Genomic DNA, 115,343 nt, shown 5'->3' on the forward strand with positions numbered 1-115,343 from the left:
AGAGTAGGACGTCGCCAAGCGGTGCATTTTTGCGCCAAGTTCTTCGGTTCCGCATTGGAATGAAGAATTTATAGGAGAATGAATATGGGCCTTTAGCTCAGCTGGTTAGAGCGCACCCCTGATAAGGGTGAGGTCGGTGGTTCGAGTCCACTAAGGCCCACCATTTGTCTCTTCGGAGACGGAACCTTATACGGGGCCATAGCTCAGCTGGGAGAGCGCCTGCCTTGCAAGCAGGAGGTCAGGAGTTCGATCCTCCTTGGCTCCACCAACAACTTTTTTGTCTTGTTCCTTGAAAACTGGATACGAACGAAATGATATGCTGAAACATCCGATAGCTGTATCTTGGCTGACGCTGATCTTCGGATCGGTGATGGTTAAGCTACTAAGAGCGCACGGAGGATGCCTAGGCGCCAGAAGCCGATGAAGGACGTGGCGAACCACGATAGGCCTCGGGGAGCTGTAAGCAAGCGTTGATCCGGGGATTTCCGAATGGGGAAACCCAGCTGGGGTAATGCCCAGTTACTGTAGCGTGAATTCATAGCGCTATGTGAGGCATACCAGGGGAACTGAAACATCTAAGTACCCTGAGGAAGAGAAAACAACAGTGATTCCGTCAGTAGCGGCGAGCGAACGCGGATTAGCCCAAACCAGGGGGCTTGCTCCCTGGGGTTGTGGGACGTCTCACACGGAGTTACAAAGGAACAGGTTAGGCGAAGAGGTCTGGAAAGGCCCGCCACAGCAGGTAAAAGCCCTGTAGCTCAAAACCTGCTCCCTCCGAGACGGATCCCGAGTACCGCGAGACACGTGAAACCTCGTGGGAATCCGGCAGGACCATCTGCCAAGGCTAAATACTCTCTGGCGACCGATAGTGAAGCAGTACCGTGAGGGAAAGGTGAAAAGCACCGCGGGAGCGGAGTGAAATAGAACCTGAAACCGTGCGCTTACAACAAGTCAGAGCCCGTTTTAGGGGTGATGGCGTGCCTTTTGTAGAATGAACCGGCGAGTTACGTTCACGTGCAAGGTTAAGTCGGGAAGACGGAGCCGCAGCGAAAGCGAGTCTGAATAGGGCGCTTCAGTACGTGGGTGTAGACCCGAAACCGGGTGATCTACCCCTGTCCAGGGTGAAGGTGCGGTAACACGCACTGGAGGCCCGAACCCACGAATGTTGAAAAATTCGGGGATGAGGTGGGGGTAGCGGAGAAATTCCAATCGAACTCGGAAATAGCTGGTTCTCCCCGAAATAGCTTTAGGGCTAGCCTCGGTGTCGAGCATGCTGGAGGTAGAGCACTGATTGGGTGCGGGGCCCGCCAAGGGTTACCAAGTCCAGTCAAACTCCGAATGCCAGTCATGTATAACCGGGAGTCAGACGGTGAGTGCTAAGATCCATCGTCAAGAGGGAAACAGCCCAGATCATCAGCTAAGGTCCCCCAGTGTGTGTTAAGTGGGAAAGGATGTGGAGTTGCCCAGACAACCAGGATGTTGGCTTAGAAGCAGCCACCATTTAAAGAGTGCGTAATAGCTCACTGGTCGAGTGACTCTGCGCCGAAAATGTAACGGGGCTAAACACACCACCGAAGCTATGGCATGTACCAATGGGTACTTGGGTAGGGGAGCGTTGTGTATAGGTTGAAGTCAGACCGCAAGGACTGGTGGACAGTACACAAGTGAGAATGCCGGTATGAGTAACGAAAAGATCAGTGAGAATCTGATCCGCCGTAAGCCTAAGGGTTCCTGAGGAAGGTTCGTCCGCTCAGGGTAAGTCGGGACCTAAGGCGAGGCCGAAAGGCGTAGTCGAAGGACAACAGGTTGATATTCCTGTACCACCGTAAGCCGTTACGAGCAATGGGGTGACGCAGAAGGGTAGTGACGCGGACCGATGGATGTGTCCGTCCAAGCAGTGAGGCTGGTTTGTTGGCAAATCCGCAAACCGTAAGGCTGGGCTGTGATGGGGAGGGAAAAGTACAGTACCGAAGGTCATGATCTCCGGCTGCCAAGAAAAGCCTCTAGCCAGGCGAAGGTGCCCGTACCGCAAACCGACACAGGTAGGCGAGCAGAGCATGCTAAGGCGCGCGGAGTAACTCTCGTTAAGGAACTCGGCAACATGACCCCGTAACTTCGGGAGAAGGGGTGCCTCGGTAGGGTGAATAGCCCGAGGGGGCCGCAGTGAAAAGGCCCAAGCGACTGTTTAGCAAAAACACAGGTCTGTGCGAAGCCGTAAGGCGAAGTATACGGGCTGACGCCTGCCCGGTGCTGGAAGGTTAAGGGGAGCGGTTAGGGGCAACCCGAAGCTGTGAACCGAAGCCCCAGTAAACGGCGGCCGTAACTATAACGGTCCTAAGGTAGCGAAATTCCTTGTCAGGTAAATTCTGACCCGCACGAATGGCGTAACGACTTGGGCGCTGTCTCAACGAGAGATCCGGTGAAATTTTACTACCTGTGAAGATGCAGGTTACCCGCGACAAGACGGAAAGACCCCATGGAGCTTTACTGCAGCTTGATATTGGACTTTGGTACGATCTGTACAGGATAGGTGGGAGCCTAGGAATCCGGAGCGCCAGCTTCGGAGGAGGCGCCGTTGGGATACCACCCTGATCGTATCGGAGTTCTAACCTGGCACCGTGAAACCGGTGCAGGGACCGTGTCAGGCGGGCAGTTTGACTGGGGCGGTCGCCTCCTAAAATGTAACGGAGGCGCCCAAAGGTTCCCTCAGAATGGTTGGAAATCATTCGCAGCGTGCAAAGGCATAAGGGAGCTTGACTGCGAGACCTACAAGTCGAGCAGGGACGAAAGTCGGGCTTAGTGATCCGGTGGTACCGAATGGAAGGGCCATCGCTCAACGGATAAAAGCTACCCTGGGGATAACAGGCTTATCTCCCCCAAGAGTCCACATCGACGGGGAGGTTTGGCACCTCGATGTCGGCTCATCGCATCCTGGGGCTGAAGTAGGTCCCAAGGGTTGGGCTGTTCGCCCATTAAAGCGGTACGCGAGCTGGGTTCAGAACGTCGTGAGACAGTTCGGTCCCTATCTGTCGTGGGCGCAGGAAATTTGAGAGGAGCTGTCCTTAGTACGAGAGGACCGGGATGGACGTACCGCTGGTGTACCAGTTGTTCCGCCAGGAGCACCGCTGGGTAGCTACGTACGGACGGGATAAGCGCTGAAAGCATCTAAGCGCGAAGCCCCCCTCAAGATGAGATTTCCCAGTATGTAAGACCCCTGGTAGACGACCAGGTTGATAGGCTCGAGGTGGAAGCGCGGCAACGTGTGCAGCTGACGAGTACTAATCGGTCGAGGGCTTATCCTATTCAGCAAGACACAGCCGGTCAGCACGGCATTTCGTTCGATCCAGTTTTCAGGGCGCAAGTCCTGAAGCAACCCATCGCTTTATATTCCCTGATAGCTCAGTTGGTAGAGCACTCGACTGTTAATCGAGTTGTCACAGGTTCGAGTCCTGTTCGGGGAGCCATTTGCTCTCATAGCTCAGTAGGTAGAGTGCATCCATGGTAAGGATGAGGTCACCGGTTCGATCCCGGTTGAGAGCTCCATTTGCGTGGCCCGTTGGTCAAGGGGTTAAGACACCTCCCTTTCACGGAGGTAACAGGGGTTCGAATCCCCTACGGGTCACCATTTTTTTTATTTCTACATAAGAATGGACGCTCCAGGCCATTCTACTGGGGAAGCTTAGCTCAGCTGGGAGAGCATCTGCCTTACAAGCAGAGGGTCGGGGGTTCGATCCCCTCAGCTTCCACCATCATCTTATTGGGGATTAGCCAAGCGGTAAGGCAACGGACTTTGACTCCGTCATTCTCAGGTTCGATCCCTGAATCCCCAGCCATTAAGAGCCATTAGCTCAGTTGGTAGAGCACCTGACTTTTAATCAGGGTGTCGAAGGTTCGAGTCCTTCATGGCTCATTTTTTACTCGCGCGTATGGCGGAATTGGCAGACGCACCAGATTTAGGTTCTGGCGCCTCCGGCGTGGGGGTTCAAGTCCCTCTACGCGCATATTCGTTAAGGAATAGCCATCGGATCATGATGATCCGATGGCTATTTTTTATTATCCCGCCCCTAGAGCCTTCCGACCAAGGGAATGAGCGCGGTTGAGAAGGTTTCTTTTGACAAGAACAGTGAGAACAATTATCATGGTGACTATAATGATAATCGTTATCAGGAATTCGGAGCGCGGCTCCGGCAGCAGAGAGGAGCATGCAGCATGGTTCGATTGGAGACCAGCCAGCTGGACATAGCCTATGAGAAGAGGCAGATCGTGCGGGATCTCAATCTCCGCATTCCGCAAGGCAAGATTACGGCGCTCGTAGGCTCGAACGGCTCCGGCAAATCGACCATCCTCAAGACAATGGCGCGCCTGATGTCGCCGCAGAACGGCCAGGTGCTGCTGGACGGCAAATCGATCCACAAGCAATCGACGCGGGAGGTCGCCAAGGAGCTGGCGATCCTGCCGCAGAACCCGACTGCGCCGGATGGCCTGACCGTTCAGGAGCTTGTCTCCTACGGCCGTTTCCCGTATCAAAAAGGGTTCAGCTCGATGCGCAAGGAAGACCGCGAAATCGTCGCCTGGGCACTGAATGCGACAGGAATGACGGAATTCGCCGATCGTCCGGTCGACCAGCTGTCCGGCGGGCAGCGGCAGCGCGGCTGGATCGCGATGGCGCTCGCGCAGGAGACGGACATCCTGTTTCTCGACGAGCCGACCACGTTCCTCGACATGGCGCATCAGCTCGACGTGCTGCAGCTGCTTCAGCAGCTGAACGGCAAGGAGAACCGTACGATCGTCATGGTCGTGCATGACCTCAACCATGCCTCCCGATTCGCTCATCATATGATCGCGATCCAATCCGGGACGGTGCTGGCCGAAGGCTCTCCCGAAGAGGTCGTGACGCCGAAGGTGATGCGGGATGTATTCGGCATCGAGGCCGATATCGTGAGCGATCCGCGCACGGGGGTGCCGCTGTGCCTTCCCTACGCGCTTGCGCTGGGAGAACGGAAGGTAGAGCGTCCGGCGGCCGAACGCCAGGACGAGAGGCAGCGCGTGCTGCAGCCGGCCGGGGTTTGACCCCGCCGGTATTTTTCATTTAGAGGGGGCTGCGGCCGATGGATCGCCAAGGGACGAAAGAAACGCTATACGGCAAGCTGGGCTTGCTGGAGACGGCTCCGGAAGGGGTGCGGGTATCCGCGACGCTGGAGCGGCTCTCGAACGATCCGGAGACGGCCGATGCGTTCCTCCGCAGCTATGCCGAGCTGATTCCGTCGCGCTGCATCGAACCCGCAGCGACCTATTTTCCTTCCTGGCTGCGCTCGCTTGCCGGCGCGTTCCATTATCTCCTTGCCAGCGGCTCAGGAAGCTTTCCGCTGGACCCTTCCCGGTGGGAGATGGTGCTCTACCAAGCAGAGGGGGCCTCGTATGCGTCCATCGGGTTCCGGACCGATTCTCTGGAGCTGCAGGAGGCGCCGCGGCTCCTTGCCGCCGATCAGCGTTGCGAGCGGATCGAACGCTTCTACGGCCTGCTTGTCGCGCCTGTATTCCGTCAGCTCGCCGGTCGCGCAGGTGTCAGGACCCATGAGCTGTGGAGGCTGGCCGCGAGCGGGCTGCACCACACCAAGTCGTTCCTGCTGCAGGCTGCGGTGGAACAGCCGGAGCTGCTGCAGGCGCTGGAGCAAGACTTCGCGTATGCCGTCGAGGGGATGCCGGGCGAGGCGGTCGGAGAGCGTCGCAATCCGCTCGCGATCCGGCTGATCTATGTCGACAGTCCGTATGAGCCTGGCACGAAGCTGCCGCTGCGGGGAGGATGCTGCCTGGCTTTCAAGACCGAATACGCCAAGTACTGCTACAACTGCCCTCGACTCAAGCCGGAGGAGAGGAGTTCGATGTATGAGGAGCTGTGCGCTGCCCGCTCCTAAACTTTTTTGAAAAAGGACTTGCATTCCGTCGATGGGCCTGATATATTATTACTTGTCGCGCTGAACAAATTGTTCTTCGACAAGCGGAAGTGGCTCAGCGGTAGAGCATCGCCTTGCCAAGGCGAGGGTCGCGGGTTCGATTCCCGTCTTCCGCTCCATACGTGCCCGTAGCTCAGCTGGATAGAGCATTTGACTACGAATCAAAAGGTCGGGAGTTCGAATCTCTCCGGGCACGCCATTTATACAACGGGATGTAGCTCAGCTTGGTAGAGCACCTGGTTTGGGACCAGGGGGTCGCATGTTCAAATCGTGTCATCCCGACCATTGCTTCAACTTGCCTGTCGATTTTGTTTGCGGGTGTAGTTCAATGGTAGAACTTCAGCCTTCCAAGCTGATAGCGTGGGTTCGATTCCCATCACCCGCTCCAATAGAGAATTCTCAAACCTTGCCTATCGGCAAGGTTTTTTTGCATCGTTAACGCTTTAACACAGTGCTTGGGCAAAAAAACCTGCCTTCCACCGTCTTCTATCCCTATAGCTTTTGTAGTATGATGGAAAAAGCGATTTGAAGTCACCTGCAACCGGGAAAGACGCGCCAGGAGCGGCGTTCGGGGATTCAGCGCCAGGCTGGCTAGCTTTATGATTTGGTTCATTCCGCTGCCGTAGGAGCGAACCTGGAGGAGGAACATCATGTCGGAACAGGCTGCAACGGCCCAAGCGACGGCTCGCCCGCAATCGAACAACTTGCTGCGCCGAGACGTAAGATTCATGGGCAATCTACTGGGCGAAGTGCTCGTCCACCAAGGCGGCGACGAGCTGCTGGAAGTGGTCGAGAGGATCCGCGAGATGAGCAAGGCGCTGCGCGCCGAGTTTGTCCACGAGCTGTACGAGGAGTTCAAGAAGACGATTACGACGCTTGATCCGGAGATTCGACATCAGGTCATCCGCGCGTTCGCGGTCTACTTCCAGCTGGTCAATATCGCCGAGCAGAACCATCGCATCCGCCGCAAGCGCGATTACGAGCGTTCCGCGGGCGAGAGCGTGCAGCCGGGCTCGATCGAGGCGGCCGTCCAGGTGCTGCATGAGCGCGGCATTCCGGTCGACGGCGTCAAGTCGATGCTGGACGGCATTTCCTTGGAGCTCGTCATGACTGCCCACCCGACGGAAGCGACCCGCCGTGTCGTGCAGGACATCCACAAGCGCATCGCGCTCGGGCTGATGGAGCTCGACAATCCGACGCTTACGCATCGCGAGCGGGAGAAGCTGCGCGCCGGACTGCTCAACGACGTGCAGATCCTTTGGCAGACCGACGAGCTGCGCGACCGCAAGCCGACTGTCATCGACGAGGTTCGCAACGGCCTGTACTACTTCGACGAGACGCTGTTCGAAGTGCTTCCCAATGTCTATGAGGAGCTGGAGCGCTGCCTGCACAAGTATTACCCGCAGGAGCAGTGGCATGTTCCGACTTATCTCAAGTTCGGCTCGTGGATCGGCGGAGACCGCGACGGCAATCCGTCGGTCAAGGCCAAGGTCACCTGGGAGACGCTGACGCTGCACAAGCAGCTTGCGCTGAGCAAGTACCAGTCGATCCTGAAGGAATGGATGGACATCCTGAGCTTCAGCACCACCATCGTCGACGTGCCGGCCGAGCTGCTCGGCTCGATCGAGGACGACGAGCAGGAGGTCGAGCTGCGAGGTATCGACAAGTGGCGCAACAGCAAGGAACCTTACAAGGTGAAGCTCTGCTACATGCTGGAGAAGCTGGTGAACACCGGCGACGATTCCCTCAAGGGCACCTCGAAGCGCTACAACAGCCCCGAGGAGTTCAAGCAGGACCTGCTGCTCATCGACCGCTCGCTGCGCTCGCACTACGCCGACTACACAGCCGACTCGCATGTGCGCAAGCTGATTCGCCAAGTCGAGCTGTTCGGCTTCCATATGGCGGCACTCGACGTCCGCCAGCACTCCAAGGAGCATGAGTCGGCGATGGCTGAGATTTTGGCCAAGATGAACATTGCGGCCGATTACGCTTCCCTCTCCGAGGAGGAGAAGATCGAGCTGCTGGACCGGCTGCTGAACGATCCGCGTCCGCTGACCTCGTCCCACCTGGATTACACCGAGTCCACTCGGGAATGCCTGGACGTCTACCAGACGATCTACCGGGCGCAGCAGGAATTCGGCGAGTCTTGCATTTCCAGCTATCTGATCAGCATGACGCAGGGTGCCAGCGACATGCTCGAGGTCATGGTATTCGCCAAAGAAGTCGGCCTGTTCCGCCAAGAGGCGGACGGCACGGTCCGCTGCACGCTGCAGTCGGTGCCGCTGTTTGAGACGATCGACGACCTGCATGCCGCTCCGGGCATCATGCAGAGGCTGTTCGAGCTCCCGCTCTACCGCAAAGGGGTCGAGGCTCGCGGCAACCTGCACGAGATCATGCTCGGCTACTCCGACAGCAACAAGGACGGCGGCGTCGTCACGGCCAACTGGGAGCTGCGCTGCGCGCTCATCGACATTACGGAGGCCGGCTCCCGGCACGGCGTGAAGCTCAAGTTCTTCCACGGTCGCGGCGGCGCGCTCGGCCGGGGCGGCATGCCGCTCGGCCGCAGCATCCTCGCCCAGCCGCCGCACACGGTCGGCGGCGGCATCAAGATCACGGAGCAGGGAGAGGTGCTCTCCTCCCGCTATTCGATGCAGGGCATCGCCTATCGCAGCCTCGAGCAGGCGACCTGGGCGCTGCTGACGGCAGCGCGCCTGGCGAGCCATCCGGAGCAGATGCCGGAGAGCCTGCCGGAGTGGGTCGAGATCGCCAAAGGCATTTCCGAAACGGCTCAGGAGAAGTACCAGGATCTGATCTTCCGCGATCCGGACTTCATGGAGTTCTTCAAGGAGTCGACGCCTCTTTCCGAGGTCGGAGAGCTCAACATCGGCTCCCGTCCGTCGAAGCGCAAGAACAGCGACCGCTTCGAGGACCTGCGCGCGATCCCATGGGTATTCGCCTGGACGCAGAGCCGCTACCTGCTGCCTGCTTGGTACGCTTCGGGCACGGCGTTCCGCCAGTACGTCCAGGGCGACGAGAGCCGCCTGCAGACGCTGCGCGACATGTACAAGGGCTTCCCGTTCTTCCGTCAGCTCGTCGACAACCTGCAGATGGCGATGGCCAAAGCCGATCTGCTCATCGCCCGCCAGTACGCCGGCATGATCAAGAACGCCGGCGTGCGCGACCGCATCTTCCAGCTGGTCGAGCAGGAGTACTCGCTGACGCTGCGGATGATCCTCGACATCACCGGCCAGAAGGAAATTCTCGACAACGTGCCGGTCATTCAGGAATCGATCCGCCTCCGCAATCCGTACGTCGATCCGCTCAGCTACCTGCAAGTGGAGCTGCTTGCCGAGCTTCGCCAGAAGCGCGAGGACGAAGAGGACGACACGGAGCTGCTGCGCGAAGTGCTGCTCACGATCAACGGCATCGCCGCCGGCCTTCGCAATACCGGCTGAGCCGCAGGAAGAACTCTTCGTTGCCATCCCACGCCGTGCGCACCGGCTGCGCACGGCTTTTTCCTGTCATGGAACGTTCTTGCTTTTTCCATGCGCGTGAATTACCATGGGCTAGACAGTCCGGTTAGTCTGGAGGAATGTAGGCCGTGAAATCCATCGAAGCCAACTTGGTCCGCCTCTCTCTCAAGGGAGATCAGAGAGCGTTCGCGGAGCTCGTCGGCATGTATCAGGACAAGCTTTACCATCTTGCATACCGGATGCTGTACAACCGCCAGGAGGCGGAGGACACCGTGCAGGAGACGTTTTTGCGCGTCTTCCGCAACATGGAGCGCTACGACGAGTCCATGAAGTTCTCGACCTGGATCTACCGCATCACAACCAATCTAGCCATCGACCGTCTTCGCCGCCGCAAGCCCGGCTTCTCGCTGGATGCCGAGCTGCCCGAGCATGACGGCTTGGACGGCTATTCGATGTTTGCGAGCGAGGATGCCTCGCCGGAGGACGAGGTGCTGCTCTCCGAGACGCAGCGGATCATTCGCTCGGCGATCGACACGCTGCCGCCCAAGTATAAAAGCGTGATGGTTCTCCGCTACTTGGAGGATCTTTCGCTGCAGGAGATCGGCGACGTGCTCGACATGCCGGTGACGACGATCAAGACTCGGGTCCATCGCGGACGGGAGTTCCTGCGCAAGAAGCTCGAGCATAAATTATAGGCTCATCCCGGCCATAAAAATTGAAACACCTTCCGTCATGATACGTACCTTATAGGTAGACTTGGCACCGGTGCGTCCGCGCGCCGGCAAAAGACGACGGGCAGGGCCTGCCTCTGTACCCTGAAGAAAGGACTGGCTGCCATGAATTGCAATGTCGCTATCGTTTGGATGCACGACTATATCGACGGCGAGCTGCCTCGCGAGGACTCCCTTACCCTCAAGCAGCATCTGCTCTCCTGTCCGGGATGCCGAGCGCGGTTCGAACAGCTGGAGAAGACCGAAGCGCTCCTCTCCTCGGTGATGGCTGAGCCAAAGGGACAGGCGATGACGCCGGCCGCTTCCGCAGCGCTCACCGACAAGATTCTAAAACAAATTCCTCCACCCGCTCGTCATAGAGATTGGACGGGATGGATTCGCAGACATCCTGCCGTCACGGCAGCGGCCGTATTCGTGGTCGTCATGCTCGCTAGCCTGAGCCCGACGGTGAACAACGGCTCGGAGCTGATCGTGCGCGGCGACGACCTCAAGCAGGTCGTCATCGACGGCCATACGGTCATCGTGCCGGAGGGCGTCAAGATCCTCGGCAACCTGACCGTAGAGAATGGAACCGCCGATGTGCGCGGGGACGTAGAAGGCAGCGTCACCGTCATCGACGGATCGCTCCTCACGGCGTCCACGGCGCATATCGCCGGCCAATCCCGCATGATCGACCAGCTGCTGGACCGCTTCTGGTACAAAGTGACCCAATCGTTCGGCAACACGCCGTGATCGGGTGACGCCCCCTGCGCGCAGGGGGCTTTTTTTTGGCCGAAAAAGGATTTATGTTATGATACCTAGAAAAGAATAAAGTTGCGACAGAACGAAGCAATCCAGGCCTTCGGCCATACATAGAGAAGGGGCCGCGGGCAGCGGGCGGGGGTAGCGGATATGAGCTTTTTCACGGAAATGACGTGGCAGAACTGGATCCGGAATATCATCGATATCGGGATCGTCAGCTATATCATCTATAAATTGATTCTGCTCGTGCGCGGAACGCGCGCCGTGCAGCTGATCAAAGGCATCCTGCTGCTGGTCTGCACCTGGGCCATCAGCACGTGGTTTGACCTGTATACGCTCAAGTGGCTCATGAACCAGATGTTCACCTTCGGCGTCGTGACGATCATCATCATCTTTCAGCCGGAGCTGCGGCGCGCGCTGGAGCAGCTGGGCCGGGGCAAGCTGTTCGCCCGCACGTCATCGCTCGACCGCGATCAGGTGAACGAGCGCATCATGGAGCTTATCAAGGCCGTGCAACACATGTCCAAACGGCGCATCGGAGCGCTGATCGTCTTCGAGCGGCATACCGGCCTGAACGAGCTGATCGAGTCGGGCATCAAAATGGAGTCGCGGATCAGCTCGGAGCTGCTCATCAATATGTTCACGCCCAACACGCCTCTCCACGATGGGGCGGTCATCATACGCGGCTCCCAGATCATGGCGGCGGCCTGTTATCTCCCCTTGTCGGAGAATCCGTTCATCAGCAAGGAGCTTGGCACGAGGCATCGCGCTGCGATCGGCGTGAGCGAGGTGACTGACGCGGTGTCGGTCGTCGTCTCGGAGGAGACCGGACAGGTGACGCTTGCCGTCGGCGGCATGATCGTGCGCGACATCAAGGAAGAATCGCTCATCTCCAAGCTGTTCGAGGAGCTTACCCAGCAGAACGGACAGGCGTCCAAGACGAAGTCCAAGTTCCCGTTCCGCAAAAAGAAAGAAGGGGAAGCCAATGGATAAATGGCTGAGCCATCCGACTGCCCTCAAGATCCTGTCCATCGTCATCGGCATCCTGCTGTGGGCAGTCGTGCACTTCGACCCGTCGTCGACGCCCAATACGGTCACGTCGACGACGGAGACCAAGAGCGTCGACATGCTGCGCATCCAGACCGAAGGACTGGACGAGAGCGCCTATGCGCTCAAAATGCTGGAGCCGAGCGTCGGCAAGCTGATGGTGCGCGGCAGCCGCTCGGCGCTGGCGTTCGCCGAGGACGACGATTATTCGATCAGCGTCAATCTGGCCGGCAAAGGGCCAGGCAGCTATACGATTCCGCTCACGGTGGGCAAGCTGCCCCGGGGTATCGAGCTGCTCAACGTGTCGCCGTCTACGGTCGAGGTCATCATCGACCGGCTGGACAGCGGCTCGTTCGAGGCGGGCGTCGTCACCCAGGGCACGCCAGCCGAAGGCTATGAGCTCGGAGCGCCGGTCATCCGGCCGGGCGGCGCGGTGCAAGTGACGCTGCCGGCGCAAGACCTTGCCCGTGTCGGCTCGGTCAAGGTTTTCGTCAACGTCGATGGCGAGACCGAGACGGTGCGAGACAAAAAAGCCCACATGATCGTCTTTGACAAGTCGGGCAACGAAATCCAGGGTGCCGTCATCGAGCCGGCGACGCTTGATGTCGAGGTTCCGGTGACGATGCCGGGCAAAGCGGTTCCGCTCCAAGTAGGTACGAAAGGCAGCCTGCCGTCCGGGTTGTCGCTGGAGGCCATCGATACCGACGTAAGCGAGGTGACGGTGTACGGCGAGCGCTCCATGCTGGATGGCGTCAACCTGCTCGCCGCCGATGTCGATCTGTCCCAAATCCGGGCCACCGGCGACGTGGAGCTGGAGCTGCTTCCTCCCGAAGGCATGAAGGCGGTCGAGCCGAGCAAGGTCAAGGTGCGCGTGACGCTGGCCTCCTCCGACGTGAAGACGCTGCAAGTGCCGGTGCGGCTGGAGAACGCCGGCGACGGCCTCGACGCGGCGCTGGAGGCTCCGGCAGGAAGCGCGGTCAGCATCAGCGTGCGCGGCACGCCGGACGAGCTGTCCGGCCTTACGGCCGGCGACATCCGCGCCGTCGCCGATCTGCAGGATCTCAAGGAAGGCACGCATGAGGTGCGGCTGCAGCTGACGCTGCCGAACTATGTGTCGGCGGTCGGCGAGGCTCCGACCGTCACCGTGCGCCTGGCGGCCAGCGAGCCCGCGATGGGCAGGCCGGAAGGCGGCAGCGCGACCCCGTCGCCGACGCCTTCTCCGGACCGCGGGCCGAGCGAAACCGATTCGAGCGGAGGCTCCGGTCCGGCTCCGGGCTCCGGCGGCAGCGACAACGACGCTGCTGCCGGGGACGGCGGCGCTGCCGCCGACAGCGGAGAGGAACGGCGATAAAAGCGGCCGTGTCTCCCTCCGTTCTTTTTTTGTGGAACCCATCGTCTCCGCCCGTGCGTATGATACCGGATAGGCGCGTGACCACGGCTGGATGAACCCGCCATAGCGTTAACGGCATGAACTCTTTATCATCAATACCATTCATCTGATTCATTATCCACCTCAAACCGAAAAGGGGCAGCATGAATTCATGGGAAAATACTTTGGAACCGACGGAGTCCGCGGGGTCGCGAACCTCGAGCTTACGCCGGAGCTTGCATACAAGATCGGCCGCTGCGGCGGCTACGTGCTGACGGCAGGGGCGCACAAGCCGACGGTCGTCATCGGACTGGACACCCGAATCTCCGGACCGATGCTGGAGTCGGCGTTGATCGCCGGCCTGCTGTCGATCGGTGCGAGCGTCGTCCGTCTCGGCGTCGTCTCGACGCCGGCCGTCGCTTACCTGACCCGCCAGCTGAAGGCGGACGCAGGCGTGATGATATCCGCGTCGCATAATCCGGTCGCCGACAACGGCATCAAGTTTTTCGGCGGCGACGGCTTCAAGCTGTCCGACGAGACGGAGCTTGAGATCGAGCGCCTCATGGATGCGGAGAGCGACGAGCTGCCGCGCCCGGTCGGCGGCGACATCGGCACGGTCGAGCAGCATGAGAGCGGCAAGCGCGAATACCTCGACTTCCTCCGGACGACGGTCCGCACCCGCTTCGACGGGCTCAAGATCGTGCTCGACTGCGCGAACGGATCGGCGTATGAGCTGGCTCCGCAAGTGTTCCGCGAGCTTGGAGCAGAGATCATCACCGTCGGCGCGGAGCCGAACGGCCGCAACATCAATGACGGCGTCGGCTCGACGCATCCGGAGCATCTGCGCGACGAAGTGCTCCGCCATGGCGCCGATCTGGGCCTCAGCTTCGACGGAGACGCCGACCGCCTGATCGCGATCGACGAGCGCGGCGAAGAGGTCGACGGCGACTTCATCCTCTGCATCTGCGGCGACGCCATGAAGCGCGCCGGCACGCTCAAGGGCGATACGGTCGTCACGACTGTCATGAGCAACATCGGCTTTTTCAAGGCAGCGCAAAGCCTCGGCCTGCAGACGGCCCGCACCGCGGTCGGCGACCGCTATGTGATGGAAGAGATGCGAAAGGGCGGCTACAACCTCGGCGGCGAGCAGTCCGGACATGTCATCTTCCTCGACCACAACACGACGGGGGACGGCATCCTGACGGCGTTGCAGCTGACGGATACGCTCGTCCAGTCCGGACGCAAGCTCAGCGAGCTCAAGAGCCTCATGCGCAAGTATCCGCAAGTGCTCATCAACGTGCGCGTCGCCGACAAGTCGCTCTACAACGACAACGAAGCGATCGTGGCGGCGGTGCGCAAGGTGGAGCAGGAGCTCGGCGACAACGGCCGCGTGCTCGTCCGTCCGTCCGGCACCGAGTCGCTCATCCGCGTCATGGCCGAGGGGCCGGACAAGGATCAGGTCGCGGCTTATGTCGACGAGATCGTGCATGTCGTCAAGGCCGAGCTCGGCTGATCGCCTCTCGGTTCCAAAGGGTCGTTTAACCCGGGTCCGTCCCGGGTTAATGTCCCCTAGCGGCGGGACATGGATGGAATTCCAGCCATGACGGGTTGCCAGCCAAGCCCGCATCGAATATGATAGAGCGTATTGGTTTTTCATTTTTTCATTCCAGCAGGAAAGCGAGGATCGAGGTAGGCCCATCCAGCATCACAAGCGCCAGAGCTTGCAACGATCAAGCTGAACCATCCCCCGGCCTCTTCGCCCGTTGCGAAGAATGCCGGCAGCGATGATCCGTCAAGCTGACGAGGTGAAGGTGTTCGAAATTTCGGCGGGGACCTTCCGGTGGAGCATGACATCGACAGCCATTCCGGCAAAAGGACGCGGGCAACCGGTTCTACAAACGGATGGCGAACATGCCTTTGAGACGGACTTTCATACGGACGCGGACGAGATTCCCTGGAAAGGGATAGTCGCGGTCCGTTGCGATGATACTACTGCTTATAAAAATGACAAATGAGCGGGCAAGCCGCTCGAACGGAACGGATGCCTCGGCCGCTGGCCGGAGGTTCAATTGAATACTGCCATCAGCCTGGATTCACGGCATCCTTACCGGAGCGGCTTGCGGCCGCATACGGAGGTTTCTTTTCATATGTGTGGAATCGTGGGCTATATCGGCAATCGGGACTCCAAGCAAGTGCTCATCGAAGGACTCAAAAAGCTGGAGTACCGGGGGTACGACTCGGCGGGCATCGCGGTGTTCACGGACAACGGTCTGGAAATCCGCAAGTCCAAGGGACGTCTGGCGAATCTGGAGGATAAGCTGAAAAGCGAGCCGATCCAAGGCTCCGTCGGCATCGGCCATACGCGCTGGGCGACCCACGGCAAGCCGTCGGACGTCAACTCCCACCCGCATACGGACAACAGCTCCAAGTTCTCGGTCGTGCACAACGGCATTGTCGAAAACTACCTCGACCTCAAGGAGGAGCTGGGGGCCAAAGGCCATACGTTCGTGTCGGAAACCGACACCGAGGTCATCTCGCATCTGATCGCCGACGAGTATGAAGGCGACATCGTCAGCGCCGTGCAGCGCGCCGTCAAGCGCATGAGAGGCGCGTACGCGCTCGGCGTGCTGACGGAGTATGAGCCGAGCAAGCTCGTCGCGGTGCGCTTCGCCAGCCCGCTCGTCATCGGCATCGGCGAGAACGAGAACTTCATCGGCTCGGACATTCCGGCGATCCTGGAGTACACGCGCAACGTCTACATCCTGAACGATGGCGAAATGGCGGTTCTGACGCGCGCCGGTGTCGAACTGATGACGACGGAGGGCGACATTATTTCCAAGGAAATATTCCATGTCGACTGGGATCTCGTCACGGCGGAGAAGGCCGGCTTCGACCACTTCATGCTCAAGGAGATCCATGAGCAGCCGAAGGCCTACCGCGACACGATGATGGGCCGCATCGGCGCGGACGGCAAGTCCGTCACGCTGAGCAAGGAAATCGGCATGACGACCGAGCAGATCCGCGGCATCAGCCGCGTGCATATCGTCGCTTGCGGCACGGCGTTCCATGCGGGACTCGTGGGCAAGACGGTCATCGAGAGCCTGGCGCGCATCCCGGTCGAGACGGATGTCGCTTCGGAATACCGCTACCGCTCGCCGATCATCACGCCGGATACGCTCGTCATCGTCGTCAGCCAGTCGGGCGAGACGGCCGACACGCTCGCCGCGCTGCGCGAAGCGAAGCGCAATGGCGCGCGCGTGCTGGCGATCACCAACGTCGTCGGCAGCTCCGTCGCCCGCGATGCGGATGATGTCATCACGACATGGGCGGGTCCGGAGATCGCCGTCGCTTCGACGAAGGCCTACTCCTCGCAGCTGATCGCGTTCTATCTGCTCGGACTGTATCTGGCTCAGGAGCGCGGCACGATCGAGCAGGCGCAGGTCGCCGAGATTGTCGAAGCGATGCACCGCCTGCCGGACCAGGTCGAGAGCATCCTGGAGCAGGCGGAGCTGTACAAGGGCGTGGCGGAAGCCGTGTCGAAGCATGACAACCTGTTCTTCATCGGCCGCGGACTCGACTTCGCCGTCGCTCAGGAAGGCTCGCTCAAGCTCAAGGAGATCAGCTACATCCACTCCGAGGCTTATGCGGCGGGCGAGCTCAAGCACGGCACGCTCGCTCTGATCGAGGACGGCATCCCGGTCATCGCGCTGGTGACGCAGGAGGATCTGTACGAGAAGACGCTGAGCAACATCAAGGAAGTGAAGGCGCGCGGCGCGCATGTGCTCGGCATCGCCAACGCCGGGTACGAGGACGAGGTCGCCAAGTCGGTCGACGAGACGTTCTCGATTCCGCGTACGCTGCCGCTGCTCACGCCGGCGCTGTCGGTCGTGCCGCTGCAGCTGCTCAGCTACCACGCTTCGCTGGCCCGCGGCAACGACGTCGACAAGCCGCGCAACCTGGCGAAGAGCGTGACGGTGGAGTAGCAAAATAGACAGTCGTATAAAGCCGATCGATTCCGGAACTCCGGATATCGATCGGCTTTTCTCATGCCGCAAGGAGAGTTGGGCTTTACTTGTTTTGTACCGCTAACTTAGCGAGCAATCATGGTATATATAATCGTGCAGGAATAAATGACAGCAATGCGGCAGGACAGACCTTAGCGGGAGGCGAGATCAAGGGGACAAGTGTTCTGTGGAATAAAGGATTGGACCAGGAAAATGAAATTATGACAGAAAGCAGGGGTTGAGCTAACGGGCAGTTTAGCGTGGCGGCCGACTGAATCCAACATCGTTGCATTTGAGTTCGCCGTCCTGGCTAAGATGCCGTTGCTCCGTGGCCGGGGCGAGCAGGTCTGGGAAGACGCATTGTCGCAGACCAGTTGCGGGAAATCATGCCGGAGGCGGCATCGCTCGAAGCGGGTACGGCAAGTGGCCTTGCAAGTGAAAGAGTGAGTGCGGCGATATCTTTAGATGATGAAAGGAGGATTTATTCGATGAAGCTGATCGTGACGGGAGCGACGGGGCAGCTCGGAGGCCTGGTCGTCCGCCATTTGCTCCGCAAGGTTCCGGCAAGCCATATTGTCGGAGTCGCACGACATCTTGAAAAAGCCTCTGCGCTCATGGAGCTTGGCATTGAAGTTCGCCAAGGAGAGTATCGGGATCCGGAATCTCTTTCCCATGCTTTTGCCGATGGAACCAAGCTGCTCTTCATCTCAAGCTCTGAGCAGGACGATCCATCGCGCGTCGTTCAACATGCCCATGTCGTAAAAGCCGCCCGGGATGCAGGGATCAAGCACATAGCTTATACCAGCTTTGCTTTCGCCGAGGACAATCCGCTCGCTCTTGTCCATCTGACGACCGAGCATGCGATCCGCACGACGACGATTCCGTACACCTTTTTGCGCAACGGGGGCTACGCCGAGTTTTTCATCCATTCGTCGCTAAAAGCAAACGTAGAAAACGGGACGATCTTTACGAATGCCGGTCAGGGGAAGGTGAACGCGGTCAGCCGCAGCGACCTGGCCCTTGCTGCCGCCACCGTCCTGACGGAGGAGGGACATAAGAACAAGGAATACAACCTGGTGTCCTGTCATCCTTGGAGCTTCGATGATTTGGCTGAAGCTCTATCCGAAATTGCGGGAAAAAGCGTCGTCCATCGCTCCGTTTCCTTTGAAGAAGAAAAAAGCCTGCTCGTTCGATCCGGCATGCCGGAAGCTTATGCGGAGCGGACGGCCTATGTCTACACCGCCATTGCCGAGGGCAAGATGGCGAGGACGACGGATGATTTAGTCAAGCTGATCGGATACGAGACGCCGATGAAGGAGCTTGTGGGGAAAGCTTTGCAAGGCTGACGACGGCAACATCCGTTCCGCTCCCTCCGTCAGGAGGGATAGGGAGGTCGGAAATCAATGAACAAGCTGCCGGGAATTGTCTTGGCGATCATCATGATGACGCTTCTGCTGGTCCTGCCTGCGCAGGCCCAAGCGCTGTCCTGCACGGAGCTCCGATCCGGCGAGGAAGCCTATGCCGCCTACGACGGAATTGCGGTCGGACGCGTAGAGAGGGTCAGCGAAGGACGGGAGCGGAACTTGGTCAGGATCGCGGTGGAGACGAGCTACAAGGGCGTCGTGTCCGAACGCATCGTGGCGGAGGAGGACAAGAGCTGGGGAGCTTTGAACGGTCCCAGCCAGGTCGGCGAGGAGTACCTGTTCTTCCTGAGAACGAAGGGGGAACATTGGGAAAATCCGCTATGCGCGCCGTCCAGGCCGATTCATGCCTCGGCCAAGGAGCTTGCATTCCTGATGGGAAAGGAAATTCCGCTGGAGCGCGAGCCCGCGGATGCGGGAGAAGGCTGGCGCCATACGCTCCAGCGGGCCGCCGAAGGAGTCTTTGCGGCCGCTGCGATCGGATGGATCGCAGCGGGAATCGTGATCGCCGTCCGGCAACGACGGGTTTGAACAAGCTTGTCCCGTCGCACGATGCTATAATGCGGTTAACCCTTCTTGCGGATAATCCTTCATCGGGCTTATCCTCCATGCGGTTAATCCTATCGTTCGAAGGAGAATGAGCATGTCGGAATCAAACGTATTCATCCGCTATCCAGAGGAATCCGATGCCGCGGAGCTGGCCGCCCTGTACCGCCGCAACCGCGCCTTTTTCGAGCTGTTCTCGCCTGCGCCGGGCAATGAATTCTATACGGAGGAGCATCAGCTCGAATCGATCCGCACCTCCAAAGCCCACCATGCCAATGACACGCGGTATTCGTTCGTCATCTGCCTGCGGGCGGACGAGTCGATCATCGGCAGCATCGGCCTGTCGTTCGTGGCGCGCGGCGTGCTCCAGAGCTGCATGGCCGGCTTCAACCTCGACCAGGCGCACAACGGCAAGGGCTACATGACCGAAGCGCTGCGCCAGGTCGTCCGCTACGCCTTTGAGGAGCTGCGCTTCCACCGCATCACCGGCGAAGCCTCGCCGCGCAATCCGGGCTCCATCCGCACGATGGAAAAGGCCGGCTTCCACAAGGAAGGCATCGCCCGCCGGAACGTCAAGATCAACGGCGTCTGGGAGGACCATCAGGTGATGGCCATCCTCAATCCGTCCGAGGACATCTAGCCGCCCGTTGCGGAGTGCCATCGTCAAACAGCCGCCCGAACGGCTTTCTTTCAAGACCATCCCTGCCGGGGCGGTCTTTTTGCCGATTTGCGCGATAGGGCATCAGGCTTCGGCGCGGACCGCTTCCCGGCTGCGGACCATCGCCGGCAGCGTGGACAGGTAGAACGTGCTGACTCCGACGGTAATCGCCGCCAAGCCGTAATGCAGCCACGTCACGGAAATCCAGGCCGGGAAGGCGAGGGCGATGATGCCGAGCGCCATCGATTGGCCCAGCATCAGGACCGGCTCGATCAAGGCGTTCACGCGCCCCATGCTCTGCGGCGGCACGAGCTCCGGTATCCAGCTGCCCAGCGCGATGTTGATCGGCGCGATGGCGATGCCGGCGATCAGCATGAGCGCGAAGTACACTTCGACCCGCTCGGCCAGGCCCAGTCCCCCGATCAGCGCGCCGGCAAGGAACAGACCGGCGATGAGCGTGCGGGTTCTCGAGAAGCGGCGGATGAGCGTCGGGCCGAGAAGGCTGCCCGCAAGGACGCCGATGCCGAGGAAAACGGTGATGAGCGACGAATGGACGACATAGGTTTCGGGGCTGAGGCCGTATTTCATGGCGAACAGGGGAAGGACGGCAAAGACGCCGTTGACGACGCCGAAGAAAAGGAAGCCGCTGATGACGATGACGAGCAGGCGGTTGCCGGCGATATAGCGGAGGCCCTCGCGAAAATCCTGCCAGATGAGCGGGAAGCGCAGCTCCCGCAGGCGATGCGCTCCATTTGGCACACGGGCCTTTTCGTCGAACTTGCCCCAGCCGATCAGCAGGCCGGATACGATGAAGCTGATCCCGTCGAGGAGGATCGCGCCCTCGATGCCGATGAACTGATACGCCGTGGCGCCGAGGCTCATGCCGAAGAGCATGAACAGACCGAGCACCATCTGGTTCAGTCCGGAAGCCTGAACGTACTGGTCGGGCTCGATGCTGCTCTGCAGCAGGCCCATTTCGGCGGGGCCGAAAAATTTGGAGATCGCGCTGCGGAGGAACAGCGTGAGGAAGGTCAGGAAGAACAGATCGGAGAGGACGAAGAGAAGCAGCAGCACGGTGAGGCCGGCCCGGATCCAGTCGCTCCAGGCGGCGATGCGCTGGCGGTCGAACCGGTCCGCGGCGACGCCGACGAGCCAGAAGACGGCCAGAGTCGGGAGGGAGTACATCAGCTCCGCCGTCGTGGCCAGCGCCGGCTGGCTGCTGAAGCGGTCGACGAAGTAGAAGGCCAGCGCCATGTTGCCGACGACATTGCCGAGCTGAGAGGCGACGGAAGCGAAAAACAGCCTGCAGAACGTTGGGTTGCGGAACAGGGTTTTCATGGTCCATCCTCCCGTTGCGCGGGATCGCCTCCGAAGCCGGGGCGCAGCAGCGTCTTGAAATAGCTCAGCAGCGCTTCGATCTGCATGGGTGCGTTCGCTTGCCGGATGCCGATCGTGATGGAGTGCGTCAGGATGCCCTCTTGGTAGGAAGCGGCCAGCCGGGCGAAATTGTCGACATCCAGGCGGGGGGAGAATTCCCCGCGGTCGATGCCGAGGCGGATCAGGGCGGCGAACCGGGCGATGCCTTGCTCGTAGCGCCTGGACAGCAGGTCCCGCCGGGCCGAGTCCCTCCAGCCGACGAGGGAGTATTCGTAGAAAGCCGGCATCAGGCCGCCGTCCGGAGAGCGCTGGAGCTGCTCCAGCTGCTCGGAGTAGAGCGTCTCGACGACGTCCCAGATCGAAGGCTTGGCAGCGACGAGCTCGCTCAAATAGCGCTCGTACTCCCGATCCTGATACTCCAGCAGGTCTTCGAAAATCTCTTCCTTGGTCTGGTAATACAAGTAGATCCAGCCCCGGCTCATGCCCGTTTCCTCGATGATGTCCTTCAGCGTGGCCGCGCCGTAGCCTTTCTGGATGAACACCTTCTTGGCCGCGTCGAGAATCTGCAGGCTCCGCGGATCGATGCCCTCCTGGAGGCGCGGGAGGCATACTCAAGCCTGCGTTCCCGCCGGCCACTCCTGGCGCATGAACGCGATCCACTCCCGGGCCGCGAAGGAGAGGTACTTGTCCTTTTTCCAGATCATATTGAGGCTCCACGTCATCGTCGGACGGACGACCGGAAGGACGAGGAAGCGCTCCGGATCGAGCGAGCGGCGCATGCCGCCGGGGAGCAGCGTGATGCCGAACCGAGCCCTGACGAGCTGCACCATGAAGTCCCACTGCGAGCTCTCGAAGGCGACTTGCGGCTCGAAGCCGGCTTGCCGGCAGTGGTCGAGGATGAGGTGATGGAGCGTGAATTCGTCGCGGAACAGCAGGAACGGCTCGCGCTCGAGCTCCCCGAGCTCGACGCTCTCGCGGCCTGCCGCCCAGTGGTCGCGCGGCGCGATGAGATGAAGCGTCTCGTCCATGCACGGCAGCAGGTGGAACTTGTCCTCCTGCGCCATCGGCAGGATGACGAGCCCCACATCGAGCTCGCCGCTGTCGACCTCCTCTTCGATCCGCTTGCCTCCGCGCTCCACGAGCTGGAGCCGGATCTGCGGATAGCGGCTGTGGAACCTCTCGATCAGCGAGGGAAACACATGCACGCCGATCATCGGCGGAATGCCGAGCCGCAGCGTACCCTTGCGCGCCTGCATGACATCGTCGAGCTCGGCCGCCATCGTATCGATCGAGCTCAGGATGCCCTGCGACGAGCGCAGGATCGTCTCCCCGGCGTCGGTCAGCGCGATCGGCTTGGACGAGCGGTCGAACAGCGTCGCCCCCAGCTCCTCCTCGAGCAGGCGGACCATCTTGGACAGCGTCGGCTGCGTCACATGCAGCTCCTGCGCGGCCTTCGTGAAGCTGCCGTGCCGGGCGACGGCAGAGAAATAAGTCAGTTGCCGGATTTCCATCGAAATCAGTTCCGCCTTTCCGGTCGAATCTTGCTTTTACTATAGACAGAAGGAATGAAAACCATTCCTTATATGTATTTTATCTATCCTTTAGCGAGGTGTACAATGAAGGACACTTCCGGACAACCGGAACGGATTTGAAACGAAAGAAGGCATGAATGATGATTCCCAAACCGCAAGCGATGCCGGCCAAGCCGGCCAGCGATTCCTATACGATCAAAGCTTCGATCGTGCTCCCGCCGGACACGAACCATCACGGGACGATCTTCGGCGGCAAGCTGATGGCGTACATCGACGATGTCGCCACGATCGCCGCGACGCGCCACGCGCGCCGGCCGGTCGTCACCGCCTCGACCGACTCGGTCGACTTCCTGCATCCGGTCAAGAAAGGCGACGCCGTCTGCCTGTCCGCTTTCGTCACGTGGGCGCACAAGACGTCGATGGAAATCTTCGTCCGCGTCGTCACGGAGGACCTGTTGAGCGGCGAGCGCAAAGTATGCGCGACGTCGTTCCTGACGTTCGTCGCGCTCGGCGAGGACGGCCGTCCCGTCGAGGTCGCGCCGGTCATCCCGGAGACGCTGGAGGAGCAGCGCCTGCACGAGACGGCTGCGGAGCGCAAGGAGGCTCGCAAGGTGCGACGCAAGGAGAGCAAGCTGTTCGCCGAGTTCCTCGGCCCGGACTTCAGCCTGCGCCAGACGAAGCAGGCGCTGGACGAGAAGCGCGCCGGCCGTACGCGGCCGGCCGGCAGCCACGGGGCTGCGCGGGAAGCTTCTCGCTCCGTCGCCGCTGACGCGACGCCGGCGGCCGCTCGGTTCCTGCCGCGCGAGGCTTCGCCATCGCAGAGCGGCGAGCCGTCCGCTTCCGTCGCCGCGAGCGCGATCCGTCCCGGCAACGCCCAGGAGGCGGCTCCGCGCCTGACGGAGGCCTACGCAAGCGCATGGGGCAGCGAATGGTAGCCAATCGGGCCGGAAAGATTCCAATCGTCCGCCGGAGAAATCCGGCGGGCTTTTTTTCGTCCGAAACCGAGGTAAGGGGATTGAACTCCGTCAAATCTATGATACGATCATGTTATATATTCTAACATCAATATTCCTGGGGGGGACGGAGCATGAAAAAATGGACGACAGCCGGCATGATCGCGGTGCTCGGACTGGCGCTGGCGGCATGCGGCGGCAACGAGGCGGGGGGCAGCGGCGGGGACAAGCTGAGCATCGCCACCGACGCGAGCTATGCGCCGATGGAAAGCATGGACAAGGACAAGATCGTCGGCTTCGACGTCGACTTCCTGGATGCGGTCATGAAGGAGGCGGGCTTGACCTACGAGCTGACGAACACCGGCTGGGACCCGTTGTTCGCTGACCTGGAAAAGGGCGGCCAAAGCGCCTACGACGCGGCGATCTCGGCGATCTCCATCAGCGACGACCGGAAGCAGACGTACGACTTCTCCCTCCCCTACTTCGAATCCGTGAACATGATTCTGACCAAGCAGGGCGCCGGGGTCAAGGATGCGCTGGAGCTCAAGGACAGGAAAGTCGCGGTTCAGGGAGCGACGACGGCGGAGGAGCTGATGAAGGGCATCATGGGCGACGGCAATACGGCGCTCAAGCGCTTCGCCAGCAACGCCGAGGCGCTGCTGGAGCTGGAGAAGGGCGGCGTCGATGCGGTCGTAGCGGACTTCGCGGTCGTACAGGCCTACGTCCAGAACAATCCGGAGCAGAAGTTCGACGCGATCTACGACAAGACGAATTTCGCTCCGGAGTATTACGGCATCATGTTCCCCAAAGGCAGCGAGCTCAAGGAGAAGGTGGACGCGGCCGTGGAGAAGGTGCGCGCGAGCGACGAGTACAAGGAGATGTACAAGAAATGGATCGGCGTCGAGCCGGACACGACCGACCTGATCCGCGCCAAATAGAGGCGGGACGGATCCGGGGCATGCGCGGGCGAAGGCCGCGGCGCATGCCTTTTTTCGAGGGTTCGGACCGTCGGCACGCGCATCATCATTCGAGGGGGAGGGCGGCTTATGGGATTTGATTTCGACATCGTCTGGGATTACCTGCCGCTGCTCTTGAGAGGCACGGGGTATACGATCGGCATTTCCTTCCTGTCGATCGCGCTGGGAGCGCTGCTCGGCCTGTTCATCGGATTCGGCAAAATGTCGCGCCGCTGGTGGCTCCGCTGGCCGGCCAGCGCGTACGTCAACTTTTTCCGCGGGACGCCGCTCATCCTGCAGATCATGATGACGCACTTCATGCTCGTGCCGCTGTTCCTCGGCACGACCAACGCCTTCGTCGCGGCGATCGTCGCGCTGTCGCTCAACTCGGCCGCTTACACGGGCGAGATTTACCGAGCCGGCATCCAGTCGATCGACCCGGGCCAGGAGGAGGCGGCGCTGTCGCTCGGGCTGACGCGCTGGCAGTCGATGCGCTACGTCGTCCTGCCGCAGGCGGTCAAGCGGATGATCCCGGCGTTCGGCAACGAGTTCATCGTGCTCGTGAAGGACTCGTCGCTCGTCGCCTACATCGCCGTGCCCGAGCTCATGTACTGGAGCAATGCGATGAAAGGCCAGTACCTGAAAGTATGGGAGCCGTACATGACGGCTGCCATCATTTATTTCATCCTCACCTATCTGCTCAGCAAGGCGCTGCAGTACGTGGAGAAGCGGGTATAGCCTTCGGGCGGAGAACGGAGGAGCGGCGCTTTCGGGATGAAAAGCCTGCTGCGCGAGCCGGCCGTTCGATGGACGAGAAGCCCGCTGCGCGAGCCGACCGTTCGATGGACGAGAAGCCCGCTGCGCGAGCCGAGCCTTTCTCGGCCGCCCTCGGAAGAGCCGGCGCTTTCGGGACGAGAAGCCCGCTGCGCCGAGCCGAGCCTTTCTCCGATTCCACTGGAAGCCGGATGCCTGGATCGCCTAACCTCCTATTCGGAGGCCATCCGTCTTCCAAGAGGACCGCTGCCGCTTCTCCGAAAGGCATCGGCTCGCTTCGCTTTGCTCGTCCCATGCTCGTCCTCCTTCCCCCCCTTTTTTGGGGGGAGGGACGCCTTCCATAGAACCCGGAAGGCGGCAGCGAACAAGCGCTCGTTTGCTCTATCCGACTTCTTCGCGCTTAGAAGAGCAAGCCGCTCCTTCCCATGAAGGGGTCGGGACTACCGTCGCGAACGTGTAGGCGGCTGATCGGTCCCCGTGAAGGGGTCGGGACTACCGTCGCCAGCGTCTGGACGGCTGATCGGCCCCCATGAAGGGGTCGGGACTACCGTCGCGAGCGTGTAGGCGGCTGATCGATCCCCGTGAAGGGGTCGGGACTACCGTCGCCAGCGTCTGGACGGCTGATCGGCCCCCATGAAGGGGTCGGGACTACCGTCGCGAGCGTGTAGGCGGCTGATCGATCCCCGTGAAGGGGTCGGAACTACCGTCGCGAACGTCTATGAGGCTGATCGGCCCTCGTGAAGGGGTCGGGACTACCGTCGCGAGCGTCTGGGCGGCTGATCGGCCCTCGTGAAGGGGTCGGGACTACCGTGGCGAGCGTCAAGGCGGCTGATCGATCCCGTGAAGGGGTCGGGACTACCGTGGCGAGCTTCTGGACGGCTGATCGGTCCCCGTGAAGGGGACGGGACTGGATTGAAACCGAGAGCGAAGCGGACGGGGGCTCGTGGAGAAGCGGCAGCGGTTCCCTTGGAGGCCGGATTCCTTCCTTTCTTGACCATATCGTTCAAGGAATCTGGGCTCCAGGGAGATCGGAACGAGTTCCCGCTCCGCGAAGCGGGTGCAGGTTTCAGCTGGCCTCTGGGTTTCAGCTATGCCTTTGGGTTTCAGCTGTGCCTTTGGGTTTCAGCTGTGCCCCTGGGTTTCAGCTATGCCTTGGGTTTCAGCTGCGCCCCTGGGTTTCAGCTGCGCCCGACCGGTTGACAGCCGGCCCCTACGCGCTTATTATCTTCTAGTATAAGCTATCGAAGCAGGTGAACCGTCGTGGACTACAAGCTGTTGGCCGAGGAGATGTTCGAGCATGTGGCTCGCTCCAATAGCGCATCCTTCGAAGAGCCGGTTCCATTCTCCCGCGGGGAGGTCGGCATTCTGCTCTATCTGCTCTTCCGCAACAACGGCGCCTCCGCCGGAGAGCTGAGCGAGTTCCTGGCCGTCAGCACGGGGCGCATCGCCTCCGCGCTCAAGACGCTGGAGAAGAAAGGACTGGTGCTGCGCTGCACGGACGAAGGCGACCGCCGCCGCGTGCTCGTCTACTATACCGATGCAGGCAAGAAGTTCCTGCTTGACCGGCGGGCCGAGCATATCGCGCAGACCGAGCAGATGCTCCGCCGGCTGAGCGAGCGGGATGCGCAGGAGTTCGTCCGCCTCATGAAGCTGCTCGTGCCGTGAGAGCAGGCGAGGCATCGCTTCGAACGGTTGTTCCGCAGCCCCATCCGGGCGCTGCGTTTCTTTTCCGCAAGTATCTTATACTAGAAGAATTATAGGAGGGAAGGAATCGATGCTGAAGCTGTTCAAGTACCTGACGAAGGGCGAGTGGGGGTTCGTCCTGTACAGCCTGATCTTCATCATCGTCCAGGTGTGGCTCGACCTGCGGCTGCCGGACTACATGGCCGAGATCACGACGCTCATCCAGACAGAGGGCACGCGCGCGGCCGATCTGCTGGAGCCGGGCGTCTACATGCTGCTGTGCGCCGTCGGCAGCGTCCTGACGTCGGTCATCGTCGGCTGGTTCGCCGCCAAGGTGGCGGCGGGGCTGGCGATGCGCCTGCGCGGCATGGTGTTCGACCGGACGCTGTCGTTCTCCCATCAAGAGATCAACGGCTTCTCGACGGCCAGCCTCATCACGCGCTCGACCAATGACGTCACCCAAGTCCAGATGATCGTGGCAATGGGGCTGCAGGTGATGCTCAAGGCTCCGATCCTCGCCGTCTGGGCGATCGCCAAAATTTCCGGCAAGAGCTGGCAGTGGACGGCCGCGACCGGCGGCGCCGTAGCGGCGCTGATCGTCATGCTGACCGTCATCATCCTGTTCGCGATTCCCAAATTCCGCATCATCCAAGGGCTGACCGATAATCTCAACCGCATCACCCGCGAGAACCTGACCGGCCTGCGCGTCATCCGCGCCTACAACGCGGCGCCATACCAGGAAGCCAAGTTCGACCGGGCGAATCGCGAGCTCACCGGCACGAACCTGTACGCCAGCCGCCTGATGGCGATCATCGGTCCCGGCATGACGCTCATCATGTCCGGCCTCAGCGTCTCGATCTACGCGATCGGCGCCTACCTGATCCAGGATGCGCCGGGCACGGACCGCATCGGAATCTTTTCCGACATGGTCGTCTTCACCTCGTACGCGATGCAGGTGGTGATGGCGTTCATGATGGTGAGCATGATCTTCATCATGGCGCCGCGGGCATCCATCTCGGCCAAGCGGATTCTCGAGGTGCTCCGCACGGAGGCCGCCATCCGGGACGGAGCCGAGACGGCAGGCAGCGGGGAGGGCGGAGTCGAGTTCCGCGACGTCAGCTTCACCTATCCGGGAGCGGAGGAGCCGGTGCTGCGCAACATCAGCTTCAAGGCGCGCAAAGGCGAGACGGTGGCGATCATCGGCTCGACCGGCAGCGGCAAGACGAGCGTGCTGAACCTGATCCCGCGCTTCTACGACGTCGCCGAGGGCGAAGTGCTCGTCGACGGCATCGACGTGCGCCGGTACAGCCAGCACGCCTTGCGCGCCAAGCTCGGCTACGTCTCCCAGCGGGCGGTGCTGTTCAGCGGCACGGTCTCCGGCAACGTCGCCTACGGCGGCAGCGCCGCGCCGGGGAGCGACGCCGAGGAAGGCGTCCGGAGGGCTGTCGCGATCGCCCAGGGAACGGATTTTGTCGAGCGGATGGAAGGGCAGTACGAGGGCCGCATCGCCCAGGGCGGAGACAACGTCTCCGGCGGGCAGAAGCAGCGGCTGTCGATCGCGCGCGCCGTCTACCGGCAGCCGGACATCTACCTGTTCGACGACTCGTTCTCGGCGCTCGACTACCGGACCGACCGCGAGCTGCGCGCGGCGCTGCGCCGGGAGACCGGCGGCGCGACGACGATCATCGTCGCCCAGCGCATCGGCACGATCAAGGACGCCGACCGCATCCTCGTGCTCGAGGACGGACGCATCGTCGGCAGCGGCACGCATGAGGAGCTGCTGCAGGATTGCGAGACGTATCAGGAGATCGCCCTTTCCCAGCTATCCAAGGAGGAACTCGGCCATGGCCCAATCGAATCAGCCTTATAAGAATGATGAAGGCCGCCAGGGAGCGGCGCCGCGCCGGGGCCATCCCGGCGGGGGACCGATGGGCGGACCGATGGGGGGCGGCATGGCGCCGGGCGACAAGGCGAAGGACTTCCGCGCCACGCTTCGCAAGCTGGCCGCCTACTGCCGGAAGTACATGCCGATCATCGTGCTGTCGCTCGTGCTCGCGCTGGCCGGGTCCGCGCTGAACGTCATCGGGCCGGACCTGCTGCGCGACATCACCGACAAGATCCAGGAAGGCATCCGGGGGACGATCGACATCGATGCGATCAACCGGATCGTGCTGCTGCTCGCGGCGCTGTACGGCGCCGGCCTGATCTTCAACTACGCGCAGGGGTTCATCATGGCGACGGTCACCCAGCGTATCACGAACAAGATGCGGACCGAGATTTCCGCTAAAATCAACCGCATGCCGCTGCGCTACTTCGACTCGACGAGCTACGGCAACGTGCTGAGCCGCGTCACCAACGACATCGACATGATCGGCCAGACGCTGAACAACAGCCTCGGCATGCTCGTCTCGTCCGTCGCCTTGTTCGTCGGCGCGCTCGTCATGATGGTGTACACGAACTGGATCCTCGCGCTCACGGCCGTCGTCTCGACGATCCTCGGCTTCGCGCTCATGAGCGTCATCATGAAGCACTCGCAGCGCTATTTCGTCGCCCAGCAGGAGGTGCTCGGGCGGCTCAACGGCCATATCGAGGAGACCTACTCCGGCCATGCGGTCGTCAAGGCGTACAACGCCGAGGACGAGGCCAAGGCCGCCTTCCACGACCTGAACGGCAAGCTGTACGGCAGCGCTTGGAAGTCGCAGTTCATGTCCGGCCTCATGATGCCGATCATGGGCTTCGTCGGCAACCTCGGCTACGTCGCGATCTGCGTCGTCGGCGCGATGCTCGTCACCTCGGACTCGATCAGCATCGGCACGATCGTCGCGTTCATGATCTACATCCGGCTGTTCACGCAGCCGCTCGGCCAGATCGCCCAGGCGGCGACCAACCTGCAGGCGGCGGCAGCCGCGGGCGAGCGCGTCTTCGAATTCCTCGAGGAGGAGGAGCTGGCGGACGAAGGCGGCAAGACGGCGAAGCTGGCGAACGTCAAAGGCGACGTCGAATTCCGCCATGTCCGCTTCGGCTACGCGGCCGACAAGGACGTCATCAAGGACTTCTCGATGAAGGCGGAGGCCGGGCAAAAGATCGCCATCGTCGGCCCGACCGGAGCCGGCAAGACGACGCTCGTCAACCTGCTCATGCGGTTCTACGAGCTGAACGGAGGCGAGATCCTCGTCGACGGAATGCCGATCGACCGGATGACGCGGGAGGACGTGCATAGCCTGTTCAGCATGGTGCTGCAGGATACCTGGCTGTTCGAGGGCACGATCCGCGACAACATCGCCTTCTCCCGTCCGGACGTCACGGATGCGCAGATCGAGGAGGCCTGCCGCGCCGTCGGCCTGGACCACTTCATCCGCACGCTGCCGGAAGGCTACGGCACCGTGCTGGGCGACCGCGCCAGCCTGTCGGCCGGGCAGAAGCAGCTGCTCACGATCGCGCGGGCGATGATCGACGACGCGCCGCTGCTCATCCTCGACGAGGCGACCAGCTCCGTCGACACGCGCACCGAGCTGCTCATCCAGCGCGCGATGGACCGCCTGTCCGCCGGCAAGACGTCGTTCGTCATCGCCCACCGGCTGTCCACGATCAAGAACGCCGACCGCATCCTCGTCATGAAGGACGGCGACATCCTCGAGACGGGCACGCATGACGAGCTGCTGGCGCGGGGCGGCTTCTACGCCGAGCTGTACAACAGCCAGTTCGAGCAGGTTTCCTGAGCCTTCCATGCACGTTAAGGCCGGCCCGCGACTTCCGGATTCGGAGCGCTGCGGGCCGGTTTTTCCATCGCGGCGGTTGTCGCCGTCCGAACCGGCTCCTATACTGGAGGAAAGGGGGATTGGTACGGATGGCAAATCACGTTGCCGGGAGACGCCGGACTCATGCAAAGCCTGACTGAGGGGCGATCCTTTGCATGGGGCATATCCGGCTGAAGACGATATCGCCCGCCGATCGTTTCCGAGGATGGGGCTTTGCACCTTATGAATCTTCAACCATCTTTATCATAAGGAGCGTTAAACGATGATTCCCCCATTTATCCGAAACCATCAATTCAATGGAATTCAAAAGCAGGTCCGCTTGCTGCAGCAGGCGTGCGCTTCGGCCGCAGATCCGAAGGTGCTCCGCTCGGCGCGCGAGGGCGTGCTGCTGGCGCTGCACGAGGCGTTTCCGGATGCGGACGAAGGGCAGCGCGCCCTGCTGGAGCCGATCGCCGGCTGGCATGCGGCGGATGATTTCCGGCTCGGGCTGCACGCCCTGCAGCCGTACCGGCTTCCGTTTCCGACTCCGTCCGACGCCGGGCTGCGCCGTCTGTTCCCCAAGGTCAAGAAGCTCAAGACGCCGGACCTGGCCGAGCTTGACCTCGCGCAGACGACCTATCTCGGCTGGACGGAGGCCGGCAGCGGACGCATGCTGCTCGTCTGCGGCATCGACGGCATGCTCATCGGAGTCGAGGGCCGCGTGACCGGGGCGGTACGCGGCAAGAACGTCTGCTTCGCCTGCCGGCATCATGGCGAGGTCGGCTTGTTCACCGCCGTCGCCAAGCACCGGCCGGCCAAGGCCTCGCCCGACTATTACAAGGCGATCGGCAACTACATTTGCCTCGACAGCGCCGTCTGCAACCGGCAGATCGAGGATGCCGGGCCGCTGGAGCGGTTCGTCCGCGACGTGACGGCGCGCTGATGGAGGCAGCAGGACGAGAAGAGAAAGGGGAACGGTCGGAATGAAGAGCATCGCTGTCTTTTGCGGGTCGCGTCCGGGGGCTTCGGCCCTGTACATGGAGGAGGCGCGGGCGATGGGACGAAAGCTGGCGGAAAGCGGCATCGAGCTCGTCTACGGAGGCGCGGCGGTCGGTCTGATGGGAGCGGTCGCGGACGGCGCGCTGGAGGCGGGCGGCCGGGCGATCGGCGTGCTCCCGCAATTCCTGCAGGATCGGGAAATCGCGCATCGGGGACTGACGGAGCTGATCGTCGTCGACTCGATGCACGAGCGCAAGCAGCGGATGGCGGAGCTGGCGGACGGCTTCGCCGCCTTGCCGGGAGGTCCGGGCACGATGGAGGAGTATTTCGAAATCTTCACCTGGGGCCAGCTCGGCCTGCACGGCAAGCCGTGCGGCCTGCTGAACGTCGGAGGCTACTTCGACCCGCTGCTCGCGATGTTCGAGCGGATGGAGCAGGAAGGCTTCATGCAGCCTCAGCATCGCGGCATGGTGCTGGCGGACGGCTCGCCGGACGGGCTGCTGGAGCAGATGCTGGCCTACGAGCCGCCGGCGGTCAAGACCTATCTGACCCCCGGCCGCACGTAGAAGGGGGCGGGGGCCGCATGAACGGCTGGAACATCCGCTTGCTGGAGCGGCGCGACAACGAGCGCATGGCCGGCATCATCCGCGCCTGCCTGGTGGAGTTCGGCGGCAACCGCGCCGGCCTCGCCTGGGAGGACGCCAGCCTGCATGACCTGCACGCGCATTACGGCGAGCCGGGACGCGGCTATTGGGTCGCCCTGGACGGCGAAGGCGAGATCGCGGGCGGCTGCGGCATCGCCGCCTTCGCCGGCTCGGCGGGCGTGTGCGAGCTGCAGAAGATGTACCTGCTGCCGGCCGCGCGCGGGACGGGCGCGGCCGGGCTGCTGCTCGCGGAGGCGCTCGCCTTTGCCCGCGGCCGCTACCGGCAGTGCTATCTGGAGACGCTGACGAGCATGAAGGCGGCGGAGCGCTTTTACGGGAAACACGGCTTCGCGCCGCTGCGGGCGCCGCTCGCAGGGTCGGAGCACTACGCCTGCGATGCCTGGTATATCCGGGATCTGTGACGAGGGCAAGGGCAAGGTCGTCCTGCTGCCCTGCGGATGCGGCGCGATGAAGGAACGGTGAATTCGACGACTAGGGAGGAAGAGGCATGGCTCAAGCGCTGCTGGTCATCGACGTGCAAAAGGACCTGGTGGAAGGAAACGGAGGAGAGGTTCCGATTTTCGAGCCGGAGCGGCTGTTCGAGGCGATCGGCAAGGCCGTCGAGCAGGCGGAGCAAGCGGGGGCCCGCATCGTCTTCGTGCGGGACAAGTCCGTCGGCGGTGGAGAAGGAGAGGGCTTCGACGTCCATCCGGCGCTCCGGATTCCACCGGACGCGGCCGTGTTCGACAAGACCGCCACCAGCTCGTTTCATGAGACGGGGCTGCTGGAGCATCTGCGGGAGCATGGCGTCCGCCACTGCGTCATCGCCGGCTGCATGACGCAATATTGCATCGACACGGCGGTGCGCGCCGCGACGCTGCACGGCTTCGACGTCACGCTCGTGCGGGACGGCCACTCGACGAGCGACTCGCCCGTGCTGTCGGCCGAGCAGATCATCGCCCATCATAACGCGACGCTGCACGGCTATGACAACAACGGTCCGTTCGCGCTGGTGCGCCCGACGGAAGAGGCGTTGTTCGACCCGCCGCACGACCAGTACCGCTGACGGGACAGGTAACGCGGATCGGCAAACGCCGCTTCGCCGCCCGCTAAGGGAGGCGAAGCGGCGAGTTGTCCGTGTCCCATTAAACGTTTATTTCAATGACATACCCTGCAACTTTATGAAGCGGATTGTCGTTATTCATTATGTCGAATTCAGCTGGACAGCCGGGTTTTACTTTTGTAAGCGCAATATCTGGGGTCTTTTAGCTGGATACAGTTTTTAGCGTGATGAAGTCCATAAACTATTTGCATTTTATAAACGACAATTTCGTGAAAGGGCGCAGTTAAATAGTAGGAGTCATTTATTCCTAGGGAGGTGCGGTTAAGGTTGTATTTTCTCATTTCCCTGTCTTTTGTTGTCGTATCGATAATTGGTTTGAAGCGATCTAAAATGAAGCATCCTTATTCAAAAGGCATTTTTCTTGCAATGGCCTTATCGCTTGTAGCGGTTGTTTGTCTTGCTCAGAATTACACACAAAATCTAATTCCAGAAGTTAATGATGGGATCGGGATTTCAAATCCCGTGGCTTCTTGGATTTTTGGAGACGACGGCTGGTCGAGGGAATCCTTCCGCGTTGCGTTCGAGAGATCCATCTACGTTAGTCTTTTCTTGATCGTGATCTATCCTGTGGCGCAGGTACTTGAGTCGAGATCAGGCAAATAAGGAACAAATCCGATCCGGGCGGGTGTCCACGCTGCCGTCCGTCACGCAAAAAAAAGGAGCGCAGCATGCTGCGCTCCTTTTTTTGCGATGAAAAAACCGTCAGCCCTGCGCCTCGCCGTCCAGCGAGCGCGCCGCCCGAATCGTGAAGATGAACATCGTGCCGTCCCCGACCTGGGACGAGGCGGAGATCGAGCCGCCCATCAGCTCGACCAGCGTCTTGCTGATGGACAGGCCGAGGCCGGTGCCTCCTCGCCGCGCGGAGCCGCCGTCCAGCTGGATGAACGGCTGGAACAGCAGGTCCATCTTGTCCGGCGGAATGCCGATGCCGCTGTCCTCCACGACGAACTCCAGCTCCACCGATTCGTCGGAAGCTCCGCGCTCGTTGACGTAGACCTTCACGCCGCCCGCTTCCGTGTAGCGGATCGCGTTGGCGATCAGGTTGGCGAGCACTTGCTTGAGGCGGCCCGCATCGCCGATCAGCGTCCGGGACACGTCGGGGGCGAGGTAGGACTCCAGGCTGATGCCGCGCTCCTCGGCCATCGGACGGAACAGGTCGAGCGTATCGCCCAGCACGACCTCCAGCTCGAACGGCTGACGGTGCAGCTCCATTTTTCCGTTCTCCATCTTGGAGTAGTCCAGGATCTGATTGACGATCGTCATGAGCCCCTTGCCGCTCTTGTGGATCACCTCGGCGCTGTGACGCTCCTCCGGGGGCAGATTGCCCTCGAGCATCATCTCGGACATCGTCAGGATGCCGTTCAGCGGCGTCCGGATTTCGTGGCTGATCATGTCCAGGAAGCCCGACTTGACCCGGAGCGCGGCCTCCGCCTGCTCCTTGAGGGCGGTCATCTCCCGGTTGCGCGCCTCCAGCTCCTGCGTCCGCAGCAGCAGCTGGTCGCTCTTGCGCTGCAGCTCCTTGCGCGCCAGATGGAAGCTCGCGAAGGCGTCGATCTTGCTGAGCAGGATGTCGGGATGAAGCGGCTTCGTGATGTAGTCGATCGCGCCGGCGGAGTAGGCCTTCATGTAGTCCTCCAGCTCCGAGGTGAGGGAGGTGAGGAAGACGATCGGGATGTCCTGCGATTTTTTGCGCATCTTGATCCGCCGCGCGGTCTCGAAGCCGTTCATGTCCGGCATGAGGACGTCCATCAGGATGAGGGCGATGTCGTTCTCCAGCAGCGCCTTGAGGGCGAGCATGCCGGAGGTCGCGCCGAGCAGGTGGTACGGACGGTCCTGCAGCAGCGCCGCGATCGACGTGTATTCGTCCGGCCGGTCGTCGACCAGCAGGATGTTGACGGGAATATCCGATTGCCTGAGCATGAAAAGGGCACCTTTCTTTCTAGTTAATCAGCCAAGTCTTGAGCATCGTGACCAGCTGGGTCGTGTTGATCGGCTTGGGCATGTAGTCGGAGGCGCCCGCATCGAGGCAGCGGATGCGGTCCTCCTCCATCGCCCGCGCGGTAAGCGCGATGATGGCGAGGGCGCGGAAAGCCGGATCGGAGCGGATCGCGCGCATCGTCTCGTAGCCGTCCATCTCCGGCATCATGATGTCCATGAAGACGAGCTCGATATCCGGCTTCTCGCGCAGCAGCCGCACGGCCTCGCGCCCGTTTTGGGCGAAGAGGATGTCCATGTTGTAGCCTTCGAGCACGCTCGAGAGAGCGAAGATGTTGCGCATGTCGTCGTCGACGATGAGGATGCGCTTGCCCTCGAACGCGGCCGCGGGATCATGCAGCTTCTCGATGAGCTGCTGCTTGTCCGGCGGCAGGTCCGCGGTGCGCCGGTGCAGATACAGCGCGGTCTCGTCGTAGAGGCGTTCCATCGAGCGCACGTTCTTGATGACGATGCTTTCCGCGTATTGCTTGAGCTTCTGCTCGTCCTGGCGGCTCAGCTCCTTGCCGGTATAGATGATCGTCGGCAAGGTCTGCAGCTTGCGGTTGGTCTTGACCTGCTCCAGCAGGTCGAAGCCGGAGATGTCCGAGAGGCCCAGATCCAGCACCATGCAGTCGAAATGCTGCATCATCAGCTGCTCCAGCGCCTCGCGTCCGCTGCCGACGGCGGTGATGCGGACGTCGGGATGGCCGATGTAGGCGACGAGGCTATGCCGCAGATCGGCGTTGTCCTCGACGATGAGCAGGCTTTTCACCTTGCGCCGGACGTAGGATTCGATCTCCAGGAACGCCGTCGCCAGCTCGTCCTGGCTCGGCTTCTTCCAAAAGGACAACGCGCCGAGGCTGAGCGTCTGCTGATCCCGGTCCTCGGCCGAGATGACGTGCACGGGAATATGGCGCAGCTCGGGACGGCTCTTGAGCCGGGTGATGATCGAGCGGCCGTCCAGCACGGGCAGATCGGTGTCGAGCACGATCGCGTCGGGCTTGTACGCATGCGCGAGCGCGAGCCCTTGGTCGCCCTGGAAGGCGACCAGCGCCTTGAAGCCGCGCTTGCGGGCGAGCTGCAGCAGGATCGAGGCGTATTCGGCGTCGTCCTCGATGATGAGCAGCACGGCATCGCCGGGCTGCACGGTGTCGCGATCGTCCTCCATTTCCGAGAATTGCAGCAGCTTCGGATTGGAGATGGAGATGTCCGGGACAAACGATTCCATGAATTTGGCGGGGGCCGGAGCCTTCGTCAGCTCGGCGATCGAGATCGGCGCCTGAGCCGCGGCTGCGGCCTGGGCGCGGGCTTCGCTCGGAAGGACAGGCAGGACGAGCCGGAACCGGCTGCCTGCGTCCGGCGTCGACTCCGCCTCGATGCGGCCGCCGAGCAGCCCGGCCAGCTCGCGGCTGATCGTCAGGCCGAGTCCCGTGCCGCCGTACTTGCGGCTGGTCGTGCCGTCCGCTTGCTGGAACGCCTCGAAGATCGACTCCAGCTTCGCGGCAGGCACGCCGATGCCCGTATCCTTCACCTCGAAGACGATCTCGCTCGCCTCGGGCGCGCCTTGGCGGATGTCCAGAGAGACGGAGCCCTTGTCCGTGAACTTGAGGGCGTTGGAGAGCAGGTTGCGCAGAATCTGCTGCGCCCGGTGGCCGTCGGTCTCCAAGGTAGCCGGAGCGTCCGGCGCGATGCGGATGTCGAACGCAAGCTTTTTGGTCTGCGCCTGCTGCTCGAACGTCCGGTATAGCTGGCCCGCGATGATTTGAAGCTCCGTCGGCTCGATGACGGGCGTCATCTTGCCGGTCTCCAGCTTGGCGAGGTCGAGAATCTCGTCGATGAGCTGCAGCAGGTCCTTGCCGGAGGAGTAGATCGTGTGGATGTACTCCAGCTGCTTGCCGACGAGGTTGCCCGGCTTGTTCTCGGCGAGAATCTGGGACAGGATGAGCAGGCTGTTGAGCGGCGTCCGCAGCTCGTGCGAGACGTTCGCGAGGAACTCGGACTTGTGCTGGGCCGCGAGGTAGATTTCCTCCGCCTGCGCCTGGATCTCCAGCTTCTGGCGCTCGGTCAGCTCCGTCTGGGCGAGCAGCGAGCGGTTGGACGCCTCCAGCTCCTCCGTCTGCTCGCGCAGCTCCTCGGTCTGGGCGCGCAGCTCTTCCGACTGGGCTTCCAGCTCCTCGGTCTGGACCTGGAGCTCCTCGGCCTGCTGCTCGATCTCCGCTTTTTGGCGCGCGGTCCGCTCCATCTCCTGTTGAAGGTCGGCATTGGAAAGGCGCAGCTCCTCGGCCTGGCTGGCGAGGCTGTGCGCTTGCTGCTCGATCTCTTCTTTTTGAAGGAGCGCCAGCTCGCCGGCCTGCTTCAGCTCCTCGGTCTGCACGCGCAGCTGCTCGGTTTGGGCCGCCAGCTCCTCCGCCTGCTCCCGGGCTTCCTTGTACTGCCGCTCGATCTCTTCCTTCTGGCGGACCGTCGTCTCGCTCTCCAGCCGCAGCTGCTCGTTGGACGCCTCCAGCTCGAGCGATTGGAGGTGCAGCTGGTCGGTCTGGGCTTTGAGCTCCTCGGTCTGGGCCTGAAGCTCCTCGGTCTGCACCTGCAGCTCCTCGGCTTGGGTTTTAAGCTCCTCGGTCTGAGCCTCGAGCTCTTCCTTTTGGATCTGCGTCTCGCGCAGCAGCTCGTCGATGCGGGCGACGTCGGCGAGCGTGTTGATGAGGATGCCCATGTCGGCGCCGACGCGGCGGATAAGCTGGCGCTCCTTGCCGCTGAAGCCGCGGAAGGACGCCAGCTCCAGCACGGCGACGGCCTGGTCCTCGTACAGGATCGGCACGAGCAGCAGGTGGGACGGCTCGGCGGCGCCGAGTCCGGAGCGGATGCGGATGTAGCCCGGAGGCAGCGGGCTCCGCTCGAGCGTCTCGCGGCTCTCCGCGCACTGGCCGACCAGCCCTTGTCCGAGCCGGAGCGGCTCGGCGGGCAGCTCGGCCTCGTCCTGCGCGTAGCCCGCCGCGGCATAGTAGGCGCCGTCGGCACGCAGCGCGTACAACGCGCCGTAGCTCGCATCGACCGACGAGGCGAGCTTGGCGAGGAAGATGCGGGATGCCGCTCCGACCTCGATCGAGCCTTGCAGCAGGATGGCCATCTCCGATACGCGCGCGTTGAGCCACGCCTGCTCCTCGGCCTCGAGGCGCAGCGTCCGCTCCTGCTCCGTCTTGCGATGCAGGTGGTCCGCGACGCGGCGGAACGAGCCGGCGATGGAGCCGAGCTCGTCGCCAGGCGCGTCAGCGGCGGCGGGCTCGACCTGCTCGCCCCGCTCGATCTGGACGGCGATGCCGGCTACCTCGGCCAGGCCTCCCCGCATCCGCTGGCCGAGGCTGCGGTTATGCCAGGCGGCGACGGCGATGCCGGCCGCGGCGACGGCCGTCGAGACGGCCGCCAGCATCGGATCGGCCGTCAACCAGGCCAGTCCGATGAAATATGTCAATGTCAGGACGACGACGAGCGTGCTGATGGTGCTTTTATTTCTCAAGCGTTCTCACCTCCAGGGTTGAATCTAGGCATTCTTCTCATTATACCCTCTATGAACCTCGTACGAATAGGGAAACCGAGGGGAGGCAGCGGCGGGATCGAGAGGAAAAGGAATGCCGATGCCTGTACGTCAGGGAGGAATCGATGCAAGGCAGGCCGCGAAAAAGCGGCCGTCGCAAGGACGGCCGCTGCGGCGGGCCTGAAGGAGACGCGGCCTACCTATGGCCGGTGCGGCTGCCGAGGCCGCCCCGGCCGCTCAGGCTGCCGGCGATCAGGAACTGGGCGCCGTAATAGGTCAGCATGATAAGCGCATGGGAGAACGGCACGTCCGCCACGAACAGGTTCCAGGAGAGGACGGAGTCGGAGGCGACGAACAGCAGGCTGCCCGCGATCGCCCGCCGGTCTCCGGTCTGGATGGCCGACCAGGCCATCAGCGAGATGACGGCGACATACGCGATGACGGGCGCGATCAGGCCGTTCTGCCCGCTGTCGCGAAGCGCCTCCACGAGGCGCGAGCCCATGAAGATGCCGTAGGCGGCCAGCGGCGCGAGCGCGGCGATCCGCAGCGCCGAGAAGCGCATCCGCAGGAGGAAGGACGACAGGTAGAACAGATGGCCGATCAAAAAGGCGGTCAGTCCGACCGTGAACCAGCGCAGCGTGCCGTCGCCGACCGCGCAGAAGACGAGGCCGATCAGCCCGAGCGTCTGCCACGGCCGGCGCTCGGCCGGTAGCCGGCTCCAGGCGTAGGCGAAGATCAGCGCCATCGGGATGAGCTTGAACGTCAGCTTGACCGCTTCCGGCTCGGACGGGATGGCGAAGATGTAGACGAGCCCCGTGAGGGCGATGAGCAGAGGCAGGGCGAGTCCGGCTCCGGTCCGCGACGCGGACCGGGAGTCGGCGGGAGAGACGGGGTCGAGCTTGGGCGTAGGCATGGGCGTTCCTCCTGGAGGCGAGTAAGGGAGCATTTTTTGCAACCGTTTACCGTGATTATAAAGGGAGCTTGCGGTTTCGCCTAGGCCGAAAGCGGCGTCCTGCATAATTTTGGATGAATCGATCCATTCTAACGCCATCCGAAGGAAGGGAAGATCGTTTGATGGATCAAGTCCAATTGGCTCGCTCGCTGTTCGGTTCCTCCATGGCTTTCCATATCATCTTCGCCACGCTCGGGGTCGGTCTGCCGGTCATGATTATCGCGGCGGAGGTGCTGTTCCAGGTGCGCAAGGACGCCGATTACGCCACGATGGCGATGCGCTGGACCAAGGCGTTCGCCATCCTGCTCGGCGTCGCCATCCCGTCCGGCACGATCGTCGGCGTCATGCTCGCGCTGCTCTGGCCGGGCTTCATGGAGATCGTCGGCCAGGTCATCGCCCTCCCGTTCCAGATCGAGATCTGGGCGTTTTTCCTGGAGGCGCTGTTCATGTCCATCTATGTGTACGCGGCCGACCGGCTGAAGCCGTGGATGCGCATCGTGAGCGTCGTCTTCGTCTCGATCGGGGCGACCGGCTCGGCGGTGCTCATTACCGACGCGCATGCTTGGATGAATACGCCGCGCGGGTTTTCCATCGATGCGGACGGCGTCATCTCGAACGTCGACCCATGGGCGGCCGTGTTCAACCCGAGCTTTTTCGTCACGGCGGGCCATGTGGCGCTGTCGGGGTTCATGACAGGCGCGTTCGCCGTCGCCTCCGTCGCCGCTTGGAAGCTGATGCGCCGGGGCGTGACGCCGCGCGAGGCGTCCTACCACCGCAAAGGGCTGATGATCGCGCTCGTCATCGGGGCGGCCGCATCGCTCGGCACGGCGCTGAACGGGCACAGCACCGCCCAGATGCTGCATGTGCACGAGCCGGAGAAGCTGGCCGCGGCCGAAGGCCTGTTCGAGACGACCGCCTACGCGCCGCTGGCGATCGGGGGCATCGTGGACGAGGAGACGCAGTCGGTCAAGTACGGCTTCCATATCCCGTGGGCGCTCAGCTTCCTCGCCGGCAACAGTTTTAAAACGGTCGTGCGGGGGCTGAACGAGTTCCCCCGGGAAAACTGGCCGCCGCTGTTCGTCCATACGCTGTTCAACCTGATGGTCGTGCTCGGCTCGCTGCTCATCGTCATGAGCTTCGGGGCGCTCGTCTACTGGTGGCGCAGCCGCAAGCCGATGCCGCGCTGGATGCTCGGCGCGCTCGTGCTCAGCGGTCCGATGGCGCTGGTCGGCATCGAGACCGGGTGGGTGTTCAGCTGCAGCGCCCGCCAGCCGTGGACGATCTACCACATCCAGCGCACGGCGGACGCCGCCACCTCGGCGGGCAACCTCGGCAAGCTGTTCGTGCTGTTCCTCGGCCTGTACGCGCTGCTCATGGCGGTGACGATCCTCGTGCTCTGGTTCTATTTCAAGCGCAATCCGGTCAGCCGCGAGCTGTCCGGCATGGGACGGGGGGCGTAGGCGGATGAGCGATCCGACGCTGGCTATCCTCATCATCTGGCTGTTCGTCTTCGTGTACTCGATTCTCGGCTCGATCGACTTCGGCGCGGGCTTCTGGTCGATGGTGTTCGCCACGGCCAAGGGCGGCAGCGCCGCCGACATCGCCAACCGCTACCTGTCGCCCACCTGGAAGGTGACGAACGTGTTCCTCGTGCTGCTCGTCGTCGCGCTGGTCGGCTTCTTCCCGTTCGCCATGCCGGCGCTCAGCTCCATGCTCGTCGTGCCGGTCTGCCTCGTGCTTCTGCTGCTCGCGCTGCGCAGCACGTTCATGGTGTACGCGCAGATGTCGCCGCGCTACGTGCCGCTGCTGCGCGTCGTCTCCGGCGTGACCGGACTGCTTATCCCCGGGCTGCTGCTGACGGTGCTGCCGGTGACGCTGGGCGGATTCGTCGAGCTGAGGGACGGACATCTCGTCGTCAAGACGGCCGAACTGCTGACGAGCGGCACGCTGTATGCGCATCTGGCGTTCGGCATCGCCAGCGAGCTGCTGCTGTCGGCGGTGTTCCTGGCGGACTACGCCCGCGAGGCGGAGGACCTGGGGGCGTACCGGATCTATCGCCGCATCGCCATCACGATCGGACCGTTGACGCTGCTCACCGGCATGCTCGCCGCCGTGGCGATGCATCCCGAGGCGCAGTGGATCGTCGACCGCATGGCCGAGCGGTGGATCTGGTTCGCGCTGTCGGCGGCGAGCTTCGTCGCGGGCTTCAGCGCCTTGTACTGGAGGGGGCGGGGCGGCTGGACCGGCGTGCCGCGCGCCGCCGTCGTGCTCATCATCGTCCAGTACGCCTTCGCCAGCTACGGCTACGGCAGCGCGCATCTGCCCTACCTCGTCTATCCCCATCTGACCGTCGAGCAGGGCTTCACCAACCATGCGATGTTCGTCTCGCTGCTGGCCGGGTACGGCGTCAGCACCCTCGTGCTCGTGCCGGTGTTCATCTGGTTCTGGCTGCTGTTCCTCAAGGACAAGCGGTATTTGAAGCCCTGAGCCGGGTACGGCGGTTCTTTCGCTTGGGCGCACGGCGGGCGAGGTGTCGATCTCGTCGTCCCGCTGCACGTCCTTCTGTTCTAAAGGAATTCGCGCATGAAAAAAGCGGAGCCGCCGCACCGGGCTCCGCTTTTTCGGCATTCCGCCGGTCTTCCGTGCCGCTCCCGCCGACCGTCCTCGCCGCCGGCCCGATGCCGCTAGACGCTGCGGATGAGCCGGATGTAGAACTCGATGCCCTTGCCGAGGCTGCGGACGGGCAGCGACTCGTTGGCGGCATGGATCGTCTCGCGCTCCTCGCGGCTGAGCTCGTACGGCGTGAACCGGTACACGTACGGACAGATCGCCGCGAAATGCCGCGAGTCGCTGCCGCCGAGCATGACGTACGGCGTCACCGCCGCCTCGGGATACGTGCCGCGAATCGCCGCGGCTACGATCCGGTACGGCTCCTCCCGCGTCGTCGAGACAGGGGAAGGGTCGCCTGCCCGCACGATCCGAAGCTCGACGGCATCGTCGGCGATCACCCGGCGCATGCGCGCGGCGACGCCCTCGGCCGTCTCTCCGACGGCGACGCGCACGTTGGCGCCCGCTCTCGCCTCGGCGGGCAGGACGTTGGCCGCCGGGCTGCCCTGCAGCGTCGTCACGGCGATCGTCGTGGAGCTGAGCGCCCTCGTTTCCGGCGACAGCCGGTGGAACAAGCGCGCGAGCAGAGGCTCCAGCAGCCCTAGATTGGCGAACAGGATCCGATAGCCGAAGGAGGAGCGCCGGCCGAGCGTATCGAGCATGTCCCGCGTCGGCGGCGGGAAGAACGGCTTGGGCGGGCGGCGCTCCAGACGCCGGATCGCCCGCGCCAGCCGGTACGCCGTCCCGAGGCGAGGCGGCGCGGAGGCGTGTCCGCCCGCTCCGCGGACGATCAGCTCGAAGTCGCTGACGCCCTTCTCGGCGACGCCGACGACGGCGATCGGGCCGCGCACGCCGGGGAAAATGCCCTCCACGACGGCGCCGCCCTCGTCGACGACGAGTCCGGGACGGATGCCGCGCTCCTGCAGCAGGCGGACATGGGTCGGCGCGCCGTCGCCGGCGATCTCCTCGTCGTCGCAGAACGAGAGGTAGACGTCGCGCCGGGGCTGGAAGCCGGCTTGGATGAGCTGCTCGACCGCCTCGAGGATGCAGACGAGCGTGCCCTTCGTATCGATCGCTCCCCGTCCCCAGACGCGGCCGTCCGCGATCGCGCCGGAGAACGGCGGGTGAATCCAGCCCTCTTCTTCCGCAGGCACGACGTCGAAATGGGACATCAGCACGGTCGGCGCTTCCGCCTCCTCGCCCCTCCAGCGGTACAGCAGCGTGCGGCCGTTGACGATCTCCCTCTCCAGCGCCATATGGGCGGCGGGGTACAGCTCCGGCAGCAGGTCCAGCAGCGAGCGGAATTCCGCGCGTACGGCCGCCTCCGGCTCGCGGACCGATACGGTGCGCTTGCGGATCAGCAGCGACAGCCTTCCGGCGGCGGCGTCCGCGTCGACCGAGACCGGCTCGCCGCCGGAAGGGGACTCCAGGACGGCGGGATCGGGCCGGAACCGGGCCGCCCGCAGGAGCAGGACGGCAGCGAGGGCGATCAGGAGAGCGGGCAGGACGAGCACGAGCAGGAATGCGGGCTGGGGCATGAGAATCTCCGCCTTTGCGTCGGGAATGGGGTGGTTCGGATAGGTCCAACGTACCAACGCCCTCCGCGCGCGTCAACGGATAACATTCTCTTCTGGAGGGGGACAGGCGATCGGCGCTCTGTCCGGCGAAGCGAAAAGGACGATGCGCGCGGCATCGTCCTTCTCAGGCGACGATCAAACTCAGGCGGATTGAACGTCGGCCAGATGCTCCGCGAGCCGGTCCCATGTCTCGCGGATGCCTTGCTCCATCCCCATGTCGATGACGGTCTTGAGCTGCTCCGCCGTCTCGTAGCGGGTCTGGCTGATGACGACGGTGGAGCCGTCCCGCTCCTCGAAGCTGAGCTCCGTGAAGCTCGGAGGGAGCTCCTCGTTGATCGTGCCTTCCGCGTCCGAGAAGTAATCCGTATAGGAAAAGAAGTCCTGCGGCCGCGTCTCCTTATAGATCGTCTTGCCCCAGGATTCCATGCCGTAGAAGTCGCCTTGCGCCGGGTCCTCGCACTTCATGCAGTAGTGCCAGACGCCTCCAGGACGGAAGTCGATCCTGCACTCCGTCAGCGTCCAGCCGCGAGGGCCCCACCACTTCGTCAGATGCTCGGCCTCCGTAAAGGCGCGGAATACAAGGTCCTTCGGAGCGCCGAACGTCCTCTCCAGGATGAACTGGTTGCCTTCCACCCGAACGTGCATGGATGTTGCCATAATTGAACTCCTCCTCGAAAAAGGGTTGGATGATCGTACTCTGGTTCTCTGGTTCTCTGGTTCTCTGGATGCGCTAGCGGTTGAATCCACTATAGCTTGATTAGAATATTCCTGTCAAGGAATATTCTAAAAAAAGAATAAGAACCGGAAACAGGCGGGGCTGTGCCCGCCTGTCTTCGGCTCTTTCGGCCTTGCCGCGATGCTCCTGCGATGCTCTCGACGGCTCTTTGCCGGGACGGCCGCCGCGGGAGGCGGCGGGCTCCCGATCCGGCCCTGACCTAAGCCGGGGCGGACGGAGGCTGCTGCGCCTGCAGCTTGAGCGCCCGCCGGAGCGTCTTGCCGGAGCTGTTCTTGGGCAGCTCGGGGAGGAACTCGATCGACGTCGGCCGCTTGTACTTGACGAGGCTGCCGCTGCAGAAGGCGGCCAGCTCCTCGGCCGTCAGCGCCTCGTCGCTGCGGACGACGTACGCTTTGACCGCCTCGCCCTGCGTCACGTCCGGCACCCCGACGACGGCCGCCTCGAAGACGCCGGGATGGCGGTAGAGCACCTCCTCCACCTCGCGCGGGTAGACGTTGAAGCCGCCGACGTTGATCATGTCCTTCATGCGGTCGACGATATAGATGTAGCCCTCCTCGTCCATGCGGGCGATGTCGCCGGTGTGGAGCCAGCCGTCCCGCAGCGCCTCGGCGGTCGCCTCCGGCAGATTGTAGTAGCCCTGCATGACGTTCGGCCCCTGCACGATCAGCTCGCCGATCTCACCGCGCGGCACCTCGCGGCCCTCCGGGTCGACGATGCGGTTCGTGACGCGCGGGATGTCGACCCCGACCGAGCCGGGCTTGCGCTTGCCGCCGAGCGGGTTGAACGCCGTCACCGGAGCCGCCTCCGACAGGCCGTAGCCTTCGTAGACGACGACGCCGAACCGCTCCTCGACCTTGTGCAGCACCTCCACCGGCAGCGAGGCGCCGCCGGAGGAGCAGAGCCGCAGCGTAGCGAAGTCGGCGGCCGATGCACCCGGCACCTGCAGCAGATACGCATACATCGTCGGCACGCCGGAGAACATCGTCGCCCGCTGCTCGCGGATCGCGGCGATCGTCTCCACCGGGTGGAAGCGCGGCAGGATGACGATGCAGGCGCCGACCGCCAGCGGGGCGTTCAGGCAGACGGTCAGGGAGTAGATATGGAACATCGGCAGCACCGTCACGGCGCGGTCGCGCTCCGTCACCTCGAACATCGTATAGACCGATTCGGCGTTCGTCGCCAGATTGCGGTGGGAGAGCATCGCGCCCTTCGGCTTGCCGGTCGTGCCCGAGGTGTAGAGGATGACGGCGGTGTCCTCTTCCTTGATGTAAGCGGATTCAATCTGTCCGGCGCCGAGCTGCAGCAGTCGGGCAAAGGAAGCTTCGCCTTCTTCCTCTCCCACGTAGAAAGGCTGGATCGGACGGGGCAGCCGGGCCTGCAAGGCGGCGATCAGCGGCCTCAGCGGCGCGGCGGCGACGGCGGCGCGGGCTCCGCTGTCGGCCAGGATATACGCGAGCTCATCCGCCGTATAGGTCGGATTGACGGGCACGACGATCGCGCCGAGGCTGAGCGCGCCGTAGAGGGAGACGATGAACTCCGGGGCGTTGCCGAGCAGCAGCACGACCTTGTCGCCTTTGACGATGCCTTGGGCGGCCAGTCCGGCGGCGCAGCGCCGCACCTCCTCGATCAGCTCCGCATAGGTGGCGCTTGCTCCTTGGTAGACGTACGCTTCCCGATCCGGGAAGCTTGCCGCGCTGGTTTCGAGCGCTTCGACCAGGTTCCAGCTCATGCTTTCGATCAGCTCCTTTTTCCTCATGGTAGGCGGGGAAGGATCTGCGATGACTCACTGCCATCTTATTCGAGAAAGCGCTTTCGAATCCCTCCTGGGAACGAATGGGAAAAACCCGGCGCAAGGCGCGCCGGGCCGGAGCGGCGGAGTCCGGCCAAGGCGGACCCTCGCTTCGGGCAGAGGAGCGCATCCGACCGCGATGCGCGGTGCAGCCGGAAGGCGCTCCCGCCGTTCAGCCGATGCCGGCCAGGCGCAGCAGCGCCATCGCTGCGATGCCGACCGCGACGGTGAGCAGCAGGCTGCGCGTCCAAGCGGCGACGAGCAGGGCCGGCAGCAGGGCGAGCAGCGCCGGCAGGTCGAGCGCGGTCCGCCCGCCTTCGTGCATGAGCAGGCTCTCCATGACGAGCGCGCCGAGCAGGCAGAGCGGGATGAACGACAGCCACTTCCGCACCGGCTCCGGCAGCCGGAGGCCGCGGACGAGCAGGAAGGGCAGGATGCGCGGAAGCAGCGTGACGAGCATGCCTCCGAGAGCGGCGAGCAGCAGCTTGTCGGAGACGCTCATCGGTCCGTCGCGGCTCCCAGCGCGGCAGCCAGCACGGTGGAGACGAGCACGGCCAGATGCGAGGGCATGACCGGCAGGCAGGCGGCCATGACGGCCGCCACGCAGCCGAGCAGCAGCAGGCGATGCCGCAGCTTGCCGCGCGGAGCCTGCTGCAGCTGCAGCACGAGCAGCGCCGCGAACATCGCGGGCAGCGCGAAGTCCAGGCCGAGCGCCTCCGGATGCTCGATCCAGCGGCCGCCCGCCGCTCCGAGCACGCAGGCGGCGATCCAGCACAGGTAGGCGGTGACGTTGAGCCCGTCCATCCAGGCGCCGGACAGCCGGCCGGTCGCGCCGAGGCGGACGGTGGCGACGCCGAACGTCTCGTCGGTCAGCAGGGCGCCGAAGCCGAGCGTGCGCAGCAGCGGATACCGCGTCAGATGCGGAGCGATCGCCAGGCTCATGAGCAGATGGCGCAGATTGACGATGAACGTCGTCAGGATGACGGCGGAGAGCGGCGCTCCCGCAGCCAGCAGACCGACCATGACGAACTGGGCGGCACCGGCATAGACGAAGACGGCGAGCAGTCCGGCTTCCAGGACGCTCAGCCCGGAGCCGACAGCGACGATGCCGAAGGCGAAGCCGATGCCGAGGTAGCCGAGCAGCGTCGGCAGGCAGTCCCGGACTCCTTGGAGGAAGGAATCGGAAGCATTCGTCCCGGCGCCGGTCGAGGCGGAGGCGGATTCGTAGATGGATGGCATGGGGGCGGCCTCCTTGCTTGAAGTCTTTCCGGACGTTAGGCCGGACAACAGGCTTCATTATAGCAAGGAACGGCGGCAGGTGTCAGGAAGCGGCAGCCAGGAAAGGATATGGTATAATCTAGACGGGAAAGAGGATTTATCCAACTCATGCAATCGGGAGAGGATGGGAGCAGGATGGAGCTTTTTTTCAGGGATAATTTCTTCAGCTCGGGGGAGACCGAGATCATGGACGCTTCCGGTCAGCCGATCGGCAAGGTCGACCTGCGGAGTGCGTTCGGCTCCTCGATGGAAATTTACGGGGCCGCGGGCGAAAGCTTGTACGAGGGGCGATTCCCGGCCTTCTCCAGCAAATGGAGGGTCATGGATGCCGGCGGAGAAGAGATCGGACAGCTTCGCTGGAGGACGGCTTTCTTCACGAAGCGCTTCGAATACGACAGCCATGGCCGCGGCGTCTATCAGCTCACGTCGCCCGCCATGTCCAAGGAGTACGAGATCGCCGACGAGGACGGACGGATCGTGGCCCGATTCGAGCGGGTAAGCGGCTGGATGTCGGCCGGCGCGTTCCGCCTCGAATGCGGCGAATGCCGAATTCCGCCGCTGGAATGGGCGGCGGTCATACTCGGCATGAATGCGATGCAGAAGCAGGCGTCTGCGGCGGGAGGCGTCTGAGCAGGAAAATAGGAGATGTATCGGAGCGTCGATGCTGGAGCCGGCGCTAGAGCAGGCGGTAGCCGGCCGGCAGCGAGCCGGTGCGGCGAATCTCGCGGATCTGCGCGTCGGTCAGCGACTGGTTCGTCGAGATCAGCGACTCGACATCCTCGCCGCCGATCAGATCATCCAGATCGGGCAGGTTGCGCACCGAGCCCCGGTAGACGCGGTAGTTGCCGCGGAAGCGCGTCTCCGAGAAGACGACGAGCGTGGCGGTCGAGCTGGTGGAGAAAAAGCGGAGGCTTTCAAATCCGTCCAGGATGCGGTCCGTATCGCGGATGCCGAGGTTGCCGCGGTAGATGCGGCTGGCTCCGCCGTAACGCTCCTCGGAGTACACGGTGAGGCGGGGGTAGGTCTGGCTCGCTTGCACAGGTTTCATCAGGGGAATCTTCCTTTCGGATTGGCTTCCCTAGCAGATTATGATAGGAACCGCGAAAGGTTCGAGGCGTTTGCCTCGGAGGGATGTCCGGCCAGCGGCGGATGCTTCGGAGCGGCAGCGCGGCGGGGCTTTGCGGCCGGAGCCGCGCGCGAAATGCCGCGCAGCCCGGAACCGAGCGATCAGCCTTCCCGCACGGCGGCATCGTTCTCGGCGATCCGTCCCGGCTCCAGCACCGAGGCGTACAGCCCGAAGCTCAGCCCGAAGCGGTCGTTCATGACGCGCAGCAGCGAAGGGTCCCGCTCCAGGCTCTCCGGATCGTAATTAATTATAGAGCAGCGGCTGCATAGCGAGTCCACCTGCAGCAGCGAGCTGCCGATGCGCAGCCGCGCGCCGAGCAGCGACTCGTCGTCGAGCTCGGGATCGTCCGTCCTCAGCAGCAGGTTGGGCCGGAAGCGAAGCGCTTCCGCCTCCTTGCCCCATGCGGCCTTCAGCCGCCGCAGCGAAGCATCGGTGACGATCAGGACGCTGGCGGCGTCGACCGCCATCAAGCCGTTGCCTTCCCGGCCGGGAGCTCCTTCGCCGCTCATCGACATGCGCGTGCCCGTCACCTGCTCCAGCTCGTCCCCAAGGGCGGGCTCCCAGCGGTAAGCGGGACCGAGCGGGGAGGCGACGCGGACGCCTTCTTCCCCGTAAGTGGCTCGATACATCAGCAGGGCGGGGAACTTACGGGCGGTGTAGTAGCTGTTCCAGCCTTCCTTGGCCTCGTCGAACAGGCTGCAGAAGCGGTCTCCTTCCAGGCCGTACGATTCGACGGAGACGGCTTGCAGCCGCTCGCCTCCCATCGATTTGACGGGATAGCGCCAGATTTCGCTTGCTTGTCCGATCCGCATTCGTTCATCAGTCTCCTTCACATGGTCATAGGGCAGGCTGCAGGCCGAAGAGAAGACCCGCTTCTCCGCAGCAGGCCGCGGCCCGCATTTCGTTCTCTTGAGGAATGCCGCCGTTCCGCCGAGGCGAAGCGCAGCGTCCGCTTTTTCCCCATAGCCGCTTTACGCGGGCGGGATCAGGGGCAGCCGGACGTTTTTCCCGCGTGCGGACTGCAGTTTTGCCCCGAATGGGCTATAATGAGCAAAAGGGCTCATCCAATCGCGCGGGAGGGAAAGACAACCTAATGACGGATAAAGTGAAAATTTTCAGCGGATCGTCCAATATTCCGCTTGCCAAAAGCATCAGCGAGCAGCTCGGGCTGCCGCTCGGCGAAGTGACGCTGAGCCAGTTCGACAACGGCGAGCTGTACGTCTCGTACGGAGAGCCGATCCGGACCTGCCACATCTTCATCGTGCAGTCGCTCTCCGATCCGGTCAACGAGAACTTCATGGAGCTGCTGATTATGATCGACGCGGCCAAGCGGGCCTCGGCCAAGACGATCAACATCATCATGCCGTACTACGGCTACGCCCGCCAGGAGCGCAAGCGCCATCCGCGCGAGGCGATCTCGGCCAAGCTGGTCGCCGACCTGCTGCATACGGCCGGCGCGTCGAGGATCATCACGCTCGACCTCCATACGGCGGCGATCCAAGGCTTTTTCACCTTCCCAGTCGACCATCTGACCGCGCTGGACGAGCTGACCGAGCACATCCGCGCCAAAAATATCGAGAATCCGGTCATCGTCTCGCCGGATGCCGGACGGGCCTCCACCGCCGAGAAGCTGGCCAACTATCTCCAAGCGCCGTTCGCGATGGTCGTCACCAACCACGATCCGCATACCGGCGAGGAGAAGATGCATGTCATCGGCGACGTCAAGGACAAGACGCCGGTCATCATCGAGGACATCATCGACACGGGCCGCACGCTGTTCAACGTCGTCGAGAAGCTCGTGGAAAAAGGCGGCCGCGACGTCGTCATCGCCGCGACGCACGGCCTGTTCTCCGGCGACGCGCTGGACAAGCTCAACCATCCGCATATCCGCGAGATCGTCGTCACGGACTCCATCCTGCAGCAGTCCACGCCGAATGAAAAGCTGACCGTCATCCCGACGGCGGGCCTGTTCACCGAGGCGATCCGCTCCAACATCTACGGCGGCTCCATCGCCACCTTGTTCAAAAACCGCGGCATCTGACGCCGCGCCCTCAAGCCCTGCTGTCCGGACCGATCCGGACAGCAGGGCTTTTTGCCATGCGCGGGCTTGCCCGTCCGCAGGGCTCGGGTCCGTCCTTTCGGGAAGCAGCGGCGTCGTCTGGTCCATGCCGGTCTCCAGGGGCCAAGGGCGCAGCGACGATCTCGCGGCACCAGTATACCCCATTTTCATGCCGCTGCCGACGGCGATCGGGAGCGGGCTTCACTTTTCCGGCGGAAGCGTGCAGAAATCCGGAAAGGCCCCGGCTCTGCTCTTGTCTATCCGCAGCCGGGTCGGTAAAGTAAGTCTAGGACACGCGGCAGCGGCAGGAGAAACGCGGGCAAAGAACCGCAAACCCGCCCGAAGAGAGGAGGCCCGCGATGCTCATCTACTTCTTTGTTTTGCTGGCCGCCGGCGCGGCGGCGCTGCTGGCCCGGCCGCGCGAGGCGGAAAGCCGCTGGGCGGCGGCCTTTCTGATCCTGGCCTCGCTCGGCGGCGCCGCATCCTGGCTCGAGCGGGCGGGCCAGCCCTCATGGGCAAGGGCGCTGGAGCTGCTCAACGCCTGCCTCACGCCATGGGCGGTGCTGATGTTCGCGCTCGTGTGGAGCGGCTTGTTCCTTCGGCCAGGCACAATTCGGCGGGGGAGCGCGGGGAGCGGGGAGAGCGGGCGGCGCGGCGGACTGAGCGGAGAAGAACGGCGGAGCGCCGGGAGCGGATCGCGCGGAAACAGAGCGCACGGCGTCAGCGCCAGAGGCCCGTTCGTCGCCCTGGCGCTGCTGCTGCCGCCGCTAGCGTCGATCGGCGAAGCGCTGCTGCGGGGAGGCGGTCCCGATTACGGGCTGCTGCTCGTCTGGACCGCTCCCTATTATCTCGCCGCCTGCGCCGCGATGATTCTGGCCGTGCTCCGCGAGGCGCATCCGCTGAAGCGGCGCTCCCGGCTCATCATGGCCGTCATTACGGTGCCGACGCTGCTGGCCGTGCTCGGGCTCATCAATGTCGGGCGGGCGATCTCGCCGGACTTTGACTTTTTCCGCTATGTCTCGCTGTTCATCGTCTTCTCGATGGGAGCCGCGGTGGCCGGGCTGTTCCTGTACGGCGTGCTCGGCATCCGGCTGCGGCTGGAGCGCGACCCGCTGGAGAGCGCGATGCGCGCCGCCGGTCTCGGCGCGTCGATGCTCAACCATTCGCTCAAGAACGAGCTGGGCAAGATCAGCCTCGCCTCCGAGCTGCTGCGGCGGGAGCTGGAGCGCGAGGAGGTCGGCAGGGAGCCGGCGGCTTCTGGCGCGGAGAACGTGCCGGCGACGGCGCGTCCGCCGTCGGCGCCGGCAGCCGTCGGCGCCGAGCCGCTGCAGCAGATTCAGCGCTCCGCCAGCCGCATGCTGGAGACGGTGGAGCGGCTGCAGACGCAGCTCAAGGCGATCCGCTGGCAGGCGGAGCCGGTGCGGCTGCCCGAGCTGCTCGCGCGCGCGGCGGAGCGGAGCGCTCCGCTCGCCGCCGCTCGCGGCGTCCGTCTGATGGTCCGGACCGAAGGCGTACCGCACGTCGTGCTGGCCGATCCATTTCACCTGGAGGAGTCGCTCGTCAATCTGCTCGCCAACGCGATCGAGGCGACGCCCGCCGGCGGCGAGGCGGCGCTCGGGGCGCTGCGGTTGCGCCGGCGCCTGCTCATCCGGGTGGACGATACCGGCGGCGGCATCGCGGCGGAGCGGCCGGCGCAGGTGTTCGAGCCGTTCTACAGCACCAAGAGCGGACGCATGAATTACGGCATCGGGCTGTCCTACGTGCATCAGGCGATGCGGATGGCGGGCGGCAGCGTGCGGCTGCAGCCCCGGGAGGGCGGCGGCACGAGGGCGGAGCTGCGGCTGCCGCTGCTCGGCGGTCAGAGCGGAGAGGAGGAGACACGATGAACGAGTCGGATGCGGGCTCCCGGAGCGGAGCCGCCGAGGCGGCGAGCGGCGCGTCGGAACGGAACGGCCGGGGCGCAGAGCGCCGGGACGACCGCGTCATGCGGGAAAGTGGCGGCGGGCGGGAGGCTGCCGCGCCGGATGCCGCCGCGCCGGATGCCGCCGCGCCGGATGCCGTGCCCGATGCCGCGCCCGATGCCGCGCCGATCCGGCTGCTTATCGTCGAGGACGACCCGGAGTGGGTGCGCTCCATGACGCTGTACCTGGAGATGGAGCCGGACCTGACGGTGGCGGGTTGGGCATCGGGGCCGGACGAGGCGCTCGAGGCGGCCCGCTCGCTGGGCTTCGACGCGGTGCTGCTGGACATTCAGCTGGGCGACGGCGTGCGGGACGGCATCTCGGTCGCGGCCGATCTGCTGGAGCTGCGCGAGGTGCCGATCGTCATGCTGACCTCCGTCGGGGACGAGGCGATGATGACGCGCTCGTTCGGGGCGGGGGCGGCGAGCTATGTGGAAAAAAGCCGCTACGCCGACTTGCCGGCCGCGATCCGCGACGCGGTGCGCCGTCCGGCGCCGATGCAGGCTCTGCTTAAGGAATTCCGCCGCCTGAAGCGGGAAGAGCGGCTGCAGCCGCTGACGCCGGCGGAGCGCGAGGTGTTCGAGCTGATCGAGGACGGGCGCACGCAGGCCGAGATCGGACGGAAGCTGTTCAAGAGCGAGAGCACGCTCAAGAACCAGGTGAACCGCATCCTCAAGAAGCTCGGCGCGAGCTCGAGCCGCGAGGCCGTGCGCCGGCTGCGCCGCGGCGACGACGGCGGACCGGACGACGGGGAGCGGCGTTAGGCGAGACTGGAGCCGGAGGAAGGAAGAGGACGATCGGACGAGCCCCGGGCGGCCCGCGTGCGAGGCTTGCTTCGGCAGGCCTTTTTGGCGCTGCGCGGGGAGCAGGCCGGCGGGGGACGGCATGGGGCCTATGAAACAGAGGCCTGCCGGGTCGGCAGCCGCAGCGCTACAATGAAAAAACACCAAGGAAAGCCGGAAGGCGGTCCTGCGAAGGGAGGAAGAGGCATGGCAGAGAGGAAAGCCGTTGCGCTGGTGGACGGAGAGTGCGCGCTGTGCGGCGGGCTGGCTCGGTTCGCGGCGAAACGAGAGCGCGCGGGCGGACTCCGCTTCGCGGCCCTCCAGTCCGAGGAAGGGCGGTATCTGCTGCGCGAGAACGGACTCGACGCGGAGCGCGTGGACAGCTTCGTGCTGCTCAAGGACGGGCGCGCCTACGAGCGTTCGTCCGCCTCGCTCGAGCTGCTCGGGCTGCTGGACGGCGGCTGGCCGCTGCTGCGCGGCCTTCGCCTCGTGCCGCGGCCGCTGCGCGATGCCGTCTATGACGCCGTTGCCGCCGTCCGGCATCAGCTGGGGCGGGCGGCTCGGCTCGGCGAGCCGATCGGCGTGCAAGGCGCCGCCTGCTCCGTGGAGCAAGGCCGCGAGCTGAGCGGGCGGCTGCTGCAAGGCATGGAGCAGGCCAGGGCGTTTCGACTCGAACAGGCGCGGCTGGCCAAGGATCAGGCAGCGGCAGGATCGGGGACGGGAGGCGAAAAAGATGCGTGAGAGGCGGATCGCGGCTGCGGCTGCGACGGAGGCTTCCCGCCAGCTGGAGCGGATGGAAGCTCCGGCGGAGGCTGGAGTCGGGACGGCCGCTGCGGAGTCGCCGGGGAAGGCTGGCGTCCAGGCGGCCGCTGCGGAGTCGCCGGGGAGGGCTAGAGTCGGGACGGCCGCTGCGGAATTGCCGGGGGAGGCAGGAGTCGGGACGGCCGCTGCGCAGTCGCCGGGGGAGGCAGGAGTCGGGACGGCCGCTGCGGAGTTGCCGGGGAAGGCTCGCCGCCCCGTCGGCAAGCCTGTATATGTCGAGCTGGCCATGCGCTGCACGCTCGAGGAGCTTTGGCGGCACACGCAGCAGCCGGAGCTGCATGAGCGCTGGGACGCCCGCTTCAGCTCGATCCGCTACCTCCCGCGCGGGGAGGGCGAGGCGCAGCGCTTCGTGTACACGACGCGGATCGGCTTCGGGCTGGCGATCGAGGGCAGCGGCGCGACGCGCGAGCGGACCGGTCCGGATGGCGTGCGGGTATCGGCGCTGCAGTTCCAATCTCCGCAAAAGCTGTCGCTCATCCGCAGCGGCGCCGGCTTCTGGCGGTATGAGCCGGGCGAGCGGCCCGGCGAGCTGCGCTTTTTGACTCGCTACACGTACTCCACCCGGTTCGGCGTCGTCGGAAGGCTGCTCGACCGCTTCGTCTTCCGGCCGCTCATGGGCTGGGCGACCGCCTGGAGCTTCGACCGGCTCCGCCTCTGGCTCGAAAAGGGCTGGCCCCCCGAGCTGACGCTGCGCCTCGCGCTCGTGCACGCCGTGACGGTGGCGCTTCTGTCCGGGCTCTGGCTGTACGAAGGCCTCGTGCCCAAGCTGCTGCTGCCGTCGCCGGAGGAGCTGCGCCTGCTGCATGGCCTCGGCTTCGGACCGGAGGCGGCCCGCGCGTCGCTGGCCGCGCTCGGAGTCGGCGAAGCCGCGCTGGGAGCGGCGCTGCTGCTGGGGCGGTCCGCCGGGCTGCTCTGCTGGCAAGGCGTCCTGCTCGCCGTGCTGGCCGCCGGGGCGCTCGTCTCCCGCCCGGAGCAGCTGGCCGAGCCATTCAACGCGCTGACGCTGACGCTGCCGATGCTCGGCCTCACGGCAGTCGCGCTGCTGGCGCGGCCGTTCGCGCCGCGCGCCGGCCGCTGCCGCCGCAGGCCGTCGGCCGCCGGAGCGGCTCAAGGCCGCTCGGATACCGATTCGTCCAGCCGCTCCCTCGATGGTACGGATGCCTCTATAAATGAACGATGACCTGCGCCATGCTGGCGGGATCGCCCGTCGAGTGCTGGAGCACTCCCCATTCGAGGCCGCTCCGGATGCGAGCGACTTGTCCTGCGCTTAGACCGCTTAGACGCCCATTTTGCTTAACTTCATCATGCTAACGACTCCTTATGCGCTTAGACGCCCATTCTGCCGTGCTTCAAATTGCCAACGACTCCACATGCGCTTAGACGCCCCGATGACCTCGTTTCCCCCCGATTTTACGCATGTTTTCGATTTTAAGCGTTTCACCCGTCGCTACAAGTTTGCATAAGCCCTTTCAGGCCTTCTAACGAGCTGATTCGTCGCAAGCTTCCGGCGCCTTCCACTCTCTTCGAAAGGAGATTCCCCATGATTCGTCTTCCCGCCGATTTCACCGCCTCGAGCGCTTCGCGCGGCGTCGCTGCGCTCGCTCCGGGCAACCGTCTTCATTCCGACGCTATGCCGGACTCCGTCATCCTCCTGTCGACTCCCGCTGCTCCCGATGCTCCCGACGCGCAGCGAGTCCCCTTCGGGCTGGACGAACACCCGCGCTCCATCTACGAGCGGGCGCTCGGCCCCCGCTTCGCGGAGCTCCATCCGCGCATCCGCGAGCGGTTCTCGCTGCACAGCCGTTCGGGGCTGGCCGCGGTCGGCACCGGCGTCATGCACGAGGTTTGGCATAACCGGCTGGCCGCCCTTCCTCTTTGCATCGGGACGACCCGCCACATCATGTTCCCGCAGAGCGGCCGCGACGTGCCGTTCACGATCCGCAACTACGCCTACCGCGACCGCCTCGGCCGCGAGACGGTCACCTGGATCCGCTCGTTCCGCTTCGGCCGGCAGGAGCGCCGCTTCGACGCGACGATGATCTTCAGCCGCGAGCGCGGCTGCATCGTCGACTATCTCGGCAACCGCCAGCATCTGGCGGTGGACATCGAGGCGGAGCCTTCGGAGAGGGGCGGCATCCGCATCCGCTCCGGCGCGCAGCGCTTTTACGAGGGCTGGCTCGGCTTCCGGTTCCCGGAGCTGCTGACGGGCGTGGCCGACGTGCATGAATGGTACGACGAAAGAGCCTGCCGCTTCCGCATCGAGGTGCGGGTGCGCAATCGGCTGCTGGGGGACGTGTTCCGCTATGACGGCAGCTTCGCGAACGAGCTGATGGAGATCGGCCAGGCGCCTCCGCCTGCAGACGTGCTGCCGCTTCGCACCGAAGGCCGCGAGTAGCGCGCCGGAGCTCGGCCTTATCTTCTGTCGTTCGGCTCGCTGTTCTCCTGCTGCTTACAGCCGTTTCGCCCGCCATCGGTCCTGCTGCCGAGCTCGCTCGCTGTTCTTCTCCTCCTTCCAATCGACCTTCTTCCCGCCGCTGCGCTCGCCGCGCTGGCTCCGCTCCTTCCGCTATAGTCGTTTTTGCCCTGCACCTCCTCTTCCTTGGAAGGGGAGGTTCGTTTACGATGGTAGGAAAGCCGGACAGCGGTCCGTTCTCGGCCTTCCGCCGCCCTCGGCATCCGCGTGTCCCATCCTATGACGACAGGAGAATCCCTCATGGAAGCTAGCGTATCGATTCTGTTCACCGCCGATATCCTCGCCCGAGCCGCCGAAGCGTTCGGGCTGTCGGGAGAGCCTGCCAAGCTGGGCGACTTCGAAAACTACCTCTTCGAGCTGCAGGACCATTCGGGAGAGCCGGCAATTCTCCGCCTCACCCACAGCAGCCACCGCAGCGCGGCGCAGCTGGAGGAGGAGCTGCGCTGGCTCCGCCATCTGGCCGCTTCGGATCTGGCCGCGGACGTCGCCGCCTGCGTGCCCGCGCTCTCCGGCGAATGGGTCGTGCCGCTGGAGGCCGCGGACGGCAGCGAGTTCTTTGCCAGTCGGTTCCGCAAGGCGCCGGGCGCACGCGCCGCCGCCGGCCCGGACGGCTGGAATCCGGCGCTCGTGCGCGAGTGGGGCGCCGTCACCGGCCGCCTGCACCGGGCCAGCGCCTCGTATGAAGCCGTTCAGCCGAGGCAGCATTGGCAGGAGGAGGAGCTGACCGCGAACCGCGGACACTACCTTGCCGGCGAGCCGGAGCTGCTGAGCCGGTTCGATGCCGTTTTCGAGGAGCTGGAGCGGCTGCCTCGCTCGGACAGCAGCTACGGCCTTATCCACGGCGATATCCACCACGGCAACTTCCATGCGCATGAAGGCAAGCTGACCGTGTTCGACTTCGATGACGCGGAGTACAACTGGTTCGTGCATGATCTGGCGATTCCGCTGTACTACGCGCTCAGCGGAGCGGCGGTCCAGCAGCTGCCGGAGGACGAGCGCGAGGCGTATGCGGCTGCTTTTTTCCGTCCGTTCTATGAAGGCTACGCCTCCGAGCACGAGCTGGACCTGGACTGGCTGGAGCGGGTGGGGCTGTTCATGCGGATGAGGGACCTCGTTCTCTACACCGTGCTGGCCAAGAAGCTCGACGAGTCGGAAAAGGTCGGCCGCATGGCCGACTGGATCGCCGAGATCCGCGCCCGCATCGTCGCCGGCGAGCCGATCTCCAAGCTCGACTTCCGCGCGCTGGCGGGAGAAGCGGCCGCAGCATCGCCGGAGGCGGCGTTTTTCGCGGAGATCCTGGAGCGGGAGTCGAACTAGCTTTTGGGAACAAAGGCTGCGCGCTTCGCAAAGGAGCATCGTGCTTGGCCTCTCATGTTCCATGCCGAATCCAAGGCATAAACCTGCCCTGGATCCGGCGATTCGGCCCATCGGGCCGGATCCAAGGCACAAATCTGCCTTGGATCCGGGTTAATCCGGCTCAACGGCCACAACCAAGGCACAAACCTGCCCTGGATCCGGGAATTCGGCCGTACGGGCCACAACCAAGGCACAAACCTGCCCTGGATCCGGGAATCCGGCCGAACGGCTCCAACCAAGGCACACGCGTGCCTTGGTTTTTTGCCATGCCCTTCCAGCCTAGTACAGCTGCCTCGCGTCCAGCCTTGACCGCGGCAAAAGAAAACGCCGCGCTGAAAGCGACCTGCCGCCTTCGCCCCGATAGGCGAAAGAACCCGATCAAGCAGCACCGCCGCCCGCTCCCGCCCGGCCAATCTTTTATTTCTAAGATAGAGTTGGGGTATACTGGATGAATAGGAATAGAGGTCATCATCCGGGAGGTGCTCCGCCTTACTCATGGACAAGGTTCTGTCATCGCTGGGCAAGTACCGGCTGTCGGCCGGCGTCGCCCTCTTCATGATGCTGCTGGAGCTGGCCGTGGAGCTCTCGCAGCCGTTCATCATCTCGCGCATCATCGACGCGGGCATCCGCGCCGGCGACAGCGGCGTCGTCTGGATGTGGGGCGGCGTGCTGGCCGGGGGCGCGCTGCTGGCGTTCGCGGCGGGCATCATCGGCTCCTACTACGCGGCCTATGCCGCCCAAGGCTTCGGCTACGACCTGCGCGAGCGGCTGTACGCCAAGGTGCAAAGCTTCGCCTTCGAGACGTTCAGCCGCTTCGCCTCCTCCTCGCTCATCACCCGCCTGACCGGCGACGTGAGCCAGGTGCAGGAGACGATCTTCATGGCGCTGCGCTTCATGACGCGCATTCCGCTCGTCGTGGCTGGAAGCGTCATCATGGCGATGATCGTCAACGTCAAGCTCGGCCTCATGCTGGCGGCGAGCGTGCCGCCCCTGCTGCTGTTCGTCTGGTGGATGATCCGGCGCGCGGGGCGCGTGTTCCAGGCGGTGCAGCAGCGGCTCGACCGGGTCAACGGCGTCATTCAGGAAAATCTGACCGGCATCCGCCTCATCCGCGTCTTCGTCCGCATGGACCAGGAGAACCGCCGCTTCCGCGAGGCGAGCGGCGAGCTCATGCGCGGCACCGTCGGCGCGCTGCGGCTCACCGAGACGACGCTGCCGTTCATCATGCTGCTCGTCAACGCCGCGATCATCGCCATCCTCTGGTTCGGACGGCTCGACATCGCGTCGGGCGCGGCGACCGAGGGCGAGACCGTCGCCGTCGTCAACTACGCGCTGCGCACGATCGGCGCGATGAGCATGCTGGCGTGGATCGCCGCCATGTTCTCGCGCGCGGGCGCCTCGGCGGGCCGCATCCGCGAGGTGCTGCGAGCCGGCGAAGCCGCATCCGGCGCCGAGCGCGCGGGCGTCGAGCCGCTCGCCGGCGCGGATGTCGAGTTCAACCATGTCTCCTTTACCTATCCGGACAGCGACCGGGCGACGCTGGAGGACATCTCGTTCCGCGCGCCGGCCGGCGCGCGGATCGCGATTCTCGGCGCGACCGGCTCCGGCAAGTCGGCGCTCGCCCAGCTGCTGCTGCGGCTGTACGACGCGGACGCAGGCGAGGTGCGCGTCGGCGGCACCGACGTGCGTCGGCTCGACGTGAGCTCGCTGCGCGGGAGCATCGGGTACGTGCCGCAGGAGGCGGTGCTGTTTTCCGGGACGGTGCGGGACAACATCGCCTGGGGGCGCCCCGAGGCGACCGACGCGCAGATCGCCGAGGCCGCCCGCGCGGCGCAGCTGCACGAGACGATCCTGAACCTGCCGAACGGCTACGGGACGCGCCTCGGCCAGCGCGGCGTCAACCTGTCCGGCGGGCAGAAGCAGCGGCTGTCGATCGCCCGCGCGCTCGTGCGCGAGCCGCAGCTGCTCGTCCTCGACGACAGCACGAGCGCGCTCGACGTCAAGACCGAGGCCGCGCTGCTCGGCGAGCTCGAGGCGCTGCGCTGCACGACGTTCCTCATCACCCAGAAGATCGCCTCGACCGCTTCGGCGGATCTCATCCTGCTGCTCGACGAGGGGCGCCTGATCGCCTCCGGCACGCATGCGGAGCTACTGCGCGGCTCCAGCCTGTACCGCCGCATCGTCGAGTCGCAAGCGGGAAAGGAGGCGCGCCATGCGTGACGGATGGCTCGAACCGTTCCGCGTTCCGAAGCCGGACACGGACGCCGTCGCATCCATGCCGGAGGCGGCGCAGGGCGGCGGCCACCGGGGCGGCATGCGTCCCAAGGCCCGCGCCAGGAACATGTCGGGCACGCTGCGCCGCCTGTGGGGGTACCTGGCGGAAAGCAAGCTCAAGCTGACGGCCGTGCTGGCGCTCGTCGCGCTCAGCTCGGGCCTCGCCCTGCTCGGGCCGTACCTCGTCGGCCAGGCGGTCGACCTTTACCTCGATGAAGGCGCGGCGAAGGCGCCCGATTTTCCATGGGGATGGTTCCTGCTGCTGCTCGGCGGCGTCTACGTGCTGACCTCGGCCGTCTCCTGGGCGCACAACGTCTGGATGATCTCGATCGCGCAGAAGACGGTGTACCGGCTGCGGACGGACCTGTTCGCGCATCTGCACCGGCTGCCGATCCCGTTCTACGGACGGCGCCAGCAGGGCGAGATCATGAGCCGCCTGACCAACGACATCGAGAACGTCAGCGGCACGCTCAACAGCTCGGCGATCCAGATCTTCTCCAGCGTGCTGACGCTCGTCGGCACCGTCTCGGTCATGCTGTGGCTGAGCCCGCTCCTGACGCTGCTGACGTTCACGGTCGTGCCGCTCATGTTCCTCGGCATTCGCTGGATCACTCGGCGCACGGGTCCGCTGTTCAAGGTGCGGCAGCGCAGCCTCGGCGAGCTCAACGGCTACATCGAGGAGACGCTGTCCGGCCAGCGCATCATCAAGGCGTTCTCGCAGGAGGAGCGGGTGCAAGGCGAGTTCCGCGCTCGCAACGAAGGCATCCGCGCCGCCGGCTTCTGGGCGCAGACGATCTCCGGCTTCATCCCCAAGGTGATGAACAGCCTCAACAACCTGAGCTTCGCTATCGTCGCCGGCATCGGCGGCATTCTGGCCACCCGGGACGTCATCACGGTCGGCACGATCATCGTGTTCGCCGAGTATTCGCGCCAGTTCACGCGGCCGCTCAACGACCTGGCCAACCAGTGGAACACGCTGCTGTCGGCGATCGCGGGGGCGGAGCGGGTGTTCGAGATCATGGACGAGGACACGGAGGAAAAGGACGACGGCTCGGCGCAGCCGATCGAGCGCGTGGAAGGGGAAGTGCGGTTCGAGGACGTCGGCTTCGCGTACGACGAAGGCAAGCCGATCCTGTCTGGCGTCAGCTTTACGGCCCGGCCGGGCGAGATGATCGCGCTCGTCGGGCCGACCGGCGCGGGCAAGACGACGCTCATCAACCTGCTGTCGCGGTTCTATGAACCGACGGAGGGACGGATCCTGCTCGACGGGCGCGACCTGGCGTCGATCCGGCGCGACAGCCTGCGCTCGCACATGGCGTTCGTGCTGCAGGACTCGTTCCTGTTCGAAGGCACGATTCGCGAGAACATCCGCTACGGCCGGCTGGACGCCACCGACGCGGAGGTCGAGGAGGCGGCCAAGCTCGCCAACGCCCACAGCTTCATCGTGCGGCTCAAGGGCGGCTACGGCAAGCGGCTGAGCGCCGACGGCAGCGGCATCAGCAGCGGCCAGCGCCAGCTGCTCGCGATCGCGCGGGCGATCCTCGCGAATCCGTCGATGCTCGTGCTCGACGAGGCGACGAGCAGCATCGACACGGTGACGGAGATCAAAATCCAGGAAGGGCTGCAGCGGCTCATGCAGGGGCGCACGAGCTTTGTCATCGCGCACCGGCTCGGCACGATCCGCGAGGCGGACCGCATCCTCGTGCTCAAGGACGGCCGCCTGCTGGAGCACGGCTCGCATGACGGGCTGCTGGCGCAGGACGGCTTCTACGCCGAGCTGTACCGCAGCACGCTGCGCGGCGAGTCGGTCGACAGCGCGAGCGAGGCGGCGGGAGGCCGGGCGGGGGAGGCGGGCCGAGGGCAAGCGGGGGAGGTAGGCGAGGGGCGGGAGCCGCAGAGCGAGTCCGCCGGCGCCGAGGCGGCGCTGCAGGAGGCGGCGGTGCCGCCGCGCTCCGCGGCTTCCTCGCCGGAGACGGCCGAGGCGGATGCGGAAGCGGAAGCCGCCGCCGCAGGCTCCACCTCTCGTCCCGCCAAATAAAGAACCAGCCGCCCCGGCAGGATGGGAGCGGCTGGTTCTTTTATTTCCCTGCTCTCTGCCGGCGGACGAGAGAGCGGAGGAGGAGGCTGGCATGCCAGCCGAGCAGGGCGAGAAGGATGAGGACGCCCAGCATCCAGGTACCGCGTTATCGGACGAAGAAGGCTCGCTTTTTAGGCCGATCTGGGAAAAATGTCTTTTTTCAACATGGCGCCGCCTGACAGCGTAGGCTCGTCATCCCCGAGGTAAGAGGAAGAAAAAGGGAAAGGAGCGGCAGCCATGACCATCCTCTACGGACTGATGTTCGTCTTTTCCATGCTCATCCTGGCGTATGCGATTCTGAACCATCCTCGCAAAGGGGAGGCCGCGCTGTTCGCGCTCCTGCAGCTGCTGCTGCTGAACAGCGTCTATGCGGTGTATAAGATGATGGCGCTGAAGGGCTCGACGGAAAGCGACAGCTACCTGGTCCTGTTCCAAACCGACTCCTCCGGAGCGGAGGGCGTCGCGCTGTTCTCCTTCGCTGCCGCCTTGCTGACGCTTGCGGCCTACATGGCGGCGCGGACGTCGCGAGCCAACGAGGGTTGAAGCTCCGATGGGGACGCCCCGGCTGTCTAACGAAACGGGCGAGCGCTATTCGGCGATTTCGAGGTGTTTTTGGAAGCGAACGAAACGGAGAAGCGTTATTGGGTTGGAATGGCTCCGTTTGGGGCGGATTCGAAGGCAATAAGGCGTCATAGGTTCGTTAAACGTTTATGCGGCGAAATTTCGATGGGATAAGGCTTGTACGTTTCGTTAGCTGTTGAGGCGGTTGCTAGTTCGGCTGCCTACGCCGTGAAGCTCCGGTCGGGGGGCGCCGCGCACGCCATCGCGGGCCTCGCTGTCTCCGCCGTTGCGGCCGCTCGTCGTGAGCGGGAATATCCGGTGTTCCTGCCGTCCGCCTGCTGGAACGCCTTGAAGATGATCCGCTGTGCATGCGCAGAAAAACCGGAATGCCCGAAGGCATTCCGGTTTTCTTTTTCCAACAAGACGGCTCTACGCCTCCATCGACCCGAGCTTCGCCCGAGGATGGTTGAACGTCTGGATCCAGTTGCGGATGGCCGCGACGATGATGATGACGCCGAGCACGAGCATGATGATGGACAGCACGCCGTTGAGCACGTTGTAGCCCGCATTGGCCGAGTTCAGGTAGACGTTGGTCACCATCCAGAAGCCCGCATAGTTGACGGTGATGAACAGGTAGGCGAGCGGGATGAGGCAGGTCAGCATGTAGCGCCGCTTGTCGGCGATGCGCAGGATGACCGTCGCGCCGATGATGAGGCCGATCGAGGCCATCAGCTGGTTGGATACGCCGAACAGCGCCCAGACGGAGCTGATGTCGCCGGAGAACAGCAGGTAGCCCCACATGAAGCAGGCGAGCACGCTGGCGAAGATGTTGCCCGGCAGCCAGTCGACCCGCTTCAGCGGCTTGTAGAATTGGCCGAAGAAGTCCTGGATCAGGTAGCGGGAGACGCGCGTGCCGGCATCGATCGCGGTCAGGATGAAGACGGCTTCGAACATGATGACGAACTGGAAGAAATACGGCGCCATGTTCTCGAACCACGGAATCTTGGTGAAGATGTACGTCATGCCGACGGCCAGCGTCACCGCGCCGCCGGTGCGGCCTTCGAGCTCGAGGCCGATCTCGCGGTTCAGCTCGGACAGATGCACGGTGCTCATGCCGAGCGCCTCGAACACTTCCGGCTTGGAGTTGATGGCGAAGTAGTCGCCCGGCATCAGCGCGGTCGCGGCGATGAGGGCCATGATCGCGACGAGGCATTCGACGAGCATCGCGCCGAAGGCGACCGGCTTGATGTCGGTCCAGCGGTTGATCATCTTCGGCGTCGTGCCGGAGCCGATGAACGCGTGGAAGCCGGAGATCGCGCCGCAGGCGATCGTGATCGAGATGAACGGCCATACCGGTCCGGCGATGATCGGGCCGCCGCCGCCGATGAACTGCGTGAACGCCGGGAACTGGATCTCCGGGTTGATGACGAAGACGCCGATGATGAGCGCGATGAACACGCCGATCTTCATGAAGCTGCTGAGGTAGTCGCGCGGGGCGAGCAGCAGCCATACCGGCAGGGCGGCGGCGAAGAAGGCGTAGATCGGCAGGATGATCGCCAGCGTCTTGGCGTCGATCGTCAGCCAGTCGCCGATCATCGTGTCCTGGATGTACGGACCGGCGAATACGCCGATCATGAGCAGGATGAAGCCGACAGTGGAGGCGAGCTTGAGGTTGCCGGTCTTTTTGTAGAACAGGCCGACGCCCATGGCGATCGGGATCGTGATCGCGACCGCGAACGTGCCCCAAGGGTTGTTCTCCAGCGCATGCAGCACGACCATCGACAGGCCGGCCATCGTGATCGTGATGATGAACAGCATGGCCAGTCCCGTGCAGAAGCCGGCGACCGGGCCAAGCTCATCCTTGGCGACCTCGGACAGCGACTTGCCGCCGCGCCGCATCGAGGCGAACAGCACGACCGCGTCATGCACCGCGCCGCCGACGACGGCGCCGATCAGCAGCCAGAGCAGGCCGGGCAAATAGCCGAACTGCGCCGCGAGGATCGGACCGACGAGCGGGCCGGCCGCCGCGATGGCCGCGAAATGGTGGCCGAAGGCGACCCATTTGTTCGTCGGCACGTAATCCTTGCCGTCCTCCAGCTCATGAGCTGGAGTCGGCTTGGAGTTTTCCAGCTTGAGCACCTTGTACGCGATGAAGGTGCCGTATAGGCGGTAGGCGATCAGGAGGAAGCAGATCGACCCGATGACGATTGAAACCGCATTCATGTTGTGACCTCCCTAAGAAACCCGTTGTTGCGTCCAGCATAAGGGATGCAAACGGGTTCGGGAGCGTTTTCACGATGAAAGGCGGCCGACGGGGGATGAAATGCACGGCACGGAGGATGAGCGGAAACGCCTTCAAGCCTCGCCTACCACCCGAGCCGCTGCTTCAGCTCCTTGAGATGGGTGCGGCTGACCGGGACCTTGTCGCCCGACCGCAGGATGAGCGTGCAGGTGGAGTGGAACCACGGCTGGATCTCCGCGATCGCGTCCACATGCACGAGGAAAGCCCGGTGCACGCGCTGGATCGGCGTGCCCTGCAGCTTCTGCTCGAACGCGACGAGCGGCTCGGCGCTGACGTAGGCCCGGCCGTCCGCGAGCGCGATGCGCGTCTTGCCCTCCTCGGAGGCGAGGTAGAGGATGTCGCCGACCGGCAGCAGCACGATGCGCTCGTCGACGGCGACGGCGAGCTTGCCGGTGCGGCTCGGCGCCGACGCTCCCGGAGCTGCCGGGGATGGCGCCGCTCCTCCGCCTCCCGCAGCCCCTGCGCCGGAGGCCGCCGATGCTTCCAGCCGCCGAGACAGCTTGTCGATCGTCTGCCGGATGCGCTCCTCGTCGTACGGCTTGAGGATGTAGTCGGCGGCGTCCAGGTCGAACGCCTGGAGCGCGTGCTCGTCGTACGCCGTCGCGAACACGACGGCCGGCGGCCGCTCCAGCTGCCGCAGCCGGCGGGCGACGTCGAGCCCGCTCGTCTCCGACAGCTCGATGTCGAGGAAGACGACGTCGGGAGCGGCGGCTTCGATGCCGAGCAGCGCTTCCTCCGCCGTCTCGGCCTCGCCGACGAGCTCGACCTTTCTCGTTCGCCGGAGCAGATAGGCGAGCTCGTCGCGGGCGAGCGGCTCATCCTCGACGAGATAGGCTTTCAGCATAGGGCTCTCCTCCTGACTGGGCTTGGGAGCGGACCGGCACGGCGAGCACGACGGTCGTGCCTTCGCCGGGACGGCTGATGATCTCGAACGAGGCCTCTCCCTGATAGATTTCCTCGATGCGGGTGCGAATATTATGGAGCGCCGTGCCGGTGCCGGCCGCGGACTCGACCGGCTCGATGCCGATCGACGCGAGCCGCTCCGGCTCGATGCCGACGCCGTTGTCCTCGGTTTTCAGCCGCATCCGTTCGCCCTCGCGGATCGCGCTCACGGCGACCCGGTACGGACGCTTGCCCTTCAGCGCCGGGCCGAAGGCATGGCGGATCGCGTTCTCCACGAGCGGCTGCAGCGTGAACGGAGGCACGAGCACGGTCGCAAGCTCCGGCTCGATGTCGACGCTGACGTCGTAGCGGCCGGGGAAGCGGGCTTTCTCCAGCGTCAGGTACGCCTCGACATGCTCCAGCTCGCTGCGCAGCGGGATGAGCATCTGCCGCGCGCCCTGCAGGTTGCTGCGGAAGAAGACGCCGAGCTGCAGCAGCAGCTTGCGCGCCGTCTCGGGATCGGTGCGGACGAGCGCGGAGATCGTATTGATCGCGTTGAACAGGAAGTGCGGATGCACCTGCGCCTGCAGCGCCTTGACCTCCGCGTCCTTGAGCAGGCGGCTCAGATTCTCGGCCTCCGCGAGCTCCAGCTGGGTCGAGAACAGGCGGCTGAGCCCTTCGGCCAGCTCCTGCTCCACGAGGTCCATCTGCAGCGGATCGGTGAAGTACAGCTTGAGCGTGCCGGCCGTCTGGCCATGCACGCGCAGCGGCAGCACGATCGCGGCGCGCAGCGGGCAGCCCTCGTGCTCGCACTGGATCGCCTCGCGCGACTTGGCCTTGAGCAGCGTCCCGTGCTCCAGCACGTTGCGGGTCAGCTGCGTCGACAGGCTCTGCAGCGGGATGTGGTGGTCGGAGGCGGCGCCGGCGTGGGCCAGCACCGTCTCGCGGTCGGTGATGGAGATCGCGTCGGCGGTCGTCTCGCGCAGCATGATTGCGGCGACCTCGCGCGAGGAGCGGACGTTCAGCCCCCGGCGGAAAAACGGCAGCGTCAGATCGGCGATATGCAGCGCCTTGTACGTCTGCAGCGCGCTCGTGCGCTCGCTCTCCTGCAGGATCGACTGGATGAACAGCATGAACAGCAGCGTGCCGAAGCCGTTGATGACGATCATCGGCAGCGCGATCACCTCGACGAGCTGCAGCGCCGTATCCAGCGGCCTTGCGAGAAGCAGGATGAGCCCCATCTGGATGCACTCCATGACGATGCCGATGACGACGGCCCAGCCGGTCATCCGCTTGCCGGCGCGCCGCAGCCGCGGCCCGAGCAGGCCGGTGACGATGCCCGCGAAGATCGTGGAGAACCCGCAGGCGTAGGCGGTGAAGCCGCCGAGCGACATGCGGTGCAAGCCGGCGACGAGTCCGGCGCCGAGGCCGACGAGCGGCCCGCCGAGCAGGCCGCCGAGTGCGACGCCGAGCACGCGCGTATTGGCGATCGCGCTGTCCGGATCGACCGCCGTCTGCCACGGCTCCGTGGCGACGAGGCCGCCGCTGATCTTGATGCCGGTATAGTTGCTGACGATGCCGAACACGCCGAAGATGGCGATGAGCAGCAGCTTGTCCTTGAGCCGGTGCTCGTGGCGGATGATCTGGCGGAACGACTTCATGCGCGAGAGCAGGAAGACGATGATGAGCAGCAGGCCGACTCGCTCCAGCATGAGCGGCAGCAGATGGACCACGGGCATTCCCTCGCTTATCGGATCAGGTTCTGCGACTGATTATACCCTAAAACGAACGGGCTGCGGCGCGGGACGCCCAGGAAGAAAGCTGGAGTTTCATGGCATCTTCCATTAAAATGGAATTCAGGCAGCGATTTCAAGCTATTCCCGCCGGCCTGCGCAGCATAGGCGAGGGCTGCCGCCACCTTCCGCTTGGCCGATTCGCCGTCCCGACTTCGCAAAGGAGGCATGCTCATGGCTTACAACCCGTATGAGGACAAGACGCTCCACCTGACCGTACCGTCGTCGGCGCCGGAGGAGCTCAAGGATCGCGAGGCGTTCAACGACGTCATCCGCCACGGCCATATCGTCACCGGCTTTCGCATGAGCCGCTCGCTGCGGCATCTGCCGGCCTGGCTCAGCCGTCCGCTCCGACTGCTGATCGCAGCCCATGTGCTGTTCTTCCTCGGCTCGGTCGCTCGCGACGCCTATTTGAATCTGAAAGAGCTGCTGCCGTTCTGAAGGAACTTTCCTAGATCCCCGGCCGGGCCGGGGACCGGCATGGCGCCGATCGGGCTTGGCCGCGCCGGCGCGATTCCTTTTTTCCTGCACCGCTGCTAATTCGGGGCTTATTTTGGGTAAAAGATAGTATCGATACCGGAAGCGGAGGTCGGAGAGGATGAACGAATACCGATTGTTGGACGGAAGCTTGCTCATGACCGACGGCAAGCTGCTGCTGCTGAAGCGTCCCGGCCGGGAGCCGGAGCCGGCGACGGCGGACGAGGTGCTGCCGGAGCTGCTGGAGCTGCTGGAAGCCCAGCGCGTCAGCAAGGTGGCGCGGCTGCAGATGGAGATCGCCCAGGCGCTGGACGAGTCGATGAAGCTCGGCGCGGAGTCGGCGGCGAAGATCGTCATCGACGCCTATCGGCCGGTGCTGGACGAGCGGGCGCAATAAGCAAAAGGGACGAAGCCGGGCGCTTGGCTCGGCTTCGTCCCTTTTGGCGTGCTGGCGCCGAGCGTGCGCTGGGCTCCCGCTTACGCCTGCTGCTCCTGGCTCTCGGCGGCTCCGGCCGCGGCCGGATCGTAGAACATGACTTCGAACAGATGGCCGTCGGGATCCTCGAAGCTGCGGGAGCGCATGAAGCCCATGTCCTGCGGATCGGCCGATTCGGTCGCGCCGGCGGCGAGCGCCTTGTCCATCAGCTCGTCGACCTGCTCGCGGCTGTCCGTCGAGAGGGCGAGGATCAGCTCGCTCGTGCGGGCGTCGGCGATGTCCTTGCGGATGAACTTCTTGTAGAACGGATGGATCAGCAGCATGAGGAACGTGTTCTCGTTGAGCACGACGCAGGCGCCCTCGTCGTTCGTCATCTGCTCGTTGAACTCCAGACCGAGCGAGCGGTAGAAGGCTTTGGAGCGCTCCATGTCTTGCACGGGCAGGTTGATGAAGGTCATTTTCGGCGCGTAGGCCATATCGATCTCTCCTTTGGGTGCAGGGATGAGTCTAGTGTAGCTCGTCCGGGGCGGGCCCGTTTCTTCTCGATCGCCATGATGGGCTAACGAAACGACAAGACGCTATTCGCGCCGAATCGTGCATTTGAACATTCTAACGAAACTCACCAGCGCTATATGCCGATAAACCGTCGAAAGGACCGCTCCAGCGGCTGAATAGCACCTGTCCGTTTCGTTAAAATAGGTTGAACGTCGATTTTGAGCGGAATAGCGCCGCTCTGTTTCGTTCGAGAGGGATGGAAGCGGACAGGGCGGCCGGGCGCATGAAGACAAGGGTGAACAATCGGCATGTCTCCGCAGCGGGGGCCGCTCCAAAAAAACTCATCCCGTAAATAGACATAAAGGAGAACGACTTGGTGAAGCTGGAAATCATCGCGACAAGGCCGGAGGACGCGCTGGCCGCCGAGCGCGGCGGAGCGGACCGGATCGAGCTCGTCAGCGGCATGCTCGAGGGCGGGCTGACGCCGAGCATCGGGCTGATTGAAGCGGTCGCCGAGCAGGCGTCGATCCCGGTGCGCGTCATGATCCGGCCGCATAGCCTCGGCTTCCGCTACGACCGGGCGGAGCTGGCGGTGATGCGCGCCGACATCCGCGCGGTCCGGCGCACGCGCGCGGCGGGCATCGTGCTCGGCGCGCTCACGGCCGAGGGGACCATCGATGCGGCGGCGCTGGAGCTGCTGCTCGGGGAGGCCGAGCATCTGAGCGTGACGTTCCACCGCGCGTTCGACGAGGCGCGCGACCTGGAGGAGGCGCTGGCGACACTGGCCGGCTATTCGCAGATCGATCGCATCCTGACGTCGGGCGGGCGCCCGACCGCCCCGGAGGCGGTGCCGGAGCTGCGCCGGCTCGTGCAGGCCTCGGCGGGCACGGGCATCGAGATTTTGGCGGGCAGCGGCATCGATGGCGGCGGGCTGGCGGCGCTTGTCCTTGGGACAGGCGTGACGGAGGTGCACGCGGGCTCGTCCGTGCGCGTCGACCGGCATCCGCTGCGGCAGGTCGTGCCGGAGCGGGTGCGCGAGCTGAGGGACATCCTCGACCGGCTGGAGCAGGAGCGGCCGGCCCGCTCCGGCGGGGAGGGCAGCCAGCCGTCCCGAAGCTGACACGGCTGCGGAATGGATCGGCATCGCGCGAAAAAGGAAGGGAAGGAAGTCCTTCGCCGCCGCTGTCGAAGTGCAACTCGAAGATCAGGACGAATTTCCTGATCTTCTTTTTTTTACAAATTTTCAACCCTCCAGAACCGACGTGCATGCTACGATAGGGCCACAGTCCGCCGGGAAGGCGGCTGATCGGAGGAGGATCCGGATGAAGGACAAGCACCAATCCCGCAGCTGGGGCAAAAGATGGACAAGCGCGCTGCTGGCGGCGGCTATCGCGCTGCCGGCGGCGCCGCTCGCCTGGGGAGGCAGCGTCGCCCATGCCGAGGGGCCCGTCGACCCGGCGCCGTTCATCAAGGCGAAGGTCGTCAACCACAATGCCGGCAAGAAGGTCCTGTTCGACAACGCGCACGGCAATACCGCCGGGGCGGCCGACTGGGTCATCGACGGCGGCTTCTCGGACTTCGGCCAAGCGCTCGCGCAGAACGGCTACGACGTGCAGGAGCTGCGCAAGTCCGGTCCGATCACGCTGGCGGACCTGCAGCCTTACGACGTGTTCGTGACGGCAGAGGCCCAAGTGCCGCTGAAGGCGAGCGAGCAGGCGGCGCTGGCCGCATACGTGGACGGGGGAGGCAGCGTCTTTTTCATCGGGGACCACTACAACGCCGACCGCAACAAGAACCGCTGGGACGGCAGCGAGGTGTACAACGGCTACCGCCGCGGGGCTTGGAGCAATCCGGCCAAGGGCATGAGCGCCGAGGAAGCCGCTTCCGCCGCGATGCAGGGCGTCGTCAGCTCCGACTGGCTGGCCGAGCAGTTCGGCATCCGCTTCCGCTACAACGCGCTCGGCGACCTGAACGCGAACGTCATCGTGCCGCCGGCGCAGTCCTTCGGCATCACGCAGGGCGTCGGAGCGGTCGCGATGCACGCCGGCTCCACGCTGGCGATCGTCGACCCGGCCAAGGCCAAGGGCATCGTCTACGTGCCCAAGACGAACCAGAAATGGGGCAGCGCCGTCGACCAGGGCGTCTACAACGGCGGCGGCGTCGAGGAAGGCCCGTATGTGGCCGTCTCCAAGAAGGGCGCGGGCAAGGCGGCGTTCATCGGCGACTCCTCGCCGGTCGAGGACGCGACGCCGAAGTACCTGCGGGAGGAGACCGGCGCGCGCAAGACGACGTACGACGGCTTCAAGGAGCAGGACGACGCCAGACTGCTCGTCAACCTGATCGACTGGCTGTCCGTGGATGAAAGTTATACGAGCTTCGCGCAAGTGGACGGGCTGCAGCTCGACTCGCCGACGCCGCAGCTCGCGATGGAGAATCCGGCCTCGTCGACCGAGCCGCAGGCCGAGCCTTGGTCCGCTCCGAGCGCCGGCTACAAATGGTATGACCCGGCGACGTTCAAGGCCGGCTCCTACGGCTACGTCGGCGGCACGTCGCCGAGCCCGAGCGCTTCGCCCACATCGTCGCCGGGCGGCACGCCGGCCCCGACGAGCTCGCCGACGCCGGCTCCGGGCACGGTCGGCTACGGCTTCGAGGCGCAGGCCGTGCTGCCGAGCTCCGGCGCCGAGTTCCCGCTGCGCGTCACGGCGAGCGGGCTGACGCCGGGCCAGACGGTATCCGGGTACACCTTCGGCGTGTACACGACGGCGAACGGCACGCAGATCGCCCAGGTGCAGAACGCCGACGGCAGCTGGCCGAGCGCCTACGCGTACAGCGCGGCGTTCAGCCTGCAGGCGGACAGCGCGGGCTACGCGTCCAAGGTGCTGACCGTGCGGCTCAAGCCCGGCTCGAGCGGCGCGGCCAACATGCGGCTGCGGCTGAACGGCACGAACCTCAAGACCGTCGCCGCGACGCTCGGCGACGTGCCGGCGGAGCCGCTGCCGACGCCGACGCCAAGCCCGAGCCCGACGCCAAGCCCGACGGCTACGCCGGAGCCGAGCGCCACGCCGCAGCCGACGGCCACGCCGACAGCGAGCCCGACGCCGGAGCCGACCGTGACGCCGAGCCCGAGCGCTTCGCCAAGCGCGACGCCGAGCGTCAGCCCAAGCCCGTCGCCGACGCCGGCGCTGTCGATCGCGGCGGCGCGCACATTGCCAGCAGGCACGACGGTGACGCTGACCGGAACGGCGCTGCATGAGCCGGGCATCTACGGCGGCGGCGAGTCCTTCTACCTGCAGGACGAGAGCGGCGGCATCTACGTCTACCAGAGCGCTCCCGGCGTCCACGCCGGAGACCGGGTGACGCTGACGGGCAAGCTGGCCGTCTACAACACGGAGCTGGAGCTGGCCGACCTGACCGCGCTCAGCGTCGTCGGCGGCGGAGCGCCGCCGGCGGCCGCCGAGGCCGGCGCCGTGACGGACGCGAACCAAGGCACGCTCGTCTCGATCGGCGAGGCGGTCATTTCGAATCTGGCTGGCGCAGCTCCGACCGGCTCGTTCGAGTTCGACGCGACGACCGATGCCGGCAGCAGAGTCCGCGTCCGCATCGACGTCCGTACCGGCCTGAGCCAAAGCGAGTTCGGCTACGGCAACGGCGACCGCGTCGTGCTGCAAGGCATCGCCTCGATCTTCAAAGGCACCTACCAGCTCAAGTCGCGTGGAATTCAAGACATCGCCGCTCCGGCGGACCGCATCGCCCCAATGACGGTGCTGGCGCTGTCCAGCGAGCCGAACGCGGCGGGCTGGCATCGCGAGCCGGTCGAATTCTCGCTGGCCGCGACGGATGACCGGGCCGGCGAGCTTGCGACCTGGTACGCGCTTGGCGGCGCAGAGCCGATCCGCTATACGGGCCCGGCGGCTGTCGAAGCCGAGGGCGAGACGACGATCCGCTACGGGTCCGTCGATGCGGCGGGCAACCGCGAGCCGGCCAAGACCGCCGTCGTGCGGCTTGACCGCACGGTGCCGGCCGTTCAGCTCACGCAGTCCGGCGGTCCGGTGACGGATGCCGCCTTTACGGATGCGCTGCGCTTCGAGCTGGCCGCGTCCGACGCGGTCTCCGGCATCGCCTCGAGCGAGCTGCTGCTGGACGGCCAGCCGATCGAGAGCGGCAGCTCGCGGCTCGGCGCCGACCTCGGGCTCGGCAGCCATACGATCCGCTACGTCGTCACCGATCGCGCCGGCAATGTCGCCGAGCAGACGACGGCGTTTCAGGTGCGGGCGCAGGCAGGCGGCGCGTCCGGCGCGCCGGGCGTTCCGGTGCTGAGCGACGACAGCGGCCACAAGAACGGGCTGCGTGACGGCAGCTATGCGGTCACGATGAACCTGTGGTGGGGCAACAACGGCTCCATTTTCCGCCTCTATGAAAACGGAACGCTCGTCCGCACCGAGGTGCTGGCCGACCGCACGCCGTCCGCCCAATCCGTCCGCACCGAGTTCAGCGGCAAGAAGAACGGCGTCTACATCTACACCGCCGAGCTCGTCAATCCGCATGGCGCCGTGAAAAGCGCGCAGCTCAGCGTCTCGGTGACGGACGCGAATCCGGGCAAGCCGGCCCTGTCGCACAACAACTGGGACGGCGACGGCGGCTACCGCCTGACGGCCAACCTGTGGTGGGGCACCAACGCGACCGAGTATCGGCTGTACGAAAACGGAGTCCTCGTGGACGCGCAGGCGCTGAGCGCGGCGACGCCGAACGCGCAGGCCGCGTTCACGGACATCGCCGGGCGCGCGCCCGGCGTCTACCGCTACCGCGTCGAGCTGGCCAACGCCGCCGGCGTCACGTCGAGCGACACGATCGAGGTCGTCGTCAGCCGTTGAGGCGGAGCGCACGATGCGGCTCCGTGCGACGGACCGGCTGCCTTTTCGCACCTGCCTCATGCAAGCGTTCAATGAAAAAAAGGAAAGCCGCCTGCAGGCGGCTTTCCTTTTTTTTCATTGAAGCTGGAGGCGAGAAGGGCAGGGCGGAGAAGCCGGGCAGACGGCCTTCGCCCGGAAGGACGAGCCGGCGTCAGTGGCTGGAGCCGACTCCAAGCGGCACTTGCTTGCTGCGCCACAGGTTCAGCTCGTCGGTCAGCTTGCCGTCGTTCTTCTCCACGACCTTGAGGAAGCTGGACAGCTTCAGGAGCAGCGGGCTCTTGGAAGCGTCGCCCGAAGCGACTGCCCTCTTGTAGGCCGCGAGAGCCTCGGCTTCGATCTTTTTCGTCTCATAATCGAACAGCGGCGTATTGTTGCTGCCGTAGTAGACGTTCATCTTCGTCAATTCATACTGGCTTTTTACCTGCGTATAGCGGTTCGAGCCCTTGAACTGCATCAGGAACTTCTCCTGCTCCAGATTGCGCTGCAGCAGCTCGCCCCAGCTGATGACGAGACCGGCGTCGCGCAGCGTCGGCTTGCGCACCTCGTCGGCCATCATCTTGACGTACAGCTGGATGTCGGCGGTGACGCGGCTCTTCCAGTTCTCATACAGCGGGTAGTTGACGATCGGGAAGAACATGCCCTCCGCCGTCGCGACGGCATAGCCCTGATCGCGCGAGTCGGTCAGCAGCTTGCGGGCCGTGTCGCCCTTCACATGCTTCAGCAGCGACGTATACGTGCCGCTGCCGCCGGCCCGCCATGCGGCGTCGATCGCCTTCTGCACGGAGCTCGACTCGTACCGCTTCTGCAGCTTGCCGAGCGCGGCGTTCTGGGCGTTCTCCAGGCGCAGCACCATCATCGAGGCCGTCCAGCTGTCGACCTTGGACAGGTGGTTGTTCAGGTAATTGACGGCGCGGGCGAGGTTGCCGGAGGCGAGGATGGCGACATAGTCGGCGTACACTTTCTGGGACGCGCTCGCAGCAGGCGCGGCCGTAATGGCCGCTTGGCCCGGAGCTGGAGCGGGCTGGCCCTCCAGCGCGAAGGCGGAGCCGGCTCCGCCTGCGGCTACCGACAGGACGAGCAGGGATGCGGCGGTCGTTTTTAAGGTTTTTTTCATGGTGTATCTCCTCCTGAGGTTGGAATGAATAAGCATTCGTACCCTACCAGACGATACTTACACGAGAAGGTTGCAGCGCAATCACGGACACGGGGCGCCCATCGGCTTGACCGACAGGCGTTTAAGTGGGATAACCAGTAGCAGAGTCAACCTTTCGGGAGGTAAATGATGAACCACGAGAAGCTTCAGAGGATCGGCCTCGGCTACCCCGGGGCGAGCGTGAAGACGCCGTTCGACCCCCATATGCCGGTGCTGTACGTGAGAGACAAGATGTTCGCGCTGCTCGGCCGCACCGGCGAGCTGGAGAGCGTCAACCTCAAGGTCATTCCGGACGAGGCATGGCTGCAGCGGGAGACGTATCCGGGCGCGGTGCTGCCGGGCTTTCATATGAACAAGCGCCACTGGAACACCGTCGTGCTGAACGGCGCCGTGCCGGATGCGGTCGTGGAAGGCATGCTCCAGGAGAGCTATCTGCTCGTCGTGGCCGGACTTCCGAAAAAAGTCCAGGCCGAGCTGGCCGGCAGCCTGAAGCGGATATTCCCGGGATGGAGCGGTTGAGGGAGGGCGTAAAGAGGTAAAGGATGGAAAGGAAGCTTGCTCATCCGGCAGGCTTTTTTGCTTTTTGGAGGCAACCTTTTTCGAACCGTTGCCGTCGGTTAGGAACAAGCCTAGAGAGACAATCAGGGAGGAAGAAATCCATGAACAAAAAACCAACCGCCTTATCCGTGCTGCTGCTCGGAGCGTCCATCGCGCTTGCCGCCTGCTCGAGCGGCTCGAACGATTCGGATCCGTCTGCCAAAGCCGATGCCGGAGTCCCCTCGCCGCAAGCGTCGGCGAGCGTGCAGCCGTCCCCGACCGCCTCGCCGACCGAGGCCGGCGGAGCCGACAATACCGGCAGCGAGCAAGAGGCCGGAGCCAGCAGCTGGCTCGGCGAGTGGAAGGTGACGGGCGACGTCGCCAGCACGCCGGTCTCGACGGGACCGGACGAGGCGCTCAAAGGCCAGCAGGCGTCGTTCTCCAAGGAGTCGGCCCGCTTCGGAGATGCCGAGACGGCGAATCCCGTCTACGAGGAGAAGACGCTTACCGCCGAGCAGTTCACGCAGGACTATCGGATGCAGCTGAGCGACATCGGCATCGACGCCGGCGAGGTCCAGACGGTCGAGATCAAGGACTTCGCGGGGCCGAGCGGCATGTTCTTCGTCAAGGACGACTCGACGCTGCTGATGCTGCTCGACGGCGTTTTCTACGAGCTGGTCCGAGCCTGATGCGGGTCTGACTCCGCGATGCGGCGAAAAAAGAGGGACGGCAAGGAGCATCTGCTCCTCGCCGTCCCTCTTTGGCGTCTATTCGCTTGGCTGCTCGGTCGTAATCATCCAGTTCACGCCGAAGCGGTCCGTCAGCTGGCCGAACAGCGTTCCCCAGAACGCCTGCTCCAGCGGATGGCGGATCTGGCCGTCCTGCGACAGGCGGTCGAAGGCGCTGCGCGCATCTCCTTCGTCCGCGAACTCCAGCGAGAGGTACATGTTGCTGCCCGGCTGCAGCGGCTGGAAGCCGTCTGCCAGAAACATCGTCACGCCGCCGGCGATGATCGTCATATGGATCACCTTGTCCGTGGCGTCCGGTCCGGCGCCAGGCATCTGGTCATGCGTCATGACGGAGAGGATCTCGCCTCCGAGCGCCTCGACGTAGAATTCCGCCTGCTGGCGGGCGTTGCTGGACATGAGGTAAGGCGTGAGCTTGGCCATGAATGGATCCAACCTTTCCTAGAGGGAGAGTGTCTTTCTGCTTTCAGCATAGCCGATGGCGAGGACGCAGGTTTCTTCTGGATCGCCATTCTTGGCGAAATCCATCGACGAGCCGATCCGACGCGAAGCCGGCCGCAGCCTCGGTCACCCGCTCGCGGTCGGACGGCCGGGCTTCTTTGTGCATGGAGCCTCATTCCGGAGGAGCGCCGGATCGGGTACAATACAGGCAAGCGGTTGTCATTTTCAACCATGTATGCGCTATCTTATGAAATGCCGCGAAAGGACGGAGCTCGATGGAGGCCTACACGCGCGCGCTCATCGAACGGATGGGCATGCTGCTCATCCTGATGTTCATCATGACCCGCCTGCCGCTGTTCCGCATGCTGCTGGACCGCGCCGTCACGCTGCGGACGGGGCTGCTGCACGCCGTCATGTTCGGCTTCATCGGCATCGCCGGCACGCATGCCGGCGTGCTGGCGGGGCCCGGCGGCATGGACGCCGCCTTCTGGATCCGCGAGGCGCGGCCGGATCAGCTGCTGGCGCATTCGGCGCTGATCGGCGTCGTGCTCGGCGGACTGCTCGGCGGAGCGAGCGTCGGCGCGGGAGCGGGGCTCATCGCCGGGGCCTACGCCGCCTCGCTCGGCGGCATGGCGGCGGACGCCTATCTGATTTCGACGCCGATCATCGGGCTGCTGGCGGGCCTGGTCGCGCGTTTCTTCTATGAAGAGCGGATCATCGCGCCGATCAAGGCGTTTTTTATCGGGTTGTTCGCTCCGATCCTGCAGATGGGCGTCATCCTCATCGCCGCGACCGCGTCGCCGGAGTCGATCCGCCTCGTCAACGAGATCGGCATGCCGATGGTCCTCTCCAGCAGCCTCGGCATCGCCTTGTTCGTCGCCATGATCCAAGTCGCGCTCGGCGAGCAGGAGCGCGCCGGGGCGGCGGAGACGCAGCGGGCGCTTGCGGTCGCGGGCACGGTGCTGCCGCATCTGGAAGGCTCGCTCACGGCCGACCGCGCGGCGGCCGCGGCCCGCGAGCTGGCGGAGGCGCTCGGGGTCGAGGCGGTCGCCGTCGCGGACACGTCCTCCGTGCTGGCGCATCTCGGTCCTGGCGTGGATCGGTTCCGGCCGGAGCATCCGCTCGCCTCGGCGCTGTGCCGGCGCGCGCTGCGCGAGGACCGGGTGTTCGTCGCCGCGCCGTCGCGGACGGCGGACGAGCCGCCGCGTCCGGCAGGCGGGCAGCTGCGGCAGCGGGCCGCGGCGCTCGCCCGGCGCGGCGTGCTGGAGAGCAGGCAGGAGCCGGGCGCGGTCGTGCTCATCCCGTTCCGGCAGGCCGGACAGCCGGTCGGCGCGCTGCAGCTGTTCTACCGCAGCCGCAGGCAGGTGCGGCGCATCGAGGAGGAGTTCGCGGCGGGGCTCGCCCGCCTGCTCACGACGCAGCTGACGCTGTCGCGGGCGGCGGAGCTGGAGGTGCTGACCAAGGACGCCGAGCTGAGGGCGCTGCAGGCGCAGATCCATCCCCATTTTCTGTTCAACACGCTCAACTCGATCGTCACGCTCATCCGCACCGCGCCGGACGACGCCCGGCAGCTGACGCGGCAGCTCGCGCAGTTCATGCGGGCGAGCCTGCGCACGGCGCACTCGCCGCTCATCCCGCTGCGCCAGGAGCTGGAGCATCTGGGCGCGTACCTGGACATCCTGCGCGTGCGCTTCGGGGATCAGATGGAGCTGCGGGGCCTTTCGGGCGATGGGCTGCCCGACGCGTTCATCCCGCCGTCGACGCTGCAGCCGCTCGTGGAGAACTGCATCCGGCACGGACTGGCGAGCCGGCCGGCGGGCGGCACGGTGACGGTCGAAGCGGAGGCGGATGCGGAAGGCATCCGGCTCTCGGTACGCGACAACGGCAGCGGCATCCGGCCGGAGCTGCTGCCGCTGCTCGGCGCGGCTCCGCTGGCGACGTTGGAGGAGCCTGCGCTGCCGGGGAGCGGAGCATCGGCGTCGCCAGCCCTCGGCGCGAAGCTGCGGGCGGGCGAGCCGGATGCGGCGGGAGGCGGCAACGGCTTCGGCGTATACAACGTCAACCAGCGGCTCATCCGGCTCGTCGGAGCGGAAGCCGCGCTCGTCTATGAGAATCTGCCCGGGGGCGGGAGCCGCGTGACGTTCCGGCTGCCTCCGGCGAGGAGGGATGCGGAGTGAGAGACTTGGAGAGCGGCAGGGGCGAGGCGAGCGGTACGGGCGGCAGGGCCGGCAGGGCCGGAATGGGCGGAGCGAACGGCAAGGACGGCAGCGATGCCGAAGCGAGTTCCGTATCGGACCCGAGGTCGGATTCCAGATCGGACTCCAGATCGGACTCCCGATCGAGCCATCCGCCGCGCTCGCTGACCGTGCTCATCGCGGACGACGAGCGGCTCGCGCGCGAGGAGCTCGTCTACCTGCTGTCGCGGGAGGCCGGCGTCGAGCTGGTCGGCCAGGCGAGCAGCGGGCGCGAGGCGGTGGAGCAAGCCCGCCGCCTGCGGCCGGACGCGCTGTTCCTCGACGTGGAGATGCCGGAGGGGAATGGCCTGCAGGCGGCACGGCAGCTGCGGGACGAAGGCGCGGCGCCGATGATCGTGTTCACGACCGCCTATGACCAGTATGCGGTGGAGGCGTTCGGCGTCGAGGCGGTCGACTACCTGCTCAAGCCGTTCGAGGAGGAGCGGCTGCGCGAAGCGCTCGCTCGGCTGCGGCAGCGCAAGGAGGCCGGGGCGGCTTCCGCGGGCAATGATCCGTCCTCGGCAGGAAACAGCCGATCGGGAGGAGGCGCGGGAGACGGCATGGGGACGGGGGCGGATCGGACCCCGGATCGCCTGCCCGTCGAGGCGGCAGGCACGGACTTGACGGCTGCTGCTCCCTCCGGCTTCGCCGCCTCGCCGTCCGGTGCGGCCCGGTTGCCTGCGCGGCAAGAGGGGGAGGCGGATGCGGCCTCCCTCGCCCTGCGGCCGGATCCGATCGCCGAGCGCGAAGCGGCCGCCGCGTCGGCTCCGCGCAAGGCGCGGCTGCTCGTCGAGGACGGCGGCCGCAGGGTCGTGCTCGACCCGGCTTTGCTGCTGTATGCCGTCAAGGAGGACAAGTCCACGCGCCTGCGCATGGCCGACGGCTCGGACCACTCGACCCGCCAGACGCTGCAGGAGCTGGAAGAGAGGCTGGGCCACGGCTTTTTCCGTCCGCATCGCAGCTATCTCGTCAACCTCGACCAGATCAAGGAGATCGAGCCTTGGTTCAACGGCGCGTACAATCTGGTGCTGAAGCATGCCGGGGATGAGCGGGTTCCGGTCTCGCGCGCCGCCGCGAAGGACATGCTGCGGCTACTGGAAGGGAGCTGAGAGAGCGGCAGGCGACAGGCGACGCCTCGCCGGAGAATCGAACGGCTTCCCCGTCTGATGGAAGTCAAGCCGGTATTTGCGACCGTTCGCGCCACGATTCCGACGTTTCGCGCCGCCCCCGTTCCTTCTTTGCCCGACGCTCGCTATAGTAATAAGGAAGCGTTTTCACAAAGGAGGAAGTCCGGTGTCCAAACTGACCTACACGGATGTAGCCCATTCGGATTCGTTCCGCAGGCTGCTTCGCAAGAAGAAACAGTTTCTGCTTCCCATGAGCGTTTTCTTCCTGGCCTTCTACTTCACGCTCCCGCTGCTGACCGCCTTCTCCACCGTGCTCAACGAGCCGGCCCTCGGCCCCGTCTCCTGGGCGTGGGTGCTCGCCAGCGCGCAGTTCATCATGACGTGGGCGCTCTGCATGATCTACACCCGTCGGGCCGCCCGCTTCGACGAGATGGTCGAGCAGATCAAGGCCGAGGTCGCCGAGCGCGGCCAAGCGCCGGAGAAGAAAGGACGGAAGACGTCATGAACACCGCGTTCCTGCTGTTCCTGCTGATCGTGCTCGGCACGCTCGTCATCACGTACTACGCCTCCAAGAAAACGAAGACCGCCAACGAATTCTACACCGCCGGAGGCGGGCTGACCGGCTGGCAGAACGGACTCGCGATCGCGGGCGACTATATGTCCGCGGCCTCGTTCCTCGGCATCGCCGGCATGATCGCGCTGTTCGGCTTCGACGGCTTCTTCTACAGCATCGGCTTCCTCGTCGCCTATCTCGTCGTGCTCTATCTCGTCGCTGAGCCGCTGCGCAACCTCGGCCGCTACACGATGGCCGACATGATCGCCGCGCGCTTCAACCAGGCGAGGATCCGCGGCGTGGCGGCGCTCAACTCGATCGTCATCTCGATCTTCTACATGATCGCGCAGCTCGTCGGCGCCGGCGGCCTGATCGCCCTGCTCATCCCGAGCCTCGACTATACGACGAGCGTGCTCATCGTCGGCGTGCTCATGACCGTCTACGTCGTCTTCGGCGGCATGACGGCGACGAGCTGGGTGCAGATCATCAAGTGCGTGCTGCTCATGGCAGGCACGCTCATCATCTCGCTCATCGTGTTCGCCAAGTTCGACTTCAACGTCGGCCACATGTTCACGGAGATGAAGACGGCCACCGGCCTCGGCGAGGCGTTCCTCAATCCGGGCAACAAGTTCACGAACGGGCTCGACACGATCTCGCTCAACCTGGCGCTCGTGCTCGGCACCGCCGGCCTGCCGCACATCCTGATCCGCTTCTTCACGGTCAAGGACGCGCCGACCGCGCGCAAGTCCGTCGTCGTCGCGACGTGGATCATCGGCGTCTTCTACGTCATGACGCTGTTCCTCGGCTTCGGCGCGGCCGCGTTCGTCGGCGAAGCCGCGATCATCGAGGCGAACGCCGCCGGCAACATGGCCGCGCCGCTGCTCGCCAAGGTGCTCGGAGGCGAGTTCCTGTTCGCCTTCGTCTCGGCGGTCGCCTTCGCCACGATCCTCGCGGTCGTCGCGGGACTCGTCCTGTCCGCCGCCTCGGCCTTCTCCCACGACTTCTACAACCATATCCTGCGCAAGGGCCAGGCCAAGGAAAAGGAGCAGGTGCGCATGGCCAAGTTCGCTTCCGTCGGCGTCGCCGTCGTCTCGATCGTCCTGGCGCTGTTCGCGCAGAAGCTGAACGTCGCCTTCCTCGTCTCGCTGGCGTTCGCCGTCGCGGCGAGCGCGAACCTGCCGGTCATCCTGTTCACGGTATTCTGGAAGAGATTCAATACCGCCGGCGCCGTCACGGGCATGCTGACCGGCCTTATCTCGGCGCTGCTGCTCGTCTTGATGAGCCCGAACGTCTGGAATCCGGTCGCAGGCAAAGCGATCCTCGTCGGCACGCCGCTCATCGACCTGACGAATCCCGGCATCATCTCGATTCCCCTCGGCTTCCTCGGCGCCTTCCTCGGCACGTACTTCTCGTCTCGGACGGACGAGGCCAAGTACGATGAGGTGCTCGTCAAGGCGAACACCGGCATCTCGGAGCTGCCGACGTCCCGCTGATGGGAAGGCGGCGCCGCTTTGGCGCCGCCGTTCTGGAGCCGCATCTGCCCCTGCCAGGGCGGATGCGGCTTTTGGCGTTTGCGGAGCCGACGTGCAGGCCGCCCATGCATGCATAATTTTCCGCCTCCGATCCACCCTAGGAGAGATGGCTTCACATTGACTCCGAGGAGTGTTGGACATGGCAAAGGAAAAGCGTGCAGGCGACGAGGCGAGACGGCTGAAGCGCGTGCTGCCGGCGGCCGCCTTGCTGGCGGCGTCGGCGGCGCTGCTGGCGGGATGCGGCGGCTCGCAGGCGGAGCGGCCTTACGACGAGGCGCGCATGAAGATGCAGCAAGTTTCGCAGCAGATGGAAGCGGGATCGATCGTCGTCGGCGGCACGCGCGTCGCGGGCGTGCCGATGATGAAGGACGCCGACGGCCAGGTGTGGCTGCCGATCGAGCATGCCGCGCGGGCGCTCAACATGAAGGTGCGCGAGATGCGCGACGGCTACGCGATCGGCGATACGGACGCGGCCTACCGGCTGCGTCTTGGCGACCGCAACGCCATGAGCGGCGGCCGCGTCGTGCAGCTGCCCTCCGCGCCGAGATCGATCGGCGGCAAGCCGAGCCTGTCGGCGGAATCGCTGACGGCGCTGCTCGAGACGCCGGTGCGCTGGAACGCCGCGTCCCGCGAGCTTCGATTTACGCCGATCCAGGACAGCGCCAAGAGCAGCACGCAGCGCGGCATCTCGATGCAGATGAGCGACACGTCGCAGCCGCAGCGGATCGGCGGCCGCTACGGCGCGCTCTCCGCCGAAGACGCGGAGAAGGTCGTGTCGATGGCGCGCCGCTTCCTCGGCACGCCGTACGATTTCGGCAGCGGCAGCTATGAGGCGACCCAGCGCTTCGACTGCTCGTCGTTCACGCAGTATGTGTTCGACAAGGTCGGCGTTTCGCTGCCGCGCACCTCGCGGGAGCAGGGACAGGTGGGAAGAAGCGTCTCCCAGAGCGACCTGCAAGCGGGGGACCTGCTGTTCTTCTTCACGCCGGGCCGCTTCGACAGCAACAAGGTCGTCGGCCACGTCGGCATCTATGCCGGCAACGGCAAGATGGTCCACACATACGGGGAACCGGGCGTCGTCGTCGATGAGTTCAACGAGTACTGGAAAGGCCGCTTCCTGTTCGCGAAGCGGGTGCTTTAAGCGGGCGCTTTGAAAGGAGGGACTGTCCGATCGGTCGATGAGGCGGCCTCGGGCGGTCCTTTTCGTTCCTCCGGCAGTCCGCGCCTCGGGGCATGGCTCTGGGCGCAACCGCGCCGATCGGCGTTGCTCCTGAGGCCGGGCTTTTGGAGCGGGTGTCTGCGCGCCGGGCATGGCGCCATGAAGGAGGTTTGGACTCCTTGAGCGGGTGTCTGTTCGCCGGGCATGCGCCATGAAGGGAGTTTGGACTCTTTGAGCGGGTGTCTGCGCGCCGGGCATGGCGCCATGAAGGAGGTTTCGACTCCTTGAGCGGGTGTCTGCGCGCCGGGCATGCGCCATGAAGGAGGTTTCGACTCCTTGAGCGGGTGTCTGCGCGCCGGGCATGCGCCATGAAGGAGGTTTGGACTCCTTGGGCGGGTATCTGCGCGCCGGGCATGCGCCATGAAGGAGGTTTGGACTCCTTGAGCGGGTGTCTGCGCGCCGGGCATGGCGCCATGAAGGAGGTTTGGACTCCTTGAGCGGGTGCCTGCGCGCCGGGCATGCGCCATGAAGGAGGTTTGGACTCCTTCAGGCGTGTGCGTCCATGGAGGTCGCGGCTATCCTGGATCTTGGGAAACGGCCTGCTGCAACGAAAACCAAGGCATGGCTTGCCTGGAGCGCAAGGCAGAGTGCGGCAGCAACTAGCCCTTTCGCGGAACGAAAGGGTTGACAACAGCTCCAATCTATATTATCTTTAATTTAAGATATTTGAATTAAAGAAAAAGAGGGCGGGATGCCGTCATGAAAGACGAAAAGAATCGCGATAAAAGGCACTCCGGCTACGGCGCCGTTGACGCGACAAGCGCACCAAGCGCAACAAGCGCAACAGGCGCACCAGGCGCACCAGGCGCACCAGGCGCGACAGGCGCGACAGGCGCAACAGGCGCAACAGGCGCAACAGGCGCAACAGGCGCAACAGGCGCAACAGGCGCAACAGGCGCAACAGGCGCAACAGGCGTAGACGCAGCGCCCGGTACAGCCGATTCGGCTGCCGATCAGGAGCTGTCGCTCAAGCTGTTCGTCGTCCTCTCCAAGGCGTACCGCTCGGTGATGGATCCGGCGATTCGCGACATGAAGGGCTACGGGCTCTCGCCCTCCGAGTTCACCGTGCTCGAGGTGCTCTACAACAAGGGCCGAGTCCCGCTGCAGCAGATCGGCGAGAAGATTCTCGTCACCAGCGGCAGCGTCACCTACAACATCGACAAGCTGGAGAAGAAGGGGCTGCTGCGGCGCATTCCTTGCCCGGACGACCGCCGGGTGACGTTCGCGGAGCTGACGGACGAGGGGCGGCAGCTGTTCGACTCGATCTTTCCGTCCCACGCGGAGCAGATCCACCGGCTGACCGGGGCGCTCGACGCCGAGGAGAAGCGGCAGCTGAGCGAGCTGCTCAAGAAGCTCGGCAAAGGAGCCGAAGCCGGGTAGGAATGGGCTTCACGAGCAAGAACGTCCGGATGCTTGCTCGCCTCCAGGCCCTGCCCGTCCGCTTGGACGGAAAATCTCAATGCATTTTCGCGCTAGGCCGCATCATTCCGCTTCGCAGAGCCAATACTTTAACTTTAAGATAATAGGGAGGCATCATCCATGAAACCTGTGACGAAAGGCATCCACCACATCACCGCGTTCGCGACCGACCCGCAAGGCATCGTCGACTTCTACGCCGGCGTGCTCGGGCTGCGCATGGTCAAGAAGACGATCAACTTCGACGCTCCGGAAGTGTACCATCTGTACTTCGGCGACGAAGGCGGCACGCCGGGCACGATTCTGACGTTCTTCCCGCATCCGGGCTCGCGCAAGGGCAGGGTCGGCGGCGGCCAGGTCGGCATCACGACGCTCAGCGTTCCGGTCGGCGCGCTGCCGTACTGGGAAGAGCGGCTCGCCGGCTTCGGCGTCGAGACGCGCCGGGCCGAGCGCTTCGGCGAGACGTTCCTGCAGTTCGCGGACGGAGAGGGGATGCGGCTGGAGATCGTCGAGCGAGAAGAGGGTCCGCAAAATACGTGGGGCTTCGCGGACATTCCGGCGGATCGCGCGATCAAAGGCTTCGGCGGCGCCGTGCTTTACAGCACGGACAGCAAAGGCACGCGCCGCACGCTCGTCGGCACGCTCGGCCTGGCGCCGGACGGCGAGCAGGACGGCTACGCCCGCTTCCGCGGCGAAGGCGAGCTCGGCAACGTCATCGACGTGCCGGTCGGCGACATGGACTGGGGCAACGGCGGCGCGGGCACGGTCCACCACATCGCCTGGCGCGCCAAGGATTTCGACGAGCATGAGGCATGGCGCCAAGCGGCGGCCGAGGCGGGCTTCCAGCCGACGCCGGTCATCGACCGCCAGTATTTCAACGCCGTCTACTTCCGCGAGAGCGGGGGCATCCTGTTCGAGATCGCCACGGATCCTCCCGGCTTCGCGGTCGACGAGCCGGCCGAGACGATGGGCGCCAAGCTGATGCTGCCGTCGTGGTTCGAGCCGCATCGCCAGCAGATCGAGGACGGCCTGCTGCCGATCGAGGTCCGCAAGCTGAAGGAGGGAGAGCAATGAGCCTGGATATGATCCACGTCTACCAAGAAGGCAAGAACCCCGCGGCACCGACGCTCGTGCTGCTGCACGGCACGGGCGGCAACGAGCATGACCTTCTCGGCCTCGGCGCGATGATCTCGCCCGAGTCGGCGCTCCTGTCCGTTCGGGGCAAGGTGCTGGAGAACGGCATGCCCCGCTTTTTCCGCCGGCTGGCGGAAGGCGTCTTCGACGAGGAGGACCTCGTCCTCCGCACCGCCGAGCTCCAGGCGTTCCTGGATGCGGCGGCGGCCGAATACGGCCTCGACCGGAGCAACATGGTCGCGGTCGGCTACTCCAACGGCGCGAACATCGCGGCGAGCCTGATCTTCCACGAGCAGGAGTCGTTCCGAGGGGCGGTGCTGCATCATCCGATGGTGCCTCGGCGCGGCCTGCAGCTGCCGGCGCTCGGCGGCATGCCGGTGTTCATCGGAGCGGGCGCGAACGACCGCATCTGCCCGCCCCATGAGACGGAGGAGCTGACGGAGCTGCTGCGCGGAGCGGGAGCGGAGGTCGACGTGCATTGGGAAAACTACGGCCACCAGCTGACGGGTACGGAAGCCCGGGCAGCGGCGGACTGGTTCAAGCGGACGTTCGGTCAGGCGGCTCGGGACTGAGCCCGATCGCACCCGATCGGACCGCCCGATAAATAGCGGCCGCTTGAGGGAAGCGGAAGAGCGGCGGATCGTCGCGGAGGCATCCATCCCATCATCCACAAGGAGGAAGAGACAATGGCAGCAAGCGCACTCAAAGGCATCCACCACGTCTCGGCCATGACGGCCCGAGCTGTGAACAACCATGATTTCTACACGCATGTCATGGGCATGCGGCTCGTCAAGAAGACCGTCAACCAGGACGACACGAGCATGTACCATCTGTTCTACGGCGATGAGAAAGGCAACCCGGGCACGGAGCTGACGTTCTTCGAGCTCCCGATGATGGGCCGCAACCGGGACGGCGTCTCCAGCATCTCGACGACGTCGCTGCGCATCCCGACCGACGCCTCGATCAGCTGGTGGGTCGACCGCTTCGACCGTCTCGGCGTCGAGCATGACGAGCCGCAGGAGCGCGACGGCAAGCTGACGCTCGACTTCCGCGATCCGGAGGGGCAGCGCATGCGGCTGATCTCCGACGAGCGCAACGTCGGCGTGCCGGCCGGCATCGCCTGGGAAGGCGGCCCGGTGCCGGCGGAGCATGGCGTGCTCGGGCTCGGTCCGGTGCGCCTTACCGTGGCGGACGCGGAGCCGACGCTGCGGGTGCTGACGGAGCTGATGGGCTTCCGCCGCATAAGCCAATATCCGGCCGACGTGCCGGGACAGCCGGACATCGTCGTCGTCGAGGTCGCCGAGGGCGGCAGCGGCGCGGGGGTGCATGTCGAGGAGCGCCATGACCTCGACCGCGAGCGGCTCGGCCGCGGCGGCGTGCACCATGTCGCGTTCCGCGTCGAGGACGAGGAGGCGCTGCGCGAGTGGGCGGAGCGCATCGGGCAGGCGGGCTTCCATCACTCGGGTTACGTGGACCGCTACTATTTCCGGTCGCTGTACTTCCGCGAGCCCAGCGGCATCCTGTTCGAGCTGGCGACCGACGGTCCCGGCTTCGACACCGACGAGCCGCTGGACAGCCTCGGCGAGGCGCTGGCGCTGCCGCCGTTCCTCGAGCCGAAGCGCGAGGCGATCGAGGCGAAGCTGAAGCCGCTGCCGACGGCGAAGGGCTGAAGGGTCTGCAGGACATGAAACGAAAACGAAGCGCCTTCCTGGGGGAAGGCGCTTTTTTTGCGATAAAGGACTTCTTCGCGCAGCTCTAGTGCCTTCGACAGACTGCAGAGTTTCGCTGATGCCAGTTGCCTTTAAGGGAGGCATTCTGCCTTCTCTATGTCGAAGTTGCGTGGAAACATCGAGCAACTCGGCTCGAACAGACGACTCTCCGCGCGGGGCGACCTAGTGTCCTGTGTCAAGGGTTAATGGGTATGAACGATTCGTCGCGGTCCGTTGACGAACCTCCGACCTGTCCGCTACATTCCCATGGGTTCGTCGCTTCTACAAAAGCCGCTCCCTGCTGTTCCGCGGGAACGATGCCCCTCCATGCGATGCCGACGACTCCTCAGACGCTTAGACTCTTCTTTAGGCGTCACCGAAAATATAACGACTCCTCAGACGCTTAAAATCGCTTTTTTGCCGATTTCAGGACGTTTTTCGGCTCTTTTTGTCGGCTAAGCTCCTGACGCGTCGTTAGATTTTTTAACGGCCCCATTCGGGGCTTCTAACGATCTCATTCATCGTCAGCCGTCCTTCATGCCTCGGCGGATATCCTGAAGCTGAAGCTGAGAGAAAACCAAGGCTCTGTATGACAGTAAATTCCATTCGAAGAAAGAGTGGAGGACGTGTCCGCCATGGCGCTAGTCCGCCGAGGTGGCGGATGGTGCCGCTGCTGCCGCGTCCGCAGTGATGGCGGCGTCTGCCGCTTGCCCCGCCGTCGCCGCGTCCCCGGTCATGGCGGCGTCCGTTGCTAGCCCCGCCGTCGCCTGCACCTCTGCTTGCCCTGCAGCCTGCTCCTGCGCTTGCCCTGCAGCCTGCTCCTGCGCTTGCGCCGCAACTTGCCCCGTCGCCGCCTGCTCCGTCGCCTGCTCCGCCACTGGCACCGCCGCCGTCGCAGCCCCTTCGTCCAGCAGCGCCGCGTTGACCGCGTTCAGGAACGCGCCGGCGCTCGCCTTGATGATGTCGGTGTCCATCGCCCGGCCGGAGTAGGCGCGGCCGCCGACCGCGAGCCGGATGTTGACGCGTCCGATCGCTTCCTTGCCGCGCGACAGGCTGCTGATCTTGTAGTCCTTCAGCTCCGCGTCGATGCCGACGAGCTGGCGCAGCACCGTATACAGCGCGTCGATCGGGCCGTCGCCGACGGCGCTGCCCTTCACCGCCTCGCCGCCCTTGCGCAGCTGCACGGTCGCGGTCGGGGACAGGTCGTTCGTGATGACCTGGAACGAATCGAGCTCGTACAGCTCCTTGCCGCCGCTGCGGGACGCGCCGGACCGGCTGGAGGCGAGATAGTAGACGTCATGGTCGTACACTTCCTTCTTGGTGTCGGCCAGCTCCAGGAACTGCGCGAACAGCGCCTCGAACTCGGCCGCGTCCGAGGTGTCGAAGCCCATTTTCTCCACGGCGTTCTTGAACGCATGGCGGCCGGAGCGGGCGGTCAGCACGAGCTCCATGCTGTCCGCGCCGACGTCCTCGGGCGACATGATCTCATACACGTTCTTGTCCTTGAGCAGGCCGTCCTGATGGATGCCGGAGGAGTGGGCGAAGGCGTTCTCCCCGGTGATCGCCTTGTTGACCTGCACGTCCAGGCCGGTCAGATGGGTCAGCAGGCGCGAGCTGCGGATCAGCTCCTTCGTGTTGATGCCCGTCTGCGCCCGGTAGAAGCTCTCGCGCACCTTCAGCCCCATCACGACCTCCTCCAGCGAGGTGTTGCCGGCCCGCTCGCCGAGGCCGTTGATCGTCACCTCGACCTTGTCGGCGCCGCCGCGGATCGCGCTCAGCGTGTTGGCGGTCGCCAGGCCGAGGTCGTTGTGGCAGTGGACGCTCAGCACGACGCGGTCGTCGAGGTTCTTGAGCCGCTCGTTGATGCGGCGGATCAGGTCGCCGAACTCCTCCGGCACGGCGAAGCCGACCGTGTCCGGCACGTTGATCATCGTCGCGCCGGCTTTGACGACCGCCTCGATCGTCGTCCACAGGTACTCGAACTCCGAGCGCGAGGCGTCCTCGGTCGAATACTGCACGGCGGGCAGCAGCGTCTTGGCGTAGCGCACGGCGTCGACGCCCATCCGCAGGACGGCTTCCTTGGAGCGGCTGAACTTCTTCTCGACATGGATGTTCGACGTGCCGAGCACGATATGGATCAGCGGGTCCTGCGCGAGCTTGATGCTCTCGTAGACGGCGTCGATGTCGCTCTTGACGGCGCGTCCGAGCGCGGTGATCGAGACGGAGTCGCCGACGCTGCGCGCGATCGCCTGCACCGCCTCGAAGTCGCCCTGCGACGAAGCGGGGAAGCCCGCCTCGATGATGTCGACGCCGAGCCGCTTCAGCTGCTGGGCCATCTCGATCTTTTGCGGCATGTTCAGCTTCGCTCCCGGCACCTGTTCTCCGTCGCGCAGCGTCGTGTCCAGTACGATGATGTTGCGGTTCATGTTCGTCATCTCCTTTGAGTGGTTGATTGCTGGAAAAGTCCTGCGTGTATGTGAAGCGGGGCCGGAAGGACCCGGAATCCATCCGGCAGCAGCGCGTTCGAGGCATTCGTCCGGAACGGACGGCAGCCGGGCGCCGATTCGCGCCTGCGCGGCGCGGACCGGCGGGGCTCAGGCGCCCCGCCGATCGGCGCCGGAACGGAAAAAAGCCCCGCCTCTACGCATAGAGGCGGGGCATTGCCCGCGGTACCACTCTAATTCATGCCTGAATGCAGGCATGATCTTGTTCGATGGCCATCACCATCTATCCCTGTAACGGTGGAATTCCGGCTGGCCCTACGTTGTCAGGCAGCAGTTCCTAGAGGAGTTCGGACGGAGCGCTCCTGCCGCCTCGCACCACCCGGCGGCTCTCTGAAAGGTCGATTCCATCCTACTGGTTCTAGTCATGACTGTTGGCGATATGAAGCGAAGCTTGAATTAGGGATGAGTATAGGCCATCGTTCCGGCGATTGTCAAGCGGGCGTGAAAGAGGCGGTTCCGTCCAAGGCGGGACAGGTGCGGGGAATAGGGCTCCGGCCTAAGCCGTGTCGGAACGAGGCTTTGACGGGATGCCTCCGTCCAAGCCGCCGTCAGTCGGCGCGCTCCAACGTCCGATCATAGTTGTCCCGGGCCTGCATCACCTCGCCGTGGTGGATGGATGCCCACCGCTTCAGCTCCTGCAGCGGTCCGATCAGCGACCGGCCGAGCGGCGTCAGCGAATAATCGACGACCGGCGGGATGGACGGCGTCAGCTCGCGATGGACGAGGCCGTCCCGCTCCAGCTGGCGCAGCGTCTGGGTCTGCATCTTCTTGGAGATGCCCTCGATGCGCCGTCCCATCTCGCCGAAGCGCACGGGACCGTCCTCCAGCGCGTACAGGATCAGCGCGCTCCACTTGCTGGAGACGATGTCCAGGAACTTGGTGTAGTCGCAGCGCTCGGGGGAGATGTCGGGCTTTCGCTTGGCGGCCGGCCCGGCTGTTTCGGCATTGCTCATCGATCTAACGCCTCCCAGGTCACATTGGGGTAACCAGTGCACGATAAAGTACCTTCTACCCCGAGTATAGCCGATCTGCTAGCATGAAGGCCATACCCGAGAACGCAAGTCGGGAATACAAGGCGTCCGGCCGATCGGCCGGGGCGGAGAGAGGAAGCGTGAGCGGGATGACGATGAAGGCGCTGCAGCTGCATGGGAAGCTTGGAATGGAGGGGGTCAGCGTGGACGGCCGGCCGATTCCGGAGCCGGGAAACGGAGAAGTGCTCGTCCGCATTCGGGCGGCGTCACTGAACGCACGCGATCTGGGCTTCATCCATGGCGAATACGGCTGGGACCTGGCCCAGCCGCTCGTGCTCGGCTCCGATGCGGTCGGGGAGATCGTGCGGCTCGGACCCGGAACGAGCCGGTTCGCGGTCGGAGAGCGGGTCAGCGGCATCTTTTTCCAGGAGTGGATCTCCGGAGAGGTAACGGCGGAAAGCCGGGCCAGCTCGCTCGGAGGCCCGCTGGATGGAGTGATTTCGGAATACCGGGTATTCCCGGAGCAATCGCTCGTCGCCGTGCCGGCGTACTTGAGCGACGCGGAGGCGGCCGCGCTCCCGTGCGCGGCCGTGACGGCCTGGCAGGCGATCGTCGAGGAGGGCCAGGTGAAGGCCGGCGACACCGTCGTCGTGCAGGGGACGGGAGGCGTAGCCGTGTTCGCGCTGCAGCTCGCTAAGCTGCAGGGCGCGCGCGTCATCGTGCTGTCGAGCTGCGAAGACAAGCTGCAGCGGGCCCGGGAGCTGGGAGCGGACGAGGGCGTGAACTACCGCGAGCATCCGGAGTGGGAGCGGGAGGTGCTGCGCCTGACCGGCGGACGCGGAGCGGACCATGTGCTTGACGTCGGCGGCGCGGACACGCTGAACCGGTCGGTCGAGGCGCTGCGCCAGGGCGGACGCATCAGCCTCGTCGGGCTGCTGTCGGGCGGAGCGGTCGAGGGCTTCCGCATCGTGCCGGCGATCCAGCGCCGGGCGCGGCTGCAGGCGGTCAGCGTCGGGAGCCGGGACATGTTCGAGGCGATGAACCGCGCGCTGGAGCAGCATCGACTGCGTCCGGCCATCGACCGCGTCTACCCGCTGGAGCGGTACGAGGAGGCGTTCGCGCGGCTCGCCGCAGGCGAGCATGTCGGCAAGATCGTACTGGAGCTGTGAGGCGGAGCAGCGGACCGGCTATTCGGCCAAGTGCTGAGAAGAGGTCGTCCCGTACCTGGAGAGTTGGTGCGCCATGGACGTCGACGAGCTGAGGAGCTCCGAGAAGGGCGTAGGGCCGAGCCTCGGGGAGGTGCTGCGCCATATGGTGGTCCATGAAGTCCATCCTATCGGCCAGCTGTCGATCTGGGCGCAAGCTCGGACGGAGCTCAGTGTCGGCCAACTCCATTGATCGCAGCTTGAAGCGGCCGCTGCCCGGTCAAGTCGATCTGGCAGCGGCCGCTCTTCATCGGAGCTCTAAGTTGGAGTAGGAAGCCGGGAGGCTGAAAAAGCTCGATAAAATCGAGTTAGCTTGCTCTGAGGCGGACGTCGCATAGGGATGAAGTCGATAAAATCAAGTTAATCGGCTTCGAGGCAGCCGTCGGGTGGGGATTAACTCGATAAAATCGAGTTAATCGGCTCCGAGGCGGCCGTCGGGTAGGGATTAACTCGATAAAATCGAGTTAATCGGCTCCGAGGCGGCCGTCGGGTAGGGATTAACTCGATAAAATCGAGTTAATCGGCTTCGAGGCGGCCGTCGGGTAGGGATTAACTCGATAAAATCGAGTTAATCGGCTTCGGGGCGGCCGTCGGGTAGGGATTAACTCGATAAAATCGAGTTAATCGGCTTCGAGGCGGCCCTCGGGTAGGGATTAACTCGATAAAATCGAGTTAATCGGCTTCGAGGTGGCCGTCGGATGGGGATTAACTCGATAAAGTCGAGTTAATCGGCTCCGAGGCGGCCGTCGCATAGGGATTAACTCGATAAAATCGAGTTAATCGGCTTCGAGGCGGCCGTCGGGTGGGGATGAACTCGATAAAACCGAGTTAATCGGCTCCGAGGCGGCCGTCGGGTAGGGATTAACTCGATAAAATCGAGTTAATCGGCTCCGAGGCAGCCGTCGGGTAGGGATTAACTCGATAAAATCGAGTTAATCGGCTCCGAGGCGGCCGTCGGGTAGGGATTAACTCGATAAAATCGAGTTAATCGGCCTCGAGGCGGCCGTCGGGTGGGGATGAACTCGATAAAATCGAGTTAATCAGCTCCGAGGCAGCCGTCGGGTAGGGATTAACTCGATAAAATCGAGTTCATCGGCTCCGAGGCGGTCATCGGGGAGGCGTCGCCCATGCACCGTAGCCGTATAGCCGCCGCATCCCGTTGCTATCCGCCCGTGCTGCTGCTATCGGCCCGTGCTGTGCTATCCGCCTGTGGCGTGCTATCGGCCCGTGCCGCGCTATCCGCCCGTGCTACTGCTATCCGCCCGTGCTGCTGCTATCCGCCCGTGCCGCGCTTGCCGCCACGCTCATCCCTGCGCGGCGATCGCCTCCTGCAGCGCGGCGAGCACGCCGTCGAGATGGCGCGTCAGCCGCTGCTCGGCGAGCGCGGCGTCGCCGCGCTCGATCGCGTCCAGGATGCCCGCGTGCTCGTCGAGCAGCCGCTCGGCTGTGCCGGGCTCGCGGTAGAAGCGCAGCTCCCGCGTCTGCCGGATCGTCGCTTCGAAGCGGTCCGCGAGCGACTCCATCATGCCGGCGAGCAGCGGATTGCCCGCCGCGCCGGCGATGGCCATGTGGAACGCGGTGTCCGCGCGCTCCCCGGCCGCCGTGTCGCCGCGCTCCAGCGCCGCTTCCATCTGCGCGAACGCCTCGCCCAGCCGCGCCAGCTCCGGCTCGCCCCGCCGCATGGCGGCGAGCCGCACCGCGCCGGCCTCGAGCGCGCGCCGCACCTCCAGCAGCTCGGCGAGCGAGCCGGCGCTCTCGAAGAGCATGTCCGCGCCGTGGCGCGGGTCGCTCGGCAGCACCGCCTTGACGAACGTGCCGCCGCCATGGCGCACGTCGAGCCAGCCGGTCGCCTTGAGCGCGCTCGTCGCCTCGCGGATCGTCGAGCGGCCGACGCCGTACTGCTCGGCCAGCTCGACGACCGACGGCAGGCGCTGCCCCGGCTGCCAGGCGCCGCTCTGGATCTGCTCCAGCAGGTGGCCCGCGACGAGCTCGTGGTTTTTGGCGGATGTGATCTTCATGCAGCCTCGCCCTCCGGATTCCTCAGAGCGTTTTCGCAAACGCTCCCTAGTCAATGCCAGCATTATAGCATATAATGAGCGGCATAAGTCATCTGATGACCTGATGAATAGATCAGGGATGAACAGGGGGAACGAACATGCTGGACCAATCGCTGCTGGAGCGGCTGCAGGGCATCGTCGGGGAGAAGCATGCGAGGGACGACATGGAGGCACGGGTCGCCCATTCGTACGACGGGACGCCGATGCTGCAGAGCCTGCCGGACGGGGTCGTGTACCCGGAGACGACGGAGCAGGTGTCGGAGATCATGAAGCTGCTGGCGGAGCATCGGGTGCCGGTCGTGACGCGCGGCTCGGGCTCGAACCTGTGCGGGGGCACGGTGCCTTTGCAGGGCGGCGTCGTGCTGGTCATGCACCGCATGAACCGCATCCTGGAGGTCGATCTGGACAATCTGACGGCGACGGTGCAGCCGGGCCTCATCACGCAGGCGTTCACCGACCATGTCGAGTCGCTCGGGCTGTACTATCCGCCGGACCCGAGCAGCATGAAGATCTCGACGATCGGCGGCAACATCAGCGAGAACTCCGGCGGCCTGCGCGGGCTCAAGTACGGCACGACCAAGGACTACGTGCTCGGGCTCGAAGCCGTGCTGGCGAGCGGCGAGATCATCCGCACCGGCGGCAAGCTGGTCAAGGACGTCGCCGGCTACGACCTGACCAAGCTGCTCGTCGGCTCGGAGGGGACGCTGGCGATCGTGACCGAGGCGACGCTGAAGCTCGTGCCGCCTCCGGCCGCCAAGAAGACGATGCTCGCGATGTACCGCGACCTGCAGGGAGCGGCGCGCACCGTCTCGCGCATCATCGAGAGCCGCATCATTCCCGCCACGCTGGAAATTCTCGACAACCCGACGATCCGGGTCGTCGATGATTTCGCCAAGCTCGGGCTGCCGCGCGACATGGAGGCGATCCTGCTCATCGAGCAGGACGGCGAGCCGGAGGTCGTCGAGCGCGACATGGAAGCGATCCGCGCCGTCTGCCTCGCCGAGCGGGCCGACCGCGTCGAGGTCGCCGAGACGCGCGAGCACGCGGAGCGGCTGATCGCCGCGCGGCGCAGCGCCTTCACGGCGCTCGCCCGCCTGCGGCCGACGACGATTCTGGAGGATGCGACCGTGCCGCGCTCGCGCATCGCGGACATGGTGCGGCGCATCGGCGAGATCGCCGCCAAGCATCAGGTGAACATCGCGACGTTCGGCCATGCAGGCGACGGCAACCTGCATCCGACGGCGACGACCGACGCGCGCGACGCGGAGGAGGTGCACCGGGTCGAGGAGGCGTTTGCGGAAATTTTCGAAGCGGCGATCTCGATGGGCGGCACGATCACCGGCGAGCACGGCGTCGGCGTCGTGAAGGCGCCGTACCTGGAGTGGAAGGTCGGCGAGAGCGGCATGGCGGTCATGGAAGCGATCAAGGCCGCGTTCGACCCGCACGGCCTGCTCAATCCCGGCAAGATGTTCGCCAAGGACCGGCGCAAACGGGTGGTGATCCAGCATGGCTGACCGCATGAGCTTGAAGGAGCGGCTGAAGCCGCGGCGGGCGGCGGCGCTCTCGCTCGGCCTGGGATGGACGTCGGCGCCGGCTGGAGCTGGCACGGGCGCAGATGGAATCGTCGGAGCCGGGATGAAAAAGGCAGGCGCGGCCCATGCGGCCCTCCCGGGCCTGGACCGAGGAGGAGCAGGCGGATGGCCGCAGGCTGCAGCCGCTCCGGCAGGGCTGGCCTCGATCGCGCAGGAGCTGCCTTCCGAGCGCCGGCCTTCCGCGTCCGCCTGGATGGCGTCAGCCGCAGGCGGAGCGCAAGGGGCAGGCGGCATCCAACGCGCGGCTTTGCCGGGAGCGGCGGCGGGCGGCGCGACGGGCTCAGGAGGCGCGGGGCATTCGGCGGGTGGCGGTGCGCATGGCTCCGGCTTCGGCAAGCCGCAGATCGAGCATGCGAATCCGCTTGCGCGCACGCTGCTCGCCAAGCTGGACTACGACCAGCTGACGAACTGCATGCGCTGCGGCTTTTGCCTGCCGGCGTGCCCGACGTTCCGCGAGACCGGCATCGAGCCGGAGTCGCCGCGCGGGCGAATCGCCCTCATGAAGGCCGTCGCCGACGGCCTGATGGACCCGGACGAGAGCTTCCGCGCTCAGATGAACCATTGCCTCGGCTGCCGCGCCTGCGAGCCGGCTTGTCCGGCGGACGTGAAGTACGGCCAGCTGATCGAGCAGGCGCGCGACGCGCTGGAGGATCACTCCGCGCACAGCGCTCCGGTGAAAGGCCTCCGCGCGGCGCTGTTCAAGGGCGTCTTCCCGAGGCGAGGCAGCCTGCGGGCGCTCGGCGGCGCGCTTGCGCTGTACCAGAAGTCGGGGCTGCGAAAGGTCGCTCGGGGCACGGGCATCCTGAAGCTGTTCCCGGCGCCGATGCGCGAGATGGAAGAGATCCTGCCGGACGCCTCCTCGCGCGGGGTCATCGAGCGGATCGGCACGTTCCTGCCGGCCCAAGGCGAATCGCTCGGGCGCGTGGCGCTGTTCCGCGGCTGCATCATGGATGTGCTGTTCGCCGGCACGAACGTCAACACGGCGGAGCTGCTGGCGCAGGCGGGCTATGACGTCGTCATCCCGCGCGAGCAGGCGTGCTGCGGGGCGCTCCATGCGCACAGCGGGGAGCTGGATCAGGCGCGGGAGCTCGCGGTGCGGAACCTGGAGGCGTTCCGCGACGGCGGCATCCAGTGGATCGTCTCCAATGCCGGCGGCTGCGGGGCGCAGCTGGCCGAGTACGGGCATCTGCTGCAGGACGATCCAGATCATGCGGAGCTGGCGCAGGGATTCGCCGCCCGCGTCGTCGACGTGAGCCGGCTGCTCGTCGCCAGCGGCCGCCTGCCGCTGGACGGCGCGCTGCAGGCGGCCGGCGAGGCCGCCGCTGCGGCGTGGTCGAACTCCGCTTGCGGCGGTGGGACGAAAGGCAGAGGGGAACACGAGCCAGCTTCAGCTGTTGCATCGTCAACGGCATCGTCGACGGCATCGTCAGGACACATCGTCGCGGCGCCGATCGCTGCGGCAGGGAAGGCCGGCCACGGCGGAAGCTGCGGAGGCGGCTGCACTTCCGCCCTCGGCGCGGACCTGGCCGACGCTGGCGGGCTGCGCACGCCGGTGCGAGTCACGTATCAGGATTCTTGCCATTTGCGCAACGGCATGAAGGGCTCGTCCGATCCGCGGACGCTGATCCGCCAGACCGGCGGCGTCGAGTTCGTGGAGATGAGGGAGGCGGACCGCTGCTGCGGCTCGGCGGGCATCTACAACGTGCTGCAGCCGGAGATGGCCGGCCAGCTGCTGGAGCACAAGATGGAGCACGCCGGCGCGACCGGCGCGAGCTACCTGCTGACGAGCAACCCCGGCTGCCTGCTGCAGATGAAGCTCGGCGTGCACAAGCACGGCGATCCGTCGACGATGAAGGTCATGCACGTGGTCGACTTCCTGCATGAGCGGGTCGCGGCGAGAGAGAGCTAGGACGCTGGGAGACGTGAATAGAACCCGATCCATTGTCATGGTCGGGTTCTTTTTCATGCCCGCTTCTCTAATATTATTAAATCCATTAAAAGTAAATGAAATGGCCATTTAAAGAGGTGAAATTTGGGTGAATGGAGGAGGGCCAATGAGGGCGAAGAAACGACGGGGCGGCGGGCTCTTGGCATTGAGCTTGGCTGCGGCAGGATGCGCGGTGAACGTGGAGGAGACGAGACCGGATCGATTTCCGTTCTCTATGTCGATGAATCCTCTTGTTATGGATGCGGAAGCCCGCGCCGAGGCGCTTGCAGCTACCGCCTGCCCGGGGCTATCGCCTGCCTGCCTCCGCCAGCACGGACTCGGCATCCGCGATCTCGACGCCCTCCCATACGGACTCCGGCGAGCAGCAGGCGGCCAGGCTGTACGCCGGGTCCACGGATAGCTCGCGCAGCCGGTACTCGCCGTCCTCCAGCGCGACCCGGCCGTCTCCGACGAGAGCGGGCAGGACGCTGAAGCTCGGCAGCGGCACCGACAGCCCTTTGCCGAGCGCCTTGACGGCGCTCTCCTTGGCGGTCCACAGCCGGAAGAAGCGGCGAGTCCAGTCTTCGCTCCCGGGCGACGAGACGTTCAGGAACGCCAGCTCCTCCTCGCAGAAGCAAGCCTGCGCCAGGGCAGGCTCGACCGGCGCATGCGCCTCCACATCGACGCCGACGGACTGGCGGTCGGCGAGGCAAGCGATCCAGCCGCCCGAGTGCGACACGTTGAAATGAAAGCTGGAGCCGCCTGCCAGCTGCGGCTTGCCGTACGCATTGAAGACGAACGAGATGTCGCGGTTCGACCAGCCGAGCTCGCGGCAGACGACGCTCCGCAGCAGCAGCTCCGCCCATAGCCCGCGCAGCCGGTCCTCCTCGCGGCGGAAGCGGAGCAGCCGGGCCTGCTTGTCTGCCGACAGGAGCGGCCAGCCCTGCGCGGCCTCCCGGGACGCTGCGTCATCGAGCGGCAGCAGCCATAATTTCGCGATGCGATCCACCTCCCTAGGTATCGGCAAGGAAAGGGTCAAGGAATCAATACGATCTTTCCGCCATGCAGCCGGCTCTCCAGCAGGCGATGCGCCTCGGCCCCGTCCTGCAAAGAGAAGCGCCGGATGTCGGCCAGCCGCAGGCGGCCGTCGCGGATCCACTGGAACAGCTCGCCCGAGCGGGCGATGCGCTCCTCCGCCGTCGTGACGTGGTTCCACAGATCGCCGCCGGTCAGCGTCTTGGACGTGTCCATTAGCATCCGCGGATCGACAGGCTCGGGATCTCCGCCGGCCATGCCGTAGAAGACGACGGCTCCCCGTTTCCGCACCGCCGCGAAGCTGTCCGGCAGCGTCGAGCCGACTGAGTCGTAGGCGACCGACACGCCTTGGCCGTCCCGGCTCCACCGGCGCGCCTCGCCGGCCCAGTCCGGGCCGTACAGCAGCGCCTCGTCCGCGCCTGCGCGCAGGGCGGCCTCGCGCTTGCCCGGGGAAGACGTCAGGCCGAGCACGCGCGCGCCCTTCGCCGCCGCCATCTGCACGAGCAGCTGGCCGACGCCGCCAGCAGCGGCATGGACGAGCACGTCGTCGCCGGCCGAGACGGCGTAGCTGTCCTGCACGAGGTACTGGGCGGTCAGTCCCTGCAGCAGCACGGCGGCCGCCTGTTCGCACGAGATGTCGTCCGGCAGCGGGATGATCCGGTCGACCGGCACCTTGACGAGCTCGGCGTTGGCATGGGGCGCATCGGCGAACGCGACGCGGTCGCCGGGCCGCAGCGCGCCCGCTACGCTCCCGACCTGCTCGACGACTCCCGCTCCCTCGTAGCCGAGGATGTAGGGCGGCTGGCCGGCCAGATGGTAGTTGCCGTTGCGGCGGTAGATGTCCGCGAAGTTCAGGCCGATCGCCTGCATGCGGACGAGCGCCTCGCCCTCCCCGAGGAGAGGATCGGCGATCTCCTCGTAGCGGAGCGCCTCCGGACCTCCGAAGGCATGGAAAACCAATGCTTTCATTTCGCTGCGTCCCCTTTCCTCTAGCCGTCGTTTTTAAGGCTCCGTGTCCTATTCCCGTAGTATAGTAGAGTTCAGCATCGATGCGAAAGGGGCTATCTGCATGACATGCGTCAGGACGTCCCCGACGCGCACACCAAACGGAGGTGGAGCCATGAGCGGAATCGCGAATACGCCGGAAGCGCCGTATTATGCCGTCATTTTCACTTCGGAACGGACGGATGGAGACAACGGCTACGGGGAGATGGCCGAGGAGATGGAGCAGCTGGCCTACCGGCAGCCCGGATTCCTCGGGGTGGAGAGCGCTCGGGACGGACTCGGCATTACGGTTTCCTATTGGGAGTCCCTCGAAGCCATCCGCGGCTGGAAGCAGAACGAGCGGCATCTCGTCGCCCAGAGGCAGGGCGCGGCGGAATGGTACCGGACGTACAAGACCCGAATCTGCAAGGTGGAGAGGGAGTACGGGTTCGAAAGAGAGTGACTGTGGCGAGGCGGGGCAACGGGGTGGACACGGAGCGGCGCGCGCCGGCGGGCAGCCGGTGGTATAATGGAGGAAGAATTTCCCTTCAAGGAGGCTCACCGAACGTGTCCATGACCTTTGACCCGCTGCATCATCCGCATCCTTCCTACCGTCAGCCTGCCTATGCCCGCAGAGGCATGGTCGCGACATCGCAGCCGCTCGCCGCCCAGGCCGGGCTGGACATCCTGCGCCAAGGCGGCAACGCGATCGACGCCGCCGTCGCGGCCGCGGCCGCGCTCACGGTCGTCGAGCCCTGCTCCAACGGCATCGGCGGCGACGCCTTCGCGCTCGTCTGGACCGGCGGCCGCCTGCACGGACTCAGCGGCAACGGCCCGGCGCCGGCGTCGATGTCCATCGACGCGTTGCGGGAGCGCGGCCATGAGGCGATGCCTCGGCTCGGCGCCGAAGCGGTGACGGTGCCCGGCGCGCCGGCCGCCTGGGCGGAGCTGAGCGCCCGCTTCGGGCGGCTCGGGCTGGACGAGCTGCTGGAGCCGGCAGCGAGCTATGCGGAGCAAGGCTACCCGGTCTCGCCGGTCGCCGCCTTCTATTGGGACCGGGCCTTTCAATCGTACGGCAAGCAGCTGTCCGCCGAGGACGTCGCGGCCTGGATGGAGACCTTCGCGCCGCATGGCCGCGCGCCGCGGCCCGGCGAGCTGTGGGCATCGCCGGCGCATGCCGAGACGCTCCGCTCGATCAGCCGCAGCGGCGCGCGCAGCTTCTACGAAGGCGAGCTGGCCGAGCGGATCCACGCCTGCATCTGGGAGCGCGGCGGCTTCTTGACGGCGGCCGACCTGGCGGCCTACGCGCCGGAGTGGGTCGATCCGATCCATGTCCGCTACCGCGACTTCGAGGTATGGGAAATGCCGCCGAGCGGCCAGGGGCTGGTCGCGCTGCAGGCGCTGTCCATCCTGGACGGCTTCGACTTCCGGCCGGAGGACCGGCTCGAAGCGGGCGCGATCCATCGGCAGCTGGAAGCCACGAAGCTCGCCTTTGCCGACGGGCTGAAGCATCTGACCGATCCGCGCCACATGAAGGTCGCGCCCGAGCAGCTGCTCTCTCCGGAGTACGCGGCGCTCCGGCGCGGCCTCATCGGGCCGCAGGCGATGATGCCGGAGCCCGGCCGTCCGGGCGGCAGCGGCACGGTCTATCTGGCGACGGCGGACAACGAAGGCAACATGGTATCGTTCATCCAAAGCAACTACATGGGCTTCGGCTCGGGCATCGTCGTGCCGGGCACCGGCATCGCCCTGCAGAACCGCGGCGCGGACTTCTCGCTCGATCCGTCCCATGCGAACGCGCTGCTGCCGGGCAAGAAGACGTACCACACGATCATCCCCGCCTTTCTCACGCGCGGCGGCGGCCAGCCGGTCGGTCCGTTCGGCGTGATGGGCGGCTACATGCAGCCGCAGGGCCATGTGCAGGCGGTCATGAACCTCGTCGACTACAACCTGCATCCGCAGGCGGCGCTCGACGCTCCGCGCTGGCAATGGCATGAGGGGCGGAGCGTGTCGGTGGAGCCGCATTTCCCGCAGGAGGCCGCGGAGGCGCTGGAGCGGATGGGGCATGCCGTGCGCAGAGAGGACGGCTTCGGCTCGTTCGGGCGCGGACAGATCATCCTGCGCGATCCGGCGACGGGCGTGCTGTGCGGCGGCACCGACTTCCGCACGGACGGCATCGTCGCGGGCTATTGATCGATGCGGCTGCTGCGGGAGGCGCTCGCCCGCCTGAAGCGCGGACGTACGGGAGAGAAGAAGACGGCCGGCGGGAGGGGAACAATGCCAGGAGCCGGCTCGGGCGAGGCCGGCGGGAGCCGAGCCGAGACCGGTAGGACGGGAGCGCGAGTGCCGGACGGTGCGGAATCGGCCGGCCGGCGCGGCGCACGTCCAGCCGAGCCGCATGGAGCGGCTATGCCGGTCGGGACGTCTGGGCCGGAAGGGCCGGGCGCAAGCCTTGCTGTCGGCAGTGGCGAGGCCGAAGGTGGCGACGCGGCTATCGGCGTCGCTACGTTCGCTGGCGGCTGCTTCTGGTGCATGGTCGAGCCGTTCGAGCAGCTGCCGGGCATCCGGAGCGTCACGTCGGGCTACACGGGCGGCTGGACGGACGATCCGACCTACGAGCAGGTGGCGTCGGAGACGACCGGCCATGCGGAGGCGGTGCGGATCGAGCATGATCCGCGCCTTTTCCCCTATGAGCGGCTGCTCGACCTGTTCTGGCGGCAGATCGATCCGACGGATGCGGGAGGCCAGTTCCAGGATCGGGGCGCTTCGTACCGGACGGCCATCTTCGTCCATGACGAGCGGCAGCGCGAGCTGGCGGAGGCTTCCCGGCGGGCGCTGGAGCGGAGCGGCCGCTTCAAGGGGCGGATCGCCACGGAGATCGTACCCGCAGGCCCGTTCTATCCGGCGGAGGAGGAGCATCAGCAGGTCCACCGTCGGCGCTTCGGCCATTACCGGCTCTATCGGCAGGCTTCGGGGAGGGACGAGTTCCTGCGCCGCCATTGGGATCGGGAGCCGGACCGCAAGCGGCTGGAAAGCCTGCTGACGGAAGAGCAGAGACGGGTCGCGCTGGAGCGTCGGCCGGAGCCGGCTCATGCTCATGCGGGCGGCGACGGGTCGGAGGAAGGGCTGTACGTCGACCTGCTGACCGGGGACCCGCTGTTCGGCACGCGGGATCAGTTCGATGCCGGTGACGGGTGGCCGGCTTTCCGGCGACCGCTGCATGACGGCCTGATCGTCCGCGAGGCGGAGCTTGGCTCCGGTCCGCCGAGGACGGCGCTGCTGTCGCGGCTGAGCGGGCTTTTCCTCGGCTATGCGCTGAGGGAGGCGGATGCGGACGGCCACGGGGGGCACTACCGCGTGTATGCGTCGGCGGTGCGATTCGTGCCCCGCAGCCGGCTGGCGGAGGAAGGTTATGCCGGCCAGCTGGCTCTGTGGGAGGAGGGGCATTGACGAGCAGCTTGCGAGGCAGCTCTGCGCCGTAGCTGACGACGGATCAGAGCGTTAGGAGGCACGAATCCGGGGGCCGTTCCGGCTAACGACGCGTGGCGGGCTTAGCCGCCAAAAAGTCGGCCGAAACGAGCGGAAAGAAGGCGTTGGGACGGTTTAACCGTTTGATACGTCGTTAGCTTGTCCGACGAGCGGAAAAAGGGCTTCTAAGCGTGCCAGGAGTCGTTAGCGGCGAATGCTCCCAGCCAGCGGCAGCAAACAGTCGCAGCCAGCTGCATCCAGATGTTTTCCCGGCGTGATTCAGCTCCAGCCGGCGGCGGCATCTTACGCAGACAGCAGCGTTCAACTGCTCGCCAGCTGCATCCAGATAAATTCCGGCGTCATGCAGAGATTCTAGCTGGCGCTATCCAGCTCCTAGCTGGCGCGATCCAGCTCCTAGCTGGCGCGATCCAGCTCCTAGCTGGCGCGATCCAGCTCCTAGCTGGCGCGATCCAACTCCTAGCTGGCGCTCCAGTTCGTAGCTGGCGCGATTCAGCTCCAGCCGGCGGCGTCCCGCTGCAAGCCGCCGGTGCCGAAGCGGGTCATGGGCGCTCAGGGATCGCGGGCTAAGCAGCAGCGGCGGACGCCAAAAAACGAAAGAGCGAAGCGGGACCATGCCGCTTCGCTCTTTCGTTTTTTTTCGACTGCCGTCTACGATTGCAGCGAAGGCCGTCCCCGATGGGCAGGGACAGCCGCTTTCTGCGGTTCAGATAAATCCGAGCTGCTGCTGGACTCCGGAGTCAACGGCCGAAGCGGCCAGGAAGTCCGAATCGAGCTCGCGCGTCGTCACGAGGCGCAGCACGAATTGGCCCAGCTCCTCGAAGCTCATGCGCCGCAGGCTGGCGATGAACTCATCGGTCAGCACGCTGTCCCCGAGCACCTCCTTGACGACTTCAATGACCGTATGTACCCTCGCTGTATGTTCAAGCTCGTCGATCGTTCTCATGGTCGATATCCTCCCGCAATGGATGAATGGGGAATCGGCGGACCGGCGCGGACACGGCGGCGGATTCCGTGGGCGGATTTTCCAAGCTTTGCCGCCTGCTCGATCTTAGCATGACGATTGATCCGGGAGGAGCAGTCTGAAGGAATTATAATCTGGGTTTCATTTTTCTCATCGACAGGACTTTTGGTATACTGGGGAGACCAGAACGAAAGAACGGAGGGTTAGCATGAGCATGGCACCGTTGTCGAACGACGGGAGATTGGGCATTCTCAAGGCGATCTCCAACGAGACGAGGCTGAACATCCTGTGCTGGCTGCGCGATGCGGAAGGCCAGTTTCCCCTGTCCCCGGAGCAGGTGCGCGCCGAGTTTCCGGGAGGCGTGTGCGTCGGCAGCATCCAGGACAAGTCCGGACTGACGCAGTCGGTCATCTCCTCCTATCTGGCCTCGATGCAAAAGGCCGGCCTGCTGGAGTCGCGCCGCTTCGGACAGTGGACGTACTACCGGCGCAACGAAGCGGCGATCCGGGCGTTCCTCGCCGATCTTGCCGCAGAGCTGGAGGCAACCGAATAGCAAGGGTTGCTTTTGCCTGTGTAGATCGATATATTTGTTTTTGTAGATTTAAATACGGATTTTCAAGGAGGAGTTTGACCATGTCTACCGCATCCCACGCCGAGCCGCTGTTCCGTCCGTTCGAGGGCGGCAAGCTGAGGCTCGCCAACCGCATCGTCATGGCCCCCATGACGCGCGGCTTTTCTCCCGGCGGCGTGCCGGGCGCCGACGTGGCCGGCTACTACCGCCGCCGCGCCGAGCATGGCGTTGGGCTCATCATTACGGAAGGCACGGTCATCGACCATCCGGCTTCCGCGGCGGATCGCGGCGTGCCTCATTTCTACGGCGCCGAGGCGCTGGAGGGCTGGGCTCGCGTCGTGCGCGAGGTGCATGAGGCCGGAGGCAAGATCATTCCCCAGATCTGGCATGTCGGCACGGCGCGCGAAGCGGCGAAGTTCCCCGAATCGGATGCCGTGCCGATCGGCCCGTCCGGGCTTTCGCTCACGGGGGAGAAAGTATCCGAGCCGCTGACTGTAGAAGAGATTCGCGGCCTGGTGAAGGGCTATGCGGATGCGGCCGCTGCGGCGAAGCGCATCGGCTTCGACGGCGTGGAGATCCATGGCGCGCACGGCTACCTGATCGACCAGTTCTTCTGGGAGCGCACGAACAAGCGCGAGGACGAGTACGGCGGCGACCTCGTCGGCCGGACCCGCTTCGCGGTCGAGGTCATCGAGGCCGTGCGCGAGGCGGTCGGACCGGACTTCCCGATCGTGTTCCGCTTCTCGCAGTGGAAGCCGGTGGACTATGACGCCAAGCTGGCTCCGACGCCGGAGGAGCTGGAGCGCTTCCTCGCTCCGCTGAGTGCGGCCGGAGTCGACGTGTTCCACGCCTCGACGCGCCGCTTCTGGGAGCCGGAGTTCGAGGGCTCGCGGCTCAACCTGGCTGGCTGGACGCGCCGCATCACCGGCAAGCCGGCCATCACGGTCGGCTCGGTCGGGCTGGATTCGACGTTCACGAGCCTGTTCTCGGAAGGCAAGGGCGGCGAGACGGCAGGCATCGAGGAGCTGATCGAGCGTCTGGACCAGGGCGAGTTCGATCTCGTCGGCGTCGGACGCGCGCTGCTGACCGATCCGGCTTGGGCGGAAAAAATCCGCGAAGGTCGCGAGTCGGAGCTGCAGCCCTTCTCGCGGGAGTCGCTCGGCAGCCTGAGCTGAGGCGCGAGGCTTTTAAGGTAGATAGAGAAATCCGCCTCATCGGCGAAACCGATGAGGCGGATTTTTTGCTATGCAGCAGGCCATTGAGGATTATTGTTGTATACGTACATTGGTCGTAGTATTGATTTTAAAAGAATAAATTTTTATGCTAATAAAAGTATATATTTGTATGTAAGATATCACGATGCGCTGGGCTACCCTGACTGAATCGTGCTGGCCGTCGTCGTATTTGGCGGGTTCAACTAAGATTATACCGGCGAAAAAACGGAAGGCGCACTTATTTCATTAATCAATCCAAAATAAGTGGTGGATTCATTAATGAAGTACATAAAAGATGGGAGGAGTTTGGACGAATGAATAAAAGATTAGCTTTAACATCGGGACTAATACTTGTTTACCTTCTAGCATGTTGGATGGTCGATCTTAATAGCAGCACAACAGTTATGAGAGCTTCTGGCCGTTCTCACCATATTGAATATGAGTTTTTTTACAACACATATTCTTTCTATAGAGATGGTTATGATACCTATACCGCAGTTATTCTTAAATACGATAGAATTTATTTGCTCTGTATCAGCATTGTTTTCTTAGCTATAAACATATTTAAAAGACTCAGAAACGAAAAGAAATGAACCCGTTAAAAACGATGTAGTGTGTGAGACCGGAGGCTTTTTTAAATATGGCTGAAGCGAGCTGCTTTGGAAGGAAAGGGCTGCGCCTGGTCGTGGATTGTGCTTGTACCCCACGGCGACGACATCTGCTCCACGCTCGGTCTAATATAGACGGGCCCCAATTGTGGTGTCGGCAATCTGCTCCGTGAAGCATCTGGAGTCTAAGCCCTAGAACACTTGAATAGGCATGAAAAGAACCCGCTTTTTCCAGCCAATCTAGGAGCGAGACGGGTTCTTTTGCATCCGTACAGATTTATTGCGCTCATAGCTACTTGTAGTAATTTCCTAACATTTATATAGCGAATCATCCACGATGCTGGAAAATTACGTCGTTTAGCTTAGCCAGAGTTGGATCCATGTCATCAACTACGAGTAGGCTTAGGTGGCCATAAGCTACTCCATCAAGGTTGATTCGGTGGCTCGTCGCTCATAAGGGCCGGTTGAATTCGTGGTTCCACTGAATCAATTAAAGGTGACCTTGCTCACAACCAGGAAAATATAAGGCAGCTACATGCCAGCTAAAGCTCGGCGTTTAATTAAGCAGAACTCAAGGCAGCCGAAAAGTAAAGGTTGCTTTCCGGATGATGTATCTATATATTTATAAATATAGATATAAAAATTCAGGATCGTCGAGGAGGGCTTAGATCATGTCTACCGTTTCCCAAGCAGCGCCGCTGTTCCGCCCGTTCGAGGGCGGCAAGCTGAAGCTCGGCAATCGCGTCGTCATGGCCCCCATGACGCGCAGCTTTTCGCCCGGCGGAGTGCCCGGCGCCGACGTCGCCGCCTACTACCGCCGCCGCGCCGAGCGCGGCGTAGGGCTCATCATCACCGAGGGCACGATCATCGACCATCCAGCGGCGGCATCGGACCGCGACGTGCCGCATTTCTACGGCGCCGAGGCGCTGGAGGGCTGGGCTCAGGTCGTGCGCGAGGTGCATGAGGCCGGGGGCAAGATCATTCCGCAAATCTGGCATGTCGGGACCGTCCGCGAAGCGGCTGCTTTTCCGGAATCGGACGCGGTGCCGGCCGGCCCGTCGGGACTGTCGCAGACAGGGGAAAAGGTATCCGAGCCGCTGACCGTCGAGGAGATCCGCGGCCTCGTGAAGGGGTACGCGGATGCGGCTGCCGCGGCGAAGCGCATCGGCTTCGACGGCGTCGAGATTCACGGCGCGCACGGCTACCTGATCGACCAGTTCTTCTGGGAGCGCACGAACAAGCGCGACGACGAGTACGGCGGCGACCTTGTCGGGCGCACCCGCTTTGCCGTCGAAGTGATCGAGGCGGTGCGCGAGGCGGTCGGACCGGATTTCCCGATCGTATTCCGCTTCTCGCAGTTCAAATATGTGGACTACAGCAACAAGCTCGCGTCGACGCCGGAGGAGCTGGAGCGCTTCCTCGCCCCGCTGAGCGCGGCCGGAGTCGATGTGTTCCACGCCTCGACGCGCCGCTTCTGGGAGCCGGAGTTCGAGGGCTCGCCGCTGAACCTGGCGGGCTGGACGCGCCGCATCACCGGCAAGCCGGTCATTACGGTCGGATCGGTCGGACTGGATTCGACGTTCACGAGCGCAGCCTCCGAAGACAAAAGCGGCGAGCAGCCGCGCATCGAGGAGCTGATGAAGCGACTGGAAGACGAGGAGTTCGATCTCGTCGGCGTCGGCCGCGCGCTGCTGACCGATCCGGCTTGGGCGGAAAAGATCCGCGAAGGCCGCTTGTCCGAGCTGCAGTCCTTCTCGCGCGAGGCGCTCGGCAGCCTGAGCTGATTCGTCGGCAGCTCGGCAGGTCGGGGGAGCGTTGGCGCCGCAGCATCGTCTACGCGCGGAAAAACCGCTCGAAGGCCATGCAGAATGCCGCAGTTGTTCTCCTCTCCTACAAGTAGTTGGATAAGAAGCCGCTTCACCCGTCGCAACGACCGGTGAAGCGGCTTTTTTTGCAGCCATGACGCTAAGCCTGAAGGCAATCAACGATGGAAAAATACAGTTATATCGGGATGTAAATAGAAACCTTCGGGGGATTGCAACCTATGTCCAACGACCTGTTTTCGAACGGGAAAAACCGTTTATATACACGAGAATAGGAAAATTAAAGAAATTCGTGGTGGTTTTGGATCTTCAGTTACAAAAAGAAAGGGAATCAAAAAAGGTCTGCTTCAAAAGTCTCCTTTACGGAAAGAAACGTTTTTTGAAGCCATGGACGCCAAGGAAAGAAGGGATCCGATCTGGCAGGCTGGCTCTACCTACCGTTGACGGTGCTGCTGGCGTACAGCGTCGTGACCGACCTTGCCGTGCGCAAGATCTACGATCATGCGACGATTCCCGCGATGCTGTACTTCGCGGCGCTTCACACGCTGCATCCAGCAGGAGCAGGCATGCTGCCCGCGCTTGGCGGAGCGGCGGGACTGCTCGCGGCGGGACTGCTCGTCGCATTCATCTCCCGGGGCCTGTTCGGAGGAGGCGACATCAAGCTGCTGGCGGCGGTCGGCGCCGCGCTCGGCCTCGCGGGCGGCTTGGCCGCGATGGCGGCCGGATTTCTGGCCGCAGGGCTGCTGGCCTGGCCGCTGCTGCTTCTGCGCAGGCTCATGCCCCGTCGCGTCAGCGCGTCAGAGCTGCCCATGGCTCCATTCTTCGCCGCCGGAACCGCCGCCGTGCTGCTGCTGGCAAGGACGGGCTGATCTTGCCGGGTGTGGGATTCGCTGGTTCCGCCTCGGGCATCCCCGATTCCCGCGTCCGCTTCATGAGTTCGCGCGACTCCGCTCCATGATGTACCGAAGCATTCCTACATAATCCATAATCAAGAGGTGTCCAGACGATGTTCGAATCCAAGCGGCGCGCGCTGCTGCTGTTGCTTCTCTCGCTTGCCTTCGGGGCGGCGGCCGTCATTCTCTTCTCCAGCTACATGCAGGAAACGAAAGACAGTCTCGGCGAGCTGGTCACCGTGCAGGTGGCCGGCAGCGACATTCCGGCCGGCAGGGTGATCGACGAGACCTTGCTCGAGGAGCAGGAGCTGCCTCGGAAATACATGCTCGACAGCCTGATCGAATCGCCCGCCGATCTGATCGGCCGCGTGTCGATGGTGCCGATCGTCAAAGGCGCCGTCATCACGCAGGCGATGCTGCGCGACAACAGCCTCGTCTCCGGCGACTTCCGCCAAGTGCTCCTGAGGGCTCCGCTCGCCGTGTTCGACGATCAGATCGACGCCTACGACCAGGTCGACCTGCTCATCTCCTACGAGCAGGCCGGAGAGGAAGGCCAGCAGGCCGGAGCCGACCGGCGCACGACGCAGGTGCTGCTCAAGGGCGTCACCGTCAGCAGCGTGCACAAGACCGGCGACGAGATCACTGCGGTCGGCGTCATGGTGAAGCTCGCGGATGCCAAGGGCGTCATATGGGCGCTCAACTACGGCAAGGAGGTGCGGCTGCTCAAGACGGGCAGCGCCAAGGCCGCGGAGGAAAAAGGCCCGGCTCCGGGCTCGGCCATGCCTAGCGCATCCCCGTCGGCGTCGCCGTCCGCATCGCCGGCTAAGAGTGCCGGCGCCGCATCGAGCTCCGGCACAGCCGGAGCCGCCGGCAGCGCTCCAAGCACCGGCGATCCGTCTGGCTCCGCCAAGCCGCCTGCCGCCCCGAGCGCCGCCGCCAAGCCAAGTCCGTCCGCGAAGCCGCCGGCGGCCTCAGGCGCCGCCGTCAAGCCAAGTCCGTCCGCGAAGCCGTCTCCGACCGCTTCGCCGGCGAAGGGAGGACCATGACATGAGCGACAACGCCAAGCTCGCCCTCATCACCGATGACAGCCGGCTCATGCAGCAGCTGCAGCAGAACGCGACGTTCCTCAACTTTACGATCGGCGAACAGATCGCCAAGCCGCGCGAGGCCTACATGGAGCTGAGCCCGACGGAGCCGCGCGTCATCCTGCTGGCCGAGCCGCTGGAGGCGGCCGACCTGACGGCGGTCGTGCAGCAACTCAAGAAGGTCAATGAATCGGCCCCGATCATCTATCTAAGCCGCAGCGGCGACTTCGCCCGGATCCGCGAGCTGTACCGCGCCGGCATCGCCGACGTGCTGCGCGTGCCGGAAGAGCTCGACCAGCTGGAGGCGTCCGTGCAAAAGGCGCAGCGCCTGGTCCGCTCGTACCGGGGCGGAACGGCGGGGCGCGCGAGCCGTGCCGCCGGCGGCCGCATCTTCGCGCTGTACAGCGCCTCCGGAGGCTCCGGCACGACGACCGCGGCGCTCCATCTGGCCCAGATGCTGGCGATGAAGCCCGGCGCGCGCGTGCTCCTCGTCGACCTCAACATGCAGTACGGCGGCTTGCAGCACTACCTGGACATCCAGGCCGAGCGCGATCTCGGCGATCTGAAGTCGGTGCTGCAGGAACTGACCTACAGCCAGCTGAACAACGTCCTCTACAGGCTGGACCCGTCGGGCGTGCAGGTGCTGCTCTCGCCGGCGCATCCGCAGGAGGCGGAGACGTTCGGCGGCACGGACATGGAGCTGCTGTTCGGCGCGTGCCGCCAGCATTTCGACTATATCGTGCTCGACCTGCCCAAGCCGCTCGACGAGGTGTCGATCGCCGCGCTGAACAACGCCGACCGCGTGCTGTACCTGCTCGCCGTCGACCGTCCGTCGATCGTGCGCATGAAGCATGCGCTGGACATCATCGACCGCTATCATCTGACCGATCCCGAGCAGCTGTCCATCCTCGTCAACCGCCACAGCAAGAAGGCCGACGTGACGCTGGACGACCTGGCCAAGATGGTGTCCGTTCCGGTCATCGGCGTCATCCCGGAGGACGTCAAGCGCGGCCTGCAGACGCGGATGAACATCGGCAAGCCGCTGCATGTCGAGCCCGGCATGAAGATCAAGCGGATGCGCGGCCCTCTCAAGGAATACGCCGAGCTGGCGAAGCGGCTGCTTCAGGAAGAAGGAGGCGAGGTCCATGTCGATCTTCCAGCGGCTCAGCAGCAGCTTGGACGACAGGTCAGCGTCTGAGAAGCCGCAGGACTTTCTGGACGGGCTGTTCAACCACTACAAGGAGCGGCTGCTCAAGGAGACGAATCTCGACCAGCTGATCAAGCTCCCGACCTACCAGAAGCGCAAGACGATCGAGAAGCTGATTACCGAGATGATGGAGCAGGAGAAGGTCATCATCACGCAGATGGACAAGACGCGGCTGCTCGACATGATCCTCGACGATTCCGTCGGCTACGGGCCGCTCGAGCCGCTGCTGCAGGACGACGAGATCACGGAGATCATGGTCAACAGCCCGAGCGAGATCTATATCGAGAAAAAGGGCCGGATCAGCCAGGCGAGCGTCCAGTTCAAGAACCATGACCATATCCGGCACATCATCGACCGCATCGTCGCCCCGATCGGGCGGCGGGTGGACGAGAGCTCGCCGCTCGTCGACGGGCGCCTGGAGGACGGCAGCCGCGTCAACGCCGCCATCCCGCCGATCGCCCTGCACGGCCCCGTGCTGACGATCCGCAAGTTCAAGAAGGACCCGTACGGCATGAAGGATCTGCTCGGGTTCGGCTCGCTGTCGGACAAGATGTCGCAGTTCCTCGAGGCGGCAGTCGCCGGCAAGATGAACCTGCTCATCTCGGGCGGCACGGGCAGCGGCAAGACGACGCTGCTGAACATCATCTCCGCGGCGATCCCGGTCGGAGAGCGCGTCATCACGATCGAGGACATGGCCGAGCTTCGGCTCGGCCGCAAGAACTGCGTCTCGCTCGAGGCTCGTCCCGCCAACATGGAGGGCACGGGCGAGATCACGATCCGCCATCTCGTCAAGAACGCGCTGCGGATGCGGCCCGACCGCATCATCGTCGGCGAGGTGCGCGGCGGCGAGGCGCTCGACATGCTGCAGGCGATGAACACGGGCCACGAAGGCTCGCTGACGACGATCCACGCCAACTCGCCCAAGGACGCGATGAGCCGGCTCGAGGCGATGATCCTCATGTCCAACCCGTCGATGACCGCGGATGTCGTCCGCCCGTTCATCAGCGCGGCGATCCAGCTCGTCGTGCAGACGCTGCGCCTGCCGGACGGCACACGCAAGGTCGTCTCGATCGCGGAGGCGGCGGACGAGGACGGGCAGCTGAAGCTCAAGGAGCTGTTCCGCTACCGGCGGACCGGGACGGACAAGAACGGGCTCGGCATCGGGCATTTCGAGACGACAGGCTATGTGCCGGAGTGCCACGGCAAGATCGCCGCGCTCGGCTACGACCTCGGCCTGGACTTCTACCTGCCGGACCGCGAGGGGGAGATGAGCCATGCCGGAGCATAGCCTGTTCCTGCTGACCGTATTCGCCGCCGCCGCGCTCGGCCTGTACGGCATGATCGAGCTCGTGCAGGCGAGGCGGGGCATGAACGCGCTCAGCCGCAAGCTGACGCCGCTGCATACCGAGGAGGCGCGCGCGAGCCGCAGCGCCGTCCGGCGTCTGTCGCTGCGACTTGACGCCTCCGACTACGGGCGTGGCTGGGCGGATCGCCTGCAGGCGGCGCATATCAAGCTGTCGCCGCTGCAGTGGCTGTCGCTCCTGACGGCGGCGTGGCTCGTCATCAGCTACCTGATCGCGAGCCTGCTCAGCCTCGGCTTTCCGTACAACCTGCTGATCGCCTATCTGGCAGTCAATCTCGGCTCCAAGCAGCTCGTCAAGAGCCGCCGGCAGAAGTTCGGCGAGCAGATCAACCGGCAGCTGCCGGAAATCTGCCGCATGCTCTCGAGCTGCGTGCGAGCAGGCATGAGCATCCAGCAGGGAATCGACATGGTCGCGCGCGAGATCAAGCCTCCCGCCGGCTTCCTGTTCCAGACGATGTCCCGGGAGCTGCAGATGGGCACCGGCGTCGGCGACGTGCTGGAGCGGGTGCATGAGCGGTTCACGAGCAAGGACATCCGGCTCATGACGCAGACGATCCTCGTGCAGCGTCAGGCGGGCGGCAACCTCGGCGCGGCGCTCGACCATCTCGCGCGCACGCTCGAGGAGCGCGAGCGGGTGAACCGCGAGATCAGCAACCAGACGGCGGAATCCCGCTACATCGCGGTGACGCTGGCGCTCATGCCGGTCTTTCTCGTATTCGTGTTCAATATGGTGTTCAAGGGCTTCATCACCCCCATCTTCACGCTGCCCGGCCTGATCCTGCTGGCGGCGGTCGTCGTGCTGATGGCGATCGGCTTCGTGCTGATTCAAAAAGTATCCCGGATAAAGGCGTGATGCAGATGGAATGGCCGGTCAGGCTTCTCTATGCGGCCCTCGGGCTGTGGGCGCTGTCGATGGCGCTGTTCGGCTGGTTCTGGATCAAGCGGATCTCGCTGATGCAGCGGCTTGGACTCATCGAAAAGGAAAAGAGGAAGAAGGATCGGCTGCCCGCCCGGCTTGCCGCCCTCGTCTTCCGCTGGTCCGAGGGGCTGACGCCGCTCGGGCGCAGGTTCAAGCTGTTCGCCAGCGACGAGCTGCTGGA

Annotated in this window: 92 protein-coding genes, 13 tRNA genes, 2 rRNA genes, 3 pseudogenes and 1 other annotated feature (2 of these 111 only partly in view); of the genes and pseudogenes, 84 read left to right on the plus strand and 26 right to left on the minus strand. The window is 64.6% G+C overall.

Going from position 1 to position 115,343, the window contains the following annotated elements:
- From rrf to HGI30_RS03400, 28 genes are all read left to right on the plus strand, one after another.
- A 5S ribosomal RNA gene (gene rrf, locus HGI30_RS03265) occupies window positions 1-20 on the plus strand (it extends 97 nt beyond the left edge of the window).
- 66 nt (window positions 21-86) lie between these two features.
- Window positions 87-163: transfer RNA gene (locus tag HGI30_RS03270), tRNA-Ile, on the plus strand.
- A 29-nt stretch (window positions 164-192) separates the two neighbouring features.
- Window positions 193-268, plus strand: a tRNA-Ala gene (locus HGI30_RS03275).
- Between the two features lie 104 nt (window positions 269-372).
- Window positions 373-3,302 (plus strand): 23S ribosomal RNA (locus HGI30_RS03280).
- 86 nt (window positions 3,303-3,388) lie between these two features.
- Window positions 3,389-3,464: transfer RNA gene (locus tag HGI30_RS03285), tRNA-Asn, on the plus strand.
- 3 nt (window positions 3,465-3,467) lie between these two features.
- Window positions 3,468-3,543: transfer RNA gene (locus HGI30_RS03290), tRNA-Thr, on the plus strand.
- A 7-nt stretch (window positions 3,544-3,550) separates the two neighbouring features.
- Window positions 3,551-3,625, plus strand: a tRNA-Glu gene (locus tag HGI30_RS03295).
- A gap of 48 nt (window positions 3,626-3,673) precedes the next feature.
- A tRNA-Val gene (locus HGI30_RS03300) sits at window positions 3,674-3,749 on the plus strand.
- A gap of 9 nt (window positions 3,750-3,758) precedes the next feature.
- Window positions 3,759-3,833 (plus strand) — tRNA-Gln (locus tag HGI30_RS03305).
- A gap of 4 nt (window positions 3,834-3,837) precedes the next feature.
- Window positions 3,838-3,910, plus strand: a tRNA-Lys gene (locus tag HGI30_RS03310).
- Window positions 3,911-3,920: 10 nt separating this feature from the next.
- Window positions 3,921-4,001 (plus strand) — tRNA-Leu (locus tag HGI30_RS03315).
- Window positions 4,002-4,209: 208 nt separating this feature from the next.
- Window positions 4,210-5,070 (plus strand): ABC transporter ATP-binding protein, encoded by an 861-nt coding sequence (locus tag HGI30_RS03320; protein ID WP_168906358.1) that lies wholly within the window; start codon window positions 4,210-4,212, stop codon window positions 5,068-5,070.
- A gap of 38 nt (window positions 5,071-5,108) precedes the next feature.
- A complete protein-coding gene (locus HGI30_RS03325) occupies window positions 5,109-5,915 on the plus strand; it encodes a (2Fe-2S)-binding protein (RefSeq protein WP_168906359.1) in 807 nt (268 codons plus the stop codon).
- Window positions 5,916-5,998: 83 nt separating this feature from the next.
- Window positions 5,999-6,073, plus strand: a tRNA-Gly gene (locus tag HGI30_RS03330).
- A gap of 3 nt (window positions 6,074-6,076) precedes the next feature.
- Window positions 6,077-6,153, plus strand: a tRNA-Arg gene (locus HGI30_RS03335).
- Between the two features lie 9 nt (window positions 6,154-6,162).
- Window positions 6,163-6,239 (plus strand) — tRNA-Pro (locus tag HGI30_RS03340).
- A gap of 29 nt (window positions 6,240-6,268) precedes the next feature.
- A tRNA-Gly gene (locus HGI30_RS03345) sits at window positions 6,269-6,342 on the plus strand.
- A 262-nt stretch (window positions 6,343-6,604) separates the two neighbouring features.
- On the plus strand, window positions 6,605-9,409 hold the full coding sequence (gene ppc, locus HGI30_RS03350; RefSeq protein ID WP_168906360.1) for a phosphoenolpyruvate carboxylase: 2,805 nt from the start codon (window positions 6,605-6,607) through the stop codon (window positions 9,407-9,409).
- A 146-nt stretch (window positions 9,410-9,555) separates the two neighbouring features.
- Entirely contained in the window at window positions 9,556-10,122 is a 567-nt protein-coding gene (gene sigW, locus HGI30_RS03355) for an RNA polymerase sigma factor SigW (RefSeq protein WP_028600025.1), read from the plus strand.
- A 141-nt stretch (window positions 10,123-10,263) separates the two neighbouring features.
- Entirely contained in the window at window positions 10,264-10,890 is a 627-nt protein-coding gene (locus tag HGI30_RS03360) for a zf-HC2 domain-containing protein (RefSeq protein ID WP_168906361.1), read from the plus strand.
- Between the two features lie 159 nt (window positions 10,891-11,049).
- Window positions 11,050-11,892 carry a diadenylate cyclase CdaA gene (cdaA, locus tag HGI30_RS03365; RefSeq protein WP_168906362.1) on the plus strand — a complete coding sequence of 281 codons (843 nt, stop codon included), beginning with the start codon at window positions 11,050-11,052 and terminating at the stop codon, window positions 11,890-11,892.
- Window positions 11,885-13,297 (plus strand): CdaR family protein, encoded by a 1,413-nt coding sequence (locus tag HGI30_RS03370; protein ID WP_168906363.1) that lies wholly within the window; start codon window positions 11,885-11,887, stop codon window positions 13,295-13,297. The genes cdaA and HGI30_RS03370 overlap by 8 nt, the downstream gene beginning before the upstream one ends.
- Before the next feature lie 190 nt (window positions 13,298-13,487).
- Complete coding sequence (glmM, locus tag HGI30_RS03375; RefSeq protein WP_168906364.1) at window positions 13,488-14,828, plus strand: phosphoglucosamine mutase; 1,341 nt, start codon at window positions 13,488-13,490, stop codon at window positions 14,826-14,828.
- 271 nt (window positions 14,829-15,099) lie between these two features.
- The gene (locus tag HGI30_RS03380; RefSeq protein WP_168906365.1) at window positions 15,100-15,330 is read left to right on the plus strand and encodes a hypothetical protein; all 231 of its coding nucleotides are present in this window, start codon (window positions 15,100-15,102) and stop codon (window positions 15,328-15,330) included.
- Between the two features lie 132 nt (window positions 15,331-15,462).
- On the plus strand, window positions 15,463-17,298 hold the full coding sequence (glmS, locus tag HGI30_RS03385) for a glutamine--fructose-6-phosphate transaminase (isomerizing) (protein ID WP_168906366.1): 1,836 nt from the start codon (window positions 15,463-15,465) through the stop codon (window positions 17,296-17,298).
- Window positions 17,299-17,807: 509 nt separating this feature from the next.
- Window positions 17,808-18,665 carry an SDR family oxidoreductase gene (locus HGI30_RS03390; protein ID WP_168906367.1) on the plus strand — a complete coding sequence of 286 codons (858 nt, stop codon included), beginning with the start codon at window positions 17,808-17,810 and terminating at the stop codon, window positions 18,663-18,665.
- A 57-nt stretch (window positions 18,666-18,722) separates the two neighbouring features.
- Complete coding sequence (locus tag HGI30_RS03395) at window positions 18,723-19,271, plus strand: hypothetical protein (protein WP_168906368.1); 549 nt, start codon at window positions 18,723-18,725, stop codon at window positions 19,269-19,271.
- Between the two features lie 112 nt (window positions 19,272-19,383).
- Window positions 19,384-19,926 (plus strand): GNAT family N-acetyltransferase, encoded by a 543-nt coding sequence (locus HGI30_RS03400; protein WP_168906369.1) that lies wholly within the window; start codon window positions 19,384-19,386, stop codon window positions 19,924-19,926.
- A gap of 102 nt (window positions 19,927-20,028) precedes the next feature.
- On the opposite strand, the gene HGI30_RS03405 is transcribed toward HGI30_RS03400, so the two are convergent.
- Genes HGI30_RS03405 through HGI30_RS03415 form a run of 3 tightly spaced genes read right to left on the minus strand, consistent with a single transcriptional unit; the run spans window position 20,029 to window position 22,832 of the window.
- On the minus strand, window positions 20,029-21,282 hold the full coding sequence (locus HGI30_RS03405) for an MFS transporter (protein WP_168906370.1): 1,254 nt from the start codon (window positions 21,280-21,282) through the stop codon (window positions 20,029-20,031).
- Window positions 21,279-21,905: a TetR/AcrR family transcriptional regulator gene (locus HGI30_RS03410; RefSeq protein WP_328805274.1), complete on the minus strand. Its 627-nt coding sequence runs from the start codon at window positions 21,903-21,905 to the stop codon at window positions 21,279-21,281. The genes HGI30_RS03405 and HGI30_RS03410 overlap by 4 nt, the downstream gene beginning before the upstream one ends.
- A gap of 27 nt (window positions 21,906-21,932) precedes the next feature.
- Entirely contained in the window at window positions 21,933-22,832 is a 900-nt protein-coding gene (locus HGI30_RS03415) for a LysR family transcriptional regulator (RefSeq protein WP_168906372.1), read from the minus strand.
- Between the two features lie 182 nt (window positions 22,833-23,014).
- On the opposite strand from HGI30_RS03415, the pseudogene HGI30_RS03420 reads away from it, so the two are divergent.
- The 10 genes and pseudogenes from HGI30_RS03420 to HGI30_RS03465 form a co-directional block, all read left to right on the plus strand.
- Window positions 23,015-23,515: pseudogene (locus HGI30_RS03420) on the plus strand (acyl-CoA thioesterase); the annotation flags it as partial.
- 425 nt (window positions 23,516-23,940) lie between these two features.
- Complete coding sequence (locus tag HGI30_RS03425) at window positions 23,941-24,744, plus strand: transporter substrate-binding domain-containing protein (RefSeq protein ID WP_168906373.1); 804 nt, start codon at window positions 23,941-23,943, stop codon at window positions 24,742-24,744.
- Between the two features lie 108 nt (window positions 24,745-24,852).
- A complete protein-coding gene (locus HGI30_RS03430; RefSeq protein ID WP_168906374.1) occupies window positions 24,853-25,500 on the plus strand; it encodes an amino acid ABC transporter permease in 648 nt (215 codons plus the stop codon).
- Between the two features lie 1,296 nt (window positions 25,501-26,796).
- Window positions 26,797-27,201 carry a MarR family winged helix-turn-helix transcriptional regulator gene (locus HGI30_RS03435; protein ID WP_168906375.1) on the plus strand — a complete coding sequence of 135 codons (405 nt, stop codon included), beginning with the start codon at window positions 26,797-26,799 and terminating at the stop codon, window positions 27,199-27,201.
- 109 nt (window positions 27,202-27,310) lie between these two features.
- The gene (locus tag HGI30_RS03440; protein WP_168906376.1) at window positions 27,311-29,089 is read left to right on the plus strand and encodes an ABC transporter ATP-binding protein; all 1,779 of its coding nucleotides are present in this window, start codon (window positions 27,311-27,313) and stop codon (window positions 29,087-29,089) included.
- A gap of 58 nt (window positions 29,090-29,147) precedes the next feature.
- Window positions 29,148-30,938: an ABC transporter ATP-binding protein gene (locus tag HGI30_RS03445; protein WP_235680397.1), complete on the plus strand. Its 1,791-nt coding sequence runs from the start codon at window positions 29,148-29,150 to the stop codon at window positions 30,936-30,938.
- Window positions 30,939-31,239: 301 nt separating this feature from the next.
- Window positions 31,240-31,899, plus strand: coding sequence for a FusB/FusC family EF-G-binding protein (locus tag HGI30_RS03450; protein WP_168906378.1), 660 nt, complete (start codon window positions 31,240-31,242; stop codon window positions 31,897-31,899).
- A 40-nt stretch (window positions 31,900-31,939) separates the two neighbouring features.
- Window positions 31,940-32,521, plus strand: coding sequence for an LOG family protein (locus HGI30_RS03455; protein ID WP_168906379.1), 582 nt, complete (start codon window positions 31,940-31,942; stop codon window positions 32,519-32,521).
- Window positions 32,522-32,538: 17 nt separating this feature from the next.
- Window positions 32,539-33,021, plus strand: a complete 483-nt coding sequence (locus tag HGI30_RS03460; protein ID WP_168906380.1) for a GNAT family N-acetyltransferase — start codon at window positions 32,539-32,541, stop codon at window positions 33,019-33,021.
- Between the two features lie 86 nt (window positions 33,022-33,107).
- Window positions 33,108-33,665, plus strand: a complete 558-nt coding sequence (locus HGI30_RS03465) for a cysteine hydrolase family protein (protein ID WP_168906381.1) — start codon at window positions 33,108-33,110, stop codon at window positions 33,663-33,665.
- Between the two features lie 759 nt (window positions 33,666-34,424).
- Here HGI30_RS03465 and HGI30_RS03470 read toward each other — a convergent pair.
- From HGI30_RS03470 to HGI30_RS03480, 3 genes are all read right to left on the minus strand, one after another.
- Window positions 34,425-35,642 carry an ATP-binding response regulator gene (locus HGI30_RS03470; protein WP_168906382.1) on the minus strand — a complete coding sequence of 406 codons (1,218 nt, stop codon included), beginning with the start codon at window positions 35,640-35,642 and terminating at the stop codon, window positions 34,425-34,427.
- A gap of 19 nt (window positions 35,643-35,661) precedes the next feature.
- The gene (locus tag HGI30_RS03475) at window positions 35,662-39,210 is read right to left on the minus strand and encodes a response regulator (protein ID WP_235680301.1); all 3,549 of its coding nucleotides are present in this window, start codon (window positions 39,208-39,210) and stop codon (window positions 35,662-35,664) included.
- 214 nt (window positions 39,211-39,424) lie between these two features.
- The gene (locus tag HGI30_RS03480; protein WP_168906383.1) at window positions 39,425-40,141 is read right to left on the minus strand and encodes a lysoplasmalogenase; all 717 of its coding nucleotides are present in this window, start codon (window positions 40,139-40,141) and stop codon (window positions 39,425-39,427) included.
- A 161-nt stretch (window positions 40,142-40,302) separates the two neighbouring features.
- Between HGI30_RS03480 and HGI30_RS03485 the strand changes: the two genes are divergently transcribed.
- Together HGI30_RS03485 and HGI30_RS03490 are read left to right on the plus strand one after the other, a co-directional pair.
- A complete protein-coding gene (locus HGI30_RS03485) occupies window positions 40,303-41,640 on the plus strand; it encodes a cytochrome ubiquinol oxidase subunit I (protein WP_168906384.1) in 1,338 nt (445 codons plus the stop codon).
- 4 nt (window positions 41,641-41,644) lie between these two features.
- The gene (locus HGI30_RS03490) at window positions 41,645-42,667 is read left to right on the plus strand and encodes a cytochrome d ubiquinol oxidase subunit II (protein ID WP_168906385.1); all 1,023 of its coding nucleotides are present in this window, start codon (window positions 41,645-41,647) and stop codon (window positions 42,665-42,667) included.
- A 197-nt stretch (window positions 42,668-42,864) separates the two neighbouring features.
- Here HGI30_RS03490 and HGI30_RS03495 read toward each other — a convergent pair whose 3' ends face one another.
- From HGI30_RS03495 to HGI30_RS03515, 5 genes are all read right to left on the minus strand, one after another.
- Window positions 42,865-44,325: a M20/M25/M40 family metallo-hydrolase gene (locus HGI30_RS03495; protein ID WP_168906386.1), complete on the minus strand. Its 1,461-nt coding sequence runs from the start codon at window positions 44,323-44,325 to the stop codon at window positions 42,865-42,867.
- A 180-nt stretch (window positions 44,326-44,505) separates the two neighbouring features.
- On the minus strand, window positions 44,506-45,021 hold the full coding sequence (locus HGI30_RS03500; protein ID WP_168906387.1) for an SRPBCC domain-containing protein: 516 nt from the start codon (window positions 45,019-45,021) through the stop codon (window positions 44,506-44,508).
- A 278-nt stretch (window positions 45,022-45,299) separates the two neighbouring features.
- A complete protein-coding gene (locus tag HGI30_RS03505) occupies window positions 45,300-46,829 on the minus strand; it encodes a long-chain-fatty-acid--CoA ligase (protein ID WP_168906388.1) in 1,530 nt (509 codons plus the stop codon).
- A 232-nt stretch (window positions 46,830-47,061) separates the two neighbouring features.
- Complete coding sequence (locus HGI30_RS03510; protein ID WP_168906389.1) at window positions 47,062-47,391, minus strand: AzlD domain-containing protein; 330 nt, start codon at window positions 47,389-47,391, stop codon at window positions 47,062-47,064.
- Window positions 47,388-48,128 (minus strand): AzlC family ABC transporter permease, encoded by a 741-nt coding sequence (locus tag HGI30_RS03515; protein WP_168906390.1) that lies wholly within the window; start codon window positions 48,126-48,128, stop codon window positions 47,388-47,390. The genes HGI30_RS03510 and HGI30_RS03515 overlap by 4 nt, the downstream gene beginning before the upstream one ends.
- A 225-nt stretch (window positions 48,129-48,353) precedes the next feature.
- On the opposite strand from HGI30_RS03515, the gene HGI30_RS03520 reads away from it, so the two are divergent.
- A complete protein-coding gene (locus HGI30_RS03520; protein WP_235680302.1) occupies window positions 48,354-48,797 on the plus strand; it encodes an LURP-one-related/scramblase family protein in 444 nt (147 codons plus the stop codon).
- Between the two features lie 46 nt (window positions 48,798-48,843).
- On the opposite strand, the gene HGI30_RS03525 is transcribed toward HGI30_RS03520, so the two are convergent.
- Together HGI30_RS03525 and HGI30_RS03530 are read right to left on the minus strand one after the other, a co-directional pair.
- On the minus strand, window positions 48,844-49,215 hold the full coding sequence (locus HGI30_RS03525; RefSeq protein WP_168906392.1) for a hypothetical protein: 372 nt from the start codon (window positions 49,213-49,215) through the stop codon (window positions 48,844-48,846).
- Between the two features lie 179 nt (window positions 49,216-49,394).
- Window positions 49,395-50,105: an MOSC domain-containing protein gene (locus tag HGI30_RS03530; RefSeq protein WP_168906393.1), complete on the minus strand. Its 711-nt coding sequence runs from the start codon at window positions 50,103-50,105 to the stop codon at window positions 49,395-49,397.
- Window positions 50,106-50,386: 281 nt separating this feature from the next.
- Between HGI30_RS03530 and HGI30_RS03535 the strand changes: the two genes are divergently transcribed.
- From HGI30_RS03535 to HGI30_RS03580, 11 genes are all read left to right on the plus strand, one after another.
- Entirely contained in the window at window positions 50,387-51,334 is a 948-nt protein-coding gene (locus HGI30_RS03535) for a ribose-phosphate diphosphokinase (protein ID WP_168906394.1), read from the plus strand.
- A gap of 377 nt (window positions 51,335-51,711) precedes the next feature.
- Entirely contained in the window at window positions 51,712-53,238 is a 1,527-nt protein-coding gene (locus HGI30_RS03540) for a sensor histidine kinase (RefSeq protein WP_168906395.1), read from the plus strand.
- Entirely contained in the window at window positions 53,235-54,077 is an 843-nt protein-coding gene (locus HGI30_RS03545; RefSeq protein WP_328805237.1) for a response regulator transcription factor, read from the plus strand. Before HGI30_RS03540 ends, HGI30_RS03545 begins: the two co-directional genes overlap by 4 nt.
- A gap of 225 nt (window positions 54,078-54,302) precedes the next feature.
- Window positions 54,303-54,836 (plus strand): thiol-disulfide oxidoreductase DCC family protein, encoded by a 534-nt coding sequence (locus HGI30_RS03550; protein ID WP_168906396.1) that lies wholly within the window; start codon window positions 54,303-54,305, stop codon window positions 54,834-54,836.
- Window positions 54,829-56,097: a DoxX-like family protein gene (locus HGI30_RS03555; protein WP_235680303.1), complete on the plus strand. Its 1,269-nt coding sequence runs from the start codon at window positions 54,829-54,831 to the stop codon at window positions 56,095-56,097. Before HGI30_RS03550 ends, HGI30_RS03555 begins: the two co-directional genes overlap by 8 nt.
- A gap of 360 nt (window positions 56,098-56,457) precedes the next feature.
- Window positions 56,458-57,312, plus strand: a complete 855-nt coding sequence (locus tag HGI30_RS03560; protein WP_407945007.1) for a DUF4166 domain-containing protein — start codon at window positions 56,458-56,460, stop codon at window positions 57,310-57,312.
- Window positions 57,313-57,630: 318 nt separating this feature from the next.
- Complete coding sequence (locus HGI30_RS03565) at window positions 57,631-58,707, plus strand: phosphotransferase enzyme family protein (RefSeq protein ID WP_168906397.1); 1,077 nt, start codon at window positions 57,631-57,633, stop codon at window positions 58,705-58,707.
- A gap of 534 nt (window positions 58,708-59,241) precedes the next feature.
- The gene (locus HGI30_RS03570; RefSeq protein ID WP_168906398.1) at window positions 59,242-60,966 is read left to right on the plus strand and encodes an ABC transporter ATP-binding protein; all 1,725 of its coding nucleotides are present in this window, start codon (window positions 59,242-59,244) and stop codon (window positions 60,964-60,966) included.
- Window positions 60,959-63,058 carry an ABC transporter ATP-binding protein gene (locus HGI30_RS03575; protein ID WP_206110004.1) on the plus strand — a complete coding sequence of 700 codons (2,100 nt, stop codon included), beginning with the start codon at window positions 60,959-60,961 and terminating at the stop codon, window positions 63,056-63,058. Before HGI30_RS03570 ends, HGI30_RS03575 begins: the two co-directional genes overlap by 8 nt.
- 91 nt (window positions 63,059-63,149) lie before the next feature.
- The gene (locus HGI30_RS23435; protein ID WP_268957825.1) at window positions 63,150-63,284 is read left to right on the plus strand and encodes a hypothetical protein; all 135 of its coding nucleotides are present in this window, start codon (window positions 63,150-63,152) and stop codon (window positions 63,282-63,284) included.
- 50 nt (window positions 63,285-63,334) lie between these two features.
- The gene (locus HGI30_RS03580; protein WP_168906399.1) at window positions 63,335-63,640 is read left to right on the plus strand and encodes a hypothetical protein; all 306 of its coding nucleotides are present in this window, start codon (window positions 63,335-63,337) and stop codon (window positions 63,638-63,640) included.
- A 447-nt stretch (window positions 63,641-64,087) separates the two neighbouring features.
- Here HGI30_RS03580 and cstA read toward each other — a convergent pair whose 3' ends face one another.
- The 3 genes from cstA to HGI30_RS03595 all read right to left on the minus strand — a co-directional run bounded on the left by cstA (window position 64,088) and on the right by HGI30_RS03595 (window position 68,575).
- Window positions 64,088-65,881: a carbon starvation protein CstA gene (gene cstA / locus HGI30_RS03585; protein WP_168906400.1), complete on the minus strand. Its 1,794-nt coding sequence runs from the start codon at window positions 65,879-65,881 to the stop codon at window positions 64,088-64,090.
- Between the two features lie 143 nt (window positions 65,882-66,024).
- Complete coding sequence (locus HGI30_RS03590; protein ID WP_168906401.1) at window positions 66,025-66,804, minus strand: LytR/AlgR family response regulator transcription factor; 780 nt, start codon at window positions 66,802-66,804, stop codon at window positions 66,025-66,027.
- Complete coding sequence (locus HGI30_RS03595; RefSeq protein ID WP_168906402.1) at window positions 66,776-68,575, minus strand: sensor histidine kinase; 1,800 nt, start codon at window positions 68,573-68,575, stop codon at window positions 66,776-66,778. The genes HGI30_RS03590 and HGI30_RS03595 overlap by 29 nt, the downstream gene beginning before the upstream one ends.
- Window positions 68,576-68,809: 234 nt before the next feature.
- Between HGI30_RS03595 and HGI30_RS03600 the strand changes: the two genes are divergently transcribed.
- Together HGI30_RS03600 and HGI30_RS03605 are read left to right on the plus strand one after the other, a co-directional pair.
- Window positions 68,810-69,076 carry a hypothetical protein gene (locus HGI30_RS03600; protein WP_168906403.1) on the plus strand — a complete coding sequence of 89 codons (267 nt, stop codon included), beginning with the start codon at window positions 68,810-68,812 and terminating at the stop codon, window positions 69,074-69,076.
- A 157-nt stretch (window positions 69,077-69,233) separates the two neighbouring features.
- On the plus strand, window positions 69,234-69,509 hold the full coding sequence (locus HGI30_RS03605; protein ID WP_168906404.1) for a hypothetical protein: 276 nt from the start codon (window positions 69,234-69,236) through the stop codon (window positions 69,507-69,509).
- 80 nt (window positions 69,510-69,589) lie between these two features.
- Here HGI30_RS03605 and HGI30_RS03610 read toward each other — a convergent pair whose 3' ends face one another.
- Entirely contained in the window at window positions 69,590-70,024 is a 435-nt protein-coding gene (locus HGI30_RS03610) for a VOC family protein (protein WP_206110006.1), read from the minus strand.
- Between the two features lie 395 nt (window positions 70,025-70,419).
- On the opposite strand from HGI30_RS03610, the gene HGI30_RS03615 reads away from it, so the two are divergent.
- Together HGI30_RS03615 and HGI30_RS23130 are read left to right on the plus strand one after the other, a co-directional pair.
- Entirely contained in the window at window positions 70,420-71,163 is a 744-nt protein-coding gene (locus HGI30_RS03615; protein WP_168906405.1) for a copper homeostasis protein CutC, read from the plus strand.
- Between the two features lie 202 nt (window positions 71,164-71,365).
- On the plus strand, window positions 71,366-74,914 hold the full coding sequence (locus tag HGI30_RS23130; protein ID WP_235680304.1) for an OmpL47-type beta-barrel domain-containing protein: 3,549 nt from the start codon (window positions 71,366-71,368) through the stop codon (window positions 74,912-74,914).
- 190 nt (window positions 74,915-75,104) lie between these two features.
- Here the strand turns inward: HGI30_RS23130 and HGI30_RS03630 are convergent, their stop codons facing one another.
- Window positions 75,105-76,067, minus strand: coding sequence for a hypothetical protein (locus HGI30_RS03630; protein WP_168906406.1), 963 nt, complete (start codon window positions 76,065-76,067; stop codon window positions 75,105-75,107).
- A gap of 165 nt (window positions 76,068-76,232) precedes the next feature.
- On the opposite strand from HGI30_RS03630, the gene HGI30_RS03635 reads away from it, so the two are divergent.
- Complete coding sequence (locus HGI30_RS03635) at window positions 76,233-76,625, plus strand: MmcQ/YjbR family DNA-binding protein (RefSeq protein ID WP_235680305.1); 393 nt, start codon at window positions 76,233-76,235, stop codon at window positions 76,623-76,625.
- Between the two features lie 140 nt (window positions 76,626-76,765).
- Window positions 76,766-77,332, plus strand: a complete 567-nt coding sequence (locus HGI30_RS03640; RefSeq protein ID WP_168906407.1) for a hypothetical protein — start codon at window positions 76,766-76,768, stop codon at window positions 77,330-77,332.
- A 78-nt stretch (window positions 77,333-77,410) separates the two neighbouring features.
- On the opposite strand, the gene HGI30_RS03645 is transcribed toward HGI30_RS03640, so the two are convergent.
- On the minus strand, window positions 77,411-77,812 hold the full coding sequence (locus tag HGI30_RS03645) for a VOC family protein (protein ID WP_168906408.1): 402 nt from the start codon (window positions 77,810-77,812) through the stop codon (window positions 77,411-77,413).
- Between the two features lie 293 nt (window positions 77,813-78,105).
- On the opposite strand from HGI30_RS03645, the gene HGI30_RS03650 reads away from it, so the two are divergent.
- The 5 genes from HGI30_RS03650 (at window position 78,106) to HGI30_RS03670 (ending at window position 84,417) form a co-directional block, all read left to right on the plus strand.
- A complete protein-coding gene (locus HGI30_RS03650; RefSeq protein WP_168906409.1) occupies window positions 78,106-80,007 on the plus strand; it encodes a LytS/YhcK type 5TM receptor domain-containing protein in 1,902 nt (633 codons plus the stop codon).
- The gene (locus tag HGI30_RS23135; RefSeq protein ID WP_235680306.1) at window positions 80,004-81,173 is read left to right on the plus strand and encodes a LytR/AlgR family response regulator transcription factor; all 1,170 of its coding nucleotides are present in this window, start codon (window positions 80,004-80,006) and stop codon (window positions 81,171-81,173) included. The genes HGI30_RS03650 and HGI30_RS23135 overlap by 4 nt, the downstream gene beginning before the upstream one ends.
- 184 nt (window positions 81,174-81,357) lie before the next feature.
- Window positions 81,358-81,696 carry a DUF485 domain-containing protein gene (locus HGI30_RS03660; RefSeq protein WP_168906410.1) on the plus strand — a complete coding sequence of 113 codons (339 nt, stop codon included), beginning with the start codon at window positions 81,358-81,360 and terminating at the stop codon, window positions 81,694-81,696.
- Window positions 81,693-83,237 (plus strand): solute symporter family protein, encoded by a 1,545-nt coding sequence (locus tag HGI30_RS03665; protein WP_168906411.1) that lies wholly within the window; start codon window positions 81,693-81,695, stop codon window positions 83,235-83,237. The genes HGI30_RS03660 and HGI30_RS03665 overlap by 4 nt, the downstream gene beginning before the upstream one ends.
- A gap of 178 nt (window positions 83,238-83,415) precedes the next feature.
- On the plus strand, window positions 83,416-84,417 hold the full coding sequence (locus HGI30_RS03670) for a C40 family peptidase (protein ID WP_168906412.1): 1,002 nt from the start codon (window positions 83,416-83,418) through the stop codon (window positions 84,415-84,417).
- Window positions 84,418-85,192: 775 nt separating this feature from the next.
- Here HGI30_RS03670 and HGI30_RS23140 read toward each other — a convergent pair.
- Window positions 85,193-85,405 (minus strand): hypothetical protein, encoded by a 213-nt coding sequence (locus HGI30_RS23140; RefSeq protein ID WP_235680307.1) that lies wholly within the window; start codon window positions 85,403-85,405, stop codon window positions 85,193-85,195.
- 50 nt (window positions 85,406-85,455) lie between these two features.
- Here HGI30_RS23140 and HGI30_RS23145 point away from each other — a divergent pair, with 50 nt between their 5' ends.
- The 4 genes from HGI30_RS23145 to HGI30_RS03695 all read left to right on the plus strand — a co-directional run bounded on the left by HGI30_RS23145 (window position 85,456) and on the right by HGI30_RS03695 (window position 88,715).
- A complete protein-coding gene (locus tag HGI30_RS23145) occupies window positions 85,456-85,875 on the plus strand; it encodes a MarR family winged helix-turn-helix transcriptional regulator (protein WP_328805275.1) in 420 nt (139 codons plus the stop codon).
- A 159-nt stretch (window positions 85,876-86,034) separates the two neighbouring features.
- The gene (locus tag HGI30_RS03685) at window positions 86,035-86,985 is read left to right on the plus strand and encodes a ring-cleaving dioxygenase (RefSeq protein WP_168906413.1); all 951 of its coding nucleotides are present in this window, start codon (window positions 86,035-86,037) and stop codon (window positions 86,983-86,985) included.
- Window positions 86,986-86,993: 8 nt separating this feature from the next.
- On the plus strand, window positions 86,994-87,617 hold the full coding sequence (locus HGI30_RS03690) for an alpha/beta hydrolase (protein WP_206110087.1): 624 nt from the start codon (window positions 86,994-86,996) through the stop codon (window positions 87,615-87,617).
- Between the two features lie 114 nt (window positions 87,618-87,731).
- A complete protein-coding gene (locus HGI30_RS03695; protein WP_168906414.1) occupies window positions 87,732-88,715 on the plus strand; it encodes a ring-cleaving dioxygenase in 984 nt (327 codons plus the stop codon).
- Between the two features lie 944 nt (window positions 88,716-89,659).
- Here the strand turns inward: HGI30_RS03695 and HGI30_RS03700 are convergent.
- Together HGI30_RS03700 and HGI30_RS03705 are read right to left on the minus strand one after the other, a co-directional pair.
- A pseudogene (locus HGI30_RS03700) lies at window positions 89,660-91,180 on the minus strand (2-isopropylmalate synthase); the annotation flags it as partial.
- A 219-nt stretch (window positions 91,181-91,399) separates the two neighbouring features.
- Window positions 91,400-91,633: a binding site (T-box leader), on the minus strand.
- A gap of 173 nt (window positions 91,634-91,806) precedes the next feature.
- Window positions 91,807-92,211, minus strand: a complete 405-nt coding sequence (locus HGI30_RS03705; protein ID WP_168906415.1) for a winged helix-turn-helix transcriptional regulator — start codon at window positions 92,209-92,211, stop codon at window positions 91,807-91,809.
- 167 nt (window positions 92,212-92,378) lie between these two features.
- Here HGI30_RS03705 and HGI30_RS03710 point away from each other — a divergent pair, with 167 nt between their 5' ends.
- A complete protein-coding gene (locus HGI30_RS03710) occupies window positions 92,379-93,398 on the plus strand; it encodes a zinc-dependent alcohol dehydrogenase family protein (RefSeq protein WP_235680308.1) in 1,020 nt (339 codons plus the stop codon).
- A 121-nt stretch (window positions 93,399-93,519) separates the two neighbouring features.
- A pseudogene (locus tag HGI30_RS23625) lies at window positions 93,520-93,706 on the plus strand (DinB family protein); the annotation flags it as partial.
- Between the two features lie 1,032 nt (window positions 93,707-94,738).
- Here the strand turns inward: HGI30_RS23625 and HGI30_RS03715 are convergent.
- The gene (locus HGI30_RS03715) at window positions 94,739-95,452 is read right to left on the minus strand and encodes a FadR/GntR family transcriptional regulator (RefSeq protein WP_168906416.1); all 714 of its coding nucleotides are present in this window, start codon (window positions 95,450-95,452) and stop codon (window positions 94,739-94,741) included.
- 137 nt (window positions 95,453-95,589) lie between these two features.
- On the opposite strand from HGI30_RS03715, the gene HGI30_RS03720 reads away from it, so the two are divergent.
- On the plus strand, window positions 95,590-97,005 hold the full coding sequence (locus tag HGI30_RS03720) for an FAD-linked oxidase C-terminal domain-containing protein (protein ID WP_168906417.1): 1,416 nt from the start codon (window positions 95,590-95,592) through the stop codon (window positions 97,003-97,005).
- Window positions 97,006-97,426: 421 nt separating this feature from the next.
- Window positions 97,427-98,992 (plus strand): (Fe-S)-binding protein, encoded by a 1,566-nt coding sequence (locus tag HGI30_RS03725; protein ID WP_235680400.1) that lies wholly within the window; start codon window positions 97,427-97,429, stop codon window positions 98,990-98,992.
- Between the two features lie 325 nt (window positions 98,993-99,317).
- On the opposite strand, the gene HGI30_RS03730 is transcribed toward HGI30_RS03725, so the two are convergent.
- The gene (locus HGI30_RS03730) at window positions 99,318-100,019 is read right to left on the minus strand and encodes a 4'-phosphopantetheinyl transferase family protein (protein WP_168906418.1); all 702 of its coding nucleotides are present in this window, start codon (window positions 100,017-100,019) and stop codon (window positions 99,318-99,320) included.
- 26 nt (window positions 100,020-100,045) lie between these two features.
- Window positions 100,046-101,014, minus strand: coding sequence for a quinone oxidoreductase family protein (locus HGI30_RS03735; protein ID WP_168906419.1), 969 nt, complete (start codon window positions 101,012-101,014; stop codon window positions 100,046-100,048).
- A 151-nt stretch (window positions 101,015-101,165) separates the two neighbouring features.
- Between HGI30_RS03735 and HGI30_RS03740 the strand changes: the two genes are divergently transcribed.
- The 3 genes from HGI30_RS03740 to msrA all read left to right on the plus strand — a co-directional run bounded on the left by HGI30_RS03740 (window position 101,166) and on the right by msrA (window position 104,479).
- Window positions 101,166-101,492, plus strand: a complete 327-nt coding sequence (locus tag HGI30_RS03740; protein WP_168906420.1) for an antibiotic biosynthesis monooxygenase family protein — start codon at window positions 101,166-101,168, stop codon at window positions 101,490-101,492.
- Window positions 101,493-101,602: 110 nt separating this feature from the next.
- Window positions 101,603-103,222 (plus strand): gamma-glutamyltransferase family protein, encoded by a 1,620-nt coding sequence (locus HGI30_RS03745; RefSeq protein WP_168909706.1) that lies wholly within the window; start codon window positions 101,603-101,605, stop codon window positions 103,220-103,222.
- A gap of 84 nt (window positions 103,223-103,306) precedes the next feature.
- Window positions 103,307-104,479: a peptide-methionine (S)-S-oxide reductase MsrA gene (gene msrA, locus HGI30_RS03750; protein ID WP_328805240.1), complete on the plus strand. Its 1,173-nt coding sequence runs from the start codon at window positions 103,307-103,309 to the stop codon at window positions 104,477-104,479.
- 742 nt (window positions 104,480-105,221) lie between these two features.
- Here msrA and HGI30_RS03755 read toward each other — a convergent pair.
- Complete coding sequence (locus HGI30_RS03755) at window positions 105,222-105,461, minus strand: hypothetical protein (protein WP_168906421.1); 240 nt, start codon at window positions 105,459-105,461, stop codon at window positions 105,222-105,224.
- Between the two features lie 226 nt (window positions 105,462-105,687).
- On the opposite strand from HGI30_RS03755, the gene HGI30_RS03760 reads away from it, so the two are divergent.
- The 10 genes from HGI30_RS03760 to HGI30_RS03805 form a co-directional block, all read left to right on the plus strand.
- Window positions 105,688-106,032 carry an ArsR/SmtB family transcription factor gene (locus HGI30_RS03760; RefSeq protein WP_235680309.1) on the plus strand — a complete coding sequence of 115 codons (345 nt, stop codon included), beginning with the start codon at window positions 105,688-105,690 and terminating at the stop codon, window positions 106,030-106,032.
- Between the two features lie 80 nt (window positions 106,033-106,112).
- Entirely contained in the window at window positions 106,113-107,225 is a 1,113-nt protein-coding gene (locus HGI30_RS03765) for an NADH:flavin oxidoreductase (protein WP_168906422.1), read from the plus strand.
- Window positions 107,226-107,578: 353 nt separating this feature from the next.
- Window positions 107,579-107,857, plus strand: coding sequence for a hypothetical protein (locus HGI30_RS03770; RefSeq protein ID WP_168906423.1), 279 nt, complete (start codon window positions 107,579-107,581; stop codon window positions 107,855-107,857).
- A gap of 686 nt (window positions 107,858-108,543) precedes the next feature.
- Entirely contained in the window at window positions 108,544-109,656 is a 1,113-nt protein-coding gene (locus tag HGI30_RS03775) for an NADH:flavin oxidoreductase (protein ID WP_168906424.1), read from the plus strand.
- 485 nt (window positions 109,657-110,141) lie between these two features.
- The gene (locus HGI30_RS03780; RefSeq protein WP_235680402.1) at window positions 110,142-110,564 is read left to right on the plus strand and encodes a prepilin peptidase; all 423 of its coding nucleotides are present in this window, start codon (window positions 110,142-110,144) and stop codon (window positions 110,562-110,564) included.
- Between the two features lie 137 nt (window positions 110,565-110,701).
- Window positions 110,702-111,634: an SAF domain-containing protein gene (locus tag HGI30_RS03785; protein WP_168906426.1), complete on the plus strand. Its 933-nt coding sequence runs from the start codon at window positions 110,702-110,704 to the stop codon at window positions 111,632-111,634.
- A 1-nt stretch (window position 111,635) separates the two neighbouring features.
- Complete coding sequence (locus HGI30_RS03790) at window positions 111,636-112,871, plus strand: CpaE/TadZ family protein (RefSeq protein ID WP_168906427.1); 1,236 nt, start codon at window positions 111,636-111,638, stop codon at window positions 112,869-112,871.
- Window positions 112,819-114,168, plus strand: a complete 1,350-nt coding sequence (locus tag HGI30_RS03795) for a TadA family conjugal transfer-associated ATPase (protein ID WP_168906428.1) — start codon at window positions 112,819-112,821, stop codon at window positions 114,166-114,168. Before HGI30_RS03790 ends, HGI30_RS03795 begins: the two co-directional genes overlap by 53 nt.
- The gene (locus tag HGI30_RS03800) at window positions 114,155-115,096 is read left to right on the plus strand and encodes a type II secretion system F family protein (RefSeq protein ID WP_168906429.1); all 942 of its coding nucleotides are present in this window, start codon (window positions 114,155-114,157) and stop codon (window positions 115,094-115,096) included. The genes HGI30_RS03795 and HGI30_RS03800 overlap by 14 nt, the downstream gene beginning before the upstream one ends.
- Window positions 115,096-115,343, plus strand: the 5' portion of a protein-coding gene (locus HGI30_RS03805; protein WP_168906430.1) for a type II secretion system F family protein. Its footprint extends 688 nt past the window's final position; only the first 248 of its 936 coding nucleotides appear in the window; its start codon is at window positions 115,096-115,098; its stop codon lies off the right edge, out of view. Before HGI30_RS03800 ends, HGI30_RS03805 begins: the two co-directional genes overlap by 1 nt.

Origin of the sequence: Paenibacillus albicereus (assembly GCF_012676905.1) — a bacterium.
GTDB lineage: Bacteria > Bacillota > Bacilli > Paenibacillales > Paenibacillaceae > Paenibacillus_O > Paenibacillus_O albicereus.

Coding starts and splice junctions, on each gene's coding strand:
- cstA (WP_168906400.1), bottom strand. CDS start 65,881: ATGAATGCGGTTTCAATCGTCATCGGGTCGATCTGCTTCCTCCTGATC.
- HGI30_RS23130 (WP_235680304.1), top strand. CDS start 71,366: ATGAAGGACAAGCACCAATCCCGCAGCTGGGGCAAAAGATGGACAAGC.
- HGI30_RS03460 (WP_168906380.1), top strand. CDS start 32,539: ATGAACGGCTGGAACATCCGCTTGCTGGAGCGGCGCGACAACGAGCGC.
- HGI30_RS03715 (WP_168906416.1), bottom strand. CDS start 95,452: ATGAAGATCACATCCGCCAAAAACCACGAGCTCGTCGCGGGCCACCTG.
- HGI30_RS03535 (WP_168906394.1), top strand. CDS start 50,387: ATGACGGATAAAGTGAAAATTTTCAGCGGATCGTCCAATATTCCGCTT.
- HGI30_RS03770 (WP_168906423.1), top strand. CDS start 107,579: ATGAATAAAAGATTAGCTTTAACATCGGGACTAATACTTGTTTACCTT.
- HGI30_RS03755 (WP_168906421.1), bottom strand. CDS start 105,461: ATGAGAACGATCGACGAGCTTGAACATACAGCGAGGGTACATACGGTC.
- HGI30_RS03645 (WP_168906408.1), bottom strand. CDS start 77,812: ATGGCCAAGCTCACGCCTTACCTCATGTCCAGCAACGCCCGCCAGCAG.
- HGI30_RS03565 (WP_168906397.1), top strand. CDS start 57,631: ATGGAAGCTAGCGTATCGATTCTGTTCACCGCCGATATCCTCGCCCGA.
- HGI30_RS03400 (WP_168906369.1), top strand. CDS start 19,384: ATGTCGGAATCAAACGTATTCATCCGCTATCCAGAGGAATCCGATGCC.
- HGI30_RS03605 (WP_168906404.1), top strand. CDS start 69,234: ATGAACGAATACCGATTGTTGGACGGAAGCTTGCTCATGACCGACGGC.
- HGI30_RS03785 (WP_168906426.1), top strand. CDS start 110,702: ATGTTCGAATCCAAGCGGCGCGCGCTGCTGCTGTTGCTTCTCTCGCTT.
- HGI30_RS03360 (WP_168906361.1), top strand. CDS start 10,264: ATGAATTGCAATGTCGCTATCGTTTGGATGCACGACTATATCGACGGC.
- HGI30_RS03795 (WP_168906428.1), top strand. CDS start 112,819: ATGTCGATCTTCCAGCGGCTCAGCAGCAGCTTGGACGACAGGTCAGCG.
- cdaA (WP_168906362.1), top strand. CDS start 11,050: ATGAGCTTTTTCACGGAAATGACGTGGCAGAACTGGATCCGGAATATC.
- HGI30_RS03495 (WP_168906386.1), bottom strand. CDS start 44,325: ATGCCCCAGCCCGCATTCCTGCTCGTGCTCGTCCTGCCCGCTCTCCTG.
- HGI30_RS03800 (WP_168906429.1), top strand. CDS start 114,155: ATGCCGGAGCATAGCCTGTTCCTGCTGACCGTATTCGCCGCCGCCGCG.
- HGI30_RS03445 (WP_235680397.1), top strand. CDS start 29,148: ATGGGCGGACCGATGGGGGGCGGCATGGCGCCGGGCGACAAGGCGAAG.
- HGI30_RS03510 (WP_168906389.1), bottom strand. CDS start 47,391: ATGAGCGTCTCCGACAAGCTGCTGCTCGCCGCTCTCGGAGGCATGCTC.
- HGI30_RS03695 (WP_168906414.1), top strand. CDS start 87,732: ATGGCAGCAAGCGCACTCAAAGGCATCCACCACGTCTCGGCCATGACG.
- HGI30_RS03450 (WP_168906378.1), top strand. CDS start 31,240: ATGATTCCCCCATTTATCCGAAACCATCAATTCAATGGAATTCAAAAG.
- HGI30_RS03745 (WP_168909706.1), top strand. CDS start 101,603: ATGACCTTTGACCCGCTGCATCATCCGCATCCTTCCTACCGTCAGCCT.
- HGI30_RS03490 (WP_168906385.1), top strand. CDS start 41,645: ATGAGCGATCCGACGCTGGCTATCCTCATCATCTGGCTGTTCGTCTTC.
- HGI30_RS03545 (WP_328805237.1), top strand. CDS start 53,235: ATGAACGAGTCGGATGCGGGCTCCCGGAGCGGAGCCGCCGAGGCGGCG.
- HGI30_RS03740 (WP_168906420.1), top strand. CDS start 101,166: ATGAGCGGAATCGCGAATACGCCGGAAGCGCCGTATTATGCCGTCATT.
- HGI30_RS03485 (WP_168906384.1), top strand. CDS start 40,303: ATGGATCAAGTCCAATTGGCTCGCTCGCTGTTCGGTTCCTCCATGGCT.
- HGI30_RS03720 (WP_168906417.1), top strand. CDS start 95,590: ATGCTGGACCAATCGCTGCTGGAGCGGCTGCAGGGCATCGTCGGGGAG.
- HGI30_RS03685 (WP_168906413.1), top strand. CDS start 86,035: ATGAAACCTGTGACGAAAGGCATCCACCACATCACCGCGTTCGCGACC.
- HGI30_RS03775 (WP_168906424.1), top strand. CDS start 108,544: ATGTCTACCGTTTCCCAAGCAGCGCCGCTGTTCCGCCCGTTCGAGGGC.
- HGI30_RS03710 (WP_235680308.1), top strand. CDS start 92,379: ATGACGATGAAGGCGCTGCAGCTGCATGGGAAGCTTGGAATGGAGGGG.
- HGI30_RS03735 (WP_168906419.1), bottom strand. CDS start 101,014: ATGAAAGCATTGGTTTTCCATGCCTTCGGAGGTCCGGAGGCGCTCCGC.
- HGI30_RS03540 (WP_168906395.1), top strand. CDS start 51,712: ATGCTCATCTACTTCTTTGTTTTGCTGGCCGCCGGCGCGGCGGCGCTG.
- HGI30_RS03470 (WP_168906382.1), bottom strand. CDS start 35,642: ATGCTCAGGCAATCGGATATTCCCGTCAACATCCTGCTGGTCGACGAC.
- HGI30_RS03395 (WP_168906368.1), top strand. CDS start 18,723: ATGAACAAGCTGCCGGGAATTGTCTTGGCGATCATCATGATGACGCTT.
- HGI30_RS03580 (WP_168906399.1), top strand. CDS start 63,335: ATGACCATCCTCTACGGACTGATGTTCGTCTTTTCCATGCTCATCCTG.
- HGI30_RS03515 (WP_168906390.1), bottom strand. CDS start 48,128: ATGCCATCCATCTACGAATCCGCCTCCGCCTCGACCGGCGCCGGGACG.
- HGI30_RS03465 (WP_168906381.1), top strand. CDS start 33,108: ATGGCTCAAGCGCTGCTGGTCATCGACGTGCAAAAGGACCTGGTGGAA.
- HGI30_RS03380 (WP_168906365.1), top strand. CDS start 15,100: ATGATCCGTCAAGCTGACGAGGTGAAGGTGTTCGAAATTTCGGCGGGG.
- HGI30_RS03430 (WP_168906374.1), top strand. CDS start 24,853: ATGGGATTTGATTTCGACATCGTCTGGGATTACCTGCCGCTGCTCTTG.
- HGI30_RS03525 (WP_168906392.1), bottom strand. CDS start 49,215: ATGAAACCTGTGCAAGCGAGCCAGACCTACCCCCGCCTCACCGTGTAC.
- HGI30_RS03455 (WP_168906379.1), top strand. CDS start 31,940: ATGAAGAGCATCGCTGTCTTTTGCGGGTCGCGTCCGGGGGCTTCGGCC.
- HGI30_RS03665 (WP_168906411.1), top strand. CDS start 81,693: ATGAACACCGCGTTCCTGCTGTTCCTGCTGATCGTGCTCGGCACGCTC.
- HGI30_RS03790 (WP_168906427.1), top strand. CDS start 111,636: ATGAGCGACAACGCCAAGCTCGCCCTCATCACCGATGACAGCCGGCTC.
- HGI30_RS03635 (WP_235680305.1), top strand. CDS start 76,233: ATGATGAACCACGAGAAGCTTCAGAGGATCGGCCTCGGCTACCCCGGG.
- HGI30_RS03390 (WP_168906367.1), top strand. CDS start 17,808: ATGAAGCTGATCGTGACGGGAGCGACGGGGCAGCTCGGAGGCCTGGTC.
- HGI30_RS03670 (WP_168906412.1), top strand. CDS start 83,416: ATGGCAAAGGAAAAGCGTGCAGGCGACGAGGCGAGACGGCTGAAGCGC.
- HGI30_RS03555 (WP_235680303.1), top strand. CDS start 54,829: ATGCGTGAGAGGCGGATCGCGGCTGCGGCTGCGACGGAGGCTTCCCGC.
- HGI30_RS03650 (WP_168906409.1), top strand. CDS start 78,106: ATGGAGGCCTACACGCGCGCGCTCATCGAACGGATGGGCATGCTGCTC.
- glmS (WP_168906366.1), top strand. CDS start 15,463: ATGTGTGGAATCGTGGGCTATATCGGCAATCGGGACTCCAAGCAAGTG.
- HGI30_RS03530 (WP_168906393.1), bottom strand. CDS start 50,105: ATGCGGATCGGACAAGCAAGCGAAATCTGGCGCTATCCCGTCAAATCG.
- HGI30_RS03325 (WP_168906359.1), top strand. CDS start 5,109: ATGGATCGCCAAGGGACGAAAGAAACGCTATACGGCAAGCTGGGCTTG.
- msrA (WP_328805240.1), top strand. CDS start 103,307: ATGCCAGGAGCCGGCTCGGGCGAGGCCGGCGGGAGCCGAGCCGAGACC.
- HGI30_RS03690 (WP_206110087.1), top strand. CDS start 86,994: ATGATCCACGTCTACCAAGAAGGCAAGAACCCCGCGGCACCGACGCTC.
- ppc (WP_168906360.1), top strand. CDS start 6,605: ATGTCGGAACAGGCTGCAACGGCCCAAGCGACGGCTCGCCCGCAATCG.
- HGI30_RS23435 (WP_268957825.1), top strand. CDS start 63,150: ATGCCAGCCGAGCAGGGCGAGAAGGATGAGGACGCCCAGCATCCAGGT.
- HGI30_RS03705 (WP_168906415.1), bottom strand. CDS start 92,211: ATGAGCAATGCCGAAACAGCCGGGCCGGCCGCCAAGCGAAAGCCCGAC.
- HGI30_RS03610 (WP_206110006.1), bottom strand. CDS start 70,024: ATGGCCTACGCGCCGAAAATGACCTTCATCAACCTGCCCGTGCAAGAC.
- HGI30_RS03320 (WP_168906358.1), top strand. CDS start 4,210: ATGGTTCGATTGGAGACCAGCCAGCTGGACATAGCCTATGAGAAGAGG.
- HGI30_RS03550 (WP_168906396.1), top strand. CDS start 54,303: ATGGCAGAGAGGAAAGCCGTTGCGCTGGTGGACGGAGAGTGCGCGCTG.
- HGI30_RS03640 (WP_168906407.1), top strand. CDS start 76,766: ATGAACAAAAAACCAACCGCCTTATCCGTGCTGCTGCTCGGAGCGTCC.
- HGI30_RS03590 (WP_168906401.1), bottom strand. CDS start 66,804: ATGCTGAAAGCCTATCTCGTCGAGGATGAGCCGCTCGCCCGCGACGAG.
- HGI30_RS03370 (WP_168906363.1), top strand. CDS start 11,885: ATGGATAAATGGCTGAGCCATCCGACTGCCCTCAAGATCCTGTCCATC.
- HGI30_RS03520 (WP_235680302.1), top strand. CDS start 48,354: ATGGACGCTTCCGGTCAGCCGATCGGCAAGGTCGACCTGCGGAGTGCG.
- HGI30_RS03500 (WP_168906387.1), bottom strand. CDS start 45,021: ATGGCAACATCCATGCACGTTCGGGTGGAAGGCAACCAGTTCATCCTG.
- HGI30_RS03765 (WP_168906422.1), top strand. CDS start 106,113: ATGTCTACCGCATCCCACGCCGAGCCGCTGTTCCGTCCGTTCGAGGGC.
- glmM (WP_168906364.1), top strand. CDS start 13,488: ATGGGAAAATACTTTGGAACCGACGGAGTCCGCGGGGTCGCGAACCTC.
- HGI30_RS03415 (WP_168906372.1), bottom strand. CDS start 22,832: ATGGAAATCCGGCAACTGACTTATTTCTCTGCCGTCGCCCGGCACGGC.
- HGI30_RS03760 (WP_235680309.1), top strand. CDS start 105,688: ATGAGCATGGCACCGTTGTCGAACGACGGGAGATTGGGCATTCTCAAG.
- HGI30_RS03600 (WP_168906403.1), top strand. CDS start 68,810: ATGGCTTACAACCCGTATGAGGACAAGACGCTCCACCTGACCGTACCG.
- HGI30_RS03570 (WP_168906398.1), top strand. CDS start 59,242: ATGGACAAGGTTCTGTCATCGCTGGGCAAGTACCGGCTGTCGGCCGGC.
- HGI30_RS03480 (WP_168906383.1), bottom strand. CDS start 40,141: ATGCCTACGCCCAAGCTCGACCCCGTCTCTCCCGCCGACTCCCGGTCC.
- HGI30_RS03425 (WP_168906373.1), top strand. CDS start 23,941: ATGAAAAAATGGACGACAGCCGGCATGATCGCGGTGCTCGGACTGGCG.
- HGI30_RS03405 (WP_168906370.1), bottom strand. CDS start 21,282: ATGAAAACCCTGTTCCGCAACCCAACGTTCTGCAGGCTGTTTTTCGCT.
- HGI30_RS03575 (WP_206110004.1), top strand. CDS start 60,959: ATGCGTGACGGATGGCTCGAACCGTTCCGCGTTCCGAAGCCGGACACG.
- HGI30_RS03560 (WP_407945007.1), top strand. CDS start 56,458: ATGATTCGTCTTCCCGCCGATTTCACCGCCTCGAGCGCTTCGCGCGGC.
- HGI30_RS03505 (WP_168906388.1), bottom strand. CDS start 46,829: ATGAGCTGGAACCTGGTCGAAGCGCTCGAAACCAGCGCGGCAAGCTTC.
- HGI30_RS03440 (WP_168906376.1), top strand. CDS start 27,311: ATGCTGAAGCTGTTCAAGTACCTGACGAAGGGCGAGTGGGGGTTCGTC.
- HGI30_RS03630 (WP_168906406.1), bottom strand. CDS start 76,067: ATGAAAAAAACCTTAAAAACGACCGCCGCATCCCTGCTCGTCCTGTCG.